93 protein-coding genes and 4 pseudogenes are annotated in these 101,165 nt (G+C 53.7%); 37 read left to right on the forward strand and 60 right to left on the reverse strand.

Annotation, left to right across the window (positions count from 1 at the left end):
• Positions 1-599 precede the first annotated feature (599 nt).
• Entirely contained in the window at positions 600-2,009 is a 1,410-nt protein-coding gene (locus KXR87_RS14010; RefSeq protein ID WP_437432940.1) for a YchO/YchP family invasin, read from the reverse strand.
• 154 nt (positions 2,010-2,163) lie between these two features.
• On the opposite strand from KXR87_RS14010, the gene KXR87_RS14015 reads away from it, so the two are divergent.
• Positions 2,164-2,715 (forward strand): YbhB/YbcL family Raf kinase inhibitor-like protein, encoded by a 552-nt coding sequence (locus tag KXR87_RS14015; RefSeq protein WP_437432852.1) that lies wholly within the window; start codon positions 2,164-2,166, stop codon positions 2,713-2,715.
• Here the strand turns inward: KXR87_RS14015 and KXR87_RS14020 are convergent.
• From KXR87_RS14020 to nasR, 6 genes are all read right to left on the reverse strand, one after another.
• Entirely contained in the window at positions 2,692-5,271 is a 2,580-nt protein-coding gene (locus tag KXR87_RS14020) for a nitrate reductase (protein WP_437432853.1), read from the reverse strand. The genes KXR87_RS14015 and KXR87_RS14020 overlap by 24 nt on opposite strands.
• Positions 5,268-9,335: a nitrite reductase large subunit NirB gene (gene nirB, locus KXR87_RS14025; protein WP_437432854.1), complete on the reverse strand. Its 4,068-nt coding sequence runs from the start codon at positions 9,333-9,335 to the stop codon at positions 5,268-5,270. The genes KXR87_RS14020 and nirB overlap by 4 nt, the downstream gene beginning before the upstream one ends.
• A 9-nt stretch (positions 9,336-9,344) precedes the next feature.
• Positions 9,345-10,133 carry an ABC transporter ATP-binding protein gene (locus tag KXR87_RS14030; protein WP_437432941.1) on the reverse strand — a complete coding sequence of 263 codons (789 nt, stop codon included), beginning with the start codon at positions 10,131-10,133 and terminating at the stop codon, positions 9,345-9,347.
• An 8-nt stretch (positions 10,134-10,141) separates the two neighbouring features.
• A complete protein-coding gene (ntrB, locus tag KXR87_RS14035; protein ID WP_437432855.1) occupies positions 10,142-11,023 on the reverse strand; it encodes a nitrate ABC transporter permease in 882 nt (293 codons plus the stop codon).
• Between the two features lies 1 nt (position 11,024).
• A complete protein-coding gene (locus KXR87_RS14040) occupies positions 11,025-12,284 on the reverse strand; it encodes a CmpA/NrtA family ABC transporter substrate-binding protein (RefSeq protein ID WP_437432856.1) in 1,260 nt (419 codons plus the stop codon).
• 227 nt (positions 12,285-12,511) lie between these two features.
• Entirely contained in the window at positions 12,512-13,690 is a 1,179-nt protein-coding gene (gene nasR / locus KXR87_RS14045; protein WP_437432857.1) for a nitrate regulatory protein NasR, read from the reverse strand.
• 65 nt (positions 13,691-13,755) lie between these two features.
• On the opposite strand from nasR, the gene KXR87_RS14050 reads away from it, so the two are divergent.
• From KXR87_RS14050 to KXR87_RS14060, 3 genes are all read left to right on the forward strand, one after another.
• Positions 13,756-14,109, forward strand: coding sequence for a DsrE/DsrF/TusD sulfur relay family protein (locus KXR87_RS14050; RefSeq protein WP_437432858.1), 354 nt, complete (start codon positions 13,756-13,758; stop codon positions 14,107-14,109).
• A 107-nt stretch (positions 14,110-14,216) separates the two neighbouring features.
• Positions 14,217-16,001 (forward strand): methyl-accepting chemotaxis protein, encoded by a 1,785-nt coding sequence (locus KXR87_RS14055; protein ID WP_437432859.1) that lies wholly within the window; start codon positions 14,217-14,219, stop codon positions 15,999-16,001.
• 213 nt (positions 16,002-16,214) lie between these two features.
• Positions 16,215-16,460 carry a DUF1883 domain-containing protein gene (locus tag KXR87_RS14060; RefSeq protein ID WP_437432860.1) on the forward strand — a complete coding sequence of 82 codons (246 nt, stop codon included), beginning with the start codon at positions 16,215-16,217 and terminating at the stop codon, positions 16,458-16,460.
• 8 nt (positions 16,461-16,468) lie between these two features.
• On the opposite strand, the gene KXR87_RS14065 is transcribed toward KXR87_RS14060, so the two are convergent.
• On the reverse strand, positions 16,469-17,164 hold the full coding sequence (locus KXR87_RS14065; protein WP_437432861.1) for a gamma-glutamylcyclotransferase: 696 nt from the start codon (positions 17,162-17,164) through the stop codon (positions 16,469-16,471).
• A 175-nt stretch (positions 17,165-17,339) separates the two neighbouring features.
• A complete protein-coding gene (chaB, locus tag KXR87_RS14070) occupies positions 17,340-17,570 on the reverse strand; it encodes a putative cation transport regulator ChaB (protein ID WP_437432862.1) in 231 nt (76 codons plus the stop codon).
• 268 nt (positions 17,571-17,838) lie between these two features.
• Between chaB and chaA the strand changes: the two genes are divergently transcribed.
• Positions 17,839-18,933 (forward strand): sodium-potassium/proton antiporter ChaA, encoded by a 1,095-nt coding sequence (gene chaA / locus KXR87_RS14075; protein ID WP_437432863.1) that lies wholly within the window; start codon positions 17,839-17,841, stop codon positions 18,931-18,933.
• Between the two features lie 100 nt (positions 18,934-19,033).
• Here the strand turns inward: chaA and kdsA are convergent, their stop codons facing one another.
• The 6 genes from kdsA to hemA are packed head-to-tail and all read right to left on the reverse strand — an operon-like array spanning position 19,034 to position 24,352.
• Positions 19,034-19,888 carry a 3-deoxy-8-phosphooctulonate synthase gene (gene kdsA / locus KXR87_RS14080; protein WP_437432864.1) on the reverse strand — a complete coding sequence of 285 codons (855 nt, stop codon included), beginning with the start codon at positions 19,886-19,888 and terminating at the stop codon, positions 19,034-19,036.
• A gap of 36 nt (positions 19,889-19,924) precedes the next feature.
• Positions 19,925-20,734, reverse strand: a complete 810-nt coding sequence (gene sirB1 / locus KXR87_RS14085) for an invasion regulator SirB1 (RefSeq protein ID WP_437432865.1) — start codon at positions 20,732-20,734, stop codon at positions 19,925-19,927.
• A gap of 3 nt (positions 20,735-20,737) precedes the next feature.
• Positions 20,738-21,130 (reverse strand): invasion regulator SirB2, encoded by a 393-nt coding sequence (gene sirB2 / locus KXR87_RS14090; protein ID WP_437432866.1) that lies wholly within the window; start codon positions 21,128-21,130, stop codon positions 20,738-20,740.
• Positions 21,131-21,137: 7 nt separating this feature from the next.
• Complete coding sequence (prmC, locus tag KXR87_RS14095) at positions 21,138-21,977, reverse strand: peptide chain release factor N(5)-glutamine methyltransferase (protein ID WP_437432867.1); 840 nt, start codon at positions 21,975-21,977, stop codon at positions 21,138-21,140.
• Entirely contained in the window at positions 21,977-23,059 is a 1,083-nt protein-coding gene (prfA, locus tag KXR87_RS14100) for a peptide chain release factor 1 (protein ID WP_437432868.1), read from the reverse strand. Before prfA ends, prmC begins: the two co-directional genes overlap by 1 nt.
• 36 nt (positions 23,060-23,095) lie before the next feature.
• A complete protein-coding gene (hemA, locus tag KXR87_RS14105; RefSeq protein WP_437432869.1) occupies positions 23,096-24,352 on the reverse strand; it encodes a glutamyl-tRNA reductase in 1,257 nt (418 codons plus the stop codon).
• Between the two features lie 201 nt (positions 24,353-24,553).
• On the opposite strand from hemA, the gene lolB reads away from it, so the two are divergent.
• From lolB to dauA, 4 genes are all read left to right on the forward strand, one after another.
• Positions 24,554-25,177: a lipoprotein insertase outer membrane protein LolB gene (lolB, locus tag KXR87_RS14110; RefSeq protein WP_437432870.1), complete on the forward strand. Its 624-nt coding sequence runs from the start codon at positions 24,554-24,556 to the stop codon at positions 25,175-25,177.
• Entirely contained in the window at positions 25,177-26,031 is an 855-nt protein-coding gene (ispE, locus tag KXR87_RS14115; RefSeq protein ID WP_437432871.1) for a 4-(cytidine 5'-diphospho)-2-C-methyl-D-erythritol kinase, read from the forward strand. Before lolB ends, ispE begins: the two co-directional genes overlap by 1 nt.
• Positions 26,032-26,171: 140 nt before the next feature.
• The gene (gene prs / locus KXR87_RS14120) at positions 26,172-27,119 is read left to right on the forward strand and encodes a ribose-phosphate diphosphokinase (RefSeq protein ID WP_437432872.1); all 948 of its coding nucleotides are present in this window, start codon (positions 26,172-26,174) and stop codon (positions 27,117-27,119) included.
• Positions 27,120-27,241: 122 nt separating this feature from the next.
• The gene (gene dauA, locus KXR87_RS14125; protein WP_437432873.1) at positions 27,242-28,921 is read left to right on the forward strand and encodes a C4-dicarboxylic acid transporter DauA; all 1,680 of its coding nucleotides are present in this window, start codon (positions 27,242-27,244) and stop codon (positions 28,919-28,921) included.
• Here the strand turns inward: dauA and KXR87_RS14130 are convergent.
• Both KXR87_RS14130 and ychH read right to left on the reverse strand, forming a co-directional pair.
• Positions 28,916-29,965 carry a MerR family transcriptional regulator gene (locus tag KXR87_RS14130; protein ID WP_437432874.1) on the reverse strand — a complete coding sequence of 350 codons (1,050 nt, stop codon included), beginning with the start codon at positions 29,963-29,965 and terminating at the stop codon, positions 28,916-28,918. The genes dauA and KXR87_RS14130 overlap by 6 nt on opposite strands.
• Positions 29,966-30,080: 115 nt before the next feature.
• Positions 30,081-30,356 carry a stress-induced protein YchH gene (gene ychH, locus KXR87_RS14135; RefSeq protein WP_437432875.1) on the reverse strand — a complete coding sequence of 92 codons (276 nt, stop codon included), beginning with the start codon at positions 30,354-30,356 and terminating at the stop codon, positions 30,081-30,083.
• A 275-nt stretch (positions 30,357-30,631) separates the two neighbouring features.
• Between ychH and pth the strand changes: the two genes are divergently transcribed.
• Positions 30,632-31,216, forward strand: coding sequence for an aminoacyl-tRNA hydrolase (gene pth / locus KXR87_RS14140; protein WP_437432876.1), 585 nt, complete (start codon positions 30,632-30,634; stop codon positions 31,214-31,216).
• Between the two features lie 125 nt (positions 31,217-31,341).
• Positions 31,342-32,436 carry a redox-regulated ATPase YchF gene (ychF, locus tag KXR87_RS14145; RefSeq protein ID WP_437432877.1) on the forward strand — a complete coding sequence of 365 codons (1,095 nt, stop codon included), beginning with the start codon at positions 31,342-31,344 and terminating at the stop codon, positions 32,434-32,436.
• Between the two features lie 1,179 nt (positions 32,437-33,615).
• Here ychF and KXR87_RS14150 read toward each other — a convergent pair.
• From KXR87_RS14150 to KXR87_RS14190, 9 genes and pseudogenes are all read right to left on the reverse strand, one after another.
• Positions 33,616-34,929 carry an McrC family protein gene (locus tag KXR87_RS14150; RefSeq protein ID WP_437432878.1) on the reverse strand — a complete coding sequence of 438 codons (1,314 nt, stop codon included), beginning with the start codon at positions 34,927-34,929 and terminating at the stop codon, positions 33,616-33,618.
• Complete coding sequence (locus KXR87_RS14155; RefSeq protein ID WP_437432879.1) at positions 34,926-37,082, reverse strand: AAA family ATPase; 2,157 nt, start codon at positions 37,080-37,082, stop codon at positions 34,926-34,928. Before KXR87_RS14155 ends, KXR87_RS14150 begins: the two co-directional genes overlap by 4 nt.
• A gap of 286 nt (positions 37,083-37,368) precedes the next feature.
• The gene (locus tag KXR87_RS14160) at positions 37,369-37,770 is read right to left on the reverse strand and encodes a hypothetical protein (protein WP_437432880.1); all 402 of its coding nucleotides are present in this window, start codon (positions 37,768-37,770) and stop codon (positions 37,369-37,371) included.
• A 471-nt stretch (positions 37,771-38,241) separates the two neighbouring features.
• A pseudogene (locus KXR87_RS14165) lies at positions 38,242-38,730 on the reverse strand (IS3 family transposase); the annotation flags it as partial.
• A gap of 131 nt (positions 38,731-38,861) precedes the next feature.
• The gene (locus KXR87_RS14170) at positions 38,862-39,476 is read right to left on the reverse strand and encodes a LysE family translocator (RefSeq protein WP_437432942.1); all 615 of its coding nucleotides are present in this window, start codon (positions 39,474-39,476) and stop codon (positions 38,862-38,864) included.
• Positions 39,477-39,575: 99 nt separating this feature from the next.
• Positions 39,576-40,379 (reverse strand): AraC family transcriptional regulator, encoded by an 804-nt coding sequence (locus tag KXR87_RS14175; protein ID WP_437432881.1) that lies wholly within the window; start codon positions 40,377-40,379, stop codon positions 39,576-39,578.
• 4 nt (positions 40,380-40,383) lie between these two features.
• Positions 40,384-40,680 carry a chorismate mutase gene (locus tag KXR87_RS14180; protein WP_437432882.1) on the reverse strand — a complete coding sequence of 99 codons (297 nt, stop codon included), beginning with the start codon at positions 40,678-40,680 and terminating at the stop codon, positions 40,384-40,386.
• Positions 40,681-40,804: 124 nt separating this feature from the next.
• The gene (locus tag KXR87_RS14185; protein ID WP_437432883.1) at positions 40,805-41,425 is read right to left on the reverse strand and encodes a class I SAM-dependent methyltransferase; all 621 of its coding nucleotides are present in this window, start codon (positions 41,423-41,425) and stop codon (positions 40,805-40,807) included.
• Entirely contained in the window at positions 41,422-41,691 is a 270-nt protein-coding gene (locus KXR87_RS14190; protein ID WP_437432884.1) for a hypothetical protein, read from the reverse strand. Before KXR87_RS14190 ends, KXR87_RS14185 begins: the two co-directional genes overlap by 4 nt.
• Before the next feature lie 249 nt (positions 41,692-41,940).
• Here KXR87_RS14190 and KXR87_RS14195 point away from each other — a divergent pair, with 249 nt between their 5' ends.
• A complete protein-coding gene (locus tag KXR87_RS14195) occupies positions 41,941-42,873 on the forward strand; it encodes a nucleoside recognition domain-containing protein (RefSeq protein WP_437432885.1) in 933 nt (310 codons plus the stop codon).
• Between the two features lie 239 nt (positions 42,874-43,112).
• On the opposite strand, the gene KXR87_RS14200 is transcribed toward KXR87_RS14195, so the two are convergent.
• Positions 43,113-44,543: a surface lipoprotein assembly modifier gene (locus KXR87_RS14200; RefSeq protein WP_437432886.1), complete on the reverse strand. Its 1,431-nt coding sequence runs from the start codon at positions 44,541-44,543 to the stop codon at positions 43,113-43,115.
• Positions 44,544-44,580: 37 nt separating this feature from the next.
• Positions 44,581-45,342, reverse strand: a complete 762-nt coding sequence (locus KXR87_RS14205; RefSeq protein WP_437432887.1) for a Slam-dependent surface lipoprotein — start codon at positions 45,340-45,342, stop codon at positions 44,581-44,583.
• Positions 45,343-45,705: 363 nt separating this feature from the next.
• On the opposite strand from KXR87_RS14205, the gene ycgZ reads away from it, so the two are divergent.
• The 3 genes from ycgZ to KXR87_RS14220 all read left to right on the forward strand — a co-directional run bounded on the left by ycgZ (position 45,706) and on the right by KXR87_RS14220 (position 46,672).
• Positions 45,706-45,942, forward strand: a complete 237-nt coding sequence (ycgZ, locus tag KXR87_RS14210) for a regulatory protein YcgZ (RefSeq protein WP_437432888.1) — start codon at positions 45,706-45,708, stop codon at positions 45,940-45,942.
• A 140-nt stretch (positions 45,943-46,082) separates the two neighbouring features.
• Positions 46,083-46,352, forward strand: a complete 270-nt coding sequence (locus tag KXR87_RS14215; protein WP_437432889.1) for a hypothetical protein — start codon at positions 46,083-46,085, stop codon at positions 46,350-46,352.
• A 71-nt stretch (positions 46,353-46,423) separates the two neighbouring features.
• Complete coding sequence (locus KXR87_RS14220; RefSeq protein ID WP_437432890.1) at positions 46,424-46,672, forward strand: biofilm development regulator YmgB/AriR family protein; 249 nt, start codon at positions 46,424-46,426, stop codon at positions 46,670-46,672.
• Between the two features lie 116 nt (positions 46,673-46,788).
• On the opposite strand, the gene yddG is transcribed toward KXR87_RS14220, so the two are convergent.
• Positions 46,789-47,703 (reverse strand): aromatic amino acid DMT transporter YddG, encoded by a 915-nt coding sequence (gene yddG, locus KXR87_RS14225; protein ID WP_437432891.1) that lies wholly within the window; start codon positions 47,701-47,703, stop codon positions 46,789-46,791.
• 450 nt (positions 47,704-48,153) lie between these two features.
• Between yddG and KXR87_RS14230 the strand changes: the two genes are divergently transcribed.
• From KXR87_RS14230 to KXR87_RS14265, 8 genes are all read left to right on the forward strand, one after another.
• Complete coding sequence (locus tag KXR87_RS14230; RefSeq protein ID WP_437432892.1) at positions 48,154-50,544, forward strand: phosphoketolase family protein; 2,391 nt, start codon at positions 48,154-48,156, stop codon at positions 50,542-50,544.
• A gap of 468 nt (positions 50,545-51,012) precedes the next feature.
• Complete coding sequence (locus KXR87_RS14235) at positions 51,013-51,195, forward strand: general stress protein (protein ID WP_437432893.1); 183 nt, start codon at positions 51,013-51,015, stop codon at positions 51,193-51,195.
• A gap of 101 nt (positions 51,196-51,296) precedes the next feature.
• Positions 51,297-51,794, forward strand: coding sequence for a ferritin-like domain-containing protein (locus tag KXR87_RS14240; protein ID WP_437432894.1), 498 nt, complete (start codon positions 51,297-51,299; stop codon positions 51,792-51,794).
• A 71-nt stretch (positions 51,795-51,865) separates the two neighbouring features.
• The gene (locus tag KXR87_RS14245; RefSeq protein ID WP_437432895.1) at positions 51,866-52,372 is read left to right on the forward strand and encodes a ferritin-like domain-containing protein; all 507 of its coding nucleotides are present in this window, start codon (positions 51,866-51,868) and stop codon (positions 52,370-52,372) included.
• Between the two features lie 20 nt (positions 52,373-52,392).
• Entirely contained in the window at positions 52,393-53,268 is an 876-nt protein-coding gene (locus KXR87_RS14250) for a manganese catalase family protein (protein WP_437432896.1), read from the forward strand.
• Between the two features lie 72 nt (positions 53,269-53,340).
• Complete coding sequence (locus KXR87_RS14255; RefSeq protein WP_437432897.1) at positions 53,341-54,741, forward strand: cytochrome ubiquinol oxidase subunit I; 1,401 nt, start codon at positions 53,341-53,343, stop codon at positions 54,739-54,741.
• A complete protein-coding gene (gene cydB / locus KXR87_RS14260; RefSeq protein ID WP_437432898.1) occupies positions 54,741-55,751 on the forward strand; it encodes a cytochrome d ubiquinol oxidase subunit II in 1,011 nt (336 codons plus the stop codon). The genes KXR87_RS14255 and cydB overlap by 1 nt, the downstream gene beginning before the upstream one ends.
• Positions 55,751-55,885: a DUF2474 domain-containing protein gene (locus KXR87_RS14265; RefSeq protein WP_437432899.1), complete on the forward strand. Its 135-nt coding sequence runs from the start codon at positions 55,751-55,753 to the stop codon at positions 55,883-55,885. The genes cydB and KXR87_RS14265 overlap by 1 nt, the downstream gene beginning before the upstream one ends.
• A 9-nt stretch (positions 55,886-55,894) precedes the next feature.
• Here KXR87_RS14265 and KXR87_RS14270 read toward each other — a convergent pair whose 3' ends face one another.
• Both KXR87_RS14270 and KXR87_RS14275 read right to left on the reverse strand, forming a co-directional pair.
• Positions 55,895-56,401, reverse strand: a complete 507-nt coding sequence (locus KXR87_RS14270; RefSeq protein ID WP_437432900.1) for a 2-oxo-tetronate isomerase — start codon at positions 56,399-56,401, stop codon at positions 55,895-55,897.
• Positions 56,402-56,458: 57 nt separating this feature from the next.
• Entirely contained in the window at positions 56,459-57,652 is a 1,194-nt protein-coding gene (locus KXR87_RS14275) for a zinc-dependent alcohol dehydrogenase (RefSeq protein ID WP_437432901.1), read from the reverse strand.
• A 371-nt stretch (positions 57,653-58,023) separates the two neighbouring features.
• Between KXR87_RS14275 and KXR87_RS14280 the strand changes: the two genes are divergently transcribed.
• The 4 genes from KXR87_RS14280 to KXR87_RS14295 all read left to right on the forward strand — a co-directional run bounded on the left by KXR87_RS14280 (position 58,024) and on the right by KXR87_RS14295 (position 62,435).
• Positions 58,024-59,349 carry a cation:proton antiporter gene (locus KXR87_RS14280; protein WP_437432902.1) on the forward strand — a complete coding sequence of 442 codons (1,326 nt, stop codon included), beginning with the start codon at positions 58,024-58,026 and terminating at the stop codon, positions 59,347-59,349.
• A 134-nt stretch (positions 59,350-59,483) separates the two neighbouring features.
• Positions 59,484-61,286, forward strand: coding sequence for an EAL domain-containing protein (locus KXR87_RS14285; RefSeq protein ID WP_437432903.1), 1,803 nt, complete (start codon positions 59,484-59,486; stop codon positions 61,284-61,286).
• A gap of 181 nt (positions 61,287-61,467) precedes the next feature.
• A complete protein-coding gene (locus KXR87_RS14290) occupies positions 61,468-61,665 on the forward strand; it encodes a hypothetical protein (RefSeq protein ID WP_437432904.1) in 198 nt (65 codons plus the stop codon).
• A gap of 2 nt (positions 61,666-61,667) precedes the next feature.
• Positions 61,668-62,435, forward strand: a complete 768-nt coding sequence (locus KXR87_RS14295) for a hypothetical protein (protein ID WP_437432905.1) — start codon at positions 61,668-61,670, stop codon at positions 62,433-62,435.
• Here KXR87_RS14295 and KXR87_RS14300 read toward each other — a convergent pair.
• A complete protein-coding gene (locus tag KXR87_RS14300; protein ID WP_437432906.1) occupies positions 62,432-63,181 on the reverse strand; it encodes a phage antirepressor KilAC domain-containing protein in 750 nt (249 codons plus the stop codon). The two genes, KXR87_RS14295 and KXR87_RS14300, sit on opposite strands and share 4 nt — an antisense overlap.
• Before the next feature lie 137 nt (positions 63,182-63,318).
• On the opposite strand from KXR87_RS14300, the gene KXR87_RS14305 reads away from it, so the two are divergent.
• The 3 genes from KXR87_RS14305 (at position 63,319) to KXR87_RS14315 (ending at position 65,679) form a co-directional block, all read left to right on the forward strand.
• Entirely contained in the window at positions 63,319-64,119 is an 801-nt protein-coding gene (locus KXR87_RS14305) for an MBL fold metallo-hydrolase (RefSeq protein ID WP_437432907.1), read from the forward strand.
• Between the two features lie 285 nt (positions 64,120-64,404).
• Positions 64,405-64,914 (forward strand): hypothetical protein, encoded by a 510-nt coding sequence (locus KXR87_RS14310; RefSeq protein ID WP_437432908.1) that lies wholly within the window; start codon positions 64,405-64,407, stop codon positions 64,912-64,914.
• A 66-nt stretch (positions 64,915-64,980) separates the two neighbouring features.
• The gene (locus KXR87_RS14315; RefSeq protein WP_437432909.1) at positions 64,981-65,679 is read left to right on the forward strand and encodes an RluA family pseudouridine synthase; all 699 of its coding nucleotides are present in this window, start codon (positions 64,981-64,983) and stop codon (positions 65,677-65,679) included.
• Between the two features lie 33 nt (positions 65,680-65,712).
• On the opposite strand, the gene KXR87_RS14320 is transcribed toward KXR87_RS14315, so the two are convergent.
• Together KXR87_RS14320 and KXR87_RS14325 are read right to left on the reverse strand one after the other, a co-directional pair.
• Positions 65,713-66,252, reverse strand: a complete 540-nt coding sequence (locus KXR87_RS14320) for a DUF2058 domain-containing protein (protein ID WP_437432910.1) — start codon at positions 66,250-66,252, stop codon at positions 65,713-65,715.
• Positions 66,253-66,525: 273 nt separating this feature from the next.
• On the reverse strand, positions 66,526-66,891 hold the full coding sequence (locus tag KXR87_RS14325) for a hypothetical protein (RefSeq protein WP_437432911.1): 366 nt from the start codon (positions 66,889-66,891) through the stop codon (positions 66,526-66,528).
• 269 nt (positions 66,892-67,160) lie between these two features.
• Between KXR87_RS14325 and KXR87_RS14330 the strand changes: the two genes are divergently transcribed.
• Positions 67,161-68,042: an alpha/beta fold hydrolase gene (locus KXR87_RS14330; RefSeq protein ID WP_437432912.1), complete on the forward strand. Its 882-nt coding sequence runs from the start codon at positions 67,161-67,163 to the stop codon at positions 68,040-68,042.
• A 48-nt stretch (positions 68,043-68,090) separates the two neighbouring features.
• Here the strand turns inward: KXR87_RS14330 and KXR87_RS14335 are convergent, their stop codons facing one another.
• The 7 genes from KXR87_RS14335 to KXR87_RS14365 form a co-directional block, all read right to left on the reverse strand.
• Positions 68,091-68,642, reverse strand: coding sequence for a nucleotidyltransferase family protein (locus tag KXR87_RS14335; RefSeq protein WP_437432913.1), 552 nt, complete (start codon positions 68,640-68,642; stop codon positions 68,091-68,093).
• Between the two features lie 11 nt (positions 68,643-68,653).
• Positions 68,654-69,568 carry an XdhC family protein gene (locus KXR87_RS14340; protein WP_437432943.1) on the reverse strand — a complete coding sequence of 305 codons (915 nt, stop codon included), beginning with the start codon at positions 69,566-69,568 and terminating at the stop codon, positions 68,654-68,656.
• A 24-nt stretch (positions 69,569-69,592) separates the two neighbouring features.
• Entirely contained in the window at positions 69,593-71,791 is a 2,199-nt protein-coding gene (gene paoC / locus KXR87_RS14345; protein ID WP_437432914.1) for an aldehyde oxidoreductase molybdenum-binding subunit PaoC, read from the reverse strand.
• The gene (locus KXR87_RS14350; protein WP_437432915.1) at positions 71,781-72,743 is read right to left on the reverse strand and encodes an FAD binding domain-containing protein; all 963 of its coding nucleotides are present in this window, start codon (positions 72,741-72,743) and stop codon (positions 71,781-71,783) included. The genes paoC and KXR87_RS14350 overlap by 11 nt, the downstream gene beginning before the upstream one ends.
• A complete protein-coding gene (gene paoA, locus KXR87_RS14355; protein ID WP_437432916.1) occupies positions 72,740-73,330 on the reverse strand; it encodes an aldehyde dehydrogenase iron-sulfur subunit PaoA in 591 nt (196 codons plus the stop codon). Before paoA ends, KXR87_RS14350 begins: the two co-directional genes overlap by 4 nt.
• Positions 73,331-73,564: 234 nt before the next feature.
• A complete protein-coding gene (locus KXR87_RS14360) occupies positions 73,565-75,562 on the reverse strand; it encodes a TonB-dependent receptor domain-containing protein (protein WP_437432917.1) in 1,998 nt (665 codons plus the stop codon).
• Between the two features lie 455 nt (positions 75,563-76,017).
• Positions 76,018-76,797, reverse strand: coding sequence for an acetoin reductase (locus tag KXR87_RS14365; RefSeq protein ID WP_437432918.1), 780 nt, complete (start codon positions 76,795-76,797; stop codon positions 76,018-76,020).
• A 213-nt stretch (positions 76,798-77,010) separates the two neighbouring features.
• On the opposite strand from KXR87_RS14365, the gene KXR87_RS14370 reads away from it, so the two are divergent.
• Positions 77,011-79,728 (forward strand): LuxR C-terminal-related transcriptional regulator, encoded by a 2,718-nt coding sequence (locus KXR87_RS14370; protein ID WP_437432919.1) that lies wholly within the window; start codon positions 77,011-77,013, stop codon positions 79,726-79,728.
• A gap of 88 nt (positions 79,729-79,816) precedes the next feature.
• Here KXR87_RS14370 and KXR87_RS14375 read toward each other — a convergent pair whose 3' ends face one another.
• The 5 genes from KXR87_RS14375 to KXR87_RS14395 form a co-directional block, all read right to left on the reverse strand.
• Positions 79,817-80,500, reverse strand: coding sequence for a transporter substrate-binding domain-containing protein (locus KXR87_RS14375; RefSeq protein ID WP_437432920.1), 684 nt, complete (start codon positions 80,498-80,500; stop codon positions 79,817-79,819).
• A 64-nt stretch (positions 80,501-80,564) separates the two neighbouring features.
• Positions 80,565-81,791, reverse strand: a complete 1,227-nt coding sequence (locus tag KXR87_RS14380; protein WP_437432921.1) for an MFS transporter — start codon at positions 81,789-81,791, stop codon at positions 80,565-80,567.
• Between the two features lie 76 nt (positions 81,792-81,867).
• Complete coding sequence (locus KXR87_RS14385; protein WP_437432922.1) at positions 81,868-83,406, reverse strand: DHA2 family efflux MFS transporter permease subunit; 1,539 nt, start codon at positions 83,404-83,406, stop codon at positions 81,868-81,870.
• Between the two features lie 10 nt (positions 83,407-83,416).
• A complete protein-coding gene (locus KXR87_RS14390) occupies positions 83,417-84,607 on the reverse strand; it encodes an efflux RND transporter periplasmic adaptor subunit (protein ID WP_437432923.1) in 1,191 nt (396 codons plus the stop codon).
• Between the two features lie 27 nt (positions 84,608-84,634).
• Positions 84,635-85,081, reverse strand: a complete 447-nt coding sequence (locus KXR87_RS14395; RefSeq protein WP_437432924.1) for a MarR family transcriptional regulator — start codon at positions 85,079-85,081, stop codon at positions 84,635-84,637.
• A gap of 377 nt (positions 85,082-85,458) precedes the next feature.
• Between KXR87_RS14395 and katG the strand changes: the two genes are divergently transcribed.
• The gene (katG, locus tag KXR87_RS14400) at positions 85,459-87,633 is read left to right on the forward strand and encodes a catalase/peroxidase HPI (RefSeq protein WP_437432925.1); all 2,175 of its coding nucleotides are present in this window, start codon (positions 85,459-85,461) and stop codon (positions 87,631-87,633) included.
• Between the two features lie 102 nt (positions 87,634-87,735).
• Here the strand turns inward: katG and KXR87_RS14405 are convergent, their stop codons facing one another.
• The 5 genes from KXR87_RS14405 to exaC form a co-directional block, all read right to left on the reverse strand.
• Complete coding sequence (locus KXR87_RS14405) at positions 87,736-88,710, reverse strand: diguanylate cyclase (protein ID WP_437432926.1); 975 nt, start codon at positions 88,708-88,710, stop codon at positions 87,736-87,738.
• Positions 88,711-88,715: 5 nt separating this feature from the next.
• Positions 88,716-89,354, reverse strand: coding sequence for a chemotaxis protein CheC (locus tag KXR87_RS14410; RefSeq protein ID WP_437432927.1), 639 nt, complete (start codon positions 89,352-89,354; stop codon positions 88,716-88,718).
• Positions 89,351-89,719: a response regulator gene (locus KXR87_RS14415; RefSeq protein ID WP_437432928.1), complete on the reverse strand. Its 369-nt coding sequence runs from the start codon at positions 89,717-89,719 to the stop codon at positions 89,351-89,353. The genes KXR87_RS14410 and KXR87_RS14415 overlap by 4 nt, the downstream gene beginning before the upstream one ends.
• Before the next feature lie 618 nt (positions 89,720-90,337).
• Positions 90,338-90,514: a general stress protein gene (locus KXR87_RS14420; RefSeq protein ID WP_437432944.1), complete on the reverse strand. Its 177-nt coding sequence runs from the start codon at positions 90,512-90,514 to the stop codon at positions 90,338-90,340.
• 227 nt (positions 90,515-90,741) lie between these two features.
• A complete protein-coding gene (gene exaC / locus KXR87_RS14425) occupies positions 90,742-92,262 on the reverse strand; it encodes an acetaldehyde dehydrogenase ExaC (protein WP_437432929.1) in 1,521 nt (506 codons plus the stop codon).
• Between the two features lie 270 nt (positions 92,263-92,532).
• On the opposite strand from exaC, the gene KXR87_RS14430 reads away from it, so the two are divergent.
• Positions 92,533-94,299: a sigma-54-dependent Fis family transcriptional regulator gene (locus tag KXR87_RS14430; RefSeq protein WP_437432930.1), complete on the forward strand. Its 1,767-nt coding sequence runs from the start codon at positions 92,533-92,535 to the stop codon at positions 94,297-94,299.
• A gap of 2 nt (positions 94,300-94,301) precedes the next feature.
• Here KXR87_RS14430 and KXR87_RS14435 read toward each other — a convergent pair whose 3' ends face one another.
• On the reverse strand, positions 94,302-95,000 hold the full coding sequence (locus tag KXR87_RS14435; protein WP_437432931.1) for a glutamine amidotransferase: 699 nt from the start codon (positions 94,998-95,000) through the stop codon (positions 94,302-94,304).
• A 336-nt stretch (positions 95,001-95,336) separates the two neighbouring features.
• Here KXR87_RS14435 and KXR87_RS14440 point away from each other — a divergent pair, with 336 nt between their 5' ends.
• Positions 95,337-96,446, forward strand: a complete 1,110-nt coding sequence (locus KXR87_RS14440) for a mechanosensitive ion channel family protein (protein WP_437432932.1) — start codon at positions 95,337-95,339, stop codon at positions 96,444-96,446.
• Between the two features lie 360 nt (positions 96,447-96,806).
• Here KXR87_RS14440 and KXR87_RS14445 read toward each other — a convergent pair whose 3' ends face one another.
• Positions 96,807-97,088, reverse strand: coding sequence for a hypothetical protein (locus tag KXR87_RS14445; RefSeq protein WP_437432933.1), 282 nt, complete (start codon positions 97,086-97,088; stop codon positions 96,807-96,809).
• 685 nt (positions 97,089-97,773) lie between these two features.
• On the opposite strand from KXR87_RS14445, the pseudogene KXR87_RS14450 reads away from it, so the two are divergent.
• A pseudogene (locus KXR87_RS14450) lies at positions 97,774-98,033 on the forward strand (SymE family type I addiction module toxin).
• A gap of 64 nt (positions 98,034-98,097) precedes the next feature.
• Here KXR87_RS14450 and KXR87_RS14455 read toward each other — a convergent pair.
• Complete coding sequence (locus tag KXR87_RS14455) at positions 98,098-98,415, reverse strand: hypothetical protein (RefSeq protein ID WP_437432934.1); 318 nt, start codon at positions 98,413-98,415, stop codon at positions 98,098-98,100.
• 11 nt (positions 98,416-98,426) lie between these two features.
• A complete protein-coding gene (locus KXR87_RS14460) occupies positions 98,427-98,732 on the reverse strand; it encodes a hypothetical protein (RefSeq protein WP_437432935.1) in 306 nt (101 codons plus the stop codon).
• Positions 98,733-98,879: 147 nt separating this feature from the next.
• Here KXR87_RS14460 and KXR87_RS14465 point away from each other — a divergent pair.
• A pseudogene (locus KXR87_RS14465) lies at positions 98,880-99,187 on the forward strand (SymE family type I addiction module toxin).
• A gap of 52 nt (positions 99,188-99,239) precedes the next feature.
• On the opposite strand, the gene KXR87_RS14470 reads toward KXR87_RS14465, so the two are convergent.
• From KXR87_RS14470 to KXR87_RS14490, 5 genes and pseudogenes are all read right to left on the reverse strand, one after another.
• Entirely contained in the window at positions 99,240-99,482 is a 243-nt protein-coding gene (locus KXR87_RS14470; protein ID WP_437432936.1) for a DUF7660 family protein, read from the reverse strand.
• 6 nt (positions 99,483-99,488) lie between these two features.
• Complete coding sequence (locus KXR87_RS14475; protein WP_437432937.1) at positions 99,489-99,722, reverse strand: ParB/Srx family N-terminal domain-containing protein; 234 nt, start codon at positions 99,720-99,722, stop codon at positions 99,489-99,491.
• Positions 99,723-99,840: 118 nt separating this feature from the next.
• Positions 99,841-99,993: pseudogene (locus tag KXR87_RS14480) on the reverse strand (RHS repeat-associated core domain-containing protein); the annotation flags it as partial.
• Between the two features lie 49 nt (positions 99,994-100,042).
• The gene (locus KXR87_RS14485) at positions 100,043-100,495 is read right to left on the reverse strand and encodes a hypothetical protein (RefSeq protein WP_437432938.1); all 453 of its coding nucleotides are present in this window, start codon (positions 100,493-100,495) and stop codon (positions 100,043-100,045) included.
• Positions 100,489-101,165, reverse strand: a 677-nt coding sequence (locus tag KXR87_RS14490; protein WP_437432939.1) for an RHS repeat domain-containing protein, incomplete at its 5' end; no start/stop codon positions are given. The genes KXR87_RS14485 and KXR87_RS14490, both read right to left, overlap by 7 nt.

The raw sequence follows: 101,165 nt of genomic DNA on the forward strand, positions 1-101,165 counted from the left end.
GAGTCAAACCGGCCGCAGGCTGAGGGCCGGGAGGTGAGCGCAGTGCGCAGCACCGGTTTCGGTGCGGGGCCGCGGGGATTGCAAAGGGGGCCGCGGTGGCCCCCTTTGCACGTTCACGGGTGACTGTTTCGGCATGTTCTGCAGGTCTGGAGGTGAACGTAACATACCTCAGCGCCGCCCATCCCCCTCACCCCGGCCCTCTCCCCGGTGGGGCGAGGGAGAAAACCGTGCCCCCTGGCAGGTTCAGCAGGTCTGGAGGTGAACGTAACACTCCTCAGACCCGCCCATCCCCCTCACCCCGGCCCTCTCCCCGGTGGGGCGAGGGAGAAAACCGTGCCCCTTTGCAGGTTCAGCAGGAATGGCAGTGAACGTAACACCCCTCAGACCCGCCCATCCCCCTCACCCCGACCCTCTCCCCGGAGGGGCGAGGGGGAAACGCGTGCCCCCTGGCAGATTCAGCAGGTCTGGAAGTGAACGTAACACACCTCAGAGCCACCCGTTTCCCCTCACCCCGACCCTCTCCCCGGTGGGGCGAGGGATAAAAGCGCCCCCCTTGCATGTTCAAAGGGAGAGGGGAAAGCGAACTGCCCTCCCCGCTATTACCACGGTGAAAACGCGGATGGCGTGATATCAGGCGGTGCGGTGATGGGTGCGGTTAACCTCAGGACTATCTCATTGGAAGCCACTCGCTGACCCTTCTCATCTTCTGCAATCACCGATAAGCGCCACTGATTCTGCGCCCCTTCACTGTTATCCCAGCGAGGCATAATGATGGTCCATCCCTCATCGCTGCTGGGGTTAACCGGCGGCGTCAGGCTTAAGGCCTGCGTGTCGCCCTGCCAGTTCAGTTCGCGCACGCCGTGGGTACTGTTAATCTGCAGTTTGAGCGCAACGGTTTCGCCCGGTTGCAGGTCCCACGGCGGGGTAGCGAGGTAGACGGAGAGCGTTTTGCGCTGGCGATACTCAAACACTGGCGCGGTATTGCGAACCGGATTGTCATAACGACTGCCCCGCAGCGAGCCGCTTTCGGTCAGTTCGTTTACCGAAAGCTGCTTCCACAGCGGCACGCCAAACTGGTAATTAAGCTTCAGCCCAAGATCGTTCTGACTGACGCCGCTTTCACCCTGCTTATGGTGCGCGGTAACCGTCACCAGCGGCACCGGGGTGTAACTCACCCCCACTTTGACCGCCACCGGGTTATGGTAGCCCGTGCCGGTATCAAAAAGATCAACATTGTCGCCGAAATACTGCTCGACACTCAGGCTGGTGTTGATTTTTTGCCAGAACGGCAGGCTGGCCTGCGCGGTAATATCATAGCCTCTAGCCATGCGCTGTTGCTGCGTTGCGGTACGATAATCCCAGCTACTCAGCGGTTCATAATAGTTAGCAGAAAACTGCAGCGACTCGCCCCAGACTTCTGCGCCTAACCCGGTGCGGGCACTATTGTCATCTATCAGATTGTCATAAAAGGTGCTGTAACCAATGCGCCAGTTGCCCGCGTTCCAGCGCTGGCCCACGCCGATGTTCCCTACCAGCCCGGCGTCCTGTTGCGTCAGCCCAAGCTGGCTCCAGCTCAGGTAGCGGTTAGTATCCTGCAGCGGAACAAACCAGTCGCCGTGGCTGCCGGTGAAGCCGCCGTCATCATCCACTTTGAAATCAACGGTCGCTTTACCCCAGGGAGATAACAGCGTTTCCACCTGTTGGTTCACTTCATCGCTGAGCACATCCCGCGCCTGACCGAGCGCAAACAACCGCGCCTGCTCGCCGGTCGTCAGCCCGTTATCGGTCATGCTCGCTTCGCCAAAGGCTTTCACCATCTCTGCAAGGTGCTTTTCCGCCGCCTGCGTTTGTGGGGCCATGCCTAAATCTGGCAGGTTATCGCCATCGTTATCAAAGGGATTTTGCGCTTTCTGCATATAGCTCTGCGCATCGCCAGCAGCATGGCCTGCCAGCGGCAGGACAAGAGAGAGAAGAATAAATAATGAGGACAACCAACGTATCACTGTAATGAACAATCGCTCCGGGCGTCGCCACTGAATGCCAGTTCACAGGGTAACGTTTTATGGCGACAATTTCAGCCCGTGAGTAAATTTCAGGAAAATCCTTAAACCTCCCGCCTCGTTGGGACTACAGTTAATGCATCAAAACCAGTGAGGATGTGGGATGAAGCAGACACTGAAATGGGCGTTATGCAGTGCCATCATGGCGTATGGTGCCGCTGCCTGCGCCAATACGACTTTCCAGCTACAATCTCCCGCCTTTGGCGATAACGCGTTAATGGAGAAAAAATTTGCCGGCAACGCGAAAAACAACCCTAACTGTACGGGTGAAAATATCTCCCCGGCGCTGGTCTGGAACAGTCCCCCACCCGAAGCCAAAAGCTTTGCGCTGGTGGTCCACGATCCGGAGGGGGCAACCGGGCTCGGGGTGACGCATCTGGTGGCTTACAATATTCCTCAGGCCACCACGGGCTTCGCGGAAAACGATCTGCGGGACGGAAAAGGCTTTACCGGCGGTAAAAACACACCTGGCAACTTCCGCTGGCACGGCCCCTGCCCCCCGCCGGGTAGCGGCGCGCACCACTATACCTTCACCCTTATTGCCACAAGCCTTGCCCCGGATTTACCCGAAGGGTTAACCCGGGAGCAACTGTTCGAACGTCTGAAGGGCCACACCCTCGCCGCAGCGGGATTAATTGGTCGCTTCGGCCAGTAATCCTTTAAGCTCAGGCAGACAGGAACCACAGTTTGTACCGCAGCGCAGTCGTTGCCCCAGCGCTGCGGTGCTGCTACATCCCTCACTGATGGCCTTGCGAACAGCGTTTTCACCCACGCTGAAGCAACTGCAAATAATGCGCCCTGCTGCCGGTATCTCCGTTGTGCCACTCCCTGCCAGTAGCGCATGGCGATGGCGCGCCGTGGCGGGCGCAGTGGCAAATGCCGCCACGATAGTCTGGTGTGAAACGGCGGGCAACTGCGCGCTGCCCCAGAAACCCAGCATTAATGTCTCCCCCTGCCAGGCCAGCAGCGTAAACCGTGCCCCGGCGCGTAACTGCTGCATCTGCCAGCCACGCTCCCGACAAACCTCCACCAGCCAGGGCGCAATATCGCCATCCCCGGCAAGGGTAAGGTGGGTTAATGTCCCAGCGACTTTACGCGTCCAGTGAAAGACGGGGGAGCGTTGCAGAGCCTCGCGGCTGTAGAGTTCCCCCTGCCATGCAGGCTGCCAGCAGGCCAGGCGCACCGCCGTTTGTTTACTTTCAGGTTGCCCGGAGTGCGGGCAACATACAGGGTCGACCAGCACGTTAACCTTTCCCTGCCGGGCAAAGCACTGGTTCCAGTGCATCGGAGAAAAAAGTCCCCCTGTCCGCTGACCGCTGTCGACCTTTGCCCGGGCGACCATCACGCCACGTGGCGAGCTGATGCGCACCAGCGCCCCATGCGGGATCGCATAACGTTGCGCATCTTCAGGGGCAATCTCAACGAAAGGTTCGCAAATATGCTGCATCAGCTTTTCGACGTTACCGGTGCGGGTCATGGTATGCCACTGGTCGCGGATGCGCCCGGTGTTGAGCAACAGCGGATAACCCGCGCTCACCTGCGCCCGGGTCGCGACAGGGCGCACCGGCACCATCCGCAGTCTGCCCGACGGGCGCCAGCCTCTCTCCAGAGGCAGGGGCGTCATCGGCCACCGGACGGGTTCAAGGGCATCCCACTCATCACGCGTGAGCGCAGCCAGTGCGCTGATGTCAAAAGCACGAGTGCCGTTATTTTCATAACCTGAGAGCGCCGCGTGTTCAGAAAAGAGCTCGTGGGGGTGCTGCCAGCCGAATGCCTCGCGGTGCCCGAGCGCTGCCGCCACACGGGAAATTATCCACCAGTCGGCTTTTGCCTCACCCGGCGGGGGCAAAAACGCCCGCTGCCGAGAGATTCGCCGTTCTGAATTGGTGACGGTCCCCTCTTTTTCACCCCATGCCAGCGCCGGGAAACGGATATGGGCATAGCGGCTGGTGTCCGTATCTGCCGCCACTTCCGAAACCATGACGAGCGGACATTTTGCCAGCGCGGTGCACACCGCGTGGCTGTCCGGCAATGAGACGGCCGGGTTTGTCCCCATGATCCAGACGGCTTTCACCTCACCGCGCCCGATAGCATCAAACAGATCCACCGCCATCAGCCCCGGCGTCTGCGCCAGCCGTTCGGTGCCCCAGAAGCGGGCCAGTCGTGCCAGGTCAGCGGGTTCAAAATTCATGTGCGCCGCCAGTTGGTTCGCCAGCCCGCCGACTTCACGTCCCCCCATCGCATTGGGTTGACCGGTGAGGGAAAACGGGCCGCAACCAGGCCGTGCAAACTTGCCGCTGGCGAGGTGCACATTGATGATGGCGTTACACTTATCGCTGCCGCTGGCGGACTGATTTATGCCCATGGTGTAGAGCGTGACTGCACGCGGCGCCGTCAGGAAAAGATCGAAAAAGGTGCTGACGGCCGCAGGCGGCAAGTCACAGAACGCCGCCACTTTTGCCGTCGTCCACTCGGCGGCAATTGCTAGCGCGTCACCGGCATCATCAAAATCAGCTGCCAGCGCACCGGCCGTCGCGATGGCATTGAGCAACCCGACAAAGAGTCCCGCATCGCTGCCCGGTGCCAGAGCCAGATGCAGGTCGGCAATGTCGCAGGTGGCAGTAACGCGAGGATCAATCACCACCACTCTCATCGCCGGGTTATCCCGCCTGGCCTGCACAATGCGTTGATAAAGCACCGGGTGGGTCCAGGCTGCATTCGACCCCACCAGAATCAGCAAATCTGACGTGTCTATATCGTCATAACTGCATGGCACCACATCCTCACCAAATGCCCGCTTGTAGCCCGTGACGGCGGAGGACATACACAGTCGCGAGTTGGTGTCGATATTGGCCGCGCCAATAAACCCTTTCATCAACTTATTAGCCGCGTAATAGTCTTCGGTCAGCAGCTGACCTGAGGCATAAAATGCCACCGCCTGCGGGCCATATTCCGTGATAATCGCCCTCAGCCGATCGCCCGCCGCCGCCAGTGCCTCTTCCCAGCTGACTCGCTGGTTATCGAGCATCGGCCACAGTAGCCTGTCGCGCGTGGTGGTGGTCTCACCCAGCGCCGATCCTTTAACGCACAACCGTCCGGCGTTGGCCGGGTGGACAGGATCGCCTTTGATACGCACGCCGGCTTCGCTGACCTCAGCCACTACACCGCAGCCCACGCCACAGTAAGGACATGTGGTTAGGGTTTCTGTCATGAGGCCTCCGCACGCATCAGCAACGCCTGATTTCCTACCCAAACTTTACCGCCCTCAACTTTTACCGGCCACGCGCGCACGGCGGGCTCGCCGTCGTCAACGCTGCACCCGTCACGCAGGCGTATACGTTTTTTGTAGAGGGGGGAGATGACCATCGGCTCGCCATTGCTGTCCCCAAGCAGACCGCGGGAGAGCACCCAGGCCTGGCTGCCCGGTTCGCGGTTATCCAGCGCAAACACCGCGTCACCAAAACGGAACAAGGCAATTTGCCGTTCACCCAGACGGGCTCCGATACCGGCCTGTTCGGGGATCTCGTGGAGGGAGCAGATAGCCTGCCACGGGCGCGTCGTGACGGTGCCCTCCTGCCAGGCGGGTGCGGGCGCGCGCTGCGGTTGCCCACGCACGGTTTCGCGGTGGACGGCTTCATCAGGGATATCGCTGTTCACATAGGAGCGGAAAAGGGCAACACGATCCGGGTCATTCAGCGTGGTCTGCCATTCGCACTGGTAGCTTTCCACCACCCGCGCCATCTCCTCTTCCAGTTCACTGCCTATCTGTAAACTGTCGTTCAGGATCACCTCACGCAGGTAGTCAATGCCCCCTTCAAGGTTATCAAGCCAGGTACTGGTGCGTTGCAGACGGTCGGCGGTGCGGATGTAAAACATCAGAAAACGATCGACAGTGCGGATAAGCGTCGCCTCATCCAGGTCACTGGCGAACAGATCCGCGTGGCGTGGCTTCATCCCCCCGTTGCCGCACACATAAAGATTCCAGCCCTTATCGGTGGCAATTACCCCCACATCTTTGCTCTGCGCCTCGGCGCACTCCCGCGTACAACCGGAGACCGCCATTTTTATTTTATGCGGCGCACGCAGCCCTTTGTAACGATGCTCAAGGGTCACGGCAAGGCCAGTAGAATCCTGCACGCCGTAGCGACACCAGGTAGAGCCCACACAGGATTTCACGGTACGGAGTGATTTGCCGTAGGCATGACCGGTCTCAAACCCGGCAGCCACCAGTTCCGACCAGATAGCTGGCAGTTCCTCAAGTCGCGCGCCAAACAGATCAATGCGCTGCCCGCCGGTGACTTTGCTGTAAAGCTGATAGCGTTTTGCTATCTGGCCAATTGCAATCAGTCCATCCGGGGTTACCTCCCCGGCAGGCATGCGCGGCACGATGGAGTAAGTGCCGTCTTTCTGGATATTGGCAAAATAGCGGTCGTTCGTGTCCTGAAGCGGCAGATGGGCAGGTTTGAGCAGATATTCATTCCAGCAGGAGGCAAGAATGGAGCCCACCAGCGGCTTACAGGCTTCGCAGCCGTGACCGCTGCCGTAGCGATGAATGAGCTGGGAAAAGGTACGAATGTGGTTGACCCGTATCAGATGATGCAACGCCTGGCGTGACCAGGGGAAATGCTCGCAGATCTCATTTTTAACCTCCACACCCTGCTGCACCAGTTGGTACTCCATCACCTGTTTTACCAGCGCGCTACATCCGCCACAGCCTGTCGCCGCTTTTGTGCAGTTTTTAATCGCACCCATATCCGTTGCCCCGTTGCTCACCGCAGCACAGATATCCGCTTTGGTCACGTTATGGCAGGAGCAGAGCTGCGCACTCAGGGGCAATGCCGCAACCCCCAACGCTTTCGGTGCACTGCCCGCCAGTGCGGGCAAAATCAGGCTTTCGGGTCGTTCAGGCAGATCCATCTCATTAAGCATCATTTGCAGCAGGGTGGCGTATTCGCTGGCATCACCCACCAGCACGCCGCCGATCAGCCGTTTGCCGTCCTCACTGACGACGATTTTCTTGTAGATTTGCGCAGGTCCGTCGGTCCACTGATAGCTGAGGGAGCCTGGAGTGCGCCCGTGCGCATCGCCAAAGGAGGCCACGTCCACCCCAAGCAGCTTCAGTTTGGTACTCATATCCGCGCCACAAAATTGCGCCGCCTCGCCATTAAGACACCCTGCCACCACACGAGCCATCTGATAACCGGGGGCGACCAGACCAAAGACTTTACCCTGCCACACCGCGCACTCCCCGATGGCAAAAATCCGCGCATCGGACGTGCGACACTCTGCGTCAATCTCTATTCCCCCACGCTCGCCAGTTTGCAGCCCGCTATCTCGGGCCAGCGCGTCCTGAGGACGGATGCCCGCGGAGAAGACAACCATATCGGTGGTCAGGCTTTCACCGTCGGCAAAGTTGAGGGTTAGCCCGCCAGAATGCGTGACAATGTCACGTGTTGATTTGCTGGTGTGCACCTTTACACCCAGGGCGCTGATTTTCTGGCGGAGCATGGCACCGCCCTGTTCATCCAGTTGTACCGCCATCAGCGCCGGAGCAAACTCCACCACGTGGGTGTCGAGGCCCAGCTGTTTTAACGCGTTTGCCGCCTCCAGTCCGAGCAGACCGCCCCCTATCACCACACCCCGTGTGGCCTGCTGCGCATGCGCGGCAATCTTGTCCAGATCGTCCAGAGTACGGTAGACAAAACAGCCTTCGCTGTCGTGGCCCGCAACGGGAGGTACAAAGGGATACGAGCCGGTCGCGAGCACCAGTTTGTCCCAGTGCGTTTCGTGGCCTTCGGCATCGCGTACCACCTGCAGGTCGCGATCGATCTCCACCACCTGGTGCGCCAGGCGCAGCTCAATATCATGTTCGACAAAGAAATTGTCCTGCACCATCGACAGAGAGTGCGCACTGCGCCCGGCAAAATACTCCGAGAGGTGAACACGGTCATAGGCGGCGTACTGTTCAGCCCCAAATACCACGATGTGATACCTATGATGCAGATCACGGCTGACGCACTGCTCAAGAAAATGGTGGCCGACCATGCCATGCCCGACCACAACCAGTGTTGGTTTTGTCATCATTGGAATTCCTGCAACCGGCGGCTGCGCTGAAAAGTTGTCGAAAAGCCAGCCCGCCAGCGGCGCGTCTGGCGAATTGAGTCGTTCGGTAAGTGCGGCGGCACTGCTGCAGTCGCCCAGCAGCAGCACCCCGTCCAGTCGTCCGTTACGCACCAGCAGGCGACGATAATGGCCGCAAAGGGGGTCAAAGGTGGTCCAGACCTCATCCTGCGGCTCTGCCTGCACTCGCCCGGCACTAAAGAGATCGATGCCGGTGACTTTGAGACGCGTGCCCCTGTCCTGCCAGGTGAAATCCGCCTGGGCTTCGCCCAGCAGTCTCGCCGCCAGTACCTCGGCCTGAGAGAGACAGGGCGCCACCAGCCCCCGGAGCTGACCGTTGATTTCGCAACACTCGCCTATGGCGCTCACGCCCTGGATGGCGGTGCGCATCTGTCCGTCAACCATAATGCCCTGCGAACAGGGAATACCGCTCGCCCGGGCGAGAGAGATGGCCGGGCGCACGCCGGTTGCCATCACCACACGTGTCGTCGGGATCACCCGGCCGCTGGTAAGCGCGACATGGGTGGCAGTGATTTCGCTTATGCCGGTGGAAAACTCGCAGACGATGCCCCGGCGGGTGAGCAGTCCGGCCAGTACGCTCGCGGCCTGTTCATCAAGCTGCTGTTCCATCAACCAGTCTGCGCGGCTGACCAGAGTGACGTTGTCACCTCTGTGGCGCAGTGCCGCGGCGGCCTCCACCCCTAATACTCCGCCACCCAGCACCACGACAGGTCCGTGCCCTGCCAGAATCGCGGTCACATCATCGAGCGTGCGAAAGGGACGTACATGCGGTAAATCATGCCCCGCTAACGGCGGCACGAAGGGCACGGAACCGGTGGCGAAAACCAGTTCATCCCATTTCAGCAGCCGCCTGTCGGTGCGAACCTGACGCTTTATGAGATCCACCTCGCCTGCCCGTTCGCCGCGTAACACGGTGATATTGCGCGTGCTGTACCAGCGTTCATCATGCAGAACGGTGTCAGCGAAGGCTTTTTCACCGCTCAGTACCGGGGAGAGCTGGATACGGTTATAGGCGGGTGCGGGTTCATCGCCGATGAGGGTGATGGCGAAGCGACCGTTGCCGGCTGCCGTGAGTTTTTCCACCAGCCGGGTGGCCGCCATGCCGTTGCCGATAATGATCAGTCGCGTCGTCATCGCTGCGCCTCATGCCGCTTTCGGCTGTTTTTCATAGAGGAACTGCAGGATCTGCTGGCGCAGGTGGTGGTAACGGCTGTCATCCGCCAGCTGGACCCGGTTGCGGGGCCGTGGCAGATTAACCCTGACAATATCGCCCACCGTCGCCGCCGGGCCGTTGGTCATCATCAGCACCCGGTCAGAGAGCAGAACAGCTTCGTCCACGTCGTGGGTTATCAGCACAATGGTGGTGTTGAGCGACTGCTGAATGTGCATCACTGTGTCCTGCAGATGCGCGCGGGTCAGCGCATCCAGCGCGCCAAAGGGCTCATCCATCAGCAATACTTTGGGTTTCATCGCCAGCGCACGGGCTATACCTATGCGCTGTTTCATCCCACCGGAAATCTCGCCGGGACGCTTGTGCAGAGCGTGGGCCATCTGTACGCACGCCAGATTGTGTTCAATCCACTCCCGGCGCTCGGCTTTACTCATGGTGCGGCGAAATACCTGGTCTACCGCCAGGGCAACGTTGTCGAAGCAGGTGAGCCAGGGCAGCAGAGAGTGATTCTGGAATACCACCGCACGCTCCGGCCCCGGCCCGGCTATTTCCCGGTTATCACACAGCAGCCCGCCCTCGGTGGGGAGCGTGATCCCAGCGATGAGGTTGAGTAAGGTAGATTTACCGCAGCCAGAGTGACCAATCAGGCTCAGGGTCTCCCCTTCCTGGATGTCAAAAGAGACGTTGTGCAGCGCCACAAAGTCACCATCGGCAGTGGAGAAACGCTGACTGACGGCCTGGACCTGAATTAAGGGTTTTATGCTCATGATTATTTCTCCTGCCAGCTAAAGCGACGCGCCACCAGCATCAGCCCCTGCTCCAGCAGCAGGCCAACCACGCCGATAATGACGATGGCGATCAGAATGTTTTCTACATTGAGGTTGTTCCATTCGTTCCAGATCCAGAAACCGATGCCCAGCCCGCCGGTGAGCATCTCAGCGGCCACAATGACCAGCCAGGCAATGCCAATCGACAGACGCACGCCGGTCAGTACCGCAGGCAACACCGCCGGAAAGAGGATGCGGCGCATCACGGTCCATTCAGAAAGTTGCAGTACGCGGGCTACGTTCAGGTAGTCCTCCGGGATACGTCGCACCCCTTCGGCGGTGTTAATGACCATCGGCCAGATGGAGCAGATAAAGATGGTCCAGCTTGAGGCCGGTTCCGCTTTCTGGAACAGCAGCAGGCCAATCGGTAGCCAGGCCAGCGGGCTGACCGGGCGCAGTAGCGCAATCAACGGGTTAAACATGCGGGCACAAAAGAGAAAGCGGCCAATCAAAAAGCCCAGTGGAATACCCACCAGCGCGGCCAGGCCAAAACCGATACCTACACGTTGCAGCGAGGCGAGTACGTTCCAGCCAATGCCCATATCGTTCGGCCCGTCACGGTAGAAGGGATCGGCGAACAGGGTGATGGCTGAATCCAGGGTACTGAGCGGTGTCGGGAAGCCTTTACTGTTGATAGCGGCCAGTTGCCAGGCCACCAGCAGCAGCCCCAGCCCCAACAGGCCAGGAAAGATACGTTCCGCGATGGCGCGCGTTTTACGCGACCAGGAGGGTGCGTTGCGGCGCACCTGCACGGCAGGGATAACAAAGACCCCGGCGGTGGTGGACGTCGGTTCGACGCGCTGAAGTTTATGTGCGTGTTTCATCTCAGACCCCTGTACGTTGAATAGCAAAAGATGTTGCGTACTGTTCCGGCGCATCGCCGGTCCAGCGCGTGCCGTCCATCAGCGTGCTGGTTCGCAGGCTGCGGGTCGGTATGTCTATCCCGCCGAGGGCGGTCGCCGCCTCTTTCCAGACATCAGTGCGGTTAATGCGACTGGCAATCGCCAGGTAGTCCGGCGCCGATTTCAGAAGCCCCCAGCGTCGAAACTGGGTGAGGAACCACATCCCGTCGGAAAGCCAGGGGTAGCTCACCTGCCCTTCATTGAAGAAACGGATGGCATGGGCATCCTGCCAGCGCTGCCCCGCGCCATTGTCGTACTCCCCCAGCATCCGCCCGGTCAGGTACTGCTCTTTGGTGTTAAGCCAGGCACGACGCGCAAGGATGCGGGCGGTTTCGCGCCGGTTATCAGATGAGGCATCTATCCAGCGCGCCGCCTCCATCACCGCACACACCAGCGCGCGGGCGGTGTTGGGGTTTTGCGCAACCCAGGCGCTGCGGGTACCGAGGATCTTTTCCGGGTGATCCGGCCAGATGGACTGGCTGGTGGCGGCGGTAAAACCGATGCGATCATTAATAGCGCGGGCATTCCAGGGCTCGCCCACACAAAAACCGACCATGTTGCCGATACGCATGTTCATCACCATTTGTGGCGGCGGTACAACGACGGTACGAATGTCAGTGAAGGGGTTGATGCCGCCGCTCGCCAGCCAGTAGTAGAGCCACATGGCATGGGTGCCGGTCGGGAAGGTATGGGCGAAGGTATAGCTGCCCGCTTCGCTTTGCCCGATCAGGTTTTTCAGCTGCTCAAGGCCGGTTACTCCCTTCTCCTGTAAATCAGCGGAGAGGGTGATCCCCTGCCCGTTCTGGTTCAGCGTCATCAGGTTGGCCATCGCCTGGGGTTTACCGGCAATGCCCAGCTCCAGGCCATAAAGCAATCCATAGAGCATGTGGGCCGCATCCAGTTCGCCGGATACCAGTTTGTCGCGAACGGCAGCCCAACTGGCCTCTTTCGTGGGAACAAGCGTAATGCCGTATTTTTTATCGAAGCCTTTCAACGCCGCGATAACCAGCGGCGCACAGTCGGTGAGCGGAATAAACCCGACCCGCACCGTAGCCTGTTCCGGTTTGTCTGAACCGGCAGCCCAGGCGGTGTGCATCACCCCCGGCAGCAGCATGGCACCACCAAGCGCGACACCTGCCTTAAGAAAACGCCGTCGCGTTAAAGAAACGACTGAATCACCCATACGCACTCCCGAAGCAAAAAAAAAGCGCCCGATGGTGCTTAGCACCACAGGACGCCTTTATCCGTGAAACGGGTTAACCGCCATTGGTTACCGTTTCTGTTGTCTGAATCTCAACCTCAATGATGCAATGGTTGTGCCAGGATTTTTTGGCCTGTTTTGCCGCCTGGCCGCGTATACGCTGTTATTTCGCACACTCGTTGTGCAACCCGTGCCCACCGATCGTGCATCTACTCCTTAGGGGTTAGCTCCCATAGTGAGCGCACCGTGAGCAGAGCGCGGGCGATATCTACCATGCGTTGATTTTTGTCCATCGCCATTTTTCGCAGGCACTGCCAGGCCTGTTCTTCACTCAGTTGCTGGTGATTCATTAACACGCTTTTGGCTTTATCGATGATCCGCCGCTCTTCGAGAGTATCTTTCAGCGAGGCCAGTTGCTGACTGAGCTGTTCGATTTCCTGCGCCTGCTGGCGTACCAGCGGCAACAGAGTTTTATCCTGCCAGAGGAGGGCGACCTCAGGAGCGAACTGCTGCGTATGCCGGGCGATGAGGTCGTCATCCTCACTGAGCAGGCGTTCGGTTTCCCGGTTAAGTGCTGTAATCAGCGTCTCTTCAAGCGTGCGCAGCTGTTCGAGTCGTTGTGTTTGCAGGGAGAACCAGCGGAGTGCGTTGTCACCTTTATCCTGGGGCGGCATTCGGGTGCAGGCAAGGCGGCGCATCTGTTCAGTCTCAAGCCCTGCGCCGCAGGTTTCACTGAACAACGCCGCGATGCCGGGATCGGTGAGGGAAAGAAAGGTATCAAAGCACGACTGCTGCCCGTCAATCCTGTCAACCAGCGCCTGTCTCTGCCCGCTACTGAACTGCCCGTGGGTGAAACCCAACGCCCCGAGTGCCCGCTCCTGGCCGACCAGCTCTTTACCCTGCATAAAGCTGTAAAGCGCTACCAGTCGGGCGGCTATCGCCGGATCGTCAATACTGTCATTAAGCCGGGGAATAATACTCAGCAACTGGCTGAGAATGCGACTGAACTGGGCCATCGCCAGTTCAGCATCAATCTCGCCCTCTTTTATTTGTTTTCTGAGCAGCGGAAGTTGTTCAAGTCCCGCAACAGCGGCGGCGATTCGGTGGCATAATGCACTGCTGGTTAAGGGCTTAAGCCCGTCAAGCACCGGCATCAGCACCGCTATCTGCTCGTCTGCCAGGGCACTGCTGGCCCGGCACTCAAGCCCGTAAAGCCGCCCCCGGGAACAGAGCCAGATATTTGACGCCCCCCGCTCGCATTGCAGCATGTGGGTCAGATGACTGATTTTCCCGGCCAGCACCCCTAACTGGGCAAGCTGACGAAGCTGATTTTTCTGGATGTGACGCGCGTAGCGAAACCAGGCTGTAGCGTCGGTCCGTTCATTCATGCTGACTCTCCGGTTACCTCTCTTACCGGTGAGTTGCAATAACCATGCCCTCCGAAGGAGTGAAGATGCAAAAGATTGTGATTGTCGCCAACGGCGCCGCCTACGGTAGTGAGTCTTTGTTCAACAGCCTGCGTCTGGCGATAGCCCTGCGCGAACAAGAGAGCAGCCTGCAACTGCGTCTGTTTCTGATGTCTGACGCGGTGACAGCCGGTTTACGCGGGCAAAAACCGGCCGAAGGCTACAATATTCAGCAAATGCTGGAGATCCTGACGGCGCAGGGGGTGGCGGTGAAACTCTGTAAAACCTGTACTGACGGGCGCGGCATCACCGCCCTGCCGTTGGTAGAGGGAGTAGAGATTGGTACGCTGGTGGAGCTGGCACAGTGGACACTCGACGCCGACAAAGTATTAACCTTCTGATAATTACGCTTCTTTAATACTTTTTTCTTATGGGTGCCTGCATGGCATCAAGTTTGCCTGCTGCGTTGCCGATAGGCATTACAGACAACACAGCAGGTACTATAACTATGTTCAGATCCATTCGTGCTCGTATCATTACAGCGACGGCGGGCTGTCTCGCCATTGCGCTGCTTCTTAACACCATCATTAACTATCAGGTAACCCGCCAACATAATCAGGAGGCGCAGCAAAACATTCTCGCCAGCACCAGTAGCAGTCATGGTCTTGCCATCGCCGATTGGGTCAACAGCAAGATGACTGCTATCAACTCATTGCAAAAGGTCGCGCTGACTGATGACCCTGTTCCGGTCTTTACTCAGGTGGCACAGGCGGGCGGGTTCATTAACGTTTACGTTGGCTATGCGACGAAAACGGCAAAGTTCTCCAACCCGGACGGCGTACCGGCAGATTATGATCCGACCATTCGCCCCTGGTATCAGCAGGCCGTCAGCGCTGACGCCCCTGTCGTCACTGCACCTTACGTGGATGCGGGCAGCGGCAAGCTGGTGGTCACCTTCTCCGTACCGGTTAAAGAAAATGGCACACTGAAAGCCGTGGTGTCGGGGGATGTGTCGATGGACAGCGTGGTTGCTAACGTGCGTGGAGTCAGCCCTACACCGAACAGCAGCGGTCTGCTGCTCGACAGTGACGGCACCATCATTGCCGCCAGTGACCCAAAACTGACGCTCAAACCCTTCACCGAGGCCATCGATGGCGTGCCGTTAGCGGCGTTGCTGTCGGGTGAATCGGTTCACGGTACGCTCGCGGGTGAGGACAAAGAGTTTCTTGCCAGTAACGTGAAAGGCACCCACTGGCAACTGCTGGTTGCGCTGGACAGTGCCGACTCCACCACCGGCCTGCGCGCGCAACTTAAAGCCTCTGCCATTTCGCTGGTTGTGCTGGTGCTGCTTGCCGGTGCGCTTATGCACTGGATTGTCGCCACTATGCTGCAACGGTTGCTCACCATCCGCGATGCGATGAATGCAATCAGTAGCGGGACGGATGATCTCTCTCAACGCCTGCCGGAACAGGGTAACGACGAGGTGGCGCAAATCGCGCACGCCTTTAATGCTTTCAGCGACAAGCTGTCGGTCGTCATGGTTAAACTGCGCGATTCCAGCACCTCGGTTCAGCAGGCGGCACAGGAGATTGCCGCTGGAAACCGCGATCTCTCCGGGCGTACCGAACAGGCTGCCTCAAGCCTGCGGGAAACCGCCAGTGCCGTCGAGCAGATTACCGCCTCCGTTGCGCAGTCTACCGACTCAGCGGCACAGGCCAACACGCAGGCGCATACTGCTTCTGAGGCCGCCTCGCGTGGTGGACAGGTTGTTTCCCAGGCCATCAACACCATGCAATCCATTGAGGTCGCCTCCGCAAGGATTGGTGACATTACCAGCGTGATTGACGGTATTGCCTTCCAGACTAACATCCTTGCGCTGAACGCCGCCGTGGAGGCCGCGCGGGCAGGTGAACAGGGTCGCGGGTTCGCCGTTGTCGCAGGCGAAGTACGCAACCTGGCAAGCCGCAGCGCGCAGGCGGCGAAGGAGATTAAAACGCTGATCGACTCCACCACACAAAGCGTGGCAACCGGCTCGCGTTACGTGCGTCTGGCAGGAGAGAGCATGGGTGAGATAGTCTCCAGTATCGACAGCGTGTCGGTTATCATGCGTGAGATTACGGTGGCGACCAACGAACAGATGAAAGGCGTGCAGGAAATTAATCATGCGGTCATCGACCTCGATCGCATGGTGCAGCAAAACGCCGAACTGGTGATTCAGTCTGCCGCCGCCGCAGGGGCATTGCAGACCCAGGCGGGCGAGCTTGCTGAAACCGCAGGGCATTTCCGCATTTAATCTTTTGTCGGCGCCGTTTTGCCACGCTTTACTGCGCCGACCTATTTCCCCACCGAATATTGTCATTTTTGTTTAATCGTTACGCCATTAGTTGATCAAAATCAGCATCCGCTTCGCTCGCGTTTGGTGTTATGCCATGAGTGATTTGTGAACTGCATCACGCACGGGAGCTTCCCGCAGGGAGTGCGTTGTTGATAATGACGGGGTTAAAAAATGGCGTTGGTAAAGGCAAGTTTGAAGTTATTTGGTGGGGATACGGTAGTCGTACGCTGTTCTGAGAATTGTCATATCCATCTGATGAGCGAGAAGAGTCAAGCGTCCGCCGCTCAACGGGATGTACTGAGCGTCCAGAATCGCGCCAGCGCATATCTGGCCGTACCTTACAGTGGTATCTGGAATGTGCTGATCGACAGCCACAGCCAGACGCTGGAGCACTCAATCAGCTACGTTCCTGCCTGATTGCGGTTTCAGGCAAAACCAGGCTGCAGTTCCGGGCCTGGTTTTTTTCCTTCCAGCAGAACACGTACCCTTCCTGCGAGTTCATTCAGACAATCATCCTGCATACCCAGCTTAATGAGCGCCTGCTCAAGCGAAAAAAGGTACTGGGCATTGGTGCCTAACGGACCTGTAGCGGTGGCAATCAGCGGCGCGATGACCTGGGCACGGGTATCTGACTCATAAAGCGGATGGCGCGGGTCCATGATAAACACCAGCGCATTGACGGTACGTCCATCATCCAGAGTGAGTTTGTGCCAGCAGGGCAGATAACAGCCGGTGATCATCTCGCGTTTCCAGAGCAGCATCAGCTCTTCATCAAGAGCGCTCTCCTGAAGGCGGTAGGCCACGCCGGTGGTGCGACCGCCCTCTTTCAGTGCAAGCATCCGCCCAGGGTTGCACGCCGTGCCGCGACCGGCGGTCAGACGCAGACAAAAAGCCCGGTGCCAGCCAACAAGCGTTCCGGTACAGGATTCAACATATTCCAGAGCAGGATTCCACATCAACGAACCGTAGCCGAAAATCCAGACTGGTCCGTCATCAGGTCGGCATGCGAGGGTTGCTGCCAGCGACGCCGCGCGCTGTTCCGCAGACCACAGCAGCGAGGCTTCAATTTCCCCGAATGCCGTTTTACAGTCTGCCTTCATTAAAAAATCACGAGTAATCACTTTCAACCTCCGCCACTGCAGGCTTCCTTGCGACGACTATACTGCTGCCTTCATGGCGCTTTTCAGTGACGATATGCAATTCACAGGCCGTTTTCAAGCTCACGTATGGCCTGGTACCGCTCAGCCGGTGCGTTATTCCAGGCGGTACGAAAAAAGGATGAGTATATTCAGACAATTATTTCTTTTTATGCCACTTGTCGTCGTCACCCTTCTCGTAATCATTTTTTACCGCAGCCCAGGCGACACGGTGCGCCGTCTCTTCGCGCGAGGCGTCACCACGCCGATCCTCCTCGTCTTTATACTGTTCCCAGGCGCTGTTAAAGGCTTCTTTATAAATATCCTGAGCGTGGGCCGGAAGCACGTGCAGTACGTTATCAGGAAGATCGGTTCTCTTTTTATATGGCATGGTTTGCTCCTTATTGACGTTTAGGGTAAGTCTGGACGCCAATCCAGCGCATTTCCACATTACCGGCGATTATTGTCACGATTAAAATATATCTTCATGTAAATTAAGTTAATTTTTCCAATAATACGCATTAATAGAATTCTCACATAAGAATCATCTCATCCAGTAAATAAAAGTAAAAATTCCCTTCATATCGTTTGATGTCTGTTATTTTAGCCCCGCTTTTCCTTTCTATAATTACAACTACCTGCTCTCAGTGGAGATAAGAATGACAACAGCACATGAGGCGGTTAAGACCCGCCATAAGGAGTCCAGCCTGATTTTTCCGGCGCTGGCGCTGGCCGTACTGGTTTTCTGGGGTAACAGCCAGTCACTGTCAGTGGTTATCGGGATAAATGTTCTGGCGCTGGTTGGAATTTTAGCCAGTGCTTTTAGCGTGGTACGTCATGCTGATGTATTGGCACACCGTCTTGGCGAGCCCTTTGGCTCGTTGATTCTGAGTCTTTCGGTGGTCATCCTTGAAGTAAGTCTGATCTCCGCGTTAATGGCGACCGGCGACGCGGCCCCCACCCTGATGCGGGATACGCTCTACTCCATTATTATGATTGTTACCGGCGGGCTGGTGGGCTTTTCTCTGTTGTTGGGTGGCCGAAAATTCGCCACACAGTACGTTAATCTGTTTGGCATAAAGCAGTATTTAATCGCGCTCTTTCCCCTGGCAGTCATTGTGCTGGTCTTCCCTGTCGCGCTTCCGGGTGGCAATTTTTCTACCGGTCAGTCGCTGTTGGTTGCCCTGATTTCAGCGGCGATGTACGGCGTGTTTTTGCTCATTCAGACGAAAACCCATCAGAGCTTGTTTGTCTACGAACACGAAGATGACGGCGACGATCCTCATCATGGCAAACCCTCGGCCCATAGCAGCATGTGGCACACGGCGTGGCTGGTGGTACACCTGATTGCGGTTATCGCCGTCACAAAAATGAATGCTAACCCGCTGGAGTACCTCCTGACGGAGATGAATGCTCCGGTGGCGTTCACCGGTTTCCTGGTGGCCCTGCTGATTCTCTCGCCGGAGGGGCTGGGTGCCCTTAAAGCGGTGCTCAATAATCAGGTGCAGCGTGCCATGAACCTCTTCTTCGGTTCAGTGCTGGCGACCATCTCACTGACGGTGCCGGTAGTGACGTTGATTGCCTGGCTGACAGGTAATGACCTGATGTTCGGTTTAGGCAAACCGGAGCTGGTAGTAATGCTGGCGTCACTGGTGCTGTGCCAGATCTCTTTCTCTACGGGGAAGACAAATGTTCTGAACGGCGCTGCACATCTGGCGCTGTTTGCAGCCTATCTGATGACTATCTTCGCCTGATAAAACGGGATCGGACCGGTGCGGTCCGATCCTCTCATCACGCCTCGCCCCTGGAGAAAGAGGATGGACCATAAAAAAACCGCCGGGGCGGTTTTTTTTCTTACTTGCTGGTATCCAGCTCTTCGAAGTTCTTCACCAGATCGTCAATGGCTTTGATCTGTTTCAGGAACGGCTCCAGTTTATCCAGCGGCAGTGCAGACGGGCCATCACATTTTGCATTGGCTGGATCCGGGTGGGCCTCAATGAACAGACCGGCAAGACCGGTTGCCATGCCCGCACGCGCCAGCTCCGCAACCTGGGCGCGACGACCACCGGAAGCGGCACCGAACGGGTCGCGGCACTGCAGCGCGTGGGTGACATCGAAGATAACCGGTGAATTACCGGAGACGTTCTTCATCACGCTGAAGCCCAGCATATCTACAACCAGGTTGTCATAACCAAAGTTGCTGCCACGATCACACAGGATAACTTTGTCGTTACCGCCTTCAGCGAATTTATCCACGATGTTCCCCATCTGACCGGGGCTGACAAACTGTGGTTTCTTCACGTTGATGACCGCACCGGTTTTCGCCATAGCTTCAACCAGGTCAGTCTGGCGCGCCAGGAAAGCGGGCAACTGAATCACATCGACAACATCGGCTACCGGCTGGGCCTGGCTGGCTTCATGAACGTCAGTGATGATTTTCACGCCAAAAGCTTGTTTCAGCTCCTGGAAAATCTTCATGCCTTCTTCCAGACCCGGCCCACGATAGGATTTGATTGAAGAACGGTTTGCTTTGTCAAAAGAGGCTTTGAACACGTACGGGATACCCAGTTTCTGAGTAACGGTAACGTAGTGTTCACAGATGCGCATTGCCAGATCGCGAGATTCCAGCACGTTCATACCGCCGAACAGAACGAACGGTAGATCGTTGGCAACCTTGATATCGCCAATGCTTACCACTTTTTGAGTCATATAATTCCCTTACAGAGTGTGTCGATTAAATCGGTTTTAGTGCAGCGTAATGTGTTTATGCGAGATAGTATTGATTTGCGCACGGATCATTTCGCTAATGGGATCTTCCGGACACTGTTCAACGAAATAACTCAGATCGTTGAGAGCAATATGATCGCACTCAAGCTGAGCATAAATTAAACCACGGTCCCGAATTTCATACGGGTCTTCTGGATTAAACTGTAACAACGCTTCGCTGGCGCGTAAGGCCAGCTCCATTTGTTGCTCTTCCATCAGTGCTGATTTGAGCGTATCAAGCAGCTTACGAATAACCTCGGCATTATCTGCTTCGTCGAGATCTTCATTAAACAGCTCCGCGACAGGACTGATGTTCCCTTTCAGCCACACTTCCAGCGTGTGCTCATCCAGTGTGTCACCGTTAAAGGGATTAATCAGCCACATTTCACCGTCCATCCACTCCGCGCGGAGTATAAGCTGGGTCGGGAAAATGACGGGCATTAAGGGGATATCAAGATGACCGGCTATCCACAATAAAATCGCCCCCAGTGACACCGCACTGCCCTGACGATTTTTGAGGACTTTATCCAGCCACAGCGCATCCGAAAGACGATAAACGCCACGGGTATCTTTGAAGCCCCACTCCCCGTAAAACAGTTCAAGAAGTTTCTCCAGCTGCCAGTCCTGCGGCTGAAGCTCAGAAATTTCTTCACGCGCCAGACTTAACAATCGCTCCAGTTCGTCCTGGACAAACTGCGACGGAAAGTCGTCACGAACCTGCTCTGAAATCAGGATCATCCCATCACATAATGGCGCTTTGTTAAATTCAAAATCGGCTAACGACCGCATGTCTTACCCCAGTATCGGTATCTTTGTGGCGGCGAGTTTAATGATGATGTACAGCACCACCAGCCCCAGCAAAAACGCAATAAAACCTGTTTGCTGGCTGCGCGGGCGACGTCGCCCCAACGCAATGAAACCCAAAACGATGTAGATGATAACGCCAAACAGCTTCTCCGTCAGCCATGCCCCGTTTGCAGTAAATGGCATATAGCGCGTGGCGATAACCAGGCCGACGCCGCTGAGCAGCAAAAGCGTATCGACGGCATGTGGCACGATGCGCGCCCAGCGCGCGTTGCCACACGGGTTGTTGGTAAATCGCCACCAGTAGCGCAGGACAAACAGGCTAATGGTCAGAACAACTGACGTCAAATGTATGTTAATCAGAACGTTATACGCAGCCATTGCGCTGTTACTCCTGTAACGGCAGGCGAGCGAGCGTTACACGATCGTTATCGCCATAATCCCGGCAGGTCTCCACCTGTTCATAGCCATTCTCAAAAAAGTGTTTGCGAACGGCGTCGCCCTGCTGCCAGCCATGTTCAATCAACAGCCAGCCGCCGGGAGGTAAAAAGCGCTTTGATTGTGCGATTATCCATGCAATGTCTGCAAGCCCTTCTTTTGCTGCCACCAGCGCGGAGCGAGGTTCGAAGCGAACATCCCCCACGTCAAGATGTGCATCCCGTTCATCAATATAGGGCGGGTTACTCACGATCACGTCGAAACTGGCCCCCTCAAGGGCGCTGAACCAGTGGCTTACCTGAAAAGTGACATTATCGATACCGAGATGCTGCGCATTACGTGTTGCCAGCGCAACCGCATCAGGAATGACATCCACCGCCGTAACATCACAGTCAGGGCGTTCACTGGCAAGCGCAAGAGCAATTGCCCCTGTGCCAGTACCAAGATCGAGAATGCGCACCGGATGAGCAGGCAAACGCTGAAGCGCCAGTTCAACCAGGCACTCGGTATCCGGCCGTGGAATGAGGGTCGCCGGTGAGACAAACAGCGGCAATGACCAGAACTCTTTCATACCAATCAGATGCGCGACAGGTTCACCACGCACACGACGCGCCAGCAGCCTGTCAAGCTGCTGCTGTTCATCTGCACTGAGTCGTGTCTCGCCAAACGCCAGAATAAAGGTACGCGCCCGCCCGGTCACAAAACCCAACAGAATTTCGGCGTCCCGACGCGGACTTTCGCTTTGTGTTAAGCGAGTCACCGCCTCCTGAAGCCAGCGCTGATAATCCATCACTCCTGCCCGGCCAGCGCCGCCAGTTGATCTGCCTGATATTCCTGTACGATAGGTTCAATCAGGGCGTCGAGTTTACCTTCCATTACTTCGTCCAGGCGGTAAATGGTGAGGTTGATACGATGATCGGTAACACGTCCCTGCGGGAAGTTATAGGTGCGATTACGGTCAGAACGGTCGCCACTGCCCAGCAGGTTACGACGGGTGGAGGCTTCCGCCTGCTGACGTTTTTCCATCTCTGCGGCATGAATGCGCGCGCCCAGTACTGACAGCGCTTTAGCTTTGTTTTTGTGCTGTGAACGCTCATCCTGACACTCCACCACTATGCCTGTAGGTAAGTGGGTAATACGGATCGCGGAGTCGGTGGTGTTAACGTGCTGGCCGCCAGCCCCGGAGGAGCGGAAGGTATCGATGCGCAGATCCGCCGGGTTGATATCCGGCAGTTCGGCCTCGGGAAGCTCAGGCATTACCGCCACCGTACAGGCGGAGGTATGGATACGCCCCTGCGATTCCGTCGCGGGAACGCGCTGAACCCGATGGCCACCCGATTCAAATTTAAGACGGCCATAGACCCCCTCGCCGCTGATCCTGGCGATGACTTCTTTATATCCACCATGTTCACCTTCGTTGGCGCTCATGATCTCCACGCGCCAGCGACGGGATTCAGCATAACGGCTGTACATACGGAAGAGATCGCCGGCAAAAAGAGCGGCTTCGTCGCCACCCGTCCCGGCGCGGACTTCAACAAAGGCGCTACGTTCATCGTCGGGGTCCCGGGGGAGTAAAAGGATCTGCAGATGCTGTTCAAGCTGTTCGCTTTTCTCTTTCGCTTCGCGCAGCTCTTCCTGCGCCATCTCGCGCATTTCCGGATCGTCGAGCATCATTTGCGCGGTTTCGATATCTTCCTGAACCTGTTGCCAGTCAGTGAAGCAGCGTGACACGTCACTTAATTGCGCATACTCGCGCGATAAGGCACGGAATCGGTCCTGATCGGCAATAGTTTGCGCATCACCCAACAACGCCTGGACTTCCTGGTGACGTTCGTATAGGGCTTCCAGTTTGGCAACGATAGAAGGCTTCATAGGCGTAAATGCACCCTGTTATAAGAGGTTGTTGTGCTACTCCAGCCCGAGGCTGTTGCGCAGAATATGCAGGCGTTCATCGTCCCCATCACGGGCAGCCTGCTGAAGAGATTTCGTTGGTGCGTGGATCAGGCGATTGGTCAGTTTCCAGGCCAAATCCTGCATGATGGTTTGTGCGTCACCGCCCTGCTCAAGAGCAGCCAACGCTTTTGCGGTAAGCTCGTCACGAATCTGTTCGGACTGACCACGGTAATCGCGAATCGTCTCGCTGGCGCTTTGCGCGCGCAGCCAGGCCATAAATTCGCTGGTTTCCTGCGCAACGATGCTTTCAGCCTGAACCGCTGCCGCTTTTCGCTGTGCCAGATTGTGCTGAATAATACTTTGTAGATCGTCAACGCTATAGAGATAGGCGTTAGCAACCTTACCGACTTCGGGTTCGACGTCACGCGGGACGGCAATATCCACTAATAGTACCGGCTGGTTACGGCGAGCTTTCATGGCGCGCTCCACCATACCTTTACCAATAATAGGCAACGGGCTGGCAGTTGAGCTAATCACGATATCGGCATCTTTCAGGCGAGCATCAATGTCACTTAACGAGATGACTTCTGCGCCCACTTCGTCTGCAAGAAGCTGCGCACGTTCACGGGTACGGTTGGCGATAATCATCTTCTCGACCTTATGCTCACGAAGATGACGCGCCACCAGCTCAATGGTTTCGCCTGCGCCCACCAGCAGCACCGTAACGGAGGAGAGTGATTCAAAGATTTGCCGCGCCAGCGTACAGGCCGCAAAGGCGACAGAGACCGCACTTGCCCCAATATCAGTCTCCGTTCGCACGCGTTTGGCGACGGAAAAAGATTTCTGGAACATGCGCTCAAGTTCGCTCACGTTCAGGTGACCGCGATTGGAATCGGCAAAGGCTTTTTTTACCTGGCCGAGAATTTGCGGCTCCCCAAGCACCAGCGAATCCAGTCCGCTCGCCACGCGCATTAAATGGCTGACGGCGTCGTTATCCTGGTGCCAGTAGAGGCTATTACGTAACTCTTCTTCACTGATCTGATGATAATCACACAGCCAGTGAATAAGCGACTCATGAAGGTTATCCCGTTCTTCAACACTTAAATAGAGCTCGGTGCGGTTACATGTCGACAGCACCACACCGCCCTGCACCATTGGCTGCGAGAGCAGACTTTCCAGCGCCTGATCAAGCGTTTCCGGCGAAAACGTAATACGCTCTCGCAGCGAAACAGGGGCTGTTTTATGGTTAATGCCGAGCGCTAAAAGGGTCATGAGTGCGGGAATAGTACCAACGTTGATAAGGTTAGACTGTGCGCATCATACAGGATGAGCGAGGTCAATAAAAGAGAGCGCCCCCTTTTGGAGTAATCGGTAATTTAATGATTTAAGACAACTTGACCGTAGACGCTACCAGCCCCTGGCGCTAGCATTAAGACAATTAACCGCAACGTATCTCAAGGACGTGTCATTACTATGACTTTGCCGACTTCCAGACTCATCCGCCTGCTCCCGCTGGCAAGCCTCGTTCTCAGCGCCTGTACCCTGAATGCCCCGAAAGGCCCAGGGAAAAGTCCCGATGCGCCGCAGTGGCGTCAGCATCAGCAAGAGGTGCGTGCGCTGAATCAGTTCCAGACCCGGGGTGCCTTTGCATTTATCTCCGATCAGCAAAAAGTCTATGCCCGCTTCTTCTGGCAGCAGACGGGGCAGGAGCGCTATCGTCTGTTGTTGACCAACCCGCTTGGCAGCACCGAGCTTGAACTGAATGCCGCTCCGGGTACGGTTGAGCTGGTGGATAATAAAGGCCAACATTATAAAGCTGATGACGCCGAAGAGATGATTGGCAAGCTGACCGGAATGCCTATTCCACTCAACAGCCTGCGTCAGTGGATTGTGGGTCTGCCGGGCGACGCCACAGATTACAAGCTGGATGACCAGTTCCGTCTGAGTGAAGTCAACTACAGCCAGAACGGCAAAAACTGGAAAGTGGTTTACAACGGCTATGACACTCAGACCAAACCAGCGCTGCCTTCTAATCTGGAGCTGAGCGATGGCGGCCAACGCATCAAGCTGAAAATGGATAACTGGATCGCCAAATAATGATGACGCAGTGGCCCTCTCCGGCAAAGCTTAATCTCTTTTTGTACATTACAGGTCGACGGACCGACGGTTATCATAATCTGCAAACGCTGTTTCAGTTCCTCGATTATGGTGACACCCTGCATATCAGCCCCCGGCACGACGGGGTGATTCGCCTGCTGAATCCGGTCGAGGGGGTAGCGGACGAAGAGAATCTGATTGTCCGTGCCGCCCGCTTACTGATGGCGGCGGCGCAGAAGACCGGCCGTCTGCCGGCAGGTAGCGGTGCCGACATTGGTATCGACAAACGTCTGCCGATGGGCGGAGGGCTGGGGGGCGGTTCTTCTAACGCAGCCACTACTCTGGTGGCGCTCAACCATCTCTGGCAATGTGGACTTAGCGAAGATGAACTGGCAACGCTGGGTCTCAACCTTGGCGCGGACGTGCCGGTTTTCGTGCGGGGGCGCTCTGCGTTTGCCGAGGGGGTGGGCGACAAGCTCACACCCGTTAACCCTGCCGAAAAATGGTATCTGGTTCTGCATCCGGGCGTGCATATTTCGACCCCGGTAATATTCAACGATCCGGAACTGCCACGAAGCACACCCGCCCGGTCAATCGAAACGTTACTAAAATGTGAATTCAGCAATGATTGCGAGGTTATCGCAAGAAAACGTTTTCGTAAGGTTGATGAGGCGCTCATCTGGCTGTTAGAATACGCGCCGTCGCGCCTGACTGGCACCGGAGCTTGTGTTTTTGCTGAATTTGACACAGAGCTTGCTGCTCGTCAGGTGTTAGAGCAAGTCCCGGCGGGTTTGTCCGGTTTTGTGGCGCAGGGCGTCAACCTATCGCCACTTTCCAGAAAACGTGCCGGGTAGCTGAGTTTCGGTGACAACGTCACCTTGTTCCAGACGTTGCATCGCGCTCTTTAATACACCGCCTGAAGGGAATATTGCCTGGCCCGCACAGTTTTTGGCTTATTCTTTTCATCAATGGACGCATGCCTGAGGTTCTTCTCGTGCCTGATATGAAGCTTTTTGCTGGTAACGCCACCCCGGAACTAGCACAACGTATTGCCAACCGCCTGTACACTTCTCTCGGCGACGCCGCCGTAGGTCGCTTTAGCGACGGCGAAGTCAGCGTACAAATTAACGAAAATGTACGCGGTGGTGATATTTTCATCATCCAGTCCACTTGTGCTCCAACTAACGACAACCTGATGGAATTGGTCGTTATGGTTGATGCGCTGCGCCGTGCTTCCGCAGGCCGCATTACCGCTGTTATTCCTTACTTTGGATATGCTCGTCAGGATCGCCGCGTGCGTTCTGCTCGTGTGCCTATCACCGCTAAAGTCGTGGCTGATTTCCTCTCCAGCGTTGGCGTTGACCGCGTCCTCACCGTTGACCTGCATGCTGAACAGATTCAGGGCTTCTTTGACGTTCCGGTCGATAACGTATTCGGCAGCCCTATCCTGCTCGAAGATATGCTGCAGAAAAACCTCGATAACCCTATCATTGTTTCCCCGGATATCGGCGGTGTTGTTCGCGCTCGCGCTATCGCCAAGCTGCTGAACGACACTGACATGGCAATTATTGACAAACGTCGCCCGCGCGCGAACGTCTCTCAGGTGATGCATATCATCGGTGATGTTGCAGACCGCGACTGCGTTATGGTTGATGACATGATCGATACCGGTGGTACGCTGTGTAAGGCCGCAGAAGCGCTGAAAGAACGTGGTGCAAAACGCGTATTTGCTTACGCCACACACCCTATCTTCTCCGGCAATGCCATCCAGAACATCAAAAACTCTGTGATTGATGAGTTCATCGTCTGCGATACCATCCCGCTGACGCCTGAAATCAAAGCGCTGGAAAAAGTCCGCACGCTGACACTGTCAGGCATGCTCGCCGAAGCGATTCGTCGCATCAGCAACGAAGAATCCATTTCTGCAATGTTTGAACACTAACAGAAATCGGCACAGAAACCCGCTACGGCGGGTTTTTTTATTGTTGTAATTTATTTGTATGACTTATTAAAACCAGGTGTCTGTTTTGTCTAACTGATGTTTACGCAGGGAAGAACATCGCTATGAATAAACTCTTTTCCTCACATGTCATGCCTTTCAGTGCGCTGATTGAAGCCTGCTGGAAAGAAAAATACAGCGTGGCGCGTTTTACCCGCGATGTCATTGCGGGCGTGACCGTGGGAATTATTGCCATTCCGCTGGCGATGGCGCTGGCGATTGGCAGCGGCGTCGCACCCCAGTATGGGCTTTACACCGCCGCTATTGCCGGGTTTGTTATCGCACTGTCCGGTGGCTCTCGTTATAGCGTTTCCGGACCAACCGCGGCGTTCGTCGTCATTCTTTATCCCGTTTCCCAGCAGTTTGGCCTGGGGGGATTACTCGTTGCGACACTGATGTCCGGCCTGTTTCTGATCCTCTTTGGCCTTGCCCGCTTTGGGCGGCTGATTGAATACATCCCACTGTCAGTCACGCTGGGATTCACCTCAGGTATCGGCATCACCATTGGTACTATGCAGATTAAAGATTTTCTTGGTCTGCAGGTGCCCCATATGCCCGAACACTATTTGCAAAAAATCGGGGCACTGGGGATGGCGTTGCCGACCTTTAACCCCGGTGATGCCGCCATCGGTATTATTACCTTAGGTACGCTTATATTATGGCCGCGATTGCGTATTCGTTTACCGGGGCATCTGCCGGCCCTGCTGGCAGGCTGCGCCGTGATGGGCGTCGTCAATCTTCTGGGGGGGCAGGTCGCCACCATTGGTTCACAGTTTCATTATGTGCTTGCCGATGGCAGTCAGGGCAACGGCATTCCACAACTGTTACCGCAACTGGTTTTACCCTGGAACCTGCCCGACTCCACTTTTACGTTGAGCTGGGCGTCACTGCAGGCGTTGTTACCCGCCGCCTTTTCGATGGCGATGCTGGGCGCGATTGAATCGCTGCTCTGCGCGGTAGTGCTCGACGGCATGACCAGCACGCGCCACAAAGCCAATAGTGAGTTGATTGGCCAGGGGCTGGGTAATATCATCGCCCCCTTCTTTGGGGGTATCACCGCAACCGCCGCGATTGCCCGTTCTGCGGCGAACGTGCGCGCCGGGGCGACGTCGCCGGTTGCCGCCATTATTCATTCGATACTGGTCATACTGGCCCTGTTGGTTCTCGCCCCCCTGCTCTCCTGGCTACCGCTGTCAGCAATGGCAGCTCTGTTGCTGATGGTGGCGTGGAACATGAGCGAAGCGCATAAGGTTGTGAACCTTCTGCGTCGGGGACCGAAAGACGACATTATCGTTATGCTCATCTGCATGTCGCTCACCGTGCTGTTCGATATGGTTATCGCCATCAGCGTTGGTATCGTTCTTGCCTCGCTGTTGTTTATGCGGCGCATTGCCCGCATGACTCGCCTCGCACCGGTCAGTGCTGAAGTGCCTGCCGATGTGCTGGTGCTGCGGGTGATTGGCCCCATGTTCTTTGCAGCCGCTGACGGCCTCTTTACCGACCTTGAATCGCGCATCAAAGGCAAACGCATTGTGGTACTGAAGTGGGATGCGGTCCCGGTGCTGGATGCCGGAGGGCTTGATGCCTTCCAGCGTTTCGTTAAACGCCTGCCGGAAGGTACCGAGCTTCGCGTAAGTAATCTTGAATTTCAGCCGCTGCGCACGATGGCCCGTGCCGGCATTCAACCCATCCCTGGGCGATTGTCCTTCTGGCCAGACCGTGAGGCGGCGTTAGCTGATTTATGATGCGTGGGATGCGCAACAACGTTTGCGCATCATTACCTCAATCGCGCCCTGCAGCCAGTGCAGTACCGCAGGCGTCATCCAGGTGCCTTTCATAAGATGCGGCTCCTGCTGCATGGCCAGGCGGAATTTCTGCTGAGTCTGCGGATCCGTTCCGGCATAAGACTCAAAGAGCGCAAGCCAGTTTTCCGCCAGTGCCTGCGCCTCATCAGAGTGAGGGGCCAGTGCATCCCGCGTTGCCTGGTGCAGACGTGCGACCAGCGGTGGCCACGCCATCATGCGGTCAAAATAGTGAGCCCGGGTAAAGGCCATCTCCGGCTCAGATAAATAGTGCTGCCAGATGGCGAACTTGCTTTCAGCAAAAGCGCGAGTGATGTAATCGATAACCGCCTCGTCGATGCCGGTCTGTTCTCGCATTTGCGGCTCAACCATATGCATCTCATTCAGACGGGTAAGGAAATCCGGCCGACCTGCCGTATCTTCCTCAAGCCGTGTCATCCAGCGCGTGGCAAGTTCCATTGCGCGCAGGTCATTCACCGGGCAACGGCTCTGCATAAGACGGCGCACCTCCTTAACCATCGCCGTCCACTCCTGGATACGGGCTTCATCATGGCTCACAAATGGCAGCGCCTTTAACTCTTCTTCACTAAACCAGCGGTCGTACATTTTCATTAACTCCAGCGTCTGTAACCAGGACTCCAGATCAGGTTCAGCGCCGCCGGACAACCCATCCCGTAACGTTACCAGTTGCTCACGCAGCGTCTGAATATTACGCATTTGCGCATCAAGCAGTGTGATTTGGTCGTTGAGCAGAGCATCCAGAGGACGCGTCTCCTTTGCCAGATAATCCGCGATAGCTGCCAGGGTCATACCTGCTTTCGTGAGCACCTGTATTCTTTGCAGACGCTTCACATTATTAAGATTGTACAGGCGATACCCGGCAGCGCTTCGGGCGGAAGGGATAAGCAGTCCGATCGATTCATAGTGATGCAGTGTGCGAACGGTGATACCTGCGCGACGCGCCAGCACACCTGACTGAATTAACATGACGGCTCCTTATCTTCCCCACAATCCAGACTCTCAGGCCTGACGTTACGTTAGGGTCAATATAAAAGCCAAAAAAAACGGTTTCCAGTGGAAACCGCTTCTGCGCCATCGCGAATTAGTGGTGACCGTGACCGTCACGGCGGCAGCGTTTATCATAATGACGTACCCACCAATACTTATCGCAGACCTGTTCGTGGCCGCCAATACGCGCGCCGGCGAGCCAGAGCACGGCCCCGACGAAGATACTCAGGATAGCCCCGTGGGCAAAAAACTGGGGTAAATTAAGTTGAGGCAGCTGATTTAACACGGAATAGCTCACGCCGACGACCATTACCACTAATCCCAGGCCCATGAGTACATTACCGAGTAACGAAGCGTTTTTGCGTTTCATAGTGTCACCTCCGGAACGATGGGTTGAACAGGAATAACCCCACTCAATGATTGGGTAAAGTATAGTCAGTGCGGTATGAGCTGATTGCGGTTAGGATCACATTTACTCATATTGAGGCAACATAAGTTTACAAATAAGCCCATGAAATGCATGTAATTCTAATGGTTCATTTCTGAAATCATTTCCCCTTTTGCCGTTTCGACCCGAGGACTTTGTTTTCGGGCGATGCACAACGTAAACTACGCGCTGGTTATTGACCTGGTCAGGAAAAGAAAGTGACGATAAAACTGATTGTCGGGCTGGCGAACCCGGGGGCTGAATATGCAGCCACGCGCCACAATGCCGGCGCGTGGTATGTGGATCTACTGGCAGACCGTTTACGTGCCCCGCTGCGCGAAGAGCCGAAATTTTTTGGTTACGCTTCACGAATAAATATCGCGGGCGAAGATATACGCCTGTTGGTCCCTACGACCTTCATGAACCTTAGCGGTAAGTCCGTTGCGGCAATGGCGACCTTCTATCGCATTAACCCGGATGAGATCCTGGTGGCACACGATGAACTGGATCTGCCGCCAGGCGTGGCAAAGTTTAAGCTCGGCGGCGGGCATGGCGGGCATAACGGTTTAAAAGACATCATCAGTAAGCTTGGTAATAACCCCAACTTCCACCGTTTACGCCTTGGAATTGGCCATCCGGGCGATAAAAACAAAGTTGTTGGTTTTGTACTGGGTAAGCCACCAGCTTCAGAACAAAAATTGATTGACGAAGCGGTAGATGAAGCGGTGCGTTGTACAGAGTTATGGCTTAAGGACGGCCTGGCCAAAGCCACCAGCCGACTCCATACCTTCAAAGCGCAATAAGCCCCCCGGTTGGCATTTATGCCGCGCGATACAACGGTTACGTGTATAATAGGCAGAGTTATCAACTTTTATACAATCTGTTTCATCTAACAGGTTGATTATTCAGAAATTAAGGTAATTACATTATGGGATTCAAATGCGGTATCGTTGGCCTGCCCAACGTAGGTAAATCCACCCTGTTCAACGCGCTCACCAAAGCCGGTATCGAAGCGGCTAACTTCCCCTTCTGTACCATTGAGCCGAACACCGGTGTCGTACCGATGCCCGATCCGCGTCTGGACAAACTGGCAGAGATCGTTAAACCACAGCGTATCCTGCCGACCACGATGGAATTCGTCGATATTGCCGGCCTGGTTAAAGGGGCGTCGAAAGGTGAAGGTCTGGGCAACCAGTTCCTGACCAATATTCGTGAAACCGAGGCCATCGGTCACGTGGTTCGCTGCTTTGAAAACGACAACATTATCCATGTAAATAACAAAGTTGATCCGGCAGACGACATTGAAGTTATTAACACCGAACTGGCCTTGTCCGATCTGGATACCTGCGAACGCGCCCTGCACCGCGTGCAGAAAAAAGCCAAAGGCGGTGATAAAGATGCCAAAGCGGAACAAGCCGCGCTGGAAAAATGTCTGCCACAGCTGGAAAACGCTGGCATGCTGCGTGCGCTGAAAAATCTGACGGAAGAAGACAAGGCTGCCATTAAATATCTGAGCTTCCTGACGCTGAAGCCGACAATGTACATCGCCAACGTCAACGAAGACGGTTTTGAAAATAACCCGTACCTCGATAAAGTACGCGAAATTGCTGCTGCTGAAGGTTCCGTGGTAGTGGCGGTGTGTGCTGCCGTTGAGTCTGATATTGCCGAGCTAGATGATGCTGACCGCGAAGAGTTTATGGCAGAGCTGGGGATTGAAGAGCCGGGACTGAACCGTGTGATCCGTGCCGGTTATGAACTCCTGAACCTGCAAACTTACTTCACGGCTGGTGTGAAAGAGGTGCGTGCATGGACTATCCCTGTCGGCGCTACCGCACCACAGGCCGCCGGTAAAATTCACACCGACTTCGAAAAAGGCTTTATCCGCGCCCAGACTATCGCCTATGAAGATTTCATCACCTACAAAGGTGAGCAAGGCGCTAAAGAAGCCGGGAAGATGCGTGCTGAAGGTAAAGAGTACGTGGTTAAAGATGGCGACGTCATGAACTTCCTGTTCAACGTCTAAATAAGTTTTGTTATCTCATGAGGTTTCATCAAATCTCATGAAAATGACAAAAACAAAAAAATCCACGCAATTGCGTGGATTTTTTATTTTATAAAGTCTCAACTCATCTCGTAACAACGCAGTCAAGAATGAGTACATTGATGTGTACAACATTCTTTCATCTTCATTTTAAGTGATTACAATAACGGTTTAATAAATATACCAGGCTCGTTAAACTCGCCATCGCACAACTGGCACTTGCCATCAATAGTTTCCCATGTACGCCCCACGCCTTCACGCATCAGCTCAATTGTGCGGTCGCGGTACCGACGAAAATGAAGTATTCCAGTTGAGTTTCCCCAAACTCAGGCCAGCAGCCGAAATTACTAAAAGCAGCCTGCCATCTGTTATTTCTTTCATTTGGCATATGAAAAAGCTATACAGGATGCTCATTGGGTAGGAAAGGAATAAAACTAGCTGAACCGCCTGAGGCTGTGTTTGCCCGGACATGACCATCAAAAAAAGTAATTGCAGGTAGCTTTAATACTTTCAACATATATCACCTGGTCACCAGCCAGCTCTCTGATGAGCAGATATACTTCACATCGCTGAATACTCATTATTAATCCTGTGGTTACGGAAAGAAGTAGAAGACAATTATTCCCCTGCTGTTGCAAGAGCTAAAGCAAATAATGAATTGTCAGCAGTAGAAATTTACAGTTATTTGACAGATGCCCCAATCTCAAACATTTTGGACACAGTCTTATTCAGTTCCTCGTTGCTCAGCGCCAACTGGGCCGCCAGGTAGAAGAGGATATGTAGAGAAATCGCGCGCGGGTTCTCGCCGCCGATGTATTTACGCCATTAGCTATTGCTGGCCACGCCTGCAAGATCCGCCATATAGATGTCGGTATAGGATAGGCTCTCTTTCAGACGTTTAGGTCTTCCATAAATCCCGGCCTGCCACGTAAACCATCAGAACCGCCAGCCGCTTTTCAGTGGAAATACACCTAGACCCGATTTGCATCTGCCAGGCGCCGCTTTTCGCTCAAAGCAGACGTCTTACCCTTCGGTCTGTCCCCTTTATACCTAAACTAAAATCCGGCCTATTGTCACGCATTAAAGTGTTGATGTAAGTATGGACATGATTTATTGCGGCTGCCAAGTTTCAAGGTTTATCAGTGTCATTACTTATTCCCTCTATGTGTTGATGGTGATGAGGTAAATTAATTGCTCGACAATGTCGGCTTCATCGGGAATCAGATCGACACTCGCCACCTGTAATCGTTGCAACCGTTCTTCGCCCGCTAAAATCCTATAGCCTGCATTCAATATCTGATCTCCCAAACCTGCATGATGTGGATAGAGGAGCATGACTTTCGGGCAGTGATAAAGCTGGGCGTAGGCCATCATCTGATAGACATCGGCTTGTGATACGCCGCCTTTTGCATTTTCAGAATGATGTCCGATACGCTTCCATTTAGTATCTATGATCATAACAATCTGATGGTTCTGCTCGATAAGCAGGTCCGGACGGGTCTGGAAGCGTGGTGTGCCTTCTTTTGCGTCCTCGATCAGACAGTATAATCTGCCTGCCTGCGCACGAACCGTCCATTCCGTACCGCGTACAGCACGCTTCGCCAGTGCCGCTATATATGCCTCGAACAGATCGTTCATCGGGAAAAGCAGTGTAATCCCGTTCTGCGCTCGCTTATCGTGGTGTGTAGCCTGCCAGTCGCGTCGCAGGAGAAGACGTGCGAGATTGTAGAGTGCTTCCCAGCGATGATTGGTTCGGTCGATCCGCACCTGTGGCCAAGGCAGGTGACTCAAGGGGACATCGCTAACACCCGCCAGCAGGATACGTAATTCATTCAGACGGCGAAGCGTATCAGCAGCTCGGGCATAATGGTGAAGTAAAACTACACACGCCTTCATAATTCGAAGTAGGCTGGTATCAGCCGATAGAACGTCGTAACGACAGGCGAGACGGTCAGGGCGAACGGCAAGCGTAGTGAATTGTCGTTTGATATTGAGCCTTCCGCGCAATGAGGGCAAATCGTCTTCCTGTGCCAAATAGGCGCGCGGTAATCCCCGATGTACTTCAGACAAGAGTAGATCGGCGAACAAGCGGATAAGTATCTCTAGCAAGCTTTCAGCTTGTCTCGCCATTGTTGCAGCCTGTCCATTGCCGAGTTTAAGGCCGAGGGCGACATCAAGCATACGTATCAGGCGATTGCGTATTGTGGCGTCCGGTTCTCTCGTCTCGTTGTCGAATTTAGGCAGGATCTCAAGGCTACATCCCGGAGCGGCAATGACCCCAACCATTTGCCCGGCAATAATTTTGTTATGGCGATCGATTAAGATATTGCTACCGTGCCGATTTGCCAACGGATGCTCGCGCGCCGCCGTAAGCAGCGCGTTAGCCTGAGGGCGAGTAAAAGCATGAGGAGCATTTATGTTGCTTTCCGTGCTCACATAAACAGCACCCCATTCGCGAACCGTGAGGTGCGTCATTCTTTCGATTCACCAGCCACCTCAAGAGCGGTGACATTTAACGTCCTGGCTTTGCCTATCAGTCGATCAAAGGCGTCATTTCTGAACGGTGCACGTACCGACCAGCTTGATAATGGTTCCCCCTCTATTCCGGGTGGCGGTAAAATCTGCTCTTCCTGCATAAAACCATCGCCCAGCACTGCCGCGATTCGGCTCCAGTCCTCGAAGAAATACTCTTGTAACAGCGGTATGACCTTATTGCGCACTGCATCTTCAACTTGTGCCTTGGATTCACAATTGATAAAAAAGGCGTGTCCAATGCGATATTCCCGGCCTATAAGATATTCAATTCGCTGGTTGATGGTATTCAGAACAGCTTTGAGATCGATCCCCTCGACTTCACTTAGCAAGGTCGCGTCGGGAGCCATTTCCCGAAAGTTGAATCGCCGTCTTAATGCTGTGTCGAGCAATGCGATGGATCGATCGGCGGTATTCATGGTGCCTATGATATGAAGGTTGGCGGGGATGCCAAAATCTTTCTTTTTCGAATAAGGCAGAGTTACGGTGAGTGCATCAGGCATTCCCAGACGTTTATCTGGCTCAATTAACGTAATCAGTTCACCGAACACTTTCGAGATATTTGCCCGGTTGATCTCATCAATAATGAGGACGAACTGTTCTGGTTGCCCTTTTACATCGGAACTATTATCCAGATTCTCTGTACTCGAAAGCAGTCTGCCTAGCGCCGGGATATTCACACAACTGGTGGCAATGGAATAGAGCTTTCGCATGGTGAAGTCACCATCGATAATGGTATCGAGTGGCAGTGGTTCATCAAGAGTTAGTAGCCAGCGAACTGGGCGGCGGTGGGCATAGTAACCTTCGGCTTCAGGAACGAAATAGTAATCACCAGTGATTTCAGCGATAGCGCGAAACGCAGTGTTCCCATAAGGGACAATCACGATATCACCAGGCTTCATTTCGCAACGGAAAGGATAGGTTTGCGTCCAGTTACTAGGCGTCAGGTTCCCAGGATTTTGCTTGATCCATTCATCATGAATCGCGTGGAACGATGAAAATCTATCCGCACTCCAGTCTATGGTCCCACCCCAACCCAGTGCGATATACCCGTTGTCGCGAGCATCTTCATACACATCGTCTTCGGTGCCGATTGTCCCTTGCCCCATTTTCCAGAAGCGTTTTTGGGACAGTTGCAGTGCCGAGGCATCCGTCTGTGCACGGGGTTGTGTTCTAGCCTGATCAGCAAGGGCGCAAATTTCTCTGAAGAGCCCCGGCGTAGGCATGAGTCTGAATCCTGCAGACGAAGACTCATCTTCACCGATTTCTGGGCGAAGGCCCTCAACGAAGGTTTCGTAGTCATAGCTCTGATGGAAGGTGACGAAAGAGATCCTCTTTTCTGCCATCAGTTCGTTATAGCGCGCCATCAGGGCCGCACGCCCATCTTTTGAGTTCGGATAGGCGTCTTTGCCATCACAGAGCGCTACAGCTTCACTCGCCGTGTGATAGGTCTTTCCGGTACCAGGAGGACCGTAAAAAATAAGGTTAGTCGGAGTTGGTTTATTATGGGCCACCAGTTCGCTTCCTTTCGTAAGGATGAACGTATATTTCCGGGTTGTGCTCTTTTTAGGCCCCTCCGTCACCGGAGGGGGAACATCCGCTAGCTCCTGAAATTTTTGACCATCAAGAGCCTGACAGATGTTCGGCCATCCCTTGTCGAGACCCATTTCAGTATTCAGAGGACCAACTACTAAAGTGACACTGGAGTCACCCCGCTCTCTGGCTGGTGTGATGTAGTTTTCAAGGACATAATCCCGAATTTCGTCGGCCTGAGAGTTATCACCGCTCAGGAAGCGTCCATATTGCCCGAGCCAGCTATTCCAGTTGGACAATCGGTTAATCGGTCGCTCTGATTCAGGCATTAGCAACCGATATTCGTCACCGTTGTGTTTAGCATCACGGCGAATTTCTTTAATCCGCTTTCGCAATTGCGCAAACCCATCCGCCTTGTAGGCTGAATCCAGATCTGCATGAGGAGAGCCCAGCGCGGCGAGATTTTTTTCGATAGTTTTGACAGCATAAATACGAGAGTTGAGGCCCGTTGGTGATGTAGCGCCTCTGATTTCCAACCATTCCCGAAATTCAACTTCGAGCATTCCCGATGTCCTATCAATTAAGGTTGACTCACTGGCTGCTATCATCCTGGATAATGGGAGAGTCAACAAGGATACTGTGTGTCAGAACAGCATTTATTTCACCTCATGGACAGCAACGTTTACTGCCAGGCTACCACCAGCACACTTTCAGTAGACTTACCCCGCGCCAGGCTCATTTTAAGCCAACTGCCGGAAGAACTCGCAGATATAGATATAGGCAGGGAACGGCTAAGCCAGCTCTTACTGCAGTGACCTTTGGGCAAGAACACGCCCTGCCCCTCAGCCATTATTCAAATCCATAATCAGCAAGAGACAAAATCACTACTGCTTTGATAGAAGAGTGCTTCGTCGAAGGTAGTTGTTTTGTGATTCTGAAATTTTTAGAGCTTGAACGTAAAACCCATTTTTCAAAATTGGGCACTTTACGGGTTTTTATTTTTCCATCTTCAAATCTGGAAAGTGCACGGTAAAAACCGGCCCCTACACCGATAGAGAACGCTTCAAGTATAAGGGCGTCAATATCATCACCCACTCCATTTGCCGTGCGAAACTTCATTTGGGCTATGAGGTTCTCTAATTTTTCCGTTGGGAACATGCCTTCTGCTTTGACGTCAAACTCGTCTTCAAACCGGCTCACAACTTTATTAATGGACTGTGAGTGAGCTTCTATTCTGATCTTGTTGTACATGGTCTTACCGTGACTAAAATAGTACCATCATTATGAGCTGTGTATGGCCGGTCAAAAGAGCATCAGATCCGTTAGAATCCATTGACACCATACGCAAAGTATACGCCAATGTTACTACCGACTAGCTTCATATCTATAGGGTAGTCAGGTTAAAATTAAAAAAAGCTTTTTTTCCGCATGAGATTGCTCCTTAACAAAAATTTACAACATGTACTCATGTTTTTCTGCTGTTAAATCCTTTTTCAGCTTCTTCACGAACATGCTCAGATACTTTCATAGTTCTTTGCAATATAGTTCATGAAATGACATAGTCATAAGAAATTATTATTTATTACAAAGAAAATATAGATGCATAATTATTGATGAACAAAACCTTTACTCAATATAAGAGTACCCATTCCAAATATTAATAACCCTCACCTCTTCTCATTACAGTGAATCGCCACGGATAGTCTAGACACTTCCGAACCGTTAATAATACTGGTTTTCATATTCTGTCCGTGACATCTGATCGCCAGAACCATACCGACGCTTACTGTTATAAAACATTTCGATGTAATCAAAAATATCGCTGCGGGCTTCTTCCCGCGTTCCGTAAATCTTTTTCTTTATCCGTTCACGCTTCAGCAATTGGCAAAAGCTTTCTGCAACCGCATTATCGTGGCAGTTACCGCGACGGCTCATGCTGCCCTCCAGTCCGTGTGATTTCAGGAACGACTGCCACTCATGGCTTGTGTACTGCCTGCCCTGACCCGAATGAACCAGCACCTTTTTTTGGGGATTACGCCGCCATACAGCCATCAGCAGTGCGTTCAGGACAATGTCCTTTGTCATCCGGGATTCCATGGGCCAGCCGATAATTTTGCGTGAGAACAGCTCAACAACCACAGCCAGAGACAGTCAGTCTTCGTGAGTCCTGGTATAGGTTATATCGGTTACCCAACGCTCATCCGGAGCATCCGGATTGCATTAATGAAGCCGTTTTCACAATGAGAGCCTCACGACTGTCGCCTGGCGCGGTCTACCGGCCTGGCGGTAAACGTCTAGAAAGATAACGGTAAGGGCGTAAGTGCACTTTCCCCCGAGCCTCATTATTGTCCGGCTAAGGCGAGCCTGATGCCGACCGCGATAAACGCCAGCGCCACGCCCCAACGAATGCATCTCATTGCACGGTGATTTTCCACAATCCTGTGACTTACGCCTGAGGCAAAAATGCCATACAGCGAAAAAACAGCAAACGTCATTGCGGCAAAAATAGCCGACAGCATCAGCATAGTCCGGGTGGGGTGCGTATCATGCACTGCGATAAATTGCGGAAGAAAAGCCAGGAAAAATAATGACAGCTTGGGATTAAGAATATTCGCGACCACGGACTGCTTTATCAGGCTGCAATAAGAGAGCGTTGCACCCCTGGCATCAACCGATAACAGACCTCCGTCGCGTAACGTTTGCCACGCCATATAGAGTAAATAAGCCACCCCCGTATATTTCACAACCGAGAAGAGCAGCGGGCTGGCATGTAATAAAGTGGCGAGCCCCGTAACGGCCGCCAGCATATGGGGCAGCACGCCAAGGGTGCAGCCCGCGGCGGTAACGACAGCTCCCCGGGTGCCCTGCCGGAGACCGGCTGCAAGCGTAATAAGCGTTCCGGCTCCCGGCGACAGAATTATCAGTAAAGATGTCACCAGGAAGTCGTTTTCAATCATCATAAATTAAGCCTCACCGCGAGCTGAAAAAGGATTTTCAGTATCCGAATAAGGCCTGTTCGGGTCTTGAATAAAATTGCAGGGTGGTCAGTGCCAGATTCAGCGCCAGTGCTGCGCGAAACGCCCCGGTGTATAACCAAAACTGCGCATGAAAAGACGTGTCATGTGGCTCTGATCGGCAAATCCGGCAGCGGCGGCCGTTTCAGAAAGAGGCATGCCACCAGCGATAAGTTTACGTACCAATCCTAACCGCCGCTGCAGCAGATATGCATGAGGCGTCATTCCACTATACCGCTTAAAGGCGCGCAGGAACTGAAACTGACTGACTCCCGCGCAAGCCGCCAGTTCAGCAAGGGTAACAGCATGTGCCGGGTCGTCATCCATTCTTTCTCTGGCAAAGGCAATGCTTTTTAACGGCAGGTTTTCCTGATGCACGGCGAACTCAGACAGCGTCGACACAATAAGTATTAACGCCTCATCCGCCGCCAACTTTGCCACATCGCCTTCGCCCAGAACCACCGCGTTATATAAGCGGGCGAAGTTTGCCGCCACGTTGTGGTCGGTGAGTACTGGTTGGGTAAATTCCCGGCAGTGGCATTTCCCCTCGCTAATCGCGAGGATGTTGCGATTGATAAGTTCAGGATCAACATAAAGCATCCGCCAGGCGCGGGGGCCGCAGAGTGGGCTCCCGTCATGGACCTCACCGGGATTCACGGTAATAATATCGCCCGCTTTTGACTCAACCTTACCGCGTCCGCTCAGTGATTTTTGCGCGCCGCTGTCCATGAAACCGATGCCGAACTGGTCATGCGTATGGCGGCCAAATGCAAAGTCACTGTCGGCGCTTACCGCCTCTATCCCGGGAACGGAAACCGGGACAAGCTCTACGGCGTGTTGTCGCATGGTGTCAGCCTTTTTCCTGGCGCAAACGATCGTGTTGTGCCATCTCGTAGTCAATGAATGCGTCTATCATCGCCCGGTAGATTTTCTCAATGATCGCTTCGGGAAGTCCTGTCTGCGCGGCTTTGCCACGAACTTTATCGATGACCTGCTGTACGCGATCCGGGGCGCGAACCGCCGCATGATCGGTCTTGAAGCTGGCGGCAGCGCTAACGCATCTGGCACGTTGAGTTATAAGGTTAACCAGCTCACTGTCAATCTGATCGATCTCTTTTCTGACTTCTTCGATGGTAGAAAAATGCACGCTATGAACCCTTAAACTAGTACAAGAGTTCACAAGGATAGCTTAACGCCTGATAAAGCGCAGCAAAAAAAGGCGTCTTCCTACCCTTGTCCCCGGTTTCTGAAAAGGAAACCCACCTTGAACATTAGCGTTTTTTGATCACCGCAAAATAGCTTAGCCACTGCCTGCCGGGGATGTTTTCCGCAGCACCGTTTACGGTTTCAGCCTCAAACTCATGCAATGACTCAACGATAAAGCGCGCCCGGAAAGTCTCAAAAATTTCATCAGCGTTAACCCCCGCATCGTCCTCACTCGCTTTTTTACAGGTCAGAATATAGAGTCGCCCATTATCGTTAAGTAATTTTTCAACGATATCGAGGTAAGCCGCTTTTCTCATCTCATCGCCTGAAAAGATATGGAACAGGCCGCTGTCGATAATGGTCTGAAACTTCCGATCCCAGTTACCTATAGTGAAGAAATCTTCAACCATAAAGTCGATATCAAGACCAGCCGCCTTCGCTTTCGCCCTCGCCCGCACGACAGCTTCTTCAACAAAATCAATCCCGGTCACCTGCTCACCACGCGCAGCAAAATACGCGGCAAGCGTACCCGTACCACAACCAATATCCAAAACTGGCCCGCGTATATCCGCCGCGTGCTCAATGAAAGGCTTTTGTGGGCGACCGGTATCCCATACTGGCCTGGCATTATCGGCATAATGCTCTCTGAAGCCTGCCTGATGGGCTTTACTGTCGATCGTGCTCATGACTGTTTTCCTTTTTTGTAGTCACTGATATAGGCGTTCGCTCCTTGTGCACGTGCGCTGTGTTCCTCCGGATGGTGTTGGGCCTGGGCGTTCTCCTCCCGGCGCAGGTTATACATATGAATGGCGCCATCCAACGCCCTGCGGATAACCGCGCCGAGTGGGACATCTATGCCGAGCTCCTCTTCTAACTGTTCCTTCCAGTCTGTAAAAACCTTCAGTTGCTCATCCGTCAACCGTACGGTGACGACATTACTTTTTCTGCTCATCTTTGTCTCATCTTCAGGGTGCAAGTAATGTATACAATGTATACATTACTTGCGAAATAAGCAACAGCCCTTTTTTAATGCATTTTTTCAAGAAGAAACCAGGAGTGAAGGAGAGGGCCATCGCATGACATTGGGTTGCAGAAATCATTTTCCCTTATTAGACAAAGAGGCGTTAAGCGCACAACATGGACGGCACGCTCGCGGTCAGAGGTGTAGATTTCGCACGGTAGATCTTCAACAGGAAAGGCAATGAATATTATCGATATCATCATGTCAGCAGGGAAAGCCTCTGTTGATGTCGCGCTTTATACTCTCATCCCCGTTATGATCATTATGCTCATCGTAATGAAGTATCTCGAAGCGAAAGGGGTAGTGGATGCCGTCGTTCGACTCACCTCCCCGGTCCTCAGGCCCTTTGGCATTTCAGGGATGGCTGTTTTTGCGCTGATCCAGCTTAATTTCGTGAGCTTTGCCGCCCCCATTGCCGCGCTGGCGATGATGGAAAAACGCGGCACCCCGGAGCGCCAGCTGGCTGCGGCACTGGCGATGCTCTTTGCTATGGGGCAAGGCAATGTCTTTTACCCTTTGATCCCCTTCGGTTTGCACTGGGGAAGCGCCATCTGCATTTCTGTCCTGGGGGGATTGATTGCCGCCGCGTCTACATACCATCTCTTTGGCAAAAAGCTCTCAATGACAGGCGCAGACAGCGACGCGCCGGAAACGCCGAACGATAAAAGCGCAGCCGGACTCATCAGCATAATTAATGGTGCCGGCGCTGACGCAATACGTCTGGCCCTGGGATCGCTACCTATGCTGCTACTCTCCCTGACCGTCGTCGGCGTGCTCAAAGAGGCCGGTTTCATCACCCTGCTCACCACCCTGTTTTCTCCGGTTCTGGCCTGGTGCAATATTCCGGAGGTTTACATTCTGCCGACGCTGACCAAATTTCTGGCGGGTGGCACCGCCTATTTCGGCGTCATTTCTGAATTACTCAAAAAAGGGCTGGTGACGCCGGAACAGGTAAATGCTTCCGCAGGTTTCCTGATCCAGACCTTTGATTTGCCAGGTGTGGGGATCTTTTTAGGCATTGCCAGCCGGTTTGTCAGACTTTTCCGCTATGTCATACCGGGGGCCATTGTAGGTATCGCGGTGCGCACACTCATCCACGCTTGCCTGTTCTGAGCTTACTTCCGCCTGGCTGAACCTGTCATGACAGCGGCAGGTTCAGCCATTCGCCCCTTCATTCACCCTGCGGGCCACGCAGCATAGCGGGCACGCGCAAATCCCTGGGGTTCGTCGTCGGTGGTCGTTAATGAGTTAATGCTTTGTTTCGCGCTATTCCAGTCGTCGGCTATCCGGAATTACCGCAGTAAGTGGGGTGCAGAAAACGTGCTACGCCAAATGGCACGGCACGTTGAATGTCAGAAATTTTTGTCAATTGATAGGGTAATATTTCTCTGCTGGTAGTCGTAAAAATCAATATTGCTGTTGACCCGCTTATAGGTAAAGTTCAGTTTTGGCATCACGCCAAAGAAATAGAGATCCCGGTGCCAGAGCGACAAATTATAGAGCTGCTCTGTGTCCTTTCTGCGCGTAAGGAAAATATCGTTATTGCCGAGATAGCGTCGCTCAGAGAGGGCGGCTGTGGTCGCAAAAGAGATCTGCCACGGCAGGTCAACCTGGACGCCACTTCGCAGGCCGAAGCGGTGGTTAGACTCGCTGCGGGCAAAGGTCTGCTGGTCGAGTAGATCGAAACCGGCAAAGCCCGAGACACGATCGCTGAAGGCATGAGAGAGGGTGGTTGATGAATATCGATTATGTCCGCGTAAAAAATGATAGTCGGCGTCATCGTAATCCAGCTTTTGATACTCAAGCGCCTGACTGACCTGCCAGGTGGGCGAGATTAAATAACTGTACTCGGCGCGAACACCGGGGCCAGAAGAGTAATCCTCAGTGCCATACCATCGCTTTTCATAAAAAGGCAGCACGGCAAATTGTTGACGAAAATTACGCCACTGATAGCCCGCATAGGCACGACTGGTTACATCATCAAAGTCATGGTTATTCCAGTAACTTTTACCATAAACGGTACCCAAAAAGCGTAAACCATGCTGATCGTGAAGTTGCACATCTTTTTGCAGCGATCCGCTAAACCATACGCCTTCGCCTCGCTGCGGAAAACTGTCTTTATTACGAATAAACAGACGGTCGCCAATACGGATGGTTTTCCCCGAGGAGGCATTATTGACATTACTGTCATTCAGATAACTAACGCTTATCGCCCCCGTTAACGCCCCTCCCTTCTGAATACGTTCAAGATAGTAGGCAATGACGTGCTGAATATTCTCAGGCGGGTCACTTTGTAATACCCGGCGGAATTGATAATCGGCCGCGTCGTATTGATGGTTTTCATACATCGCACGGGCCAGATCCAGGCGTACCGCAACAAAATCAGGATGGGCGCTCAGAATGGCGCGATAGTGTGAAATGGCTTCGTCGTACTGCCCCTGACTACGGGCGAGACCCGCTTTTGCAAAGTGAACCAGCACGGGATCCGGGTCTGGCGATGAGGTATAGACAGGTAAAATTGCCTGCACCATCGGCCATTTTTCTTCGCGAACCGCCTGGTCAAGCAGCGCCATCGCAAGCGCTGGCTGCTCCGCCAGTTGGGCATTGGTGACATGGCGCATCCCCTCATTCATCGAAGACGGGTTCGCCGGTGTGGTCAGGCGTTCAAAGTGGGGAGCGGCAGGAATGGCATTGGTATCCGGTGGTGCAGCAAAGGCAACGCTAAGCGGGCACAGCAACGTGACTGCGCCAGTACGCAACATATTCATAGAAGAACTTACCATCAGAAGGTCCGGTCAGACGCGCTGACCGGAAAACGATTTATTGACGCGTTGCGCCAAAGGATGCGTTTTTAGTGGTGTCTGCAAACTGTGCAAGCCCGCCCAACTCTTCTGCTGTGGGGCCATTGAAGTGCCCGGAGAAGGTTCCCGCCTGGCCACCCGACTGCGCATTACCGGTAAAGCCACCGTTGGCAATGGTGCCCTGCATCGCAACATCACTACCGAAGGTATCACTCGCCGCAATGGTGCCGTTGATGGTTTTTGCCGCGAAATCGACATTAAAGCTGGCATCACTGAGGTTGCTTTCACGCATACCGTGACCCACATAGGTTGCCGTGCCCTGGGTCGGCACATTGGCCGCCAGTGTCGCATCTCCGGTGTAAAATACCTCGTGCTGACCTTTCTCGTAATTCGTCCAGGTACCAAACGTGGTGTAACTCATTCGTCCGCAGCACCAGGAGGTAGAGGAGACCGGACTCTTGTCATCCCGGGTCAGCCTCTCGGTCCACACCAGACCTGCGGAGAGACCCGTTCCGCGCATAACATATTCACGACCTTCAGGAGTGGTGTAGGTCCAGCCATAAATGGTACCACCGGTTGCCAGGCTCACCGGCGCAGAAGATGGAGCAGGCGCAGGCGCAGGCGTGCTGGCATTACCGTCCGTATTGCCCGTGTCGGTTTGTACCGGTGCTGTTGTTGCTGGTGGTGTACTGTCACCGCCGCCACCACCCCCGCCGCCACCGCCTCCACATGCCGTGAGAATGAAAGCAGTCAGTAACAAGCCAGGTTTAAAAATCCCCATAAGCTATACGTCCTTGGTTGTGAATAAATTCGCGAAATTTGTAACATAATTTTTGCAAATGAATTTACGCCAAAAAAGATGCCTTCTCTAGAAAATATGCCCTGAGGGCAATAATTCTAAGATTAGTCTTAACAACGAGTTAGTTATTAGATAGCGTTCTCTGCCTTATTAAAAGCAATTTAGCTTAGGGACCAATCTGCGCAGAAAACAGACAAATAATATACAACACCCATAATATTGATGACCAAATCGCCAGACTGTGAAATTTGCCCATGAGAGTCTTTACATTTTTTTCAAGATTTATTATTTTTTTTAACGAAACAATCCTGAACTTATTTTAAACCCCTGAAAAAGGAATAACGTATGCGTCAGACTGAGTTCAAACAACAAGCCACTTCTGCAGTTGTCGGGTATTTTGCTCGTGCCTCGTTGCCTTCTCAGCAGCAGACGCTTGGACAAATTACCCGTGAAATCCTCTCCGCAGGAGAGCGCCTGAACCGTAAAGCACTCTGTGACAAGCTGCTTGCAAAACTGGGTAACTCAACTGACCCTGCAACGGGAAAACATTACCAGGAGCTGCTCAACCTCCTGTTTATCTGATGGGAAATCGGATTGCGTTGCATTCTGGCGCGTCGATGTAAGGCCAGTGCAGGCTTAGCCTCACTGGCTTAAAAGCTCTGAGAAGTGATGGCGTCAGGATATTTCTACAAGGGAAAAAACTGGCATTCAGAGATACGGTTATGTACAGAAGTGAAGAAGAGATCCAGACGGATATCATCGTCGGTGAAGCCGTGATGGAACTGTTGAACGAAGGGGCGGCGATAACCCAGTCCGCTCTGCTTCAACAATTACGCAAAATGGCACGCGACGAAAAAGATAGCGCCCGTAAAGCGGCGTTAACCCTGGCGCTGGCAGAAATTCGCGACAGTATTACGGCCCTTAATCATTCATCAGGTGAGCCTCACCTGCCGAAACGGGATGACGTATCCAGCCGTAATACGAAACATTAATTTTTTGTCCTGAAGGACAGTGGCAACACCGGTGAGTCCAGGCAGAGCTCCCAGATAATAAGGAAAAATTCATGCGTCAGCACACAGCACAAGCAGCCCTGATTAACTTTTTTCACAGCGCGGGAGAGCGACTGGCCGAAGAGACCGAGATGCTCGGCATGGCCGTCAGAACGCTTATTGCCAGGGGCGTCCCCGTTACGAATAAAGCCATCATCCTTCAGCTCATCGCCGACATTGAGAACGCGCAAAGCGCTGCAAGAGTGAATGTGCTTCGCCAGACGCTTGATATTGTCGTAGGTCGCACACCTGACGATATCTGAATCACGCCTTCTTATCGCCTGTGCGGGAACGTGAGCGCTCCCGCTTATCCTTCGGTGACAACCTACTCCTCTTTGCTCACCCGTCTGTGAGACTACCCGCCCTCACCCAGGCTTAACTATAACGTCGTCTCCTGTGTGACTCGCTCCTGCTCTGCACGCCGGGTCGACCACCAGCACAACAGCGATCCCAGACTCACCATCGCCGCCCCCTGCCAGAATGCCAGTGAGAGCGAAGCATCAAGCATAACGGCGGCAATAAAGGCGGATATCACCGGAATAAAATAGGAGGCCGCAGCCAGCAAGGTCACATTACCGTGCAGAATTCCGACATTCCAGGCGGCGTAACCAAAACCCATTGCCATTGCCGCCATCACCAGATGCACAATGACCCGCAGGTTGAATTGCATGGCGGGCTGAGGCGCGCTGAAGAATTTAAGCCACAGGGCCAGGGAAACCAGAATAAAAAAGAACGTGACGCCATTTGCCCCCTGCGCCATTCTCTGCGTCACTACACAGTAGACGGCCCAGATAACGGCGCCGCTTAACGCCAGGCCATAACTGAGCGGGTTTGAAGTGAGGTTGGCGGCAATTTGCCCGAGATCAAACCCCTGTTCACCGCCTAAAACGCGACAAATACCGGCAATCGCCAATAGTATTCCCGGCACAATAAACAGACTGACCGGCTTTCTGTTGACCATCACGGCCAGTAAAATCGTCAACCCAGGCCAGAGGTAATTAACCAGCCCGACTTCTATTGCCTGAGTGGCGGTATTCGCAAAACCCAGCGACAACGACAGGCAGAGCTCATACGCCACAAACAGCAGACTGCCCGTAATAAGATAGCGTCGTGGAAACGTACGCAGGTTCGGCATCCCTACGCAAAACAGCAGCAGCAACGAACTTACGGAGTAAATCATCGCCGCGCCCCCTACCGCGCCAAGCCCTTCACTGACGCTGCGAATCAGCCCGACAATGGTGCTCCAGAGCAGAATGGCGAGGAGTCCCGTCATCGTTGCTTTTTTGTAGTTCATTCCCTTCCCTCTCAGGGCCTTTAACATCTGCCCTTGATACCTGGCTTAAGTGTTAAATCGCCGTTAAAAATGTATGAAGATCTCCGCCCACCCGGTCACACTGAGGTCATGATGGCCTCATTCATTCGCCAGGGCGACCGCAAGAAAAGGTACAACATAAAGTTTCCCCCGTCATTACCTTACACCATCTATATGATTTATTTAGCTAAATATCCAGTCAGGTAATTAATGTTGCTCCCTATCGAGCTCAGTCCATTTTTTGCGGTAGTACCCAAAAAAATTGAGGATACGTGGCAAAGCCTGCTGAATTTTTTAACATCGAGCCCTCGCCATGCGCTCTGTGACCCGCGGTAACGCGCCTGTTCCTGATGCCTGAACACCACCCCTGTCTATACTTCCCACTACAGCACCCGGCAACGGGTGAGAAACCCATCTGACAGGGAGACCTGCATGACACAAACTTCGACGCTCAGCGATCAGGATGTTCAGTTAATAAACCGCTACTGGCGGGCCGCCAATTATCTTTCCGTTGGCCAGATTTACCTGATGGATAATCCATTGCTGCGCGAACCGTTGAAAGCTGAACACATTAAACCGCGCCTGCTTGGTCACTGGGGCACCACGCCCGGTCTTAACTTTATTTACGCGCATCTGAACCGGGTTATCCGTTCCCGCGACCTCAATATGATTTACATCTGCGGGCCGGGACATGGTGGACCCGGTATGGTCGCCAACACCTGGCTTGAGGGGAGTTACAGTGAGATTTATCCGCACGTTGGTCAGAACAGTGACGGCATGAAGACGCTTTTCCGCCAGTTCTCATTCCCCGGCGGAATTCCAAGCCATGCTGCTCCGGAAACCCCTGGTTCGATCAACGAAGGCGGCGAGCTCGGTTACTCACTCTCCCATGCCTTTGGTGCGGTGTTCGATAACCCCTCCCTGATTGCCGCCTGTGTCATTGGCGATGGCGAAGCTGAAACCGGACCACTCTCCTCCAGCTGGCACGGGATCAAGTTTCTTAACGCCGCGCGCGATGGGGCAGTGCTGCCGATTTTGCACCTCAACGGCTACAAAATCGCGAACCCCACGCTCCTCGGCCGCATTTCGGATGAGGATCTGGATCATCTCTTTCGGGGTTATGGTTATGAACCCTACCGGGTAAGCGGCGACGAACCGGAGGCAATGCATCGCCAGATGGCGCAGACGCTGGAAAAGGCGCTGGACGATATACGCGACTATCAGCAGGCCGCCAGAAAAGGTGAATCAGCCGGTGCTGCCCGCTGGCCCATGATAATTCTGCGCAGTCCCAAAGGCTGGACCGGACCGGCCACGGTGGATGGTAAGAAAGTTGAGGGTTTCTGGCGTGCTCACCAGGTGCCCGTTTCGTCGTGTCGGGAAAATGAGGAACATCGTCGGATTCTGGAACAGTGGATGAGGCAGTATGAGCCTGACGATCTTTTCGACCAGCAGGGTGCCCTCAAACCCGAACTGCGCGCACTGGCCCCGGAGGGGGATAAACGCATGGGGGCATCGCCCTGGGCAAATGGTGGCAGGCTGCGCAAAGCGCTACTAACGCCACAACTCAGTGATTATGCCGTTGAGGTGGCATCTCCAGGTGAGACGCAGGCAGAATCTACGGCGGCGCTCGGGGCTTATCTGGCGGGTATTTTTGAGCGTAACCAGGATAATTTTCGCCTTTTCGGGCCTGATGAGACCGCGTCAAACCGACTGAGCCATGTCTTTGACGTCACCAGTCGTACCTGGCAGCTTCCGGTTGAAGATTATGACGAGCAGCTGGCCGCCGATGGTCGGGTGATGGAAATACTCAGTGAGCATCAGTGCCAGGGCTGGCTGGAAGGTTATCTGCTCACCGGTCGCCACGGCTTATTCAACTGTTATGAAGCGTTTATACATATTGTCGATTCCATGTTTAACCAGCATGCGAAGTGGCTTAAAGTCACACGGAAGCTGCCGTGGCGCGAGCCAATTTCATCATTAAATTATCTGCTCTCTTCCCACGTCTGGCGCCAGGATCATAACGGCTACAGTCATCAGGATCCCGGTTTTATTGACCATGTAGCCAATAAAAAAGCCGATATTGTACGTATCTATCTGCCGCCGGATGCCAATACCCTGCTTTGCGTGGCCGATCACTGCCTCAATACCTGGGATCGCATTAACGTCATCATCGCTGGTAAACAACCCGCGCCGCAGTGGCTGACACTCGTGGAGGCGGCCGAGCATGTCGCTGCCGGTATGGGGGTATGGCGCTGGGCGGGTACGGTAGCGGAAGGCGAAACCCCGGATCTGGTGATGGCCTGTGCCGGTGATGTACCAACAATGGAGGCGCTCGCGGCCGTCGACCTTCTGCGCAACGCATGTCCGCAGCTAAGGATTCAGGTGGTCAATGTGGTGGATCTTATGGCGCTTCAGCCCCCTGAGCAGCACCCGCACGGCGTGAGTGATGAAACCTTTGAGGCCCTGTTTACGGCGGATAAGCCGGTTATCTTTGCCTTCCACGGTTATCCCAGCCTCATTCACCGCCTGACCTGGCAACGCGCCGGCCAGCGCAATTTTCACGTGCATGGGTTTATGGAAGAAGGCACCACCACCACACCTTTTGATATGACGGTAATGAATGAACTGGACCGCTTCCATCTGGCCCAGGATGCCATTCAGCGCGTGTATGGTCAGGAGGGGCAAGCTGCAGCAATACTGGATGATCTGCAGGAGAAAATAGCTGCCCATCATCAGTATGTGCGGGAATACGGGGAAGACTTGCCGGAAGTACGTAACTGGAAATGGCCCTCAGCCCAGGGCGAAGGTGATGCACCGGAATAGTTCCATGTGCTGATGCTGACGAGCAGTACAATAAGCGGCACCCGCTGGCGCAGGTTTTTATGACCTGCGCTTTTTTTATCGGTGCACGAACGTTTACCCAGGACTTGTCTCAAATAACCATAAAAAACGCTAATGTCAGCCAGATGCTGAACGTAAGTTTATGTCAGTTTTTGTCTAAAAATCTCATCCTGAGTGCATAACGAGCACCAATGATAACAGATGTTATTATTTCAAAAGCACTTAACGTTGCTTAACTGCTTTATTTACTGAGATATATATCAAATACGTTCATAAAAATCGCCTGAAAATTATATTCAGGAAACAAGCGAAGCGGCGGTTATTTCTGAATGTAACCGCTTCCCCTGCCGTTTGACTTATTCCATTCCCCGACTAGTTTTAGATACGGACACCGACGACATGAGATGCTAAATATGTCGTTTATTTAAACAACGAAACTGGAGAAATAACATGGCTGAACATCGTGGCGGTTCTGGTAATTTCGCAGAAAATCGTGAAAAAGCATCTGAAGCAGGTCGCAAAGGTGGTCAACGCAGCGGCGGTAATTTTAAAAATGACCCGCAGCGTGCATCTGAAGCCGGTAAAAAAGGCGGTCAACAAAGCCATGGCGGTGGCCGTAAATCGGGAGAGTAATATATTCCGAAAATCACAATTAATTTTGCGTTAATTGTGAACATTGATAGCGAGTCGAAACGGACTCGCTTTTAATTTCACTTTTCTACAGGATATATTTTATGCAAGTTAACTCTATTACCGACCTTTTCATTCATGCGCTGTCTGATATTTACAGTGCCGAGAAACAACTGAGCCGTGCTTTATCAAAACTCGCGCGTGAAGCCTCCAGTCAGGAGCTTTCTGATGCCTTCAAAAAGCACCATGATGAAACGCAGGGGCAGATTGAACGTATCGATCAGATTATTGAATCCGATCCTAATCTGAAGATTAAGCGTATGAAATGTCATGCGATGGAAGGGCTGATTGATGAAGCTAACGAAATCATCGAGGCGACCGATAAAGGCAGCGTTCGTGATGCTGGTCTGATTGCAGCGGCCCAGAAGGTCGAGCACTATGAAATTGCCTCTTATGGCACCCTCTCTACTCTCGCCGGGCAGTTAGGACTGAAAAAAGCAAAAGTACTCCTGGATGAAACGTTACAGGAAGAAAAAACCACTGATGATTTATTAACTCAAATTGCCACTACGAAAATTAATCTTAAAGCTGAAGGCAAATAAATAGTTCTGCACTGCAGAATGCCTTTTGAACTTCTTAATCTGGTAAGCAAACGACAACGAAGGATATTATTATGACTCCACAAGAAAATTACCATGACTGGCTCCGTGACGCGCATGCAATGGAAAAACAAGCAGAGTCTATGCTGAGCTCAATGAGCAGCCGCATCGATAATTATCCTGACCTGCGCGCAAGAATCGATCAACACTTAACTGAGACTCAGGGTCAAATTCAGCTTCTCGAAGAAGTGATGGACCGTAACGGTATTAACCGTTCAGTAATGAAAGATGCCACCAGTAAAATGAGCGCTATGGGTCAAACCGTGGGTGGCATGTTTGCCTCTGATGAAGTTGTCAAAGGGGCAATCAGCAGCTACGTCTTCGAGCAATTTGAAATTGCTTGTTATACCTCATTGATTCGCGCGGCCGAAAAGGTTGGCGATACCGCCGGTGCTGAAGTATTCAAGCAAATACTGACGCAGGAAAAAGCGATGGCGGAATGGGCATTTAATCACCTGCCTGATGTGACAGAACAATTTTTATTGCGTGATGCAGCTGATGGCGTCGAAGCGAAAAAATAACGGACACAGCAGGAGGCTTTATGTTTAGACACGTTAAACAATTGCAATACACGGTCAGGGTCAGTGAACCTAATCCGGGGCTGGCTAACCTGTTACTTGAACAGTTTGGTGGTCCTCAGGGCGAGCTGGCTGCCGCCTGCCGTTACTTTACGCAGGGTCTTGGCGATGAAGATGTGGGCCGTAAAGAGATGCTCATGGACATCGCGACCGAAGAGTTAAGTCACCTTGAGATTATCGGCTCGCTGGTCGGTATGCTCAATAAAGGGGCGAAAGGTCAGCTGGCTGAAGGCACTGAAAGTGAAGCAGAACTTTATCGTTCTCTGACTCAAAACGGTAACGACAGTCATATTACCTCCCTGCTCTACGGCGGCGGCCCTGCGTTAACCAACTCCGCAGGCGTCCCCTGGACTGCGGCCTATGTCGATACCATCGGTGAAGTCACCGCCGATTTACGCTCAAATATTGCAGCCGAAGCACGTGCTAAAATTATTTACGAGCGCCTCATTAATGTGACCGATGACCCGGGTGTTAAGGATGCCTTAGGCTTCCTGATGACCCGTGAAGCTGCGCATATGCTCTCTTTTGAGAAAGCCCTTTACTCGATTCGCAACAACTTCCCGCCGGGTAAACTGCCGCCAATTGAGCAGTACACCAATGTGTACTACAACATGTCGGAAGGCGATGATCCGCGTGGCAGCTGGAACAGCGATGAAAACTTCGAGTATGTTGCTAATCCACAACCTGCCGTTGACGGTGGCGATGGCCTCGCGACGGTCAATTTAAGTCGTGAACAGCAGGCTCTGGTGAAAGCGATGGTGAAGCGTACGCAGTCCGATCCCGCCGTGGAACCTGTGACCGGCGTTGAGCTTGGTAAAGGTGAGCCGCAGAAAAAATAGGTGATGAGTTAATCATGCCTGTCCTGGACACCCCTTTTATAAGGGGTGTTTTTTTGCACTAAGGTGGCAACCATGTTTGAGTTAGATGCTTTTCATCTGGCAAGGCTACAATTCGCCTTTACGGTCTCTTTTCATATCATCTTCCCGGCTATTACTATTGGTCTCGCCAGTTATCTGGTCGTGCTGGAAGGGTTATGGCTAAAGACAAAAAACCCTGACTGGCGGGCAATGTACCATTTCTGGTTGAAAATTTTTGCCGTCAACTTTGGCATGGGAGTGGTATCGGGCCTGGTGATGGCCTATCAGTTCGGCACGAACTGGAGTGGATTTTCGCAATTTGCCGGTAGCATAACCGGCCCGTTATTAACCTATGAAGTTCTGACTGCATTTTTCCTTGAGGCCGGTTTTCTTGGCGTCATGCTCTTCGGCTGGAATAAAGTGGGCCCCGGTTTACATTTTTTTGCCACCTGTATGGTCGCGCTCGGCACCCTGATGTCGACCTTCTGGATACTGGCTTCCAACAGCTGGATGCACACTCCCCAGGGCTTTGAGGTGGTCAACGGTCAGGTGGTTCCCACCGACTGGTTCGCCGTCATATTTAACCCCTCGTTCCCCTACCGCCTGATTCATATGACTATCGCCGCATTCCTCAGCAGTGCCCTCTTTGTCGGTGCGTCGGCGGCCTGGCACTTACTGCGCGGCAACGATACCCCGGCAATTCGCAAAATGCTCTCTATGGCGATGTGGATGGCGCTGGTCGTCGCCCCGGTTCAGGCCCTGGTCGGTGACGCGCACGGCTTAAATACCCTGAAACATCAGCCGGCGAAAATCGCTGCTATTGAAGGCCACTGGGAGAATCCTCCGGGTGAAGCAACGCCTCTGATCCTCTTCGGTTTACCTGACATGGAGGAGGAGCGCACCCGCTTTGCCGTCGAGATCCCGGCACTCGGCAGCCTGATTCTGACCCACTCACTGACTGAGCAGGTTCCGGCGCTAAAATCATTCCCCAAAGATGAGCGACCTAACTCTGCTATCGTCTTCTGGTCATTCAGAGTGATGGTCGGCATGGGGATCCTGATGATTACCTTAGGCCTTGCGGCGCTGTGGCTTCGGTTTCGTCATCGGCTCTATACCTCACGACCTTTTCTGCATTTCGCCCTGTGGATGGGGCCGGCAGGCCTGATTGCCATTCTGGCTGGTTGGGTGACCACGGAGGTGGGACGACAGCCGTGGGTGGTTTACGGATTACTGCGTACCGTTGATGCCGTCTCTCTGCACAGTACCTTACAGATGAGCCTGAGTCTGCTTGCCTTCTTCGTGGTTTATACCTCTGTATTCGGCGTGGGCTATGGCTATATGGTGCGTATTATCAAGAAAGGACCGCAGCCTTATGATGCGCATCCTACCGATGGTCGACCGGCACGTCCGCTGTCTGCCGCTGGCGAGAAATTTGATAGTGAGGAGAGAAGCTAATGGGTATCGATCTGTCACTTATCTGGTTTGTGATCATTGTCTTCGCCACGCTGATGTATATCGTCATGGACGGATTTGATCTGGGTATAGGTATCCTTTTTCCTCTTATTCAGGACGAGGGTGAGCGGGATGTTATGGTCAATAGCGTCGCCCCTGTCTGGGATGGTAACGAAACCTGGCTGGTGCTTGGCGGCGCGGGTCTGTTCGGGGCCTTCCCCCTCGCTTATGCGGTGATCACTGATGCACTGGCTATCCCCCTGACGTTAATGCTGATTGGCCTGATATTCCGTGGCGTAGCATTTGAGTTTCGATTCAAAGCAACGCCGGAGCACAAACCTTTCTGGGACAAAGCCTTCCTCGGCGGTTCCCTGCTGGCCACCTTTACGCAGGGCATCGTGGTGGGCGCCGTGATAAACGGATTTCCCGTGTCGGGTCGCACCTTCAGCGGTGGCGCGCTGGACTGGCTGACGGCGTTCAACCTCTTCTGCGGAATAGGCCTGGTCATCACCTACGGGATGCTGGGCGCGAGCTGGCTGGTGATGAAAACCGAGGGTAATCTGCAGAACCGTATGCGGCGGGCCGCCAGGACATTGCTGCTGGCTTTATTACTGGCGATGGCGGTTGTCAGCATCTGGACTCCCCTGACCCATTCGGCTATTGCCGGGCGCTGGTTCACCTTCCCTAACCTGATGTTCTTTGCACCCGTTCCCCTGCTGGTGGTAGTGCTGAGCGTATTACTATGGCGAACCCTAAACGACACGCGGTTTCATGCGCTGCCCTTTATTTTGACGCTGGGGCTTATCTTTTTAGGTTTTAGCGGATTGGGTATCAGTATCTGGCCAAATATTATTCCGCCGGACATCTCATTATGGCAGGCAGCATCACCGCCACAGAGCCAGGGCTTTATGTTAGTGGGCGCTTTGCTGATTATTCCGGTGATACTGATTTACACTTTCTGGAGTTATTACGTGTTCCGTGGGAAAATTCAGCATGGGGAGGGATACCACTGATGTCATATAAACAAAAGGCGACCGTAAAAAAAATAATGTGGTTCGTTTTGCTGTGGCTTGGCAGCGTCCTGGCATTATTTGTCGCCAGCTCATTGATCAAACTTTTAATGTCAATGGCTGGCCTTCATACCTGAAATTAAGGATTAGCGGGTTGGTGAGCCTTCATCTTTTAATAAGGTGATTAATGCGCTCATTGCCCAGGCGGCAGCGGCTTTTACCACCGACTCGCTATCCCCTTCAAAGTGTTTTAACTGGGTATGGACTTTGTTATCAGGCAACTGCCAGGCGAACCAGACGGTGCCTGCCGGTGTACCATCTTCTCCACCATCGGGACCTGCATAGCCACTTACCGCCAGACTCACGTTCGCACCAGAACGCCGTTGCGCCCCTGCCGCCATCTCTTTTACCGTCTGCTCGCTTACCGCAGTCCACGTCGCGATGGTCTCATAGCTAACCTCCAGCACGGCAATTTTCGCTTCGTTGGTATAGGTGATAAAGCCACTACCGTAATACTCGGGCGTGTCTCCCGCAGCACATAATGAAGAGGCTATCAGCCCGCCAGTGCAGGACTCCGCAGTGGTCAGTTGCAAATTTTTCTTAGTCAGTACACGTCCAAGCTCCCTGGCAATGGATACTGTTTGCTCTGTCATCTTTCACCTCTTAGTAAGATTAGAGGGCGGCCTCGCCACGCGGGCCGCCCTTAGCAGTTACAGGGTTGCTTTCTCGCCTTGCATCCCCGGCACCAGAATGACCTTACGGCACTCCTCCTGGCGTTTTTCAAAGATTTCATAACCACGCGCCGCGTCTTCAAGCGGCATGTGGTGGGTCACTATCTCTTCCGGAGTGAGATGCCCTTTATCGATAAGCTCAAGTAAATCAGGCAGGAACGCGTGAACGTGAGTCTGCCCCATCTTGAATGTGATCCCTTTATCAAACGCATCACCAAACATAAATCCATGAATGAACCCGGCATAAACACCAGGGACGCTGACGATCCCACCACGACGCACAGCGGCAATCGCCTGGCGTAACACCTTGCCGCTGCTTCCCTCAATTTTCAGGGTACTGAGTACCGTTTCCGTAATGCTGCCCTTTGCCTCAAACCCAACGGCATCAATCACTGCATCCACCCCGCGATGACCAGGGGTGTTATCAATAATCCAGGCCGCTGGATCGTCATTCTGATCGAAATTAATGGGGATCACGCCATATCGCTGACTGGCAAAGGCCAGACGATAATCATTGTGGTCAATCATGAAAATCTGCTCTGCTCCCATCAGACGAGCACAGGCGGCGGATAACAACCCCACCGGCCCGGCGCCATAAATCGCGACGCGGGAGCCCTGCTTAATCTCGGCGTTCTTCACCGCCTGCCATGCGGTTGGCAGGATGTCGGAAAGGAAAAGCACTTTTTCATCAGGCAGGTGTGACGGCACTTTAAAAGGACCGGTGTTAGCTTTCGGCACACGCACATATTCTGCCTGGCCACCGGGAATGCCTCCGTAGAGATTGCTGTAGCCGAAAAGCGCAGCAGGCGGCGTGATGCTTTTACGGTTCAGCGCCGCCCCTTTCCCTGAGTTGGTGGTTTCGCAGGCCGAATACTGTTGCAGGCGGCAAAAAAAGCAGTCACCACAGGCGATAACGAACGGAATGACCACGCGATCGCCTTTGCTGACGTTTTTCACGTCCGGGCCCGCCTCAACCACTTCTCCCATAAATTCATGCCCGAAAATATCACCATGCTCAGTGCCAGGGATCTTTCCACGGTAGAGGTGCAAATCCGAACCACAGATTGCCGTTGCGGTTACCCGAAGAATGATATCGTCGCTGGCTTCGAGGCCAGGATCGGGCATATTATCGACGCTGACCTTATGAGGCCCATGATAAGTCAGTGCTTTCATCAGCAATTCTCCCGAAAAGGATTAATGATTTTAGAGGAACTCCACGGCCGCCTGAAAATATAATTCAGTGACAGGTCCCAGGTATAAATCTGAATCTGCTGGAGTAACCCAGTAATTGAGCTACCCATCGTTATTTCGTCAGAATATCGGCAATTAGCGTTCCATTCTTTCATTAAGATTAGAACATAAACCCTTTGCTGGCGTTGAATCTCAGCTATTTAATTACCGTCCTCAACAACCGAAACGGTATTAATGCTGTTCATTTTCGCTGCACTCTTCGGACTATTCCGGCTGAAAACTGGAATATCTGCGTTTATGCAACTATACCCTTCAAAATATGTTTTTTTGTTTGCTACAGCGTGTGGAGTAAAATGGATTACCTGGCCTGGACCGCAGCAACCGGCTGCCTGCTTTTACTGATGTCACTTTCTTATGGCTGGATTAGCCGCGTTCCCATCCCGGTCTTTGGCCTCTATTTACTGGTAGGGATCGTCTGCGGCCCCTGGGTACTGGGATTTATTAATCTGGATATTGCCACCCACGCTTCCCTGACCAGCCGCATCACCGAAATCGCCATGGCGGCTTCACTGTTTATTACCGGGCTTAAGATTCGCCTCCCCCTTACCTCCTCCTACTGGAAGATGGGGGTGATGCTGGCTGTTCCGGGCATGTTACTGACCATCGCCGGGATAATGGTGGTTTCACACTTTCTTACCGGGCTTTCATGGCCGCTGTCGCTGGCGCTGGCCGCTATTCTTGCCCCCACCGATCCGGTGCTTGCAAGCCTGGTCGCCATCACTGATGCACAGGATGGTGACAAGCTTCGTATCGCGCTTTCAAGCGAAGCGGGTCTTAATGACGGGACCGCGCTCCCTTTCCTGATGCTGGCGCTGGTCTGGCACAAAGCCAGCGGCACTATTGATTCCCATGAATGGTTAACCTGGTTCAGCGTGGATCTCCTCTGGGCTCTCTCGGGGGGCCTTGCGATCGGCTTTTTGTTAGGCCGGACCATTGGGCTGGTGGCGACCCGCTCACGCCATGCTCAGGGTGAAGTCGCCCCCAGTGATTTCATTGCCCTCGCCTTAATTTGCCTGAGCTTTTCCCTGGCAATGGCCGTGAGCGCCTCGGGTTTTCTCGCGGCGTTTGCCGCTGGTGTTGGCTTACGCAGTGCAGAAGTCACCGTGCAGAAGCGCCACCCCAATGAAACTGAAAAAGAGCACGATATTCCCGCTGAGATGCAGGTTAATCCCCATACCCGGCACGGGCTGGAAGAGCAAAACCCCATTAAATCGGTCGGCCTGGTTATCGGAGACGCGCTCTCCTTTGGCGATACGGTAGAGCGCATCTTTGCCGCCACGCTGGTGATTATTCTCGGTGTGACACTGGCACTGCACTGGGACGCCCACGCGCTTTTACTGGCCTTCATCATTTTTGTGGTTATCAGACCGCTTGCCGTATTCATTATTACCTGGCGTTCGGGCGCCTCCTTTTTCCACCGTCTCAGTCTTGGCTGGCTCGGCATCCGGGGCATTGGCAGCCTGAACTATATCGCCTTTGCGTACATGCATGGGCTTCAGGGAGGCAGTGCAGACACGCTCACCGACATGGCCATCACCATTGTGACCCTGAGCGTGCTGGTGCACGGGATATCGGTCACTCCCCTGCTGGCCCTGAGAAATAAACGACAGCAGCACTAACCAGCCCATTAATCCGGTAATGACTGCTATCTTTCATAACACAGAGGATAAAAAAAAGAGCAGCTTGTATTCCCGATGAGCGCCCACTGACGCACTGTTCAGAAGGCCGTTCTGCGCGTTCCTAAGGAGCATTTATGTTCTCAGGCCTGAATAAAAAAGAAGCAAGAAAACTTGCTGCTATTGAGATTCTGAAAAGAGATGACGCAGAACGCGACCGCGCCCTCGGAGAATTTGCCAGGCTTGCGAGCAGGGTGATGGGGGTTTCAGGCTGTTTTGTCACTATTTTTGACGATCGATTTCAGTACATTAAATTTTCGTTCAATATCCCGGATCTGAGCGGAAAAATGCCTGTCGAAGAAACCCTGTGCAAACATTCTGTGGCAGCCTGCCAGCCTGTTATCTGCTCCGACACCCGCACCGACCCCCGCTTTGTCGGTCATCCCCTCGTCAGGAACGGGCATGTTATTTTCTACGCGGCTGCACCGCTGAAGACAAAGGATGGCGATGCGCTTGGCACCTTATGCGTCAGTGAACAAAGCCCCTTTACCCCGACGCAGAGCGATATTGAAGAGTTTTTACGTATTGCCTCTCTCGCCAGCGCTTATCTCGAGTCATGGTACTCGTTAGGGCGCATTGATCCGCTCACGGGGCTACCCAACCGCCAGCATTTACGCGGTGAAATTGAACGACTGACGCACAAGAGTAAGACCCAGCAACATGCGTTACTCATTTTTGACTGTATAGACATTCCCCGGGCCTACGAGCTATCACGCTATCTGGGTCTGGCGGCAATAGAAAAGATGCTGCACAGTTTTGGCCCGCTGCTGAGGATGCGGCTTGAATTAGATAAGAGCGTGACGCTTTATGCCTTTGCGACAGGTCGCTATGCCGTTCTGGTCACCAGCCAGTACGCCAGAATACTTATCCGCAGAGCAAAAAATCTGCCCTCCACTCGCGCGCTGATCACCGGGGATATTGAAGTGCAGTTAAATATCTTCACCGGCTATGTCTTTTTTAAGGGGAGAACTATCCCTCCTGCCGAGATACTCAGACGTAGCGTCAGCGCCCTGCATGAAGCCATCAGACAGGTTGTTCCGGTAAAAGAGTTTGATGTGACCCTGGATCGGAAACGCAATGATGATTTCCGACTGCTCTATGACTTAAGCCAGGCATTTAAATCCTCAGACCAGATTTATCTGGTCTATCAGCCGAAGGTATCACTACGCACAGAAAAGATAGTGGGTGTCGAAGCGCTGCTGCGCTGGAAGCACCCTGAGCGCGGGCAAATCTCTCCGGCTGTCATCGTGGGGCTGGCGCAAAAAACCAGCCTGATGAATGACATCACCCACTGGGTAGTCAATGAGGCGTTGCGCCAGATTGGCCTCTGGCATGCCGCTGACATCCACATTCCTGTTTCTGTTAACTTCACGGTGAGTGATGTCTCGCAGCCCGGCTTCGCGAACGCTCTGGAGAGCAAGCTGCTGAAACTGGGGTTAACCACGGCGGATATTCGTATTGAATGCCTTGAAACCGAAGAAATCATTGCCAACGAGACAGCGCTCCGGGAGCTGGATATCCTTAAAAACAAAGGCTTCGATATCCTGCTTGATGATTTTGGCGCGGGCTACAGTAACATTAATTACCTGCGCAAAATTCCCCTCGACGTCATCAAACTCGACCGTTCAATTATTGGCAAAATAGCGGAAGACACGGGAAGTCGTATCATCGCCAAAAACATCATTACGATGCTCAAAGAGCTCGATTACACCGTGCTTGCCGAAGGTGTTGAGAATGCAGAAACTGCGGCCATTCTGCGGGAGTTTGGCTGCGATGAGGCGCAGGGTTTTTATTACTGCCACCCCATGATGGCCAAAGACCTGATCGACTGGCTCACCTCCCGCACGGCGACCACCGATACCGATCCTGATAACGCGTAAAAAGGCTGCACATGCAGGAGCACACCGGCGACGTACCGCCTGCTCCCGCGCAAAAAACCTGGCGTGAGCTGAATTTATTCTCCCCGCTATCGTTATGCGTCGAAGGGAAAGGCACCAGGAATCCTGCACGAAATCTCACATTACCGGTGAGGGTTTCTATACTTACCGCCGGAGGTCATTAATGAGAACGTTTTTAAAATCTTTATTCGCAAGCCCTGACACCTTACTTCAGGTCATGAGCCATAGTGAAATTCAGGATGCCATCGAGGATGGGGAGAGGATCGTGGTCGATGCCGATGGCAACACTTCGGTCAATGTACGTTGCGAGAAAGTCCAGCAGGACTTCAGGCGACACGTTGATGCACTGAAGAGGGCCTAGGTATGGGTACGGCAATTTTTATGGTAATGATGGTGTGCGGTTACTGGTATAGCTCCCACGATCTCACTACCCGCTTTAAATTTAAACGCAGCTTTGGCTGGGACGTCTATTTTCTGGTGGCCCTCTATGGCTGCATTTTTGTTTTACAGGGCATGTTTGCCACCGCCATTTTATGGCTGTGCCTGTTGGTAAGTTCCTGGGCGATGAATGCCCTGCCGGCTACTTTTGGTCCGGAATACCATCATTTGCATATGTCTTTTATGAACTGGACGTTTCTCGGCATTCAGGGGCCGGTGGTAGTCATGCTCGCCTTCGCCGTGACCTTCTGCCTGTGGCGCTCTAACTGGGCGCCCAGCGCCCGTCTGGATACCGGAGGAAGAAGAGAGTTATATAAGCATCTCTCGCGGGCTAATGGCGTTGAAGGGCTTATCTACCAGTGTATGGAGAGCGGGGATCTGGCATGGGTTACGCTGACCTCCCAACGCATTTACATCGGTATGGTGCATACCGCCACCTTCGACAGTGGTGATGCCAATAACATCGTGTTGATACCTATGCTCAGCGGCTATCGCGATCGCAACACCCTGGATTTGCATGTAGAACATAACTACAGCGCCTGGTATGACTCACATGACGTCGATATCCTTTCCGCGCTGAACTTTCGCAAAGTGCTGATGCTGTCGCAGGTGGAGAGCTTGTCGCTTTTTCATCCTGCGCAGGTGATGGCGATGGGTATTCATAAACAACTGAATACCCAACAGGAGCGTTAAAACCAGTTACGGCCCTGCACAGCCGGTTCGCTGCGATCGCTAAAGGGGATCTCAGGGGGGAGCGAGGCCAGATGTGCGGCCCAGAGATCCGCTATCCATTTCACGCCACGTGCGGTAAAGCGCGCCTGTGACCAGGTGCGCTGATTCTCAGCCACCCCATCATGGACGGTAAAATACCCGGCCTGAATATGATGCTTCGCGGGCATTAGCACTCCGCTCACGCGCTGCATGATATTACGCTCAAGCAAAAACTGCCGGAACTCAGGCTCTTTAGCCTTCAGCATTTTGCACAGTTCGCGAAAACCCAGCGCCTTTTCCACTTTCACGAAGTCGTCAAAGAACGCGGCCTTGGGAAACAGTAAAGCCAGCTGCTCCTCGGCCCGCTGGCGCTTCTCATACTGCTCCGCCCAGGCGTGAGCTGCGGCTGCGGGGTTCGTGAAGTCCGGCAGGCTGATGGCCTGCTCACGCGCCTGCCAGCGATCGAGAATATCCGCCGTAAAACCAGGGGAGAGACGGGCGACGGTTAACACCGAATCGCGTTTGTTGAGCAAAAACTCCTGCCGTTGCTCTCCGTTACGTTCGTACATCTGGAGTTGTACCGGTTGAGATAAGCGTTGCGCTGTTTCAAGGCTTGTCACCATACGCTTCACTTCGTTGTGGGCTATCCCTGTCAGCGTTGCGATTTCACGGCTACTCATGGTTGGTAACCGATCGTTCGAATTAAGAATATCCAAAGGAATCACCATAGCGTTCACCACTCTTCATGCTCACATAACAACCTGTAGAAAGAATAACCAATACCTGTTTAAATATCCAGTACATTTTTTGGGCTACGCTAAAAGTTTCGATCCGCTGCGCAATTCATCCATCAAGGGAGAGTGTCATGATTACGTTATGCAAAGCCTGCGGCACATCTTATGCGTTCCAGGGCAGCCGACCGCAGCAGTGCCAGATTTGCCAGGATGCGCGTCAGTTTGTCCCGCCCGAGGGGCAGAGCTGGGTCGATGTCCCACTGCTGTTGTCTTCGCATACCAATAGCTGGCAACAGCATGAGACCAGCCTGCTGAGTCTTACCACCGTTCCTGCTTTTGCCATTGGTCAGCGCGCTTTTTTGCTCAGAACCCCGGCAGGTAATATTCTCTGGGACTGTATTACCACACTGGATGAGGCAACCAGGACGCTGATCTCCGCACTCGGCGGACTTCACGCCATCGCCATTTCTCATCCACATTTTTACACCACAATGCAGGACTGGGCCGCCGCATTCGGTGCGCCGGTTTACCTCCACAGCAGCGATAGCCACTGGATCATGCGTGAGAGCCCTCATATCCGGCTGTGGGAAGGCGAAACACTGGCGCTGGCCGCAGATGTTACCGTGATGCGGCTGGGTGGACATTTTCCCGGCAGCTGCGTCCTGCACTGGGAAAACGACGGCGGTGCACTCTTTACCGGCGATACACTTCAGGTCACACCGGGGGCGGATGCCGTCTCCTTTATGTGGAGTTACCCAAACCTGCTCCCTTTACCAGGCCCGGTGGTGAGCGATATCGCCGACCGCCTGCGCGCGATTCGCTTCAACAGACTCTATGGCGGTTTTACAGGAAAAGAGATAACCGGAAACGCCGACCATATCGTGCAGCGTTCAGCGCAACGCTATCTGGACTGCCTGGAAAAAAGCCAGTAGTTGGCTTACCCCGTCTATATTGAGTTTTACTCACAATAAGGCGTAGTTTTTTTCGTTTTTCATTTAACAATCCGTCAACAATACTTATTCGCAAACTGCGGCCAGACGTTAAATTTGGTCGCGGTAAAGCGGAAATAATAAATAGCATGCGCTAAAAATAGTGAACTGCGCTTACAGTGATTTTCATTAGCGTTATTTATTAACCAGTCATAATGCAGTGCTGGTTAATGACAATATTAAGCTTTAGTTATCGGACCATGAAAGGGATTAGCGGAGTACGAGCGGATGACGTTTGACATGTTAAGTGATTTAATCCAACTGGCTTTGGCTGCCCCTTCTCAGCCGGACGTTATTTCACGGGAAAACACGACTACCCCATCAGATGCTGATGATACGTTGTCATTCTTTATTTCCCAGCTTGCGCCAGATAATTCCCACCGCGATAAACTCTCAAGAATACGATATCGCCTACAGTTGCTTTCTGAAGCACGACAGGATCCGGATAAAGCAGACGCATTATTAGCGACCAACCTCTCAGTGGATAACGGCGCCTTGCCTTTGCTGGACTTCACCCGCTGGCCGCAGGTTTATTATGCGGTTTCTGGCGAGTTGCAAACGGCGGAATCTGAGGCCTGGTTTCAGAACCTCTCTGCCGCTGCGGCAACGTTACGCGCTGCAATCGCCGATGCCGAGCGCGCGAAAGGCACGCCAGCGTTCAATATTCTTGAGAAAATCCTGGCCTTCAACAGCGCCCTTCCTGAACGTTATAAAGCTATGGCCAACATAATGTATTGAGTGAAGGTTCGCTTGCGCGCCGGCAATTCGTTACTATTGTCGCCCCCTCTTTTTGCGTGCAGCCAGATGCCTACGAACTTTGATGACTTCATTGCCCCTCCCTGTACTGACGAGATAGCGCTCCTCTACCAGGATGCGCATTTACTGATAATCGACAAGCCCAGCGGGCTGCTCAGTCTGTCGGGCAAGGATCCGCGCAACCTGGATTCGGTACATTACCGGCTGGTACAGGAATTTCCGGGGTGTACCCTGGTCCACCGCCTTGACTTTGGCACATCCGGTTTGATGGTTATCGCGCGAAATAAAAGCAGTAATGTCGCCCTAAACCAGCAGTTTAGCCAGCGGCGAGTCACCAAAGTCTACAGCGCCCTGCTTTGCGGACATCTGGAAAAGGATGAAGGGGTGATTGATGCGCCTGTTGCCAAAGACCCGGCATTGTTCCCGCTAATGTCGGTGTGTGCCCTTAATGGCAAACCGGCTCGTTCACACTATCAGGTTGTGGACCGTTTTTATGGTCAGGGTGAGGCGGGAGTGCGCGTCCCGTTGACACGGGTAATTTTTACCCCTGAAACCGGTCGCACCCACCAGCTACGCCTGCATTCCAGCTACATAGGGCACCCGATTCTCGGCTGTGACTTCTATGGTGGACTGTCGCTGCCCGGTACGGCGCACACCGCCCGGCTGATGCTGCACGCCAGTGAACTGCGTTTTGTTCATCCGGTAAGCGGCGAAACAGAGCATATGAAAAGCCAGTGTCCATTCTGACGCCGGGAAGATTCCCGGCGCGTTAACAGGGCTTTACCACATCAAATCATCAGGTACTTTAAAGTCTGCGTAAGGATCGTCTTCATCCTGCGCCTCCTGACTCAGCGTACTGTTTAGAACAATGCTGCTCGCATCACGCTGGGCAATTTTATCGGCAACGACCGCAGGGATGATGGCATACTGACTTTCACTGCCGCTGCCAGCCACCAGACGCGCAATGGCCAGGCGACCATTAATCAGCTGCGTTTGCGTCTGTTTGTCGACGACAACTTTTTTAATCACATTGTTGTCAGTGAAGTTAAATTCAATGTTCCCTTTCGCTACCGTGATGCGGTTCATCTCTATCAGCTGCTTGACCTGGGCTTTATACTCTTTTGCCAGCGCTGCCTGTTTTTGCAGTTCGCTCAGTTGTTTATCACGCTCAATCTGGGCTTTTTTATTTTCTTCCACCGCTTCTCTTGCCTCACGGGCCTGCACACGGGATTTCTTCGCTGTTCGCTGAACCTTGGCCATTTTTTTACTGGTCACGAGGCCCGCTTTGAGCATCTGCTCTTGTAAGGTAAGTTTTGTCATCGTCGTCTTTCAACCTGGTCAAAAATTTAGGGAAGTATACCTGTAATTGCCCTCACAGTGTCAGCGGGGGGAAGGTCACATTACAATGCCCGCCGCCATAAGACCGTAACCCACAGAGAAAGCAGCAGCCTGGCGATAAAGACGCATGAGGGAATAAAAGATGAGATGAGTTGCGTAAAAGCAACGCCTGCGACCTGTAGACTGGAATACCCGATGACGAAGAGGCGTGTTGTCTGCGCCAGCGGGCTTTTACTTAGGCTATTATCCGCGCCGTTATGTTGGCATGGAGAATGTCGTGACTTTATCGGTCTGCGGATCGATGGATATCATACAGATGGCGAAATTACCGCCCAGACGGTCTTTACGATCGGAAATTTTCAGATTATAGGTTTCAGAGAAAGAGAGATAACTCGACGCATTAGATTCATTCAGTTTAAAACCAATAATGTCTTCAAAATAAGCTCGCGTTTTACCGACGCTGGTTTTGCACTGGTCATTAGTAACGGTACCAACACGTCTTGCAGAGGTCGTTGTTTGCGATGATGGTGTATTTTTTGAATTAAGCGCAGCATTCACCGCTTTCATTTGATCGCCCACCGTTTTCTGGAAATCAGCACAGGATGAGGCAAGAAGAACCATTCCACATATTAACAACTTTTTTCATTGTATCCCTTTCAATAATTAACATTATTCATTAATGCTGTAGTATAAATTTTACAAAATAGTTACTCTACTTTTAATTCACGCGAAAAGGCTAAAAATTACTACCAATAATAGTAGGCGCGATTTTTTCTCCGACCTTGTGTGAGTTAAAGTCAACCTCAGCTCTTTCTTAGAAAGCGAATTCCGTCCCGCTTACGGCGCACGCCAGAGGCCGGGGCCAATGAACCAAAAAATAAGGATGCACCATGCGCGCTCTGTTATTGTCGCTCTTAGCCGTTCTGATGCTGATGCTGAGCACCGCCGTGCTGGCAAATAATGCATCCGCTCCCCTCATTACAGTAGAGAGCGAAGGCACTGGGCCGGATGTTATCTTAATTCCGGGCCTTGCCTCCTCGCGCGATGTCTGGGGCGATCTCTCTTCGCAGTTAACGTCACGGTTCCGTTTACATAAGGTGCAGCTGGCGGGATTTGCAGGTCAGCCGCCGTCCAGCCGACCAGACGGGCAGTTCGTGGCTCCTGTCGCCCGGGCTATTGCGGAGTACATTAAAACCCATTCCCTCTCCCACCCCGCTATCATCGGTCACTCCCTGGGTGGGGAGGTCGCCTTACTGGTAGCCGCACAGCACCCCGATCTGCCAGGCAGGGTGGCAGTGGTGGATGCATTGCCCTTTTTTAGTTTGATGTTTGATCCCGGTGCAACGCCCCAGTCGGTAACGCCGCAGGCACGCCAGTTTCGCCAGATGCTGTTAACCACTGATGAAGCCGGATTTAAGCGCCAGCAGCAGCAGGGGATCGCGCGACTGGTAAAAACCGACGCCGTACGTGAGCAGCTGGTCAGGGCCAGTCTCGATTCAGACCGGCAAACGCTTGCCGATGCAACATTTGACATTATGACCCTCGATTTGCGTCCGCAGTTATCCCTCATCCGCGTACCTGTCACCGTGCTCTACGCCTGGGATCCGCAGTACGGTATTCCAGCCGCCAGGGTCGACGCACTTTATGCTAACGCGTATGGCGCACTAAAAGGTGTGCAACTCAGGCGCATCGACAATAGCTTCCACTTTATGATGTACGATCAACCGGAGGCGTTTACGCATCAGATAAAGGCTTTTTTGCAGCAGGAATAGCGTGTTAGGTTGGATGACTGGACTGCGGCCTGGAACAGGGTAACGTGCTCACCGCTCACGCAGTCTCTGTTCTGCCAGGGCGACATCACTGAGCGTGTCGATATCTTCTGTCATGCCCGGGTCGTCGAGAGGAAGGTCCCACACCCGCCCCAGAGCGCGGGCGGCGGCGACCACATGCTTTGCACCTTCATCCCCTTTAAGCGCAGCAAGCTTGTCATAATATGTGTGTCCGAACGCCACCGGATGGCCTGACTGCTGGTGAAAGCGGGGCACGACGACCCGCTGCGCCCGCACAGCGTTCGCCACTGCCAGCAAAGACGCGGGCCGGACAAGCGGCAAGTCGCCCGGCAAAATAAGCCAGCCGCCAGCATCTGGGGTTGCCCGCACGCCCAGGGCAATGGACTCCCCCATCCCCGCCGTGCCTCCTGCGGGCTGAACAAGGTAGCTCTGAAGCCCGGCGTCACGCACGGCATCTTGTACCCAGGAGAGCACCGGTTTTCCTGCCAGCAGAGCCTGCAGTTTGTGTTCGCCAGCGCCAGAGGCATAAAAGCGCATCCCGCGCCCGGCGGCAAGCACCAGTACGACCGGGGCAGCGCTCATGGCGGCACTCTTCATGTCGGGCTCTGGCGCACGGCGGCAATCTGCGCCAGTATGGAGAGGGCCAGCGAGTGCGCATCGCGAGCTTTTGGGAAGATCCCGACAGGGGCATGGATACGCGCAATATCTGCGTCAGACCAACCCAGTTGCTGGAGTTTCCTGGTGCGTTTTTCGTGAGTGCGCGCGCTACCTAACGCGCCGATGTAAAACGGCGCGGCTGCCAGCGCCTGTTGCAGGATCTGTAGCTCATACCCGCTGTCGTGATAGAGCAGAATGACAGCCGTATCACGGTCAATGAGGCCGCTGAGGTTAAGCGGGTTGATTCCCGCCAGCGTCAGAACCTCATAACCTGCCGCCTGGGCCAGGGCAGCGGTTGCCTGCTCCTCAAGCGCACCGCCAGCCACTACCACCCGAACCTGGGGTCGGTAGCATACCGAATAGCTGCCATCCTCCTGCCCCAAAGTGACGCTCTCAGAGGCATGCGCTAACTGGCGCGATGTCGCATTGTAACGCAGAGTGGCGCTCTGGCGCTGCGCCAGCGCATTGAGGACCGACAGTAAGGGTTTCGCAGAGCGAAGCTTATGGATGGCAAGGGTAATACCTCCCCCGCAGGGGAGGACAATATCAAACCAGGGCGAGCCCTGACCGTAATCAATCAGCCGATCCTGACCCGTGCGGATGACCTCCAGCGCTTCAAATGCCGCAGCATTCTCAACACATCCACCCGAAACATAGCCACAATAGTGACCATCCTCGCGCACGGCCATCTGCGCGCCAACAGGTCGGGCCGCGCCACCACGTATCCCGACCAGGGTGACGAGGGCCGCCTCCATGCCTGCCGCCAGCGCCTCGGCGGCAAAGCGTAATACCGTTTCGCTGTTATCCGTCAGCCGGGCCCGTACGGGGGTGATAACCGGCGGTTCGGTCATGAAGTGTGTGGACACGCGCCCTCCTTACCCGGCATCCGGAAGCTTCTCCAGCAGCTTATCGAGCCTGATGGGATAATCCCTTACTCTTACGCCGGTTGCGTTATAAATGGCATTGGCGATAGCCGCGCTGACGCCGCAGAGTCCCAGTTCTCCCACCCCTTTCGCTTTCATGGGTGACGAGACGGGGTCGGTGTCATCAAGGAAAATTACCTCCTGGCGCGGAACGTCGGCGTGAACCGGCACTTCATAGGTGGCCATGTCGTGATTGACGAAATAGCCACGCCCGGTGTCCACCGTTAACTCTTCCATCAGCGCCGCCCCAAGCCCCATGGTCATAGCCCCGATGACCTGGCTGCGGGCCGTTTTCGGGTTCAGGATCCTTCCGGCGGCGCACACCGCCAGCATACGACGCACCCGCACTTCCCCTGAAGCGCTGTCGACCGCCACTTCAACAAAGTGTCCGGCAAAGGTGGACTGCTGAAACTGTTTATCCAGCGTGCCAAATTCTATCGTATCTTCGGCGGTCAGCGGGCCGTCCACGGTTGCCTCGGTGAGCGCCACACTGCGCGTTCCATCGTGAATTTGCCCATCGCTAAATTCCGCTAACGCCGGGTCAAACCCGGTTTTATGCGCAATGGATTCACGCAGTTTTACGCATGCCGCATAGACGCCAGAGGTGGACGTATTGGCCCCCCACTGGCCACCGGAACCGGCGGAGACCGGGTAATCAGAATCCCCCAGCCGGACCACCACGTTCTTCAGCGGCACTCCCAGCATTTCAGCGGCCGTCTGGGCAATAATGGTGTAACTGCCGGTGCCGATATCGGTCATATCCGTCTCGACGGTCACCACGCCCTGTGCATCCAGGTGCACTCTGGCACCTGAAGGGCCCACCAGATTGTCGCGGAAACCGGCAGCCATGCCCATGCCGATTAACCAGCGCCCCTCGCGGACCTGCGCGGGCCGAGGATGGCGCTGCGCCCAACCGAAACGTTCCGCACCGGTACGCAGACAGGCGATCAACTGACGCCGGGAGAAAAAGCGTTCCGGGTGCGCCGGATCCACCTGAGTATCATTCAGCACACGAAATTCAACCGGATCGATCCCGGCCTTTTCAGCCAGTTCATCAATGGCGATTTCGAGCGTCATCAGCCCTGGCGCCTCGCCCGGCGCGCGCATGGAATTCCCCTCAGGCAGATCAAGGGTTGCCAGACGCAATCCGGTATGACGGTTGGCACCGGCATAGAGGAAGCGGGTCTGATTTACCGCTGTCTCCGGCGCGCCGCCTGGCAGATTGCCCGACCAGCTGAGGTGCTGTATGGCGGTGATATGCCCCTGCTCATCGGCACCCAGGCGGATGTGCTGCAGGGTTGCCGGGCGATGGGTGGTGTTATTGGGAATAAAGGGTCTTGGCAGCATCACTTTGACCGGGCGGTTAACCGCCCGCGCGCCCAGCGCGGCCAGTAAGGCATCACTGCGCAAGAAGAGTTTGCCGCCAAAGCCGCCACCAATAAAGGGCGAGATGATACGCACATTGTCGGCAGCGATGTTCAGCGTTTTCGCCAGCTCATTTTTCCACCAGTTAATCATCTGGCTGGAGGTCCATACCGTTAACTTATCCCCCTCCCAGGCGGCCATAGAGGCATGGGGCTCCATTGCCATGTGGCTTTGATCGGGGGTGGTATACCAGGCATCCAGCGTCACGGATGCCTCAGCGAAAGCGCGTTCAACATCGCCGGTCATGTTATCCGGCGTATCTTCCGGCGGCTCGGTGACAGCGGTTTTTTCTTGCGCGAGATGGTAATGGCCCGCTTCCGGGGCATAGTCCACCTTGACCAGCCCGGCGGCCGCACGCGCCTCTTCAAAACTGTTTGCCACCACCAGCGCGATGGCCTGGTGGTAATGTTCAATCTCAGGGCCGCCCAGCAGCGCGGCGGCGTTCATCTCTCCCTTACCGAGCGCACCTGCAGTGGCATGGGTAATGACGGCCAGCACACCGGGTGCCGCTTCTGCCGCCTGTACATCAAGAGAGGTGATGCGTCCTTTGGCAATGCCGGAGCCGACCACGTGTCCGTAGGCTACCCCCGGCAGCGTGTCGTGCCATTCGTAAGCATAGGTGGCGGTTCCGGTAGTTTTCAGGGGGCCATCAATACGATTGACGGGTTGACTGATCACTCTGAGTTTATCAATGGGGTTCGTCCCGGCAGGTTTTTCAAATTTCATCGTTAGCCCTCCCTTGCGCGATAACAGAGGCAAGCGTGCGTTTTGCCAGCGTGAGTTTAAACGCGTTGTCGGCGGTGGGTGTTGCGGTGGCAAACAGGTGGTCATAAACCGGCAGCGCCCCCTGCGACACGGCGTTATCCGCCTCTTCGAGCCGCCAGGGTTTGTGGGCGACACCGCCCAGCGCCACGCGCCCGTTGCCGTCGGGCTGGATGATGGCAGCCACGGACACCAGCGCAAACGCGTAGGAGGCGCGATCGCGCACTTTTCGGTATATATGCACGCCGCCGGTGGCAGGAGGAAGCGTCACCCCGGTGACGAGTTCCCCAGGCTCAAGCACATTTTCAAGGTGCGGCGTGTCGGCAGGTGCCCGGTAAAATTCAGCCAGGGGGATACGGCGCTCCTCCCCGCCCGGAGTGACGGTCTCTACCACGGCATCCAGTAGCCGCATTGCGACCGCCATATCGCTCGGATGCGTTGCAATGCAGGCCTCACTCGCCCCCACTACCGCATGCTGGCGACTAAAACCCGTCAGCGCGGCGCACCCGCTACCGGGCCGACGCTTATTACAGGGCTGATTCGTATCGTAAAAATAGGGACAGCGGGTACGCTGCAACAGATTACCTGCGGTCGTCGCGCGGTTACGCAGCTGACCCGATGCCCCCGCCAGTAGCGCACGTGCAAGGACGGCGTAGTCGCGGCGCACCACCGGATGCGCCGCAAGATCGGTATTGCGCACCAGTGCGCCGATGCGCAACCCTCCCTCCTCTGTGGCCGAGATGCTATCGAGTCCCAGTCCGTTTACATCAATGAGATGAACCGGAGTTTCGATTTCAAGCTTCATCAAGTCGAGCAGGTTGGTCCCGCCAGCGATGAACTTTGCCCCAGGCGTACGCTGTGCACTGGCGGCTGCCGCGGCGGCAGTCGTGGCGCGCTCATAGGTAAAAGCCTTCATGATTCGCCCCCCTCCGCTACCTCTTCAATTGCAGCCAGAATGTTGGCATACGCGCCGCAGCGGCAGAGATTTCCGCTCATACGCTCGCGCACCTCTTCAGGCGTTCGTCGGGGCGGTGACACCAGATCGTGCGTGACGTGACTAGGAATGCCCGCTTCAATTTCCTGCAACATCGCCACCGAGGAGCAAATTTGTCCAGGCGTACAGTAGCCGCACTGGTATCCGTCATGCTCGATAAACGCCGCCTGCATGGGGTGAAGATTATCCGGCGTGCCGAGACCTTCAATAGTGGTTATCTCCGCATCCTGATGCATCACGGCAAGGGTCAGACAACTGTTGATCCTGCGCCCATCCACAATGACGGTACAGGCCCCGCACTGACCGTGATCGCAGCCTTTTTTACTGCCGGTCAGATGAAGATTTTCCCGCAGGGCATCAAGTAAGGTGGTGCGGGTATCCACGTCAAGCTGATGCATCACGCCGTTCACCTTCAGCGAAAGCGGCAGGATGACAGGTGCGGGGGTAGTACTGACGGTGTTCTCACGCGCAGGTGACAACGCTGCCGGGGTTTCGCCTTGGTTGCTCATGCCAGGCCTCCAGTATGTTTTATTTATAGAAATCAGAAAAATTAACCGACGCTTTATGCGTTTTTTGAATAATGGTTAAGCATAGTCGCCAGGTGCGGCAGGATTATTCTTAAAAGGGAAACGGGCGAGGCGCATCCGGTGGGCGGGTTTGCTGGCATAAAAGGGACAGAGCGTCTCTCTTATCCAGGAGTAACAGGAGGAAAACGCCGGAGCGTGAGGGCTCCGGCTGGAGGATTAAAACTCGTAGCGCGCCCCTATATTGTAACGGCGTCCTTCCAGAATGGAGGTCTGGTTATAGGAGGTGACATGGAGCGGGTTAACATCGAACAGGTTATAGACGCCTCCCATCAGGGTGATGTCTTTGGTCAGATGGTAACGGGCACCTAAATCAACCAGCGCATAAGCTTCTGTTGAGTTAGCGGTTCCGAGATCCGGCGTATTGCTGCGCCAGCTGGCTTTAGTCCACAACTCCAGGGCTTGTGCCGCATTCCAGGTCAGCGAGACGTTAGCCATGCTGCTCGGGTACTCACTCAACGCATAGCCCTTATAAATGCCATTCTTCTGCTCGCTGTGAGTCCAGGTGTAGTTCGCATTCGCCTTCAGTGTGTCCGTTACCTGCCAGTCTCCGTTCAGCTCAAGTCCATAGATTTCTGCATCGCTGATGTTGAAATACTGGAACACCGTCTGCGCCACATAGCCATTGTACTGACAGGTCTGTGTCCCGGAGGCTGTGCAGATGGTTCTGTCGCTGATTTTGTTTTTAAACCGGGTGTAGAAGAGGGTCGCATCCAGCGCCAGTGCGTCCTGCTGCCAGTACAGGCCCACCTCGGTATTCACACTCTCTTCCGGTTTCAAATCGTCATTGCCGATGCCGATTTCTGAATAGGGATAGGCACCGTAAACGCTGGTGAATCCGGCGTTGTTCTCCCGTAAATCCGGTTTTTTATACCCTGCCGATACGCCCCCTTTCAGGGCCCAGCTTTCGTCGATAGTCCAGTTACCATAAAGCTTAGGGGTAACGTGGTAGCCAAAGTAGCTATCGTGATCCAGACGTGCAGAGGTGGTGAGCGTGAAGTCCGGCACCATCATCCACGCATCTTCTGCAAACAGCGCCCATCCGTCGCGGTGGATTTTACTGACCGGCGTAACCCCTGGCGCGATTTTGTCCTCAATGCCAAAGGTGTCATCAAGCGAATTTCGGGTGAAGTTTGCCCCCACCGTGAGTTTGTGATCGCCAAGGGTAAAGGTATTCGCGCTATTGGCTTCAACATTACGTTGTTCAATAAATTGCGAAGACATGCCGGGCACACGGTATTCGGTGCGGGCTTTTTCGTAGCTGATGAAGTTCCTCGCCTCCACCAGGTCATCGCCATACCAGGCATGTTGAGAAAGCGAGGCCGCCTCACGCTCAAACCCCCAGTACCACGCGCTGTCGTTATGCGTTTTCTCCTGCAGTCCCCGTGATGCATTAAGCTCCCATAGCTGGGTGTCAACGGGAGACATCGACACGGTAGCATCCAGATTTCCGGCCTGGTGCTTAACAAAACGCTCGTCGTTCACGCTGTCGTCATCACGGCGATCGAGATAGTCAGCACCGACGCTGATCCCAAGCTTACCGGGGATAACCGGCCCCATGACAAAAGCATTGGTCTGATTCGTGTTGCCGTATTCGCTCTTCTCCTGAAGGAAGTAGTTGTCCTCCAGCACGCCGGTCCATCTCTCAAGGTTGAACGCCTTTTTGGTGATAACGTTAACCACGCCGCCAATGGAGTCGGATCCATAGAGCGAGGACATCGGCCCACGGATAACCTCAATGCGCTCAATGGCGGCGAGCGGCGGCATAAAGTTCGCCTCCGACCCGATGTGATGACCGTAAGGACGGGATTCGCGGGTGCCTTGTTTAATACCGTTCACCATGTACGCGGTGTAGGTTGACCCCATGCCGCGCATCTGCACATCCCCTGACGCCAGGCTACCGTTTCCACTGCCCGTCAGCACACCGGGCATTTCGTGCAGTGCCTCCGTAACATTCTGATTCGAGCGGGTGTTCAGCGCTTTTTCGTCAACCACGGATATGGTGGCAGGTGCTTCGCGCCGTTCCTGGCTAAAGCCGGTGGCCGTCACCACCAGCTCATCTTCATTTTTTGTCTCGTTATCTGCGGCCAAAACAGCAGCGGGAAGGTGTGCGAGGGCGAGCGTCATCGCCACGGCTATGCGTGTCTGGGTAATCACTGAAGCGTCCTTAACGTGGGTTTAAAGTGGGGCGTAAAGGCGGTTAATGTTGACAGTCTCCACCTGCATCGCGGCTTTGCGTGAAGGTTCCAACCAAAAGGTAACGCGCGCTCTGCTTCTCACCGGTTGTGAAGACATGTCATTTTTCTTTACAGTTGTTTACGTGTCGCAAATGGTAATCAATCTTAATATCATTTGCAATTGTGATGTATGCGACTTGTGCAGCGCTTATTATTTTTGCGGATGACCGCAGACGTGCCCTGGTTATCTGCTCGCGGCGCGTTTCAAAAGACGGGAGAGCGAGTAAGGCGTGTAGGTATCACGTCGCGTTGAGGTAGGGGAAGTGAGTTGCGGGGCGAAAATAGCAAGCGGCTGTGGCCGCTCGCTATGGGTTCTGGCATCAAGAGGGAATAAACGTCTTTAAAAGGATGCCTGTTGTCGCCTGCGGGTTGCGGTTAGCGGTAGACAATCCCACCGTCAATGAGAATAGCCTGGCCGGTTACGTAGTCTGAATCAGGGCCCGCCAGGTAAGAGACCAGACTTGCGACGTCGTCCGGGGTTTCTGCACGGCCCAGCGCAATACCTTCCACGTATTTTTTGTACGTTTCTCCGACTGGCGCACCTGTAATCTCGGCAAAGCGCTGGTCAATTTCGGTCCACATGCCGGTGCCAACAATCCCCGGGCAGTAGGCATTTACCGTGATCCCACGACTGGCATACTCTTTGGCAGCCGCCTGCGTCAGCGCGCGCACCGCGAACTTGGTCGCGGAGTAAATGCCCAGCATGGCGAAGCCGTCATGCCCGGCAATAGAACAGGCGTTAATAATTTTGCCTTTCTGTTTACGCTCTTCGAATTTTTTCGCAGCGGCCTGGATGCCCCAGAGGGTACCCTGCACGTTAATGCGCATAATGTTGTCCACTTCCTGCGGCGTAACATCCGAAAGAGGCTGCACCTGCGCAATACCCGCATTGTTAACGATAATGTCAAAACCACCCAGTTCACGCTCGGCGCGGGCGACGGCTTCATAAACCTGTTCGCGATCGGAAATATCAGCCACAAAGGTGGCAGCCTTGCGCCCCAGCGCGCGCACTTCAGACGCCACGGTTTCCAGAGCTTCTGCGTTCATATCCACCAGCATGACTGACGCGCCATCTTTTGCCAGACGCAATGCGATACCGCGCCCAATCCCCTGCCCGGCACCTGTCACCAACGCGACTTTATTTTCAATTGTCATACTTTCTTCACCTCATCCTGACTGAAAACGCTGCATTTACCACAGCAGATATGCAGTTACAGTACCGCCAGCAAGCCAGGGTGGCCTACCCCCTCTGATGGGGGGGATCCTGCACAACGGGCGGTTATCCGGGCACAACGCTGGTGACGATGCGGCTCCTTCGGTACACTCAGGGAAAAGAAACATTAACGAGGTCGCGGTTGCATGGCGTTTATGCCCCCCCAAGGTCACCTCCCTGAAGAGAACGTAAACGACACCCCCTTTCGCTTTGCGCATAAACTGCCGCTGATCCTGACCAAGCTGACACCGCCCCGCACGCCGGGGGCGTTATTACAGCGGGATCGCTTACTGGCGCAGCTCAAAAAGGGTTCGGCTGCCACCCTGACGCTGGTCTGCGCTGGCGCAGGCTTTGGCAAAACGACGCTGCTGGCCCAGTGGTATCGCACCCGTCAGGCCCAGGGAGACGCCCTGGCCTGGCTCAGTCTGGAAGAGGACGACAACGATCCCGCCCTCTTTATGCGTTACTTACTTCGCGCGCTGCGTCCGCTTTACGCGGGGCTGGATACCCTCTCTGCCCGCCCAGAAGGTGATGAACCGGCCAGGGACAGTGCGCCCGGTCTGGCGGAGCTGACCAATGCCCTCCATGCCTGCCCACATCCGCTGTACCTGATCCTTGATGACTTTCACTGCATCCACGATCCCCATATTCATGAAGGCATACGCTGGCTGTTACACCACGCGCCAGCCTGCCTTCATTTGATTATGGGTAGTCGCACCCGGCTGCCATTCAGCCTGAGCCGCCTTCGGTTACAGGAACAGTACGTTGAGATAGATGACCAGGCGTTACGTTTTACCCTCACCGAGGCACAGCGCTACTTCGCCCCCTCGTTGACGACACAGGATATTCCTCAGCTGCATGTTCTTACCGAAGGCTGGGTGGCGGGCATGAAAATGGCTACTCTCGCGCCGCAGACTGGCGCCCGTCCACACCCGCTGACCGGAGAACTTCGTGCTGGCTCCCGCTTCATAGAGCGCTATCTGGATGAGGTGATTTTCTCGCCGCTTCCGCAGGCAGTGGTTGAGTTTCTGATGCTTACCTCAGTGCTGAACCGTCTGCACCCGGAATTATGTGACACTGTCACTAAATCAACGAACGGTGCGGCCATGCTGCACTGGATTGAACAGCATAATTTGTTTCTCAGCGCCCTGGATGAGAGCGGCCTCTGGTTTCGCTATCACCCTCTGATGCGTGACGCACTGCGAAAACGGCTACAACAACAAGGGAATGTGGATATTGGTCAGCTACACGAGCGGGCGGGAAACTGGTTTGCTGCTCAGCAGTTATGGGCGGAAGCCATACGTCACGCCCTGGCGGCCGGAAAATTGACCCTCCGCCATGCTGAAGCCGGCGCGCAGTCTCTTGCTGAAGAGGGTGACATTGACAGCCTGGTGCGCTGGACCCGTCATTTTCCCGCCACGCCCGATCCCTCCCGCGTTGAACTTCAGCTCAATCTGGCCTGGGCGCTGGCGCACCATTTTCATTTTGCCGATGCCCGTCAGTTGCTGGATGCCATTGATTCGCTGACCGCTGAACAACCAGAGGCGCCTGGTCACTCAACACGCATAAAGCAGCGTGTGGTGCGCGCTATCTGTGAAGCCTTTGCTGATAACATCACCGGCAGTATTGCACTTGTGGAGCCCCTACTGTCAGAGGTGCCCTGTGGCGATGTGTGGGTTGACGGGCTTGTCTGTAATATTCTCGCTTACTGCCATCTGGCGCTGGGACAGCCTCAGCGCGCCCTCGATGTTCAGCAACGTTTTCCCGTCGGACTGCAAAAAAATCGTAACCTGTTTATTGAGGTCTACCGGGCATTTGTGCTGTCGCTCGCCTGGTTCCGTCAGGGGAATCTGAATGAAGCTGAGCGTCAGGCTACACAGGCGCTGCAGCAGGCTGAACAGCAGACTGGCCCGCACTCAAGCAGCGGAGCGACGCTGGTCCCGGTGCTGGCCGCCATTGCGCTGGAGCGAGGCGACGGGCAGTACGCCCATTCGCTTCTGACACCGCGCCTGGAGATGATTGATGAGGTTTGCCCTGCCGATGGCGTTACACTCTGTTACCTGACGCTGGCACGCTGGGAACGCCTGAACGGACGCGATGATAAAGCGCAGCAGTTACTCCGCCATGCCGAACGACTGGCACTGCAACGTGGCTGGTGGCGCGCACGGCTGGCGCTGATTGCCGGTAGCGTGACGTTGTCACCTGTCCCTGGCGATATCCTGCGGGTGAAACAGACTATGGGGGAACTATCATCTCTCGCTCGCGATAAGCAAAATCGTGTTGCAGACTGGTGTCGCGCTGTGACACAAAGCCATCTGCTGCTGCTCGATAACGCCCCGCTCTGCGCCGCCGCCACGCTTGAACCCCTGGTTGCGGAGCAGGAGGCCTGCACAGAATGGCACTTCGCGCTGCGCACGCGCTTACTACAGGCGGTCGCGCTCTGGCGCGCGGGTGAGGTCGAACGTGCCGCGCTGACCTGTCAACCGGCGCTTTTAAAGATCAAGGAACATCAAATGTTGCAGTGCCTGCGTGATGCCGGGCCGGATCTGCTTGCCCTGCTTGTCCGGATGCGTGAGAGCAGGCGTTTTTCAACCCTGGTGGCGGAGCTTGAGACGCTGCCGGGGAGTCCGGTGACTCCTGAAACCGGCGCGCCACGGCTCACGGAGCGCGAGCAGCAGACGCTACGTTTGATCGCGAATGGCGACTCCAATAAAGCTATCGCCCGCACTCTCGGCATTTCAGTAGAAACAGTGAAGTGGCATCTCAAGCAGCTCTACGAAAAACTCGGCGTGAGCGGGCGCATCCAGGCAGTGAATCAGGCGAGGAAGTTAAAAATGTTGACCGCGCCTGATGAGGTCAGTCATGCCGGATGACGCCTCTCAACCCTCGCTTTTTTGATACAGGCCGCCGGTTACCGGCTGTTCACTGCACTGACCCGCAGGTTGAAAGTAGCGGTCGCACTCACCTTTGCATAAGGTGCTCATCCAGCAGCGCCTTCAGTTCACCATCCTGCTGCCACCGGGCAAGGAGTGAAATAAGCGAGGCAAAATAGCGCGAGTCATTTTTCGCCACACATATCGCCTGCCGGATACCGGTGAAATCGTCCGGCAGCACCCGAAAATCGGGGTTTTCCCGCGCGGTTTTTTCCAGCGGCTGACGGATGCCTGCCGCCATCTCACCCGCGCCGTCGAGAAAGGCATCAATTGCCGTCCGGGAGGAGGCATGTCGTATGAGAGTGGCAGCATGAATTTCACGGGTCAGCCACAGGTCATAGGCCGCATTCTTGCCCACATTGATGACCACACCGGGTTTATCCATCTCGGCCACGCTTTGCCAGTTACTGTTCTGCCTGACCAGTAGCGTGCCCTGAATGGTGATATAGGGGGAGGTAAAGCGCAACACGGCTTCGCGCTTCGGATCAACAGCCAGGAAAGCAATATCCCAGACCCCCTTTCCCGCATCCTCGACCACCTCTCCTGCGGCAGGATAGGTCACAAATTCTGGCTTACGCCTAAGGCTTGCGGCGATTCTGTTGGCCAGTGCAACGGTGATGCCACCAGGTTGTCCGTGTTCATTAACGTTTGCGAGTACGCCATTACCGAGATTAATGGCAAAGCGTAAAGGTGCGGCTGCAATATCTGTCATCGGGATAGCCTTACGACGTGAAGGATAAAATTATCCTTACTGAGGATAGCAGCATGCAGGCACCTTAACTCTCCAGGCGCTGGCGATGACGCAGACCGGGGAACCATTTCATCCACAGTGCGACCACGATAAGCGTGCCAATACCGCCAATGGCGGCGGCGGGTACGGCCCCCAGCCAGGCGGCGAGCATTCCGGACTCAAACTCGCCCAGTTGGTTTGAGGTATTGATAAAGATAGCGTTCACCGCATTAACACGCCCGCGCATCTCGTCCGGGGTATCGAGCTGCACCAGGGAGCCACGGATAACCATACTCACCATGTCACAGCCTCCCAGCGCAAAGAGTGCCAACAACGAGAGCCACATCCAGCTTGAGAGGGCAAAAACAAGGGTTGCCACGCCAAAGCCCGCCACGCTCATGAACATAATGATCCCCACGTTGCGTCTGAGCGCCCGGTGACTCAGCCAGAAACCAACCAGGAGCGCGCCAACTGCCGGGGCACTGCGCAGCAGTCCCAGTCCGAAGGGCCCGGTATGCAGCACGTCATGGGCAAATATCGGCAGCAACGCGGTGGCACCGCCAAGCAGTACGGCAAAGAGATCCAGCGAAATCACCCCGAGCACGTCCGGGCGTTTACGAATAAAATCAACGCCTGCAAACAGTGAGGTCAGGGTTGGCGGCGTGCGCGGCGGCAGCTTCTGTTCATAGCGCAGGGTCAGTACCAGCAGCAGTGAGACCAGATATAAGCCAGCGGTGACGGTGTACACCACATCCGCACCGGCGGCGTAAAGAAAGCCGCCCAGCGCCGGGCCAACAATCTGTGCGGCCTGGCCTGAAACGGCATTCGCTGCCGTCGCACGCGGTAAAATCGAAGCAGGCACCAGCGCGGGCAGCATGGAGATCATCGCCGGAGACTCGATGGTCCTGGCGCAGGAGATAATAAAGATAAGCAGTAATATTACCCCGACGCTGGCATCCCCCTGCCAGGTAAGCCATGCCAGAAACGCGATGGCGATCCATTCACACACCTGCCCGCACATTACGACCCGGCGGCGGTCAAACTGGTCGGCAATGTGCCCGGCGGGGAGTGCCAGCATGAACGAGGGCAGGAACTGCACCAGGCCTATCATCCCCAGCCAGAAAGCGCTATGGGTCTGGGAGTAAATTTGCCAGCCCACGATTATCGAGAGCATCTGAAAGCCAAAGCTTGAACTGGTACGTGCCAGCCAGAACGCCACAAACGAACGATGTTGCAACAAACTGCCGTCACGTGCTGATAAAACCGGAGCCATAAACCTGTCCCATTCATGTAAAAAACGGCCCGGGCTTGTCGTGCCCGGTGCCGGTGCAAAGTCCTTTAACCAACCTTTAATGTGCCGCGGAGGGGGCGCCTCCCGGCGGTCCTGAGTGGACAAACGGCGGTTTCGCAAACCAGATAATCACCACCAGCGCCATAAAACCCCAGCCCAGCAGCCAGAAATAGTCGATGGTGGACATCATATAAGCCTGTTGCTCGATAGTTTTATCCACTGCCGCCAGATGTTGCTGCGTCACACCTCCCATCCTGTTCAGATAATCCACGGCGGGCGGATGATACACCGACACGCTCTCGGTCAGATTCGCATGATGATAAATTTCGCGCCTCGACCACAGCCAGGTCGTCAGCGATGAGGCAAACGAGCCGCCCAGCACGCGGAAGAAGGTCGCAAGCCCGGAGCCCTCGGCTACTTCATTCCCGTGCAGATTCGACAGAACGATGGTGGTTATCGGCATAAAGAACAGCGCCACACCAATGCCCATAAACATCTGCACTTCGGCGATGGTGCGAAAATCAACGCTGGTATTGAACTGTGCACGGAGCAGGCAGGACGCCCCCATCGTAAGGAACGAGAGCGAGGCCAGAATACGCAGATCCACCCGAGTGGCATAGCGCCCCACAATGGGCGTAAGTAACAGCGGTAAAAAGCCCATCGGTGCCGCCGCAAGCCCGGCCCAGATAGCGGTATAACCCATCTGGGTTTGCAGCCACTGCGGCAGAATGATGTTAATGGCAAAGAACGCCGCATAGCCAAGCATCAGCGTGGTGGTGCCAATAGCAAAGTTACGATCTTTAAACAGTCGCAGATTCACAATCGGATGGCGCTCGCCCAGTTCCCATATCACAAAGGAGACCAGTGCAATGGCTGATATTACCGACATCACAATGATTTCCGTTGAAGAGAACCAGTCCAGATCGTTGCCTTTGTCGAGTACCACCTGCAACAGCCCCACCCCGAGCACCAGCAGTGCAATGCCGATGTAATCGACAGGCGCGCTGACGGTAGTCTCTTCACGCCCGCGCAACTGCGTCCAGACCACGATGGCCGCAAAGATCCCAATTGGCACGTTGATATAGAAGATCCACGGCCAGGAGTAATTATCGGTTATCCAGCCGCCGGTGATCGGCCCGACAATCGGTGCCACCACCGTTACCATCGACAGTAGCGCCAGCGCCATACTGCGTTTGGTGGTCGGGAAAATCACCAGCAGTAACGTCTGGCACATGGGGAACATGGGTCCGGCAAAAAAGCCCTGCAACGCACGGAAGATAATCAGTTCGGTCATGCTGTGGGCAAAGCCGCACAGGAACGAGGTCAGGGTGAATAGCGAGACCGATCCGATAAACAGCTTCAGTTGTCCGAAGCGCCGGGTAAACCACCCGGTCAGCGGCAGGGCAATGGCATTACAGACCGCAAATGAGGTGATAACCCAGGTGCCCTGATCCGAACTCACGCCGAGGTTTCCGGCAATGGTCGGCAGGGCCACGTTGGCAATGGTGGTATCCAGCACCTGCATAAAGGTTGCCAGCGACAGCGCAACGGTGGCGAGCAACAGGCTGGGTGGCGTAAACGCTGCCTTATCTTGCATAACGCCTCACTTAGCGGCTGCTCGTCGCAGCGGCCTGACGGTTGTCATGAAGAATTTTGGCCACCACCTGGTCGGCTTTATCCAGCGCATTCTGGTACACATCCGTCGTAAAGCGCGGTGCAGCAACGGTCTGTTGTGGCAGAAGGTGCCCGTCGGCGTCACGAATATCCACGCGCGCAAACATGGACAGCCCGACACGTAAAGGGTGTTTCTCCATGTCATGCGGGTCGAGGGTAATACGCACCGGCAGGCGTTGAACGATTTTAATCCAGTTGCCGCTGGCATTTTGCGCCGGTAACAGCGAGAACGCGCTTCCGGTCCCGATACCTAAGCTTTCGATAGTGCCCTGATATTCTACTTTGTCGCCATACAGATCGGCGCTCAGGGTCACCTTCTGACCCAGACGCATCGCACTGAGCTGGCTCTCTTTAAAGTTGGCATCCACCCAGACCTGATCCAGTGGCACGACCGACATCAGCGTGGTGCCGGACTCCACCCGCATTCCCAGTTGCACCGCGCGCCTGGCGACATAACCACTAACGGGGGCCACAATAGTGCTGCGCGCATTATCGAGAAAGCGCTGGCGCAGGGTCGCTACCGCACTTTTGATCTCAGGGTGGCTGTCAATAACGGTGTCATCGACCATCGCCAGATTGGTGGTTAACGCCTGTCTGGCTGCCGCCAAATCACTTTGCGCGCTGGATACGGCGTCGCGATAGTGAGCCAGATCTTCGGCAGAGACGGCGCCTGCGGCAAAAATTTTCTGCCGACGGGCGTAATCGCTTTGCGCAGTTTGTAGCGTGACCTGTTTTGCAGCCACCTGGGCGCGGTAGTTGTCTGCGGTGCTGTAAAGGCCACGGACCTGACGCACGGTACTGGCGAGATTGGCCTCCGCCTGCTGGAGGGCAATCTGCGTATCGCTGGGATCAAGCAGTACCAGTGGCTGACCTTTGGTAACGTAATCGCCCTCCTCCACCGCCACCTGGGTGACGGTGCCGGCGATTTGTGGCGTCAGGGTGACCAGGTTGGCATTGACGTAAGCGTCATCCGTTGTTTCGTAAAAGCGGGCGTAGAGCAGATACCAGGCCAGGCACCCCGCTGCTATCAGCACCACTATGATGAGTAAAATCAAAAAGTTGCGCTTGCGCTTGCCGGGCGCGCGTTCGGGTTGTGCTGAAGACGGTGCAGATGAAGTTTGCATTCTAGTTAAACCTTTTTTCAGAACAGCTTAGCGATGGGGTTTCGTTGCCTCGTCCGGCAGCATTTTAATCAGAAGCTGTGCCAGCTGGCGTGATTCTTCAGGGGTCAGACGCGTGGTGAGCGAGCTCAGAATGGCGCTAAGCGCCTCATTCTGAAAACGATCGCAGATAGTCTGGCCTTTATCGGTCAGCGCCAGGATCACCTGGCGTTTGTCTTCCGGATTCGGATTTCTCACGATCAGGGAGCGCTTTACCATGCGTTCCAGCATCCGGCTCATCGCCCCGGCATCCATCAGCAAATTTTTGCTGACTTCAAGGGGGCTGTTGAAGCCTTTGTAGATACTGATAAGCACCTTGAACTGCGCTGCGGTGATGTCCGTGTCAGCAAAAAAATGGCTGATAAGCTGGTCCTTGAACTGGTTCGCCAGATGGATCAGCAGGCCGAGGTGAAGTTTTGGGTTAGCAGTGTCCGCCATGTCGTTTATGTTATTTGCCTGGTCAATAATTACAATTGAAATTACTGACCAGGCAAATGTTTGTCAACGCAGTGTCAGCAAGAGAGCACAAAACTATACATTTTGCTCGCTTCTCCTCCGCCGTCGTCTTGTGTGCAGGGGTTGTTATCACCGCCAGTCGCGAAAAGAATGCTGCTCCGGGTGAGCCCAGCACTTCAACCCTGGCGGCACTGTCAATGATGGGGCGCTGATGACAGGCTTAACTGTCGGGCACCATTCAGCCCGAATGAAACGACTTACTTATAAGGCTTTAGCTATCAAATCCGTAGATTCATTCAAATATCTTTAAATATAAGCCGTGAGATATCGTAGCGTCATTAACAGCAAATGGAGCACGTATGAGCATGTCAGAAGAAACATCCCCGGCGGCAAAATGTCCTTTTCATGAGGGCCGTTCATCCTCACCGAAAAAAAGTAGCGTCACCACGAACCACGACTGGTGGCCTGAACAGCTGCGCGTGGACCTGCTGAATCAACACTCCCGACGTTCCAGCCCCCTCGATGAAACCTTTAACTATCGCGAAGAATTCAAAAAACTCGATTACAGCGAACTGAAAGCCGATATCAAAAAAGTGCTCACCGACTCTCAGGACTGGTGGCCAGCGGACTGGGGCAGTTATATTGGCCTGTTCATTCGCATGGCCTGGCACAGTGCGGGCACCTATCGCACCGTCGATGGCCGTGGTGGTTCCGGTCGTGGTCAACAACGATTTGCCCCTCTCAACTCCTGGCCTGATAACGTCAGTCTCGACAAAGCGCGCCGCCTGTTATGGCCGGTGAAAAAGAAACACGGGCAAAAAATTTCCTGGGCCGACCTGCTGATGCTGGCGGGAAATGTGGCGCTGGAGAACGCGGGCTTTCGCACCTTCGGATTTGGCGCAGGCCGTGAAGACGTGTGGGAACCGGACCTGGACGTGAACTGGGGGAATGAAAAATCCTGGCTTGAACATCGTCATCCCGAAAGCCTTGCCCAGGCCGCCATCGGTGCAACAGAAATGGGGCTGATTTACGTTAACCCTGAAGGCCCCAACGCCAGCGGCGAACCTGTTTCCGCTGGTGCTGCCATTCGCGCCACGTTTGGAAACATGGGCATGGACGATGAAGAGATTGTCGCCCTGATTGCCGGGGGTCACACGCTGGGTAAAACACACGGGGCTGCCTCAGCCGACCATGTGGGCGTTGAGCCCGAAGGCGCGCCCCTTGAAGCACAGGGCCTTGGCTGGGCCAGCAGTTACGCAAGCGGTGCTGGTGCTGATGCCATCACCTCCGGCCTGGAAGTGGTCTGGACGCAGACGCCGACCCAGTGGAGCAACGCCTTCTTCGAGAACCTGTTTAAATACGAGTGGGTTCAGACCCGCAGCCCGGCAGGTGCCATTCAGTTTGAAGCGAAAGACGCGCCGGACAGCATTCCGGACCCGTTTAACCCAGAGAAAAAACGCAAACCCACTATGTTGGTGACTGACCTGACGCTGCGTTTTGATCCGGATTTCGAGAAGATTTCGCGTCGTTTCCTTAACGATCCCCAGGCCTTTAATGAAGCCTTCGCCCGTGCCTGGTTTAAGCTGACCCACCGCGATATGGGTCCCAAAGCGCGCTACATTGGCCCTGAAGTGCCAAGTGAAGATCTGATCTGGCAGGATCCTCTGCCGCACGCGACCCACAACCCGACAGACGCAGACATTGCCGATCTGAAGGTTGCCATTGCTGCGACTGGCCTTCCGGTCAGCGAGCTGATCGCGGTTGCCTGGGCCTCTGCCTCGACCTTCCGTGGCGGGGATAAACGCGGCGGTGCCAACGGCGCGCGTCTGCAGCTTGCCCCGCAAAATAGCTGGCCGGTGAACGCCGTGGCATTGAAAGCCCTGCCTGCTCTACAGGCTATTCAGCAGGCATCCGGGAAAGCATCGCTGGCGGATATCATCGTGCTGGCGGGCGTGGTCGGCATTGAACAGGCGGCAGCGGCAGCCGGTGTGCATGTGACCGTGCCCTTTACCCCAGGGCGCGTCGATGCACGTCAGGATCAAACGGACGTGGCGTCGTTCAACCTTCTGGAGCCGCTGGCCGACGGGTTCCGTAACTATCGCCGCGAACGCGACGAGATAACCACCGAAACGCTGCTGATTGATAAAGCGCAACAACTGACGCTAACCGCGCCGGAGATGACCGTACTCATTGGTGGCATGCGGGTACTCGGCACCAATTTCGACGGTAGTCAGCACGGTGTCTTTACCGATCGCGTCGGTGTCCTCAGCAATGATTTCTTCGTTAATTTGCTGGATATGCGCACCGTATGGAAACCTGTCGATGAGAAAGCCGGGCTGTTTCAAGGGCGCGATCGCAAAAGCGGGGAGCTGAAATACACGGCGACCCGTGCTGACCTGGTGTTTGGCTCGAACGCCATCCTGCGAGCGCTGGCCGAAGTTTACGCCAGTGACGATGCCAGACAGAAATTTGTCACCGATTTCGTGGCGGCATGGAATAAAGTGATGAATCTCGACCGTTTCGACCTGCAATAACTCCTCTGTTCCGGCGAAGGGTCACCCTGCTCGCCGGGCATCATGCAGAATGGCTTAACGCGGTTCGGCCCCGGCGTTACCGGGGCCGAATCGAAAACGGTGTTAATCCTGACTTGCCGCCCCCTGGGACGCGAGATTATCCGGCCAGGCTGCTACGCTTGCCCGCACTATGTTTCGACCCGCATGTTTAGCTTCATAGAGTGCATCATCCGCAGCCTGAATCAGCTGACCATACTCCTTTTGGCTGCGCTGATTATGGCTGGCAACGCCGATGCTGACGCTGACAATCCCTGCCGGAGCATTAGCATGAGGAAGCGCCAGATTTTGCACGCTGGCGCGCAACTTCTCCGCGACTTCTACCGCATCCGCAGAGCGCATCTCCGGTAACAGCGCACAGAATTCCTCGCCGCCGTAGCGGAACAGCAAATCGCTCTGACGCGGCAGTGCGTTGCGCATCGCCGCAGCAACCTGCTTTAAACAAAGATCGCCCTGCTGATGGCCATAACGATCGTTGTAGCGTTTGAAATGGTCGACATCGATAAGCAGCAGCGAAAGCGATTTATTATTCCGCTTACTGGCCCGCCACTCCTTGTCGATACAGACATCGAAATAACGGCGATTCCCCACGCCTGTCAGTCCGTCCGATAAGGACTGGGATAATAAGACGTGGGCCTGCTCACGCAGCAGGGATTCACGCCGGACCGCGATGCTGACGTCGACAATTTGTATCAGTCCATAACGTTCGCTGTCACCGAGCGGCACGATAGTCACCGCCTGGCTCAGGCGCTGACCAGGCTGCGTCGGATCCGCAAATAACGGAAACGGCGAGCGATGCAACGACTGCGATAACAGTGCCGGCAGATTATGACTGAGCGCCTGTTTCAGCGCCACGCCTACGCGGTGGTTGCGTAAATCCGGGAATATCTTAAAAAAATCTTCGCCGAGCGTCTCTTTCGCGGTGCGTCCTGTGTGTGTTTCTAACCAAGCGTTCCACAGCGTAATGCGGTAGTTCGCATCCACAACTATCACCCCAAGGCTCAGGGCGGAAAATGCATCCAGTAACAGCTTGTCTTTCATCGTTATTATAATCCGTCAGGGACCATACCGGACTCCAGGCGCAGGATGTAGAGCCTGATTTGTTCGCGCAAATCGCGCAGCGCAGACATATCGAGTATGAAAGCGAGATATCCTTCGATTTGCTGGCGCTCGAGAGAAAAATCGATACGCAGCATCAGCACTGACGGGTCCGCTTCGTCGTGATTCGGATTCAGGATCTGCTCACTGCTACCTACCCGAAATACCGGCAGCGATCCCTCCAGCTCCTTCTGGAACATATTCGCCAGCGTACCGACGCAGGCATTGAGCACGATGTTGCCAATCTCGCTCATCGCTTCGCGTTCCATCTCACCGAGCTCATCCGCCGGGATAAGATCGCCCACCATCATGCGGACAATTTCAAAACTCGCGCGCTCAGGGAACATCAAAATCGCTTCGGTCGCGTAAGCGCCCTTGTACTGCTGGCTGATGCCGCAGAGGGAAAGCCCGGCCCCCAGCTCTTCTGCCGCTTCAGAGCGCGTCGTAATGCGAATTGACGGGACAGACATACGCACTTCTTCATTGACGATGCTGCTCATTGCCGCCGCAGCGTGGCCCACGCCGATGTTGAAGATCTCCATCAGGCTGTCGGCTTCGAGCTCACTCATGCTCATTTTATCCATCATACGCTGGACTCCAGGCCATTGAGCATAGCGTGGATATCGGCTTCTTTAATCGGTTTGGACAAAAAGCCCAGCCCCAGCTCTTCGGCCTGCGCCTGCACCGAGTGCTGTACGTTCGCCGTCAGGAGCACAATGTGTGTTTGCGGATGGGTCTGACGTAATACCGCAGCGGCGGCGAGCCCACCCATGCCTGGCATATTGACATCAAGCAAAATGAGCCAGGGCCTTTTCTCTGCTGCCATTTCAATTGCCTGTTCGCCCGTTGCAGCCTCTGCAATGTCCCGATCCTTGTGCAAACTCAGCACATACTGACGGGAAATCATCCGTGATAAACGACTGTCATCAACAATGAGGATACTTTTAGGCATTTTTACAATCTCTGTTCTGATACTCAGGTCAAAATTTCCCCCTCTCACCTTAACAAGAGACTCTGCACAGTGTGAGCGGGGGCGATACGTTTACTTCCACGGATACTGCACGCTACGTAAGAGGGAGGCATATTTCCGTTAGGTACACTGTTAATCGGCACCGTAACGCATTTAATTAGCCCTTAAGTGTAATTTGATGTGCAACTGCTACCAGCAGAGGCGCAGGCAGAGGATTTTATGGCGTACGCGGGCAGTATCAGAAGAAAGAAAGGTGTTTTACGCTGCAAGAAAGGAGAAACATTCAGGGGTGCGGTAAACATGAGAAAAAGCTGCTGACACCGTGCGGTATCGGCAGCTTTTTCAAGGCTTAAACAGGCCTGAGCCTATTTTTTATCCGGGGCTGGTTTTTTATCGCCGGACTCCGGTGAATTACGTGGATCGTCTTTTTCAGTCGTCATAACAGAACCTCCTGAAATAGTTTAATAAGGGTACTGCTCTTTATTTTATGAAACGCTTACTGTCACCGGTAATGTCTCATAAAATTAACAGCAGCCTAATTAATCACGTTAACCAAAAACCATTACCCGTGAATATTTCGCATTTGGGTCAAGCGGAGACTTATTTTTTGTCTCCACTGCGGTTGCTGCTTTGCCCGCCTTTTTTGCCCGCTTCGGAGGCACGTTGCGGATCATTTTTAAAATTCCCGCCGCTATGCTGACCGCCTTTCTTACCTGCATCTGATGCTTTTTCACGGTCTTCTGCGAAATTACCGGAACCGCCTCTATGTTCTGCCATGATATAACTCCCGTTCATGTTATTAAATAACCGATACGAAAAACTGATATCGATCGCGTACAAGAATTAACCTTAGGCGCTCTGTCAAAATAGTCAAAGCGAAGCAGCAGAAACAAGCGAAACGCAAACAGAGGGTTATCGCCTGATATTTCACGGTTTATTACGGGAATAAAAAAACGGAACTTTTATGCTCCGTTTTTAAAATTAGCTGGCAGGGATAAGAATAATCAATAGAAGCCCATTGCTGAACCACTATAACTGACCAGCAGATTTTTAATCTGTTGATACTGGCTGAGCGCCATTTTGTGGGTTTCACGCCCTACGCCGGAATTTTTATAGCCACCAAACGCCGCATGTGCAGGGTAAAGATGGTAACAGTTAGTCCAGACGCGACCCGCCTTGATGCCGCGCCCCATGCGCCATGCACGGTTGATGTCCAGCGTCCAGACACCCGCTCCAAGACCGTACTCAGTATCATTGGCAAGCTTAAGGGCTTCAGCTTCGTCCTTAAAGGTGGTTATCCCGATAACCGGCCCGAAGATCTCTTCCTGGAAACAGCGCATCTGGTTGTGGCCCTTAATCAGGGTCGGCTGGATATAAAACCCATTACCCAGTTCTTCACCGTGGGTGACGTGCGCTCCCCCGGTAATGATTTCGCCGCCCTCTTCACGGGCAATATCAATATAGGAGAGGATTTTGTCGTACTGTTCGCGGGAAGCTTGCGCACCTATCATGGTTTCGGTGTCAAAGGGGTCGCCCTTGCGGATGTTCTCCATTCGCGCCAGCACCTTTTCAACAAACTGTGGATAGATAGACTCCTGCACCAGCACTCGGGACGGGCAGGTGCAGACTTCCCCCTGGTTGAAGAAACCAAGCACAACGCCTTCAATCGCTTTATCAATGTATCCTTCGTCGCCGTTCAGCACATCTTCAAAGTAGATGTTCGGCGATTTGCCGCCAAGTTCAACGGTACTCGGAATGATGTTTTCCGCCGCACAGGAGAGGATGTGTCGTCCGATAGATGTTGAACCGGTAAAGGCAATTTTTTCGATGCGTTTACTCCGCGCCAGGGGTTCACCAGCTTCAGTACCAAAGCCATGCACCACGTTCAACACCCCTTTAGGTAGCAGGTCACCGATCAATTCCATCAGCACACAGATGCCGAGTGGGGTCTGCTCTGCGGGTTTGAGTACCACGCAGTTACCCGCAGCCAGCGCCGGGGCGAGTTTCCAGGCTGCCATCAGTAAAGGGAAATTCCAGGGGATGATCTGACCGACTACACCGAGCGGTTCATAGATATGATATGCCACCGTGGTGCTGTCAATTTCCGCCGCCGTCCCCTCCTGCGCCCGGATACACCCGGCAAAGTAACGGAAATGATCTACCGCCAGCGGCAGGTCCGCATTCAGGGTTTCACGGACAGGTTTGCCATTATCCCAGGTTTCGGTGAGCGCCAGCAGTTCAAGGTTTTGCTCAATGCGATCGGCGATGGCCAGCAGCACATTGCCACGCTCCTGGGCGCTGGTTTTTCCCCAGGCGTCGGCCGCAGCGTGGGCTGCGTCCAGTGCTTTTTCGATATCTTCTGCACCTGACCGTGGAAACTCAGCGATAACCTGCCCGGTAACCGGGGAAGTGTTTGAGAACCAGCGCCCCTCTACCGGATCGACAAACTTCCCGCCGATAAAATTGCCATAACGATTTTTAAAGGAGACTTTCGCGCCAGCGAGGCCAGGATGAACGTATTTCATTAGATGTTCCTCTCATTATTATGGGTACAGGTTAGGCGATACAGGGTACGTCAGGAGGGAATAAGCAGTTCTTATGCCAGGGGGGGATAAAATGAGGAGTATTTTTTTAAAATACCTGTAGAACAATACATTACGCTCCACAGGCATTCTGGGAACAGTGCTGACTAAAGCTCACGAATCAGATTCTCTTTCTGAAGTGTGTCGTTCGTCGCTACATGCGGGACACCATTATGCTACACATTTGTAACATCTTTGTTTATGGAGTGAGTCATGCCGCAATCCCCACTCTCGTCGACGCTTCTCCAGCCTGACGCCGGATTACCCTGCCAGCTGGAAGACTCCTGGCAGCGCAGCCTGAACTATGGCCTGACCCGTGATGATGACGCTCAGCCGTGGGTGGCGAGTTCACAGCTTAACGATGCGCGAGCGGAAAATACCTGGATTAGCCAGCTGGTGGCGCCGCTACTGACCCGTTTACGTAGCGATCTGGTCCGCCATCCATCGATTCTGGTGATGTCCGACGCGGCAGGGCTGGTGCTGGAAACGCAGGGGAATACGGATTTCTTACACCAGGCCGAACGCTACGCCCTCGCCCCTGGCAACCTCTGGGGGGAGCATGCGCGGGGCACTAACGCCATCGGCACCGCCCTGGCGCTGCAACGCCATTGTGAAGTATCAGGCGGGGAACACTACCTCAGCCGTAACGCCGGTCTGTTCTGCTCCGCCTCGCCGGTGTTTCGCCCGGACGGGCAGATAGCTGGGGTTCTCGATATCTCTACGCCGGCACGGCTTCCCCGCCACGACGCCACCGCCTTCATCCGCCGTGCGGTTTGTGAAATTGAACATGCCTGGACCACCAGCGCGGCTGGCGCTAACCGCTGGCTGCTGAGTCTGCATCAGGATGCCAGCGTTCTTTCCACGGCACATGAATTGCTGCTTATCTTTGAGGATGAAACGCTGCAGGGTGCCAACAAGCTGGCGATGGATGCCTTCTCTCTGACGGCGCGACACTTTGGTACAACGCCTCTCTCTGCCCTCTTCCCGGATGCCAGATTGCACACCGGGCAGCGCACGCTTGATGCCGCCAATCGTCAACGCTATTTCGTGCGCCAGACCGCCCCAGAGCGCCGTTACAGCGGGCGCGGGGTCGCACGCCCTGCAGCCAGCGTATCGCCTGAAAAAGAGAAGGCGCTACGGATCCTTAACGCCGGGATAGCTTTGTGCGTGACCGGAGAAACCGGCTGTGGCAAAGAGCATCTTGCCAGAGAACTTCACGCTAAAAGCCGCTGGTGCAACGGCAATTTTGTCGCCATCAACTGCGCCGCCCTGCCGGAAAATCTGATTGAATCCGAACTGTTCGGCTATGTGCCGGGTGCATTCACCGGAGCCAATCCCAAAGGGTACATCGGCAAATGTCGTGAGGCTGACGGCGGTATTTTGTTCCTCGATGAAATTGGCGATATGCCCCCCGCTCTGCAGACCCGGTTGCTGCGCGTGTTGCAGGAGAAAAAGGTGACACCGCTTGGGTCAAACACCGCCTGTGAGGTGAACTTTGCACTGGTGTCCGCGACCCATCAGGACCTGGCGTCCAGAGTGCAGGCGGGTGCCTTTCGTGAAGATTTGCTCTACCGCATTCAGGAGTTCCACTACCGTATTCCCCCCCTGCGGGAGTGGCCCCATATCGCCTCCTTTATTCGCTTATTGTGGCAGCAACAGGGGGCAGAGTCTCGCCGTTTGCGTCTGAGTGATGAGGTTGTGTCGGCGCTTGCCCGCCGGCGTTGGCCGGGAAACGTCCGGCAATTGTTAAGCCAGCTACGCGTGCTGATGGCGCTGGCAGATGATGGCACTGAAATTACGCTGGCGGATTTACCCGGAGAACCGGCTTTTGCGGGCGTGCCGACAGGCGTAGCCCGAAAACCGGTGGAAGAGATGGCCATTGAGGAAGCGCTGGGCAATATGAGCCTGGCGGCAAAAAAACTGGGGGTATCGCGCAGCACGTTATACCGCCGCCTGGAGAAACGTCAGGCAGCGGGGTGATCTCAGGTGACAGGCAGTTCATCCAGCCAGTGGCCCACCACCTGCCGCGCCGCGCTGGAGAGGCTTGCGCTGTAGCGCGTGGCATCTTCACGCAGCGTGCGAGGGTCAATACCAGCCTGGTGAAGTTCGCAGGCGTGACCAACCAACCAGCTCTCAAGCGCTGCGGCGGTAACTTCAAGGTGGAACTGGAAAGCGAGCGCATAGGTGCCAATACGGAAGGCCTGATTATCACACTGGTCGCTGCTGGCAAGTAAAATGGCATCCTGCGGCAGTTCGAACCTGTCGCCGTGCCAGTGCAGTACGGGGAGGTTATCAAGGGCGGCAAAGTACGCTGGCGCCTGAGCGCTAACCGTCACGGGACCATAACCTATCTCTTTAAGCCCCATTGACGCCACCCGTGCACCCATCGCTGTTGCCATCATCTGGGCCCCCAGGCAGATCCCCAGCACCGGTTTCCCGGCTAAGAGTCTTTCACGGATAATGCGCAGTTCTGTCTCAAGGAAGGGATACAGATGCTGCTCGTAAACCCCCACTGGCCCGCCCAGCACAATCAAAAGATCGTCCTTGAGCGCATCAAACGAGGCAAGAGACTGAACAGGGGTATCAATGCAGCGCCAGCGATACCCTTTAGCCAGCAGGGTTTCGCTCAGTGAATCCAGATCTTCGAAAGGTACATGTCGAAATACAACGGCTGTCTTCATACCAGAAATCCATCCTTTGTTGTAAGCGTGAATCGTTAACCTCTCCTGCCAGCATACAGAAAATCGTCGCCTGGGGGCTCTCTTAAGCACATAGTTGCGATCCCGGTGGCCTCTTTTTCCGGTGGCGATTGCAAAAAAACACTTTTAATCATGTGGTTGTGATTCTCGTTTTTCACCGCTGCCTGATAAGACATCTCATCCAGCACCCGCTACCTGTGAATATGGCACCGCGCTCGCCCCTGCCGCCGTGGCGTTTTCCTGATAAACCGTTCTAAGCCTGTCTGACGAATTCTGGCGTCTATACTGAAGCACTGTATAACGCATTAAGGAGGTAGAATGGCTTATCTGTTACAGCTGAACATGGTTTCGGTATTAATGTCGCCCACATTCTGGGTAAATCTGGCGATCGTATTTTTTATCACCCTCGTTACCTACTGGGTAACGACTCGATTACTCGATCTACTCTATAAAACCATTCATCGTGCAGGTAAGAATAATGCCAGGGTGGAACGGCTGGGTTCAGTTGCATTTGATATGCTGAAAAAGACCAGTAAGTTGCTCATGCTATTTGCGGCATTTCTTTTCAGCCTGCGTTTCGTCCCCTTACCGGAGCGCTTATTTTCCACCGTTTCGCATGCCTGGTTTGTGGTGTTCGCCATACAAATGGCCATCTGGCTCGATCAGGGCGTGCAGTCGTGGATGCGGCACCTTCTTTATTCTCCCGGAACCAATAAAAACCCCGTTACGCTCGTCATTCTGGGGATGATATTACGGACGTTTGTCTGGGCGATTATGTTACTTTCCGTGCTGGCAAATGCGGGCGTCGATATTACTGCGCTGGTTGCCAGCCTTGGTGTGGGTGGTATTGCTATCGCGCTTGCTGTTCAGACAGTGCTGAGCGATGTGTTTGCCTCACTCTCAATTGGATTCGATAAGCCGTTCGAACCCGGCGACTTTGTGGTCTTCAGTGATGTGGCGGGTACTATTGAGCATATCGGCTTAAAAACCACCCGTATTCGAAGCCTCAGCGGGGAGCAGATCGTTTGCGCCAACGCCCAGTTGTTACAGCAGACCATCCATAACTACAAACGTATGCAGACGCGCCGTATCGTCTTTACGTTTGGTGTCTCCATCACTACGCCGCCAGAGAAGCTGCGGATTATTGGCGATCTGGTTAAAAAGATCGTTACCGAAGTGGGCGAGACAAAATTCGACCGTGCACATCTGCTCGACTTTAATAAAGATCGCTTAACGTATGAAGTCGTCCATATCGTCAATACCGCTGACTACAACAAATATATGGACATTCAGCAAGAGATTAATATTCGTATCATCGAAACTCTCGCAGAGCATGATATCGAACTTGCACTTCCCTCCCTTATCGTTCGTTCTCCACTTCGGGTGACGCCAGAGTCAGGGGCATTACGCTCGGCCAGTAATTTCTAAGGAGCAGAAGGCAATGTGGTGGCCTGGTGCCACCACATTTATTAAAGGGTGTCGTTTAAATGATCAAATGCAGAGTCGGTGCCAGGCCTTCTCTGACTTACGGAAATGTCCCGGAAGTAATAAAAATGGAGGCATTTCTCTTACCACAATTTGCGTTCTGGCAGAGGGGCAAAACAGTCCTGGCAAAATTTTTACCAGAAGCCATATCTCAAATAAATTTTTTCGATTATGCCATTCCCTGAGGCCATAATCCCGGTCCAATAAATGAGTCTCCGCCACAAGAGGCAACTCAAAAGCAGAACATCCTCTTTTTCCAGGTACGTATATCATTTTTTTCTGACCATTACTTAATTAAAATATTTATGACATTCTCATCACACATTCTCGAAGACGCTTTAGGCGTTCAGGATCTTTAATGCAATCAACTGGCTTTATCCCTTCTAATGCTGGAAGATCTTGTTCTATCCACCATAAGGCCTCTTTCATCCCTCTTTTGCCATAAATAATTATAGCCAAATCCAAATGGCCATCCAATCTTTCAGAAAGTAAGCGGGCATTATCATCTAAATAATCTTCAGCATAAAAATCAGAATAACTTTTCCACTTTTTATCACCAGCGTAATGGTGTTCGAAAGAAGACATATCTAAAACCCTCCGAATGATATTAAGTTAGAACTAGTTGAATTTCTTGCTGAGGGAGCATATATGCCATCATGTCATTGTTTCTTAGCCTAACCTCCGATTTGATGAGCGATAATGTTATTATTACCTATAATATCACTTAAAGAAACACGCAATTTATCTCTCACACGCGGACGAGTCAGATCTGATACTTATTTAATTGTACCTTTTTGCTAATTAATACCCTGTTTGATAGATCAAGATCCCAATGGGTTACTTCAGAAAGTGCGGTTTTACGTGAGTTTGCATCATAGATACCCCCCAAACCTTCATCTGTATATCTATGCGAAGCTTTAATATTTCATTTATGGGGTGTCCACATTGTGCTCATTCTGTCAGGTGCTTCAAATCTGTACACCGTTCGGTTAATTTTTCTCCTTGTCGGCGACGTTGAACACTTCATCTGCCCCAGCGGATCCATCCATCCCAGCACATTTCGCGCATACTGATAGAGGTTCATTCCCCCGGCCAGCCCTATCGGCTCAGCTGACGCAATCAGCCCTACTTGAACATCATACTACCGGGTTAGTTCATATAAATCCGATACCACCACGTCATAGTTCATACGCTACCGCCATACCCTGATAAATCCGTCTATTTGTGCAAGAATTATTTTACTTTTAAAACAAAAGGTTAACTAGAAAACATGAACCATATAGTTGGCGCTGTCAGCATCTGCCACACCAACCGTAAAACCACAGTCCCGACATATAACGCCCATATCCCCAGTATCCACCTTAAAGGCAACTGGCTGAGGCGGGTTTTGACAACGGGCGCGGCGTGATGGTGCGGATTTCGAAGGGGTGCATCGTGCTGATCGCCGACTGCGACGAGGTGCAGGAGCTGCGCGAGCAGCTTTATCAGCTGCGGCAGGTGGTGAAGGGGGTTAAGGAGGCAGTTGTTTAGTGGGCTGAACAGCGGCGGGTAAATAAAAAATAAGCCGGGAAAATATATACCCCGGATTTTTTATTTATCTATTTTTCAATATATTTAAACCATCATTCAATATTTTTGTATTATTTACATCTCCGCCACGATCTATATATGACGACCATTCTGGATAGTATTCTTTAAATAACAAGTTACCGACATCAGAAAGATCAGAACTATATAAGATAAGATCTTCTTTTAAGCTACCGTCATCTTTAAATGGTTCAACCATAACCAACCCATTTTCCTTGAGAAACGTCATTAACACTATCGTTATTTTTGTTATTTGTTCACGACAAGATAAATTTTTGCTTCTTTTCAACAAAGTTGTGTAATTAAACCTTAACAAGTCCATCATATTTATTCCTGTTAATCAAGGCGTATTATTCGAGAGATGTCATCAGAAAGTTCTATCAACTCTTTTGTCACTGGATGACGAACGAAACCACCTCCGGCAGCTCGAATTATCTCTTCTTTTGCAGATTGGGCTACTTTCGAAGCTGTTTTACTCGTGACCTCAATTCCTTTCCAGCCATCCTTTGTCTTAACTACAAAATCAAGAATTCGGGAGCCTTTTATTTTGCCTAACGCAATAGCATCATCAACAAGACCAACGATTTTTCCTTGAGCATTGCGTAAATGTCGCTGACTTAGAACATTTTCTGCCCCATACATATTCTGTAATCGTTTTAAAAGTCTTGCTTCTCGGGCATCACCATCTACCTTGTTTGTTATACATTTAAGACCTAACGTTTAGCGCGGCGCTGATGTGCTCGAACACACCAACGCCGCTCACCACAATTAACTACGCAGGAGTTAATCATGGCTGAACGCGATTCGAAGCCAGCAGTCACCATTTCCAAAACCCAGCGCCGGGTAAAAGTCGGCGCTGTCGGCATCTACCACACCAACCGCAAAACCAAAGTCCCGACCCATTACTTCCATATCCCCGGTATCCACCTTAGAGGCAACTGGCTTAGGCGGGATTTGACACCGGGCGTGGCGTGACGGTGAGGATTTCAGAAGGGTGCATCGTGCTGATCGCCGACTGCGACGAGGTGCAGGAATTGCGTGAGCAGCTTTATCAGGTGCAGCAGGCGGTGAAGGGGATTAAGGACGCTGTGATTTAATGGGCTGAACGAGCATTAAAAAACCGGGAGATATAAACCTCCCGGTATAATATTACTCATAAACTTTTGCAGCCATTAAAACATCAGCAATAAATGTCCAGTTAACATTATCGGGAACAGGTAATTTTTGATTTAAATAATATCCATCCATGTCTTCTATCCAGGATGCCATTGATTCGAGATATGAAGGTAAATCTTTATTTTCCCATTCACTTAGATTATTCTTGGCATTTGATGACAAAAACTCAATAAATTCAACTAAATCTTCTCTAGTCTTTATTTCTTTAGTATTCATAAAACATCACTCCAATATTTTCTTTACCCTATCACCCAGTTTGAGAATGATTGACTTACCATCTGTTTTTGTTGTCATTTTCCACATCTGATTAGCAATTTCACTAGGTGAAGCCCATTTAAATGGAACATTATCAAGCCCCGCCAATTTAAATGCAGCTAACCTACGATGATCCAGAGTCCATATTTTACCCAAATCATCTTTCCATATTCTAATTGGCGGTAAATCGGAAGGTTTCAAAGTACCTTTAAGTAAAGCATCTGCATTACCGAAAAAAAGTATAATCCCCGGTTTGATTTTTTATAGAACTTTGCATATGAAGAACATCTTTTGGCTCAATGTTCCCGTCAGCCTTTCCACATGTCAGCCCTAACGGATCGATCCACGATAGCGGATTCGGCGCATACTGATAAAGGTTTAAACCGCCTCTTAGCCCTATCGGGTCTTGCTGCGTAAACCTTCCGCTTTCCGGATCGTAGTACCTGAACAGGTTATAATGCAGTCCTGTTTCACAGTATAGCCGAGAGAATCAGTAAGTAATTTTCTCAGCTAATAATGCATTAAAGACGATTATATATTGATTTTAATTCTTTTGCGTACTTTATGGAATTTGGAATTCTTAATTTTTTCAAATAGTCAGCAAGAGCAGATGGATTATTTTTTAAGAAATAAAATTCGATGATATATCCAATTAAAAATGTTTTTGGAAATGGTAATATCTCTAATGTTTCAGACTTATCGCCATCATCATTATAATCATCTTCGTCGTCTTCTATTTCTGCAAATTTTAATTTTGTGAATGCTACAAGATGCTCTTTTTCTGAGTAACATAGCTCATTTAATACATCTAAATTAATGCCGGATTTATTTACACAATCTGCATGAATATTAAACATCTGGCTAGATGGTTCATCTTTACTCACATTTATATTCATACGTTCGATTACCTCATTCAATAAAGAGATATAATCGTTTGTTTTAATAAATTCTCTTAGATTGTTTGTTGTTACCATGAGTTAGGTCCTAATATAATACGTTCTAATTTATAACCTGTGTGTCTGTTTGGGTCCATTGTCACATGTCCCCATGGAGTAGTTTTTTCTAGGTTCCATTGCTCATTGGCTTTTGGTGAAACTCCTCTTTGTGGCAAGCTCCTATGGTGAATTTCCATTGATACATCTTTAACTTCAAGTTTCCCTGTTTTGTAGTTAAAGACTTCAACTTTCATTCTTGGTGCCTTACCTTCAATCATACGTTCAAGGTTATTCCGTGAATATCTATGAGGATTGGTTCTGGCCTCACGTATCCAAAAATCTTTTCTTGCAGAAGACCAGCATTTAAGACCTAACGGATCTATCCAATTGAGAGGATTTGGCCCATATTGATAGAGGTTTATCCCCCCCGCCAGCCCTATCGGGTCAGGCTGCGTAAACCGTCCACACTCCGGATCGTAGTACCTGAACAGGTTATAGTGCAGCCCCGTTTCACGGTCAAGGTACTGGCCCTGCATCCGCAGGTTTTGTGGATAATCCGCCGCCTTATGAGGCATCTCCCGCAGCAGTTTTCCCCAGACGCTGTTCTGCCCTTCCCAGCGCAGTTCGCCTTCGATATCTGTCATCCGCTCCGGTGTGCCGTTCGGCTGACAGTGAAACCAGTAAATGTCGGGTGATTCCGTACCATCAA

Source organism: Yokenella regensburgei, assembly GCF_051486985.1.
In the GTDB taxonomy this organism is placed as follows: Bacteria; Pseudomonadota; Gammaproteobacteria; order Enterobacterales; family Enterobacteriaceae; genus CBFFRJ01.

What these genes read in the sequence shown, in the direction of transcription:
- KXR87_RS14200 (WP_437432886.1), bottom strand. Translation starts at nt 44,543, where the DNA reads ATGGTAAGTTCTTCTATGAATATGTTGCGTACTGGCGCAGTCACGTTG.
- KXR87_RS14255 (WP_437432897.1), top strand. Translation starts at nt 53,341, where the DNA reads ATGTTTGAGTTAGATGCTTTTCATCTGGCAAGGCTACAATTCGCCTTT.
- KXR87_RS14290 (WP_437432904.1), top strand. Translation starts at nt 61,468, where the DNA reads ATGAGAACGTTTTTAAAATCTTTATTCGCAAGCCCTGACACCTTACTT.
- KXR87_RS14395 (WP_437432924.1), bottom strand. Translation starts at nt 85,081, where the DNA reads ATGGCGGACACTGCTAACCCAAAACTTCACCTCGGCCTGCTGATCCAT.
- KXR87_RS14220 (WP_437432890.1), top strand. Translation starts at nt 46,424, where the DNA reads ATGCGTCAGCACACAGCACAAGCAGCCCTGATTAACTTTTTTCACAGC.
- KXR87_RS14390 (WP_437432923.1), bottom strand. Translation starts at nt 84,607, where the DNA reads ATGCAAACTTCATCTGCACCGTCTTCAGCACAACCCGAACGCGCGCCC.
- KXR87_RS14430 (WP_437432930.1), top strand. Translation starts at nt 92,533, where the DNA reads ATGCCGCAATCCCCACTCTCGTCGACGCTTCTCCAGCCTGACGCCGGA.
- KXR87_RS14280 (WP_437432902.1), top strand. Translation starts at nt 58,024, where the DNA reads ATGGATTACCTGGCCTGGACCGCAGCAACCGGCTGCCTGCTTTTACTG.
- KXR87_RS14440 (WP_437432932.1), top strand. Translation starts at nt 95,337, where the DNA reads ATGGCTTATCTGTTACAGCTGAACATGGTTTCGGTATTAATGTCGCCC.
- KXR87_RS14460 (WP_437432935.1), bottom strand. Translation starts at nt 98,732, where the DNA reads ATGTATGGGGCAGAAAATGTTCTAAGTCAGCGACATTTACGCAATGCT.
- katG (WP_437432925.1), top strand. Translation starts at nt 85,459, where the DNA reads ATGAGCATGTCAGAAGAAACATCCCCGGCGGCAAAATGTCCTTTTCAT.
- KXR87_RS14060 (WP_437432860.1), top strand. Translation starts at nt 16,215, where the DNA reads ATGGCGTTGGTAAAGGCAAGTTTGAAGTTATTTGGTGGGGATACGGTA.
- prmC (WP_437432867.1), bottom strand. Translation starts at nt 21,977, where the DNA reads ATGGATTATCAGCGCTGGCTTCAGGAGGCGGTGACTCGCTTAACACAA.
- KXR87_RS14055 (WP_437432859.1), top strand. Translation starts at nt 14,217, where the DNA reads ATGTTCAGATCCATTCGTGCTCGTATCATTACAGCGACGGCGGGCTGT.
- KXR87_RS14370 (WP_437432919.1), top strand. Translation starts at nt 77,011, where the DNA reads ATGCCCCCCCAAGGTCACCTCCCTGAAGAGAACGTAAACGACACCCCC.
- KXR87_RS14375 (WP_437432920.1), bottom strand. Translation starts at nt 80,500, where the DNA reads ATGACAGATATTGCAGCCGCACCTTTACGCTTTGCCATTAATCTCGGT.
- KXR87_RS14195 (WP_437432885.1), top strand. Translation starts at nt 41,941, where the DNA reads ATGAATATTATCGATATCATCATGTCAGCAGGGAAAGCCTCTGTTGAT.
- dauA (WP_437432873.1), top strand. Translation starts at nt 27,242, where the DNA reads ATGAATAAACTCTTTTCCTCACATGTCATGCCTTTCAGTGCGCTGATT.
- ycgZ (WP_437432888.1), top strand. Translation starts at nt 45,706, where the DNA reads ATGCGTCAGACTGAGTTCAAACAACAAGCCACTTCTGCAGTTGTCGGG.
- KXR87_RS14270 (WP_437432900.1), bottom strand. Translation starts at nt 56,401, where the DNA reads ATGACAGAGCAAACAGTATCCATTGCCAGGGAGCTTGGACGTGTACTG.
- KXR87_RS14415 (WP_437432928.1), bottom strand. Translation starts at nt 89,719, where the DNA reads ATGCCTAAAAGTATCCTCATTGTTGATGACAGTCGTTTATCACGGATG.
- KXR87_RS14170 (WP_437432942.1), bottom strand. Translation starts at nt 39,476, where the DNA reads ATGATTGAAAACGACTTCCTGGTGACATCTTTACTGATAATTCTGTCG.
- nirB (WP_437432854.1), bottom strand. Translation starts at nt 9,335, where the DNA reads ATGACGACGCGACTGATCATTATCGGCAACGGCATGGCGGCCACCCGG.
- KXR87_RS14385 (WP_437432922.1), bottom strand. Translation starts at nt 83,406, where the DNA reads ATGCAAGATAAGGCAGCGTTTACGCCACCCAGCCTGTTGCTCGCCACC.
- ntrB (WP_437432855.1), bottom strand. Translation starts at nt 11,023, where the DNA reads ATGAAACACGCACATAAACTTCAGCGCGTCGAACCGACGTCCACCACC.
- yddG (WP_437432891.1), bottom strand. Translation starts at nt 47,703, where the DNA reads ATGAACTACAAAAAAGCAACGATGACGGGACTCCTCGCCATTCTGCTC.
- KXR87_RS14150 (WP_437432878.1), bottom strand. Translation starts at nt 34,929, where the DNA reads ATGACGCACCTCACGGTTCGCGAATGGGGTGCTGTTTATGTGAGCACG.
- KXR87_RS14380 (WP_437432921.1), bottom strand. Translation starts at nt 81,791, where the DNA reads ATGGCTCCGGTTTTATCAGCACGTGACGGCAGTTTGTTGCAACATCGT.
- KXR87_RS14015 (WP_437432852.1), top strand. Translation starts at nt 2,164, where the DNA reads ATGAAGCAGACACTGAAATGGGCGTTATGCAGTGCCATCATGGCGTAT.
- KXR87_RS14310 (WP_437432908.1), top strand. Translation starts at nt 64,405, where the DNA reads ATGACGTTTGACATGTTAAGTGATTTAATCCAACTGGCTTTGGCTGCC.
- kdsA (WP_437432864.1), bottom strand. Translation starts at nt 19,888, where the DNA reads ATGACTCAAAAAGTGGTAAGCATTGGCGATATCAAGGTTGCCAACGAT.
- KXR87_RS14305 (WP_437432907.1), top strand. Translation starts at nt 63,319, where the DNA reads ATGATTACGTTATGCAAAGCCTGCGGCACATCTTATGCGTTCCAGGGC.
- paoC (WP_437432914.1), bottom strand. Translation starts at nt 71,791, where the DNA reads ATGAAATTTGAAAAACCTGCCGGGACGAACCCCATTGATAAACTCAGA.
- KXR87_RS14410 (WP_437432927.1), bottom strand. Translation starts at nt 89,354, where the DNA reads ATGATGGATAAAATGAGCATGAGTGAGCTCGAAGCCGACAGCCTGATG.
- lolB (WP_437432870.1), top strand. Translation starts at nt 24,554, where the DNA reads ATGACTTTGCCGACTTCCAGACTCATCCGCCTGCTCCCGCTGGCAAGC.
- chaB (WP_437432862.1), bottom strand. Translation starts at nt 17,570, where the DNA reads ATGCCATATAAAAAGAGAACCGATCTTCCTGATAACGTACTGCACGTG.
- KXR87_RS14190 (WP_437432884.1), bottom strand. Translation starts at nt 41,691, where the DNA reads ATGAGCAGAAAAAGTAATGTCGTCACCGTACGGTTGACGGATGAGCAA.
- KXR87_RS14435 (WP_437432931.1), bottom strand. Translation starts at nt 95,000, where the DNA reads ATGAAGACAGCCGTTGTATTTCGACATGTACCTTTCGAAGATCTGGAT.
- KXR87_RS14420 (WP_437432944.1), bottom strand. Translation starts at nt 90,514, where the DNA reads ATGGCAGAACATAGAGGCGGTTCCGGTAATTTCGCAGAAGACCGTGAA.
- KXR87_RS14275 (WP_437432901.1), bottom strand. Translation starts at nt 57,652, where the DNA reads ATGAAAGCACTGACTTATCATGGGCCTCATAAGGTCAGCGTCGATAAT.
- KXR87_RS14320 (WP_437432910.1), bottom strand. Translation starts at nt 66,252, where the DNA reads ATGACAAAACTTACCTTACAAGAGCAGATGCTCAAAGCGGGCCTCGTG.
- KXR87_RS14285 (WP_437432903.1), top strand. Translation starts at nt 59,484, where the DNA reads ATGTTCTCAGGCCTGAATAAAAAAGAAGCAAGAAAACTTGCTGCTATT.
- KXR87_RS14445 (WP_437432933.1), bottom strand. Translation starts at nt 97,088, where the DNA reads ATGTCTTCTTTCGAACACCATTACGCTGGTGATAAAAAGTGGAAAAGT.
- KXR87_RS14240 (WP_437432894.1), top strand. Translation starts at nt 51,297, where the DNA reads ATGCAAGTTAACTCTATTACCGACCTTTTCATTCATGCGCTGTCTGAT.
- prfA (WP_437432868.1), bottom strand. Translation starts at nt 23,059, where the DNA reads ATGAAGCCTTCTATCGTTGCCAAACTGGAAGCCCTATACGAACGTCAC.
- KXR87_RS14295 (WP_437432905.1), top strand. Translation starts at nt 61,668, where the DNA reads ATGGGTACGGCAATTTTTATGGTAATGATGGTGTGCGGTTACTGGTAT.
- KXR87_RS14235 (WP_437432893.1), top strand. Translation starts at nt 51,013, where the DNA reads ATGGCTGAACATCGTGGCGGTTCTGGTAATTTCGCAGAAAATCGTGAA.
- KXR87_RS14350 (WP_437432915.1), bottom strand. Translation starts at nt 72,743, where the DNA reads ATGAAGGCTTTTACCTATGAGCGCGCCACGACTGCCGCCGCGGCAGCC.
- KXR87_RS14330 (WP_437432912.1), top strand. Translation starts at nt 67,161, where the DNA reads ATGCGCGCTCTGTTATTGTCGCTCTTAGCCGTTCTGATGCTGATGCTG.
- ispE (WP_437432871.1), top strand. Translation starts at nt 25,177, where the DNA reads ATGATGACGCAGTGGCCCTCTCCGGCAAAGCTTAATCTCTTTTTGTAC.
- nasR (WP_437432857.1), bottom strand. Translation starts at nt 13,690, where the DNA reads ATGAATGAACGGACCGACGCTACAGCCTGGTTTCGCTACGCGCGTCAC.
- KXR87_RS14325 (WP_437432911.1), bottom strand. Translation starts at nt 66,891, where the DNA reads ATGGTTCTTCTTGCCTCATCCTGTGCTGATTTCCAGAAAACGGTGGGC.
- KXR87_RS14405 (WP_437432926.1), bottom strand. Translation starts at nt 88,710, where the DNA reads ATGAAAGACAAGCTGTTACTGGATGCATTTTCCGCCCTGAGCCTTGGG.
- sirB1 (WP_437432865.1), bottom strand. Translation starts at nt 20,734, where the DNA reads ATGCGGTCGTTAGCCGATTTTGAATTTAACAAAGCGCCATTATGTGAT.
- KXR87_RS14365 (WP_437432918.1), bottom strand. Translation starts at nt 76,797, where the DNA reads ATGACAATTGAAAATAAAGTCGCGTTGGTGACAGGTGCCGGGCAGGGG.
- KXR87_RS14205 (WP_437432887.1), bottom strand. Translation starts at nt 45,342, where the DNA reads ATGGGGATTTTTAAACCTGGCTTGTTACTGACTGCTTTCATTCTCACG.
- KXR87_RS14130 (WP_437432874.1), bottom strand. Translation starts at nt 29,965, where the DNA reads ATGTTAATTCAGTCAGGTGTGCTGGCGCGTCGCGCAGGTATCACCGTT.
- exaC (WP_437432929.1), bottom strand. Translation starts at nt 92,262, where the DNA reads ATGAAATACGTTCATCCTGGCCTCGCTGGCGCGAAAGTCTCCTTTAAA.
- KXR87_RS14245 (WP_437432895.1), top strand. Translation starts at nt 51,866, where the DNA reads ATGACTCCACAAGAAAATTACCATGACTGGCTCCGTGACGCGCATGCA.
- cydB (WP_437432898.1), top strand. Translation starts at nt 54,741, where the DNA reads ATGGGTATCGATCTGTCACTTATCTGGTTTGTGATCATTGTCTTCGCC.
- KXR87_RS14300 (WP_437432906.1), bottom strand. Translation starts at nt 63,181, where the DNA reads ATGGTGATTCCTTTGGATATTCTTAATTCGAACGATCGGTTACCAACC.
- KXR87_RS14485 (WP_437432938.1), bottom strand. Translation starts at nt 100,495, where the DNA reads ATGGTAACAACAAACAATCTAAGAGAATTTATTAAAACAAACGATTAT.
- KXR87_RS14335 (WP_437432913.1), bottom strand. Translation starts at nt 68,642, where the DNA reads ATGAGCGCTGCCCCGGTCGTACTGGTGCTTGCCGCCGGGCGCGGGATG.
- KXR87_RS14185 (WP_437432883.1), bottom strand. Translation starts at nt 41,425, where the DNA reads ATGAGCACGATCGACAGTAAAGCCCATCAGGCAGGCTTCAGAGAGCAT.
- KXR87_RS14215 (WP_437432889.1), top strand. Translation starts at nt 46,083, where the DNA reads ATGTACAGAAGTGAAGAAGAGATCCAGACGGATATCATCGTCGGTGAA.
- KXR87_RS14470 (WP_437432936.1), bottom strand. Translation starts at nt 99,482, where the DNA reads ATGAATACTAAAGAAATAAAGACTAGAGAAGATTTAGTTGAATTTATT.
- KXR87_RS14175 (WP_437432881.1), bottom strand. Translation starts at nt 40,379, where the DNA reads ATGCGACAACACGCCGTAGAGCTTGTCCCGGTTTCCGTTCCCGGGATA.
- sirB2 (WP_437432866.1), bottom strand. Translation starts at nt 21,130, where the DNA reads ATGGCTGCGTATAACGTTCTGATTAACATACATTTGACGTCAGTTGTT.
- KXR87_RS14040 (WP_437432856.1), bottom strand. Translation starts at nt 12,284, where the DNA reads ATGGGTGATTCAGTCGTTTCTTTAACGCGACGGCGTTTTCTTAAGGCA.
- ychF (WP_437432877.1), top strand. Translation starts at nt 31,342, where the DNA reads ATGGGATTCAAATGCGGTATCGTTGGCCTGCCCAACGTAGGTAAATCC.
- KXR87_RS14250 (WP_437432896.1), top strand. Translation starts at nt 52,393, where the DNA reads ATGTTTAGACACGTTAAACAATTGCAATACACGGTCAGGGTCAGTGAA.
- KXR87_RS14230 (WP_437432892.1), top strand. Translation starts at nt 48,154, where the DNA reads ATGACACAAACTTCGACGCTCAGCGATCAGGATGTTCAGTTAATAAAC.
- hemA (WP_437432869.1), bottom strand. Translation starts at nt 24,352, where the DNA reads ATGACCCTTTTAGCGCTCGGCATTAACCATAAAACAGCCCCTGTTTCG.
- KXR87_RS14455 (WP_437432934.1), bottom strand. Translation starts at nt 98,415, where the DNA reads ATGATGGACTTGTTAAGGTTTAATTACACAACTTTGTTGAAAAGAAGC.
- KXR87_RS14340 (WP_437432943.1), bottom strand. Translation starts at nt 69,568, where the DNA reads ATGACCGAACCGCCGGTTATCACCCCCGTACGGGCCCGGCTGACGGAT.
- KXR87_RS14155 (WP_437432879.1), bottom strand. Translation starts at nt 37,082, where the DNA reads ATGCTCGAAGTTGAATTTCGGGAATGGTTGGAAATCAGAGGCGCTACA.
- KXR87_RS14265 (WP_437432899.1), top strand. Translation starts at nt 55,751, where the DNA reads ATGTCATATAAACAAAAGGCGACCGTAAAAAAAATAATGTGGTTCGTT.
- KXR87_RS14020 (WP_437432853.1), bottom strand. Translation starts at nt 5,271, where the DNA reads ATGACAGAAACCCTAACCACATGTCCTTACTGTGGCGTGGGCTGCGGT.
- ychH (WP_437432875.1), bottom strand. Translation starts at nt 30,356, where the DNA reads ATGAAACGCAAAAACGCTTCGTTACTCGGTAATGTACTCATGGGCCTG.
- KXR87_RS14050 (WP_437432858.1), top strand. Translation starts at nt 13,756, where the DNA reads ATGCAAAAGATTGTGATTGTCGCCAACGGCGCCGCCTACGGTAGTGAG.
- paoA (WP_437432916.1), bottom strand. Translation starts at nt 73,330, where the DNA reads ATGAGCAACCAAGGCGAAACCCCGGCAGCGTTGTCACCTGCGCGTGAG.
- KXR87_RS14315 (WP_437432909.1), top strand. Translation starts at nt 64,981, where the DNA reads ATGCCTACGAACTTTGATGACTTCATTGCCCCTCCCTGTACTGACGAG.
- KXR87_RS14160 (WP_437432880.1), bottom strand. Translation starts at nt 37,770, where the DNA reads ATGTACAACAAGATCAGAATAGAAGCTCACTCACAGTCCATTAATAAA.
- chaA (WP_437432863.1), top strand. Translation starts at nt 17,839, where the DNA reads ATGACAACAGCACATGAGGCGGTTAAGACCCGCCATAAGGAGTCCAGC.